Origin of the sequence: Kouleothrix sp., assembly GCF_046328425.1 — a bacterium.
GTDB lineage: Bacteria > Chloroflexota > Chloroflexia > Chloroflexales > Roseiflexaceae > Kouleothrix.
Genome location: NZ_JAXLWP010000033.1, coordinates 1 through 87148 on the forward strand (window position 1 = coordinate 1; position 87148 = coordinate 87148).

Here is an 87148-nt window from a genome sequence, read left to right on the forward strand (position 1 = left end):
GATCACACGCTATATGGCGGGGGTTCGGGGGCGGCTTTGCCGCCCCCGAATTTCTTTTTGGTATGCCCTTGCTGTATGGTGAGGTTTCGGGGGGCGGCTTTGCCGCCCCCCGAATTTCTTTTTAGTATGCCCTGCCCGGCTTTGCCGGGCAGGGCATACTAAAAAAACAGTGTTCAAATGAAGTAGTATTAGCGGCGCAGGCGCGGATCGAGCGCGTCGCGCAGGCCATCGCCGAGCAAGTTGAAGCCCAGCACGTTGACCATGATCGCCAGGCCAGGGAAGAACACCAGGTGTGGCGCGCTGAAAACCTGGTTGCGCTCGGCGCTGAGCATCGAGCCCCACTCCGGGGTTGGCGGCTGAGCGCCCAGGCCAAGAAACGACAGCGCAGCCGTCTCGAGGATGGCCGTGCCGATGCCAAGCGTACCCTGCACGATCAGCGGCGAGATCGCATTGGGCATCACGTGCTGCAGCAGAATCGCGAGAGGGCTAGCGCCAACCACGCGCGCGGCGGCCACATACTCTTCCTGCTTGACGGCCAGCACGCTGGCGCGCATCACGCGGGCATAGGCCGGAATCGACACAATCGCAATCGCGAGCATGGCGTTGATCAGGCCAGGCCCGAGCACACTGACGATCGCGATCGCCAGGAGCAGCGCCGGAAACGCGAGCAGCACATCGAGCACGCGCATGATCAGATTATCGACCCAGCCGCCAACATAGCCGGCAAGCGCGCCCAGCAGCACGCCAAGGATAATCGCGAAGCCGACCGTCAGAAACCCGACATACAGCGAGACGCGCGCGCCGTAGATGATCCGGCTCCACTCATCGCGATTGTTGCCATCGGTGCCCATGATGTGCTGCGGCTGGTCGGCTGCGCAGCCGAGCAGGTGAATGCACGGCGCCGCGCGCTTCTGCACATCTTCGATGCCGATCAGCACCTGCTCGGGATTGTAGGGCGCGAGCAACGGCGCCAGCAGAGCGACGAGCACGAGCAAGACAATGATCGTCAGACCGATCACCGCCGAGCGCTGGCGAAAGAACGCGCGGATCGCCTGGCGCCAGAGGCTTTCGGGAGCGCGCATCTGCGTAAGCGGTGCCGATGCTGCGGGCGCGGTGGTTGTTGTCGCCATAGATTGTCACCTACTCAAGTCGAATGCGCGGATCGAAGAACACATACGAGAGATCGACCAGCAGGTTCACGGCGACATACCCAAAGGCAATCACCAGTGTAAAGCCTTGTATCACCGGATAATCGCGCGCCGTAATCGCCTCGAACAGCATTCGCCCCACGCCCGCGAGCCCAAAGATCGTTTCGGTGAGCACCGCGCCACTGAAGACCGCGCCAAGCTGCAGGCCGATGATCGTGGCGATCGGCAGCAGCGCGTTCTTGAAGGCGTGGGCCATGATCACCTTGACGCCGCTGAGCCCTTTGGCCCGCGCGGTACGCACATAATCGCGGCCAAGCACGTCGAGCATGCTGGCGCGGGTCATGCGCGCAATGATCGACATCGGGATGGTGGCCAGCGCCAGCGACGGCAGTATCAGATGCTTGAGCGCATCGCCCATTACTGCCCACTGGCCAGTGATCAGCGCGTTGAAAATATAGAGGTTGGCGGCAAACTGCAACAAGCCCAGCCGCAGCGAGCCTTTGGGCGCGGCCCAGCCATACAGCGTGAAAAATGGTGTCGGGTTGATGCCTGCCGACAGCCGGCCCGAAGGCGGCAGCTGCAGCGGCGTGCCTTTCAGCAGCAGCGCGAACAGGTAAGCCAGCATCAGGCCGAGCCAGAACACCGGCATTGAGACGCCGATATTCGCGCCGACCATGGTGCCGACATCGATCGCGGAGTTGCGGCGGATCGCCGATAAAATGCCGGCTGGAATGCCAATCAGCGTGGCGATCACTAGCGCGATGATGCCAAGCTCGATCGTGAGCGGCAGGCGCTCGACGATAAGCTGCGTCACCGCGCGGTTAAAGCGTATCGAGTTCCCCAAGTCGCCGCTGAACACATCACGGGCATACACGGCCAGCTGTACGGGGATAGGCCGGTCGAAGCCCTTCTCCTGATTAAAGCGGGCGCACACTTCCGGCCGGGCCTTTTCGCCCAGCATCGCAACGCACGGCCCGCCGGGGATGAGCCGGGCCATCGCGAATGTCACCAGCATGACGCCGAGTAACACAGGGATGGCGGTAAGTATTCGCCGGCCAATGTACTGAATCATTGCATGCGTTCCGTTGCGCTGGGAGCGCGTGCCGCAGGGGCTATAAGGCCACGCGGCACGCGCTCGGCTTGGGGCCGTCAGGCCAATACCGGTGTTACTTCGCCGGCTTCTGGTTCATGAAACCGCCCCAGAGGCCCGAGAAGTAGTCGAACGCGCCGGTGTTGCCCTTGTGTAGCGGGCTCGCGGCGTCCCACTGCACATAGTAGGTCGTCACCACGTCGTTGGCGGTCAGCGGCGTGCCATCCGAGAACTTGACGCCGTCGCGCAGCTTGCACGTCCAGACGGTCAGGTCGGCGTTCGGGTCGCAGGCGGTAGCCAGCGCCGGCACCGACTTCGTGCCGCCCTTCTCGTAGGCGTACAGCCCTTCGGTCACCATGTTGCAGGCGCGCAGCGACTCGCCGTCGGTCTCGTCGCCGCAGTACATGCTGATCGGCTCGGCGTTCTGCATCCACACGAATGTATCGCGCCCGCCGGGATCCATCTGGGCGAAGATCTCGTTGCCAAGCGGGCTGGTGTGCGCGCCCTTGACGTCGGCCTTGAAGGCCACGGCCGAGCCACCGTGCGCAACTGGCACCATCGGGATGTGCTTCTTAATGAGGTTGTTCGCCTGCTCATAGACCGGCTTGCGCTTGTCGTCGCCGGCCAGCGCGGCGGCCTGCTTCAGCGCGGCGGTGAGGTCGTCGAACTTGTCGCCGAACGACTTCGAGGCGCCCGTACCGAAGTGGTAGTCGAGGAAGTTGGTCTGGTCGGGGTAGTCGGCGCCCCAGCCGAGCATGAATAGGCCCTGCAGCTGGCCCGCGCTGGCCGCGGCCAGGAATGCGCCCGACTCCATCTTGTTGATCTTGATGTTGATGTTCAGGTTCTGCTTGAGCTGGGCCTGGATGTCCTCGGCCACCTGGTTGGGCTGGGGCAGGTAGCCGCGCACCACGTCGCGGTAGGCCAGCTCGGTGTCGAAGCCATTCGGGAAGCCGGCATCGGCCAGCATCTTCTTGGCGGCGGCTGGGTCGAACTTATACCACTCATCGCCGGTGCAGCCGTTGGGGATGGCGCAGGGCGTGAAGTACTTCGCAACCTCGGAGCCGGCCGGGTAGAAGTTCTTGACAATCCGCTCGCGGTCGATGCCCATAGCGATCGCCTGGCGCACCTTCTCGTTGTCGAACGGCTTGTACGTATTGTTCATACCGACGTACATTACGTTCAGCGCCGGGCGCTCAATCAGCTGCAGCGAGGAGTCGCCCTTCACCTTGGCAAAATCGTCGGGCGCCACATTGTCGATGCCATCGACGGTGCCCGACTGGAGCTCGAGCAGGCGCTGCGCGGCCTCGGTGCTCCAGCGGAACACCAGCGTGGCGGCCTTGGCCTTCTCGCCCCAGTAGTTGTCGTTACGCTTGAAGGTAACGTTGTCGCCCTTGGTCCACGAATCGACCGCGTACGGGCCGGTGCCGATCGGCTTATTGAGCAGATCGCCGCCGCCGCCAGTCTCCTGGATATGCGCGGCCGGCTGGATGCCGAACGACGAGAACGCGACCTTGGCGAGGAACGCCGGGTCGGGCGAGCACATCGTGAAGCGCACGGTGCTCTTGTCGACGGCGGCGATCTCTTTGATCAGGCCGGCATACTTCTGGCCGGCGTACTCCGCGTCACACGCGGTCACGCTTGCGACGGCAAGGCCATTGTCTTCTTTGAGGCCGCCAATCGGCTCGGCGGCGGGGGCTGCGGCGGTGGGCTCGGCTGCGGCAGTGGGCTCGGGGGCAGTGGTGGCTGCAGCCGGCGCGGCAGTGGGCTCGGGGGCAGTGGTGGCTGCAGCCGGCGCTGCGGTGGGCTGCTCGGTCGTGGCTGGCGCACTGCCGCCACAAGCGGCCAGCAGCGGTATCAGGAGGGCCAGCAGAAGCGCCAGGGCGGCACTTCGTCGCCAAGAAACGTGCGCGAGTCGCATGTAGCATTCCTTTCGCAATAGGAGAATCTGCGTCTGCTCAGCGGGCAGATGTAGGAATTCGGTCTCTGCGCTGCCGATCACCTCCCCTCGTATAAAGAGCAGTGCGCACCATAGCTTGCTTGCCTAGGGCGCGCAAATGATTGTAAACCAAGAAGCCGCGACAAGGCGCCTGGCTGTACTAGGCTCGGTGTGGAAACGCCACCATTGCCGGCACCACAGGCCAGCCGGTGGCATTCAGGGCTGTAGTCGCTCGCCAGGGGCCGCCAGCGGCGGCAAGATGAGCAACGGTGATATGGAAATTCGCGTGCGCCGATTATATCAGAAAGCATTCTGAACGTCAACGCTCGTCGCTATCGCACAAAAAGACATTGAAAGACTTTACACTCTTTACACGCGCACACGTAGCATATCGGCCTGCAATCCGTGGTATGATCGGCGCGGGCTCGGCAACGGCGGGCCTGCGCGTTTGGTGGCCCGCAACGCGGGTGGCCGCATACTAAAGAAATTTGGGGCAGCGAAGCCGCCCCCAAACCCCCACCACAGTGTGAGTAATCAAGCGACTTTGGTATAAGCTGATCAGAAGAGGTGCTCAATGCGTTCGATCCGCTACACGGCATTTGGCAACCCGGCCGAGGTATTGCGCGTCGAGGATGTGCCAACGCCGACGCCACGGCCAGGGCAGGTGCTGCTGCGCCTGCAAGCTCGGCCGATCAATCCATCCGATCTCTTTCAGATCCGCGGCGCATACGGTATTCTGCCGCGGCTGCCGGCCACGCCGGGCATGGAGGGCGCGGGCGTGATCGAAGCGCTGGGCGAGGGTGTTGAAGGGCTGCGCGTTGGCCAGCTGGCCGTGCCGCTCGGGCCAATCGGCACCTGGCAAGAATACCTGGCCGCCGACGCGAACGCGCTGCTGCCGCTGCCCGAGGAGCTCGACATACGCGCGGCCGCGATGCTGGTCGCCAACCCGACTACCGCCTGGCTGCTGCTGCACGAAGCGCTGCGGGTCGAGCCGGGGGCATGGGTGCTGCAGAACGCCGCTAACTCGGCAGTGGGCTATTTCGTGATCCAGCTGTGCCGGAGGCTGGGCTATCGCAGCATCAACGTCGTGCGGCGGCGCGACGTATACGACGATCTGCGCGCCGCAGGCGCCGACGAGATCATCTGCGAGGCCGATGAAGATGTGGTCGAGCGGGTGCGCGCGATCACCGGCAAAGGCGCGCGCTATGCGATCGACTCGGTGGCCGGCGATAGCGGCTCGCGGCTAGCACAAGCGCTGGCGCCAGGCGGGATGCTGGTGGTGTTCGGCGCGATCAGCGGCCAGCCGCTGACGCTCGACGCAGGCGCGCTGCTGTTTCGCGGCGCCACGATCCAGGGCTGGTGGCTGGCACACTGGCTGCGCACTACCACGCCGGCCGCGCGCGTCGCCCTATTCGGCAAGCTCATCCCGCTGATCGCCGATGGCACCCTGCGCGCACCGGTCGCGGCCGAGTTCGACCTGGCCGATATTGCCGAGGCAGTGCGCCTAGCCGAGAGCAGCACACGCCACGGAAAAGTCTTGCTGGTGGGCTAACTACACCTGCAAGGCACATAAAAGTGAGACGTATTGACAAGCTAGCTTGAGAATATAGCGAGCGAGCGCCTGCTACTACCAAAATGATACCGCATCACAATCGCGGCGCTGCAGGAAGATGGGCGATCTGAGCACAGGCTGAGCACAAACCGGTAGCATGTGGCCACTGCGGCGTGCTATAAAAGCGCTGGTAAAAAACCTTTAACCACTGCAGGTTCAGCCCGCGAACCGCAGCTGAAGGAGCGCTTTTTGAAACGCATCGTCTTTATGGCCACGCTGATCGCCCTGCTGATCGGTGCCGTGCCATCTACGAGCGCGGCCGCCAGCACCAGCACCAGCGCCAGCGCCGCGCCGTCCACCGTCGCGCCTGGCGCCACAACCACGCTCACCGCCACGGCGAAAAGCGATACCGCAACCACCATGCTTGTCGACCTGGAGCTGTATGGCCCCAGCGGCCAGCGCGTCTTTCAACAAGCCTGGGACAACCAGGCGTTTGCGGCTGGCCAGCAGCGTACGTTTCAGGCTAGCTGGCCGGCGCCAAGCAGCGGCGCTGCGGGCACGTACACTATCAAGATCGGCCTGTTCTCGCCCGGCTGGGGCACGCTATACAGCTGGAACGACGCTGCCGGCCAGCTCAGCGTTGCAGCCAGCACCAGCGCCGGCAGCGGCCTGACCGGCCAGTTCTACGACAATAAAGACCTGACCGGCCTAAAGCTGACGCGCATCGACGCGAGCGTGAACTTCAACTGGGGCGCGGGCTCGCCGGCAGCCGCGATTGCCGCCGATACGTTCTCGGCGCGCTGGCAGGGCCAGGTTCAGCCACGCTTCTCCGAAACCTACACCTTCTATACAATCTCCGACGACGGCGTGCGGCTCTGGGTAAATGGCCAGCAGCTGATCAATAAGTGGAGCAACCAGTCTTCGGCCGAGAGCCGAGGCACGATCACGCTAGCCGCCGGCCAGAAATACACGATTGCGCTCGAGTACTTCGAAAACACCGGCAACGCCTCGGTCGCGCTGCTGTGGTCGAGCGCCAGCCAGGCCAAGCAGGTGGTTCCGCAAAGCCAGCTGTACCCGGCCGCCAGCAGCCCAGCCGCGACGCCAACCAGCACGCCGCGGCCAACCGCCACGCCCCAGCCTACCAGCGTGCCAAGCGCCACTGCAACGCCAGGCGCGGGGCGGTATTTCAGCACGCTGCCGCCCGGTTCGGCGCTGCCCAGCGACGCAGAGTGCGCCGCGGCGGTGAAGCGCCGGCCCGAGAACAAGCGCGTCAACGCGGGCTACAATGCCACGCGCGGCTCGCAGCAGCTGGCGAACAACTTCCTCAGCGGCGACCCACGCGCCAACTCCGTGATCGCCACGCGCGTGACCGGCAACTTCAGCGGCAGCACCGACGAGATCTTGCAGTGGGCCGCGTGCAAGTGGGGTGTCGACGAGGATATGGTACGCGCCCAGGCCGCTGTCGAGTCGTGGTGGCGGCAGAGCACCAAGGGCGACTGGACGACCGACGCGAGCCGCTGCGCGCCGGGCCACGGCTTGGGCGCCGACGGGCAGCCCGGCCAGTGCCCCGAGAGCTGGGGTGTTTTGCAGAACCGCTACCCGTACGAGCAGTCGGCCTGGCCTGGCATTGAAAGCTCAACTGCGTTCAACGCCGACGCCGCCTACGCGATCTGGCGGGCCTGCTACGAGGGCTACGAGTGGTGGCTGAACGACGTGGAGCGCGGCCAGGCATACGCCGCAGGCGACGCGTGGGGCTGTATGGGCCGCTGGTTCGCCGGCCGCTGGCACACCCCACCCGCCGACGACTACATCACCAAGGTGCGCGGCTACCTGAACGACCGCGTCTGGGAGCAGCCGAGCTTCCAGGAGCCGTAGAGGCTCCGAGTTGCAGGCGGCTCGCGCCAGGCCTGGCGCGGGCCGCCTGTGTGCCTGCACGGCGACACATTCGAATGACGCCGGCCAGCACACAGCAAATAAATCGACCTCGTAGCTTTACCACTACGAGGCCGCTTTCCGTGCTACCTTGAGTTAAACTCAGGTTAGGTTGTTTGGTGTTGGCTGGGGAACAGGGACTCGAACCCCAACTACCTGATCCAGAGTCAGGCGTTCTACCGTTAAACTATTCCCCAGAGACGCGGCTCTGCTATGATACACGAGCCGCTTCGCTTGGTGCCGAAGGGGAGATTTGAACTCCCACGAGGTCACCCTCACTACGCCCTGAACGTAGCGCGTCTGCCAGTTCCGCCACTTCGGCTTGCGGTTATTCCCCGACGCCCGGTATGATACATCAGCTTGCCGACTTTGTCAAACGGCCGATGCGGGCATTGGGTAGCGTCGCCCGCATCGGCTCTGGCAGCTACGGCGTGCTCAGGCTATAGCTGGCCGGCTCGGTGGTGAAGGGCGTGGTGCCGCTTACCGCCAGCGTGCCGCGCTCGCCCTCGGCGAGCTGCACGTGCGCCCGCCCGGCAGCATCGACGGGCACGCGCTCGACGCTGGTTGTGCCGCCGGATTCGCGGATCAGGCGTAGCGCCCACGTCTGCGGCAGCACGCCGCTGGTGCGTACAAAACCCTGCGCCTGCCAGCCCCCGTCGCCGTCCTCGGCGCCGTCGGCGTAGTTCAGCTCGGGGATGCGAATGTTGTCGAGCAGCAGCCCCTGGGCATTATAGGCCGCGTCGTTGACCACCCAGAAGCGCAGCAGCACCTTTTTTCCGGCGTAGGGCGTCAGATCCATCTGCTCGTCGACCCATTTGCCGCGCACGCCTTTGTCGGTCTCGACGCCGGGCGAGCCGCTGACGCCGGTGAGGCCGTTGCCAAAGTTCTGATCTTGCGGGTTGCTGGTGGTGGTGGTGCGGCCTTTCAGCGTCGCCCATGTCTTGCCGCCGTCGGTCGAGACGCCGACGAATGCGTAGTCCCAATCGAGCTCGATCTCGTACCACGCCGAAAACTGCAGCGTCGCCGACTTCACGCCACTCAGGTCGACTTCGCGCGACAGCGTTTCGATGCTGTCGTCGCCACGGTTGCTCCACCACATGTACTTGCCTTCGGCCGGGCGCGCCCCGGTGAGGCCGACCGTCTGGGCGCCTGCGAAGTCGACCGCCAACGGGCCGCGCATGTCGCCGTAGTAGTCGGCGCCGAACTGCGCCACGGTGGCTTGGCCCGGCGCAAACGGCGCGACTGCGGCTTTGTCCGGCAGCAGCTTATAGGCGTAGCGCCCGCCGTCGACCGAGGGTTCGTTCAGCACATTCGCCACCGCCCAATCGGCATATACATCGGCGAAGCTCTTGATATCGGGGCGCTTGCGCGCTGCGACGCGCGCGAACACGTCGAGGTTGTTGCCGGCGTCGGCGCCAATCAGCTCGGAAACGCCCTGATCGCCGCTGTACTGCTCATAGAAGTAGCGCAGAAACAGCTGCGATGCACCATAGTGGCTATAGGCCACGCCTCCGTCGGGACTCCAGGCATTCAGCTGCAGGTCAGGCTCCTGCAGGTAGACTTGCGCCGTGCCGTCGTCGATGTAGCCGTTCAGGTCTTCGGCGAGTGTCGACATGCCTTCGTTGAACCAGCTAGGGCTACGGCGGGTCACATTCCACTCGATCATATGCTGGAACTCGTGGGCCAGTGTCGAGCCATATGCGTCGCTGCCAAGGCCGTAGGAGTTGACGCCGATCACAAACATTTCGCGCTCGTTGCTGAAGCGATTCACAGCTTTCACCACGCCATCGGCCGAGGAGAAGTAGCCGCCGGCGCCCTGCAGCGGGGTATTCAAAATCGTCAGGCGCGGGTCGCCGTCGATGCCGGGCGAAAGCTCGTGGCCAAACAGCGCGCGGTCGCGCTCGTAGATGTGCTGCTCGAACTCCTTGGCCGAGCGCTCGATGTCGGCCTGCTTCACGTCGAGCTGGGTGTCGACATACATCAGCACCACCGGGCCGGCATAGCGCAGCTTGGCCTTCACCTGGTAGTTGGTGTTCTTGCTCATGTCGGCCACCCAGAAGGTTTCGACGTCGCCCACCTTCACGTCAAGCGGCGTGGTGCGCGCGACGTTGGGGATGTCGCCGAGGCCCTTGAACGCCTCGGCCAGCGCCACCTGGTCGCGCGCGGCGGGCACGGCGGCAGCAATATGCTCGGGCTGATCGACGGGAAGATCGGCCGGCGCGGGCGTCGGCGTCACGTTGAAGCGAATGGCGGTTGGGGCAGGCACGGCGGTTGGCGCGCGCCGCGCCACCGTCGGGGCCGGCGCAGGCGTGGGCTCAGGGGCCGGCTCAAACGGCAGCGCGCATGCTGCCAGCACGAACGCGCCAAGTAGACCAAGTAGACCTCGCCGCATGATTGTTCCTTTTTGTTGCGCAGACGTAACGGCACGTTTTGTGCAATATGGCCGACGCATACGGCCAATTTCGATTGCAGGGTATTGTAGCGAGAATAGAGACCAGGCACAAGCACCCAATGCTTGCAAAATTGTCACAGAAGCGCGAACCAAAAGTTGTGGCGTATACGTTTTAACACATAGTAGCTCGTGCTTGTGGTATGTCCTGGTTGGCTATAGTACCAGCGATGCGACAAACAAGGGAATATCGGTTAGTTGCATTTGGCTGGCGGCGATCGGATACTGCAAGTAGCACGAGCGTTGCCGGAAGCCGAGGTGCACGCTACGGTACAGAGGCCGGCGACGTGTTTAGAGAGCGCTCTTGTACGCACAACAGCTGATGCGGAGGTTTGAAATGGTTGAATTCGTCGTACAGCTCACGATTGTGGGCATCTGGGCAACAATGCTCGTTATCCATACACGCCGCCTGCTGCGCCTGGCGAATATCGAGCTGAAGTCGCGCAGCACCAAGCAGCTCCGGCCACAGCTGAACCGGATGTGGTGGTGGCTTGGCCGCGAGGAGTACTGGCGCGCGGTGCAGGTCGACGTGATGCGCGGCCTGCAGATGACGCTGATGGTGTTTCTAATGGTGTGGGGGATCTACGCCTAGCCCCACAACCGCGCCGGCGCACCGCATCCCCACCCGCACGCGGGTGGGGATTTTGTTAGCGGCATTCGCGAGCCCACCCCAGAGTATGGTACTATTGCCCTGGCCGCCTATATGCGGCGCTGAGACACGGTGGGGGAGCGAGATATGAACGTGCGTTGGATGGCGGTGTTCACCGGCTTTCTGGTGGACTGGTTTCTGAGCCTGTTGATGATGCTATTCGCGCCCCAGGCGTACCTCGCCGGGCCCGACCTAACACGGCCGAGCGATGTACTGATGATCGCGCTGCTAACGCTCTCGACCGGCATTGGCGGCTACATAGCCGGCCGCATCGCCCGCGTCGACCGCACGCTGAATGGCTTTCTTGTCGCGATCGTCGGCATTCTGATCGGCCAGCTGGGCGCAAGCCTGCCGCGCGTGCTGATCCTGGCGAGCGTGGTGTCGTGCGGGCTGGCCGCGCTCGGCGGCTACCTCAGCCGCTTCCCTGCCGAGCGCTCGCCGCAATCGCCGAAATAGCACAAGCGCTTCGTGTATAATACAGCCGCGAAGAAGCACGCCACCGCGCCGCGCGCCGCGCGCGCCGGCTTTAGCCGCCGAAGCTCGCACCGCGCGCGGTATTCGGCCCGCCAGGCACAGCAGTGACAAAGCCAGCATCTACTACCGCAGATCTCGCGTCGCTGCGGGACGAAGAGCTTCTCGCAATGGTGCTGCGGCGCCACGAGCCGGCGCTTGGCGCGATCTACGATCGCTATGGCCGGCTGATTTACACGATCGGCCTGCGCATCACCGGCGACCGCCTGACCGCCGAAGAAGTGGTGCAGGATGTGTTTCAGAACATCTGGCAGGCGGCCAGCACGTTCCAGCCAGGCGTCGGCCTGTTCTCGTCGTGGATCTTTGGCATCGCGCGACACCGGGCGATCGACGCGATGCGCAGCAAACGCGAGCGCGCGCGCACGCGCGAGCAGGCGCTCGACGCCAATGCGCCTTTCGTGGCACCCAACGACCTGGAGCGCGATGTCGATCAGGCGCTGCTGCGTAACGCGGTGCGCCTGGCGCTGGCCGAGCTGCCGGCCAACCAACGCCAGGCGATCGAGCTGGCCTACTACGGCGATCTCACTCGTGCCGAGATTGCCGAGCACCTTGGCGAGCCGCTGGGAACGGTGAAAACGCGCCTGCGCCTGGGGCTTTCGAAGCTGCGCGACCTGCTGCGCGGCCTTGAGGATGAGCAGGGCTAGCTGCGACCTGCCCGGCCGGTGCATCCAAGCAGACCATGTAGATCGCATTGTTGGATGAAACCGCTCGCCGCCGGCCTAGTCGCCTGCCTGGAGCAATGCAAACACTGCGTTTCATGATCTTGCCTGAAATTGCGCATATCGCCCGTCAAGCCAGTGGACATCGTGCATGACAACACTGCCGCCCGATGATATTTTGGATCTACTGAGCGCCTACGCGCTCGGGGCGCTCGAGCCCGCCGAGATCGCGCGGGTGAGCGCGCTGCTGCGCGAGCAGCCCGAGCTGGGCGCGCTGGTAGCCGAGCTGCGCGCCGCCGCCGACGCGCTGCCATATGGCCTGCCCGAGGCCGCTCCGTCGGCTGATCTGCGGCAGCGCACGCTGGACCATGCGACAGGCCGCACTGCCGGGCGGCGCACGCCAGCGCCAAGAATCGCCGGGCAGGCGCGCGGCTGGCTGGGGGCGCTCGGCGCGCTGGCGGCGCTGGCGCTGGTGGCCGCAATGATAGGATGGGCGCAGTTCTTTGGCGCTTCCGGCAGCGCCGGCCAGCTGCGCGGCGAGATCGCGACGTCGCAGGCGCAGCTGGCCGATCTGCAGGCGCAGATCAGCGCCGCGAACCGCGTGCTGGCCTCGCTCCAGAGCGAGGCGGGCCAGGCGGCGCTGCTGCAGACCAGATCGGGCGCGACGGTGTTTGTCGCCAAGCTGCCGCCGCTGCCGCCCGGCCGCGTCTACCAGCTCTGGCGCATCCAGGGCAACAACGCGCCGGCCAGCGCCGGGCTGTTTACCGTCAACCAGCAAGGCTTCGGCCAGGCCGACTTAGCCGCCGCCGCGCCACTGGCCGGCGAGACGATCGCGGTGACGAATGAGCCGGCTGGCGGCAGCCCTGGCCCGACCACCCAGCCGCTGATTAGCTCCACCGTGAACGCCTGAGCCGGGTGCTAGCTCGCCGGCCCAACCCGGCGGGCGATCTCCGCGCGCACCACCGGCGCCACCTGCGTGCCAAGCAGCTCGATCGCCCGCAGCATCTTGTCGTGCGCGATCGTGCCTACGCCAAGCTGCAGCAGCAGGCGCTGGTGCCCGAACAGCTCGTGCTGAAACAAGATCTTCTCGACGATCTCCTGCGGGCTACCCACAAAATCGGCTCCGCGCAGCGTGCGCGACGCCTCGAACTGCGCGCGCGTAATCCCCGGCCAGCCGCGCTCGCGACCGATCTTGTTCATCATCAGCGCAAACGTGGGAAAGTAGTCGTCGGCGGCCTGGCGCGAGTCGTCGGCGATGAAGCCGTGGGAGTTGATGCTGACCGTGAGCTGCGCGGGGCTGTGCCCGGCGCGCCGGCCGGCCTCGCGGTAGAGCGACACCAGCGGCGCGAAGCGCTCGGGCATGCCGCCGATGATCGCCAGCGCCATTGCCAGGCCGAGCGTGCCTGCGCGCACCGCCGACTCGGGCGTGCCACCCACGGCGATCCACACCGGCAGGGGCGACTGCAGCGGGCGCGGGTAGACGCCCAGCCCATCGAGCGCGGCGCGGTGCTTGCCCGACCACGTAACCCGCTCGGATTCGCGCAGCTTCAGCAGCAGGCCGAGCTTTTCGGCAAACAGCGCGCTGTAGTCGTCCAGATCGTAGCCAAACAGCGGGAACGACTCGATAAACGAGCCGCGGCCGGCCATGATTTCGGCGCGCCCGCCCGCGATCAGGTCAAGGGTTGCAAAATCTTGAAAGACGCGCACCGGGTCGTCGGAGCTGAGCACCGTCACCGCGCTGGTGAGGCGGATCGAGCGGGTGCGCGCTGCCGCGGCCGCCAGGATCGTCGCGGGCGACGAGGCAATAAAGTCGGGCCGGTGGTGCTCGCCAATGCCGAACACATCGAGCCCGACCTGGTCGGCAAGCTCGATCGTTTCCAGCAGGTTGCGCATGCGCTCGGCGGGGCTGATGCTCGCGCCGGTGGTTGGGTCGGGGGTAAGCTCAACAAACGAGTAGACGCCGATTTCAAACTGGTGTGCGGCGGGTGGGCTGGCGAGCATAGATATTCTCCTCCGAGACGGCGCGGCGACGGTGTGCTACCATAGCGGCGCCGCAAGCCTGCGAGCGATTGATGAAAGGACGCACGAATGCCGATTGTACGGATCGACATGCTGGCCGGGCGCACGCCCGAGCGCAAGGCCGACCTGATCCGCCGCGTGACCGACGCGGTGGTGGCGGCGCTCGAGGTACGCCCCGAGCAGGTGCGAGTGCTGCTCAGCGAAGTTCCGCCCGAGCACTGGGCGATCGGCGGCGAGACGATCGCCGCGCGCGCCAGCCGAGCGCCAACACCAGAAGCCGAGCGGGGCTAGCGCGGCGCGGCCTCACGATTGGCCGGCGACTGCCAGCTGCGCGCCGAAGAACTCGGCGATGCGCCGCAGGTACAGCTGATTGGCCGCTCCGGTGAACGAGTGCGGCTGGCCAGGGTACTCGAAATACTCGACCGGCTTGCCGGCGGCGCGCAGGCCGTCGAGCAGATCGCCAGGCCACTTGTATGGCACGGTTTCGTCGGCGCTGCCCCAGTGGATCTGCACCGTCGCCGAGACAAACGCGAGGTATGGCAGCGGCGAAAGGCGCTGATACAGATCGGGCGCGGCGTCGGGGGCGACAGGAAACTCGACGTCGACGCGATCGATCACGCCGGTGCGCCGGCCAGGCGGCTGCCCGGCGCGCGCGCGGCTGCGCTCGACGCGGAACTGGTAATCTTCGGCGATATTCGACGACGCGGGCGAGTAGATCACCGCCGCCGCGACCTGGTCGCTCACGACGATCGCCTTGGCGGTGATCGCGCCGCCGTTGCTGTGGCCCCACATGCCCAGCTTGCCCGGCCGGGCCTGCGGCAGCTTCTGCGCCAGCGGGATGAGGTTCAGCGTGTCGATCACGTGGCCGGCGCGAAACAGATTCGGCGCGTCGTCCGACCCGGCGTGCGATCGAAAGTCGGGCGAGATCGTCAGAAACCCACGGCTAGCCAGGTAGTCGGCCGCTAGCTTCGATCCATTGCCAGTCTGGTAGACGTCGAGCGGATAGTAGCCGTGGTTGAGGATGACCACAGGGAATGGGCCGGAGCCTGCGGGCACATTGAGCATGCCGGTGATGCGCAGACCGTCGCTGGGGTAGGCGACGAGGTAGCGCGTGAACCCGGCGGCGCGCTCGATCTCGCGTACGATCTCGATCTGGCCCTGGCCGTAGCTGCGCGCGCGTAGCCCGGCGATGGTATAGGGCGCGTACGCGGCCCACGGGTCGGGCGTGGCGCTGGGCGCCGGGCTGGCGCTAGGCGTCGCGCTTGGCGCGGCGGTAGCGGCGCCGGCGGTGTTGGTTGGTGCGGCGGCGATCGCGCTCGGGCGCGCGGGCGGCGGGGTGGGGGTGGGCTCCACAGGCGGCGCGCTGCACGCCGCAAGGCCCAAGATCAACAGCGGCCCCGCCGCGTGCCGCCATACGCGGCTCAGTCGCATCGGCATAGTCCTCTCTGGTCGGCGCCTGGCCGGCGGCTGCACTGGCGCAGGCGTGGCCGTGGGGCGCTAGGGCGCACCTTCGGCGAACATGCCAAGCAGCTCGTCGCGCAGCTTGGCGAGCAGGCCGCCAAGCGTGCGCTGCTCGTCGTCGGTCAGGCAGCGCATCCGCTGCTCGATCGACTGATCGAACGCAATACGCGCCTGCTCGCGCCGCGCGACGCCCAGCTCGGTCAGCACCAGGCGTTGCGCGCGGCGGTCGTCGGGGTCGGGCGCGCGCGACACCAGGTTCTCCTGCACCAGCCGATCGATCACGCGCGTGATGCTGCTTTTGTCGAGCAGCAGCGGCCCGGCCAGGTCGATCGGGCGAATGCTCTCAACCGGATCGAGGCGCTGCAGCACCGCGAACTGCGTCGGCGTAAGGCCGAAGGTTTTCAGCAGGCGGTGATCGCCGTCGTCGAGCAGCAGAAAGGCTTCGAGCAGGTGGTTATACGCGCTCAGTGCGCTCATACACGAACCCCTATCGGCGCCATAGGCCCGGCGCATCACAACGGCGCCAGTATAGCAGAGCCAGCCGGGGGCGGCAATGCGCGGGCGGTTTGGAAATGCGGCGCGGGGTTGACGAATGCGGCGGTTGTTTCTATAATCCCTCGGTGCCGAGAAGCTACACGCGCATACGCAGACCCACCGCCAAACCATCAGCGCCGCTTTTCATCGCTGCGGGTGCGGCGCAGCCGCATAGCTAATATGATTTCTTCCAGAAAAGTGTGCATAGAATTTTTCTTGGAGGAGCTGCTGCCCCTCCAAACCTCCCCGCTATGCACCGGTGATGCTCGTGCCGACGCCAACGCTTGGCGTGGATTGTGCAGCCGGTAGCTGAGCGCTCTATGAAGGAGCAGCCATGCCACGCCACGATGGCCGCGCGCCGGGCGATCTACGCCCGATCGCGATTACGCCGAACAGTTACGGCTTTGCCGAGGGCTCGGCGCTGATTGAGATCGGCGGTACGCGCGTGCTGTGCGCGGCGAGTGTCGAGGAAAGCGTGCCCGGCTGGCTGCGCGGCAAGCAGCAAGGCTGGGTCACGGGCGAGTACGCGCTGCTGCCGCGCTCGACGACGACGCGCACCCGGCGTGAGCGCAACGGCGCGAGCGGCCGCACCCAGGAGATCCAGCGCCTGATCGGCCGCGCGCTGCGCGTCGCAGTCGACCTGCACCGCCTTGGCGAGCGCGTGATTACGATCGATTGCGATGTGCTGCAGGCCGACGGCGGCACGCGCACTGCGGCGATCACCGGCGGCTATGTGGCGCTGGCCCTGGCATTGCACCGGCTGGTCGAGCGCGGCACCCTGGCGGCCAACCCGCTGTCTACGCCCGTAGCGGCGGTGAGCGCGGGCTATGTTGGCGGCGCGGCGCTGCTGGATCTCGACTACAGCGAGGACAGCGCGGCTGAGCTGGATTGCAATGTCGTGCAGACGGGCGCGGGCGGCCTTATCGAGGTGCAGTGCACCGCCGAAGGCCGCGCGATCAGCCGCGCCGAGCTGAACGAGCTGCTCGACCTAGCCGGCGCAGGGATCGCGCGCTTGCTCGAGGCGCAGCGCGCGGCCTTGGCGAGCGCCGGAGTGCATGTGCTATAATAGCGGCCACGGTGCGGCTCGGGTGTGCGGCCCGGCCCGCGATACCGCCCACCATTCCAGCCAAATGTTCTTCGGAGAAGCGGCAATGCTCGATGAGGTTCAGCGAGAAGAGGCGCTCATCCATTTTCAGCGCGGGCTCCACCTCGAACGCGCCCACCGCGTGAACGAGGCTGTCGAGGAGTATCGCCTGGCGATCGCTCACGATCCGCACCTGCGCGAGGCCCACGACGCATTGGGCTGCTACTACCAGCGCCAGGGCCTGCTGGCGAAAGCCGCCGACGAGTTCCGCGTGGTTACGGCGCTGGATGGCGACTTCCTCTCGCACTTCAATTTCGGCTGCGTGCTGCTCGACTTAGGCCGCCACGACGATGCGCTGGCCCAATTCGAGCGCTGCAAGGCACTTCAGCCGAACGACGTGGCCTGCGACTACGAGATCGGCTATATTCAGTTCCTCAAGGGCAACTACCACGCGGCGCTCGAGCTGCTGCGCACGCCACTGCTGCGCTACCCCGACGACTGGGAAGTCTACAATACGATCGGCAGCTGCCACCTGCGGCTTGGCGCCTACGACGCCGCGCTCGAAGCATTCGGCCAGGCGCTGCGCTTCGCTACGCGGCCATATGCCCAGGCGCAGGTGATCGAGTCGATCCGCGCGATCGATCGCTACCGCGAGCTGGGCGCCATCCGCTGCGCCAAGGATCGCATGTACGCCGAGAGCGGCGTGGTGTACCTTGGCTCGGCCCAGGACGACGGGATCGCGATCGAGGAGTTCCAGCACTACCATTTTACCTACCCCGACATCGGCGCGACGATGCGGCGCTTTCTGGCGGTGTACGCCGAGCTGGAGTGGGCGTTTAGCTCGGTAGTTGCGCTCGACCGGCAGTCGGCGCCGCTGGCCGATGCGCTGGCCGAGCTGATTGGCGCGCCGAGCGTGCCGGCCGACGCCGTGCGCGCCAGCGACCTGCCGCTGTTCGTGCTGGCGGTCGGGCACGAGGCCGAGCTGCTGAAGCTGGCGATCGAGCGTGCTCCCACGCCGGCGATCACCTTCTGCCTGGGGCTGAACTGGCTGCGCCACAGCCCGGTGCTGCCCGACATCACCGGAGTGGTGGCGCGCGGCGGGTGCAGCGTGCCGTGGGAGCCGGAGATCAGGCGCCTGCGCGCCGACGGCGCCGCGCCCAGCCAGATCGTAGCCTGCCAGCGGCTCGCCGCGGCGCGCATCCTGGTGGCTACGCGCGAGATCGCGCCCGACTATGCGCTCGCACACCAGGCACAGTACTACCAGCGCCACAGCAACCTGCGCTTTGTCTCGATCCTCGAGCAGCACCCGGCAGCGCTGGCCTAGCGCCAATACTTTCACAGCAGAGCGATTGAGCGGAGAGCGGAGAGCAATCGGTCATCCTGATGGGCTCCGGAGTCACCCCGCAGCATCACTCTCTGCGATCTGCTATAGCGCTTATGCCGAACAACGCAACTGCGTTTGTTCTCGCTTTTCATACGCTGTTCGCTTGATCACGTATAGATCGTGTTGCACTACGTGGCTTCGCCACGTAGTGCAACACAATAAGAAATAGGGCGGCTTCGCCGCCCCCAAACCCCCACCCAAAGTGTAGGTAATGAAGCGAATTTAGTATCAAACAGCCACATAGCCGCGAAGAGGCAATGCAGCCGAGCCGGGCTAGATCAGCACGCTGTCGAGCCGGCGCTCGCTCATGAAACTGCGCACCTCCGGGCAATCGTTGATTGCCAGCACCTGGCAACCGCGCTCGTGACGCAGCACAAACTCAAATGCGCTGACCTGGCCAACCGCGCTGCGATACACCAGTCGTTCGATCACCGGGCCTTCCAATCGCCACCCCTCGGCGAGCTGCGTGTGTAACCACCGTAGCCGGTGAATATCGTATTCAATCACATACGTTTCCTTTCACTGCGTTGTGATCGGCTGACAGCGAAGTTGCTATAACCATACCACCCGATTATGAGCCGGAAATGAGGGTTATGTTAAATCTTGTGAAAGAGGGCCGCATGACTTCGCATCCTCCCATCGCGATTGATACGCCATTCGAGCCGCTGGTGCAGCGGATCGTCGCCGAGGCGACGGTTGTAGACGACCGGATTTTGAAGATCGATCACTTTCTGAACCACCGGATCGAGCCGGCGTTTATGCAGGCTATGGGCGACGCGCTGGCCGAGCGCGTGCGGCCGTTCGCGCCCACGCTGGTGCTCACCGCCGAGGCGAGCGGCATCGCGCCAGCGCTGGCGGTGGCGGTGGCGCTAGATGTGCCACTGGTGTACGCCAAAAAATATGCCCCGGTGGTCGAAACACCGGCGATCTCGCGGATCGTGCACTCGCCCACCAAGGGCGGCGAAACCAAGCTGGCGGTGTCGGGGCGCTACCTGGGCGCGGGAATGCGCGTGGTGCTGATCGACGACTTCCTGGCGAATGGCAAGACGGCGCTGGCGCTGGCCGAGATCGTCGCCGACGCCGGCGCGACGACGGTGGCGGCCGGGTTTCTGGTCGAGAAGCTGTTTCAGCACGGCCGCGAGGCGCTGGCACAGCTGGGTATTCCGATCGCGACGCTGGCGCAGGTCGAGCGGCTCGAGGGCGGCCGGGTGGTGATGCGCGAGCGCTCGCGCTGACGCCGCCGACCCACGACAGCGCGCACACGGGCCGCGACGAATGTTCGTCGCGGCCCGTGTGCGCGTACCGCAGTTGTACCGCAGTGCCGGTATGCTATGCTCGCCTCAACAGTTTTCGTTCTTCGCAAGCACGGAGCACAGCACTATGAAATCGAACACATCATCAATCCAGCACGCTCATAGCAATGGCGGCGACGACTGCCCCGAGCACGGCCCGTACGGCGACGACGACTGCCCCAAGTGCTAGCGGGCTACTGCTGAGTCGAGTTGTACTCGTCGAGCGTATCGTTCGACTTATTGGCCGCGTCGTCGAGCGCGGCCTTGGCGTCGGCCACGCTGCCATTCAAGAACTGCTCCATCGCCGCCTCGATCGCCAGGCGCGTCTGCAAAAACGTGCCAAACACCGCGCCCTGCGTCGGGAAGCTCGGCTCGGTGGCGCGCAGCTGCTCGACGGCCACGCCAAACTGCGGGTACTTCGCCAGCGTGTCTTTCATCTCCTGAACATCGTAGGCGGCCTTGCGGATCGGGTAGTAGCCCGTGTTCGACGACCACATCGCCTGCACCTCGGGGTTTGAGGTCCACTTCACGAAATCCCAGGCGCCGGCCTGCTGCTCGGGCGTGCCCTGGTCGGTGATCCACAGCGACGCGCCGCCGATGATCACGCCGCCCTTGGCGCCAGCCGGGCGCGGCAGGTAGGCAACGCCGACATCGACCTTGCCGTCGGCTTTGGTGCTGTTGATGTAGCCGCGCAGCGCGGCGATGCTGTTGAAGGTAATCGCGGCCTCGCCCTTCACAAATGCCGAGTCGCGCACCGAACCATTGGTGGTGCCGCTGTCGCGTCCAACGTTCAGGCCCACGCCTTCGTCGACCAGCTGCTTGAGGAAGCTCAGCCACTTCACCCCGGCGTCGTTGTTAAACACCACCTTGGTTGCGCGCGTCTCGCGGCCGTTGTTCGGGTCGGCGAAGAGCGCGCCCTGGGTGGCCTGCTCCTGCTCGAAGATCCAGCTGTACAGAGTGAACACGACGCCACTGCGCGTGGCCTTGCCGCTGGCGTCTTTCACCGTCAGCTTCTTGGCTGCGTCGAGCAGCTCGTCGTACGTCCAGATCTTCTTCTCGGGATCGAGCCCGGCCTCTTTGAAAGCGTTTTTGTCGTAGTACATCACCGGCGCCGAGCTGTTGAACGGCATGGAGTAGAGCTTGCCGCCGATCGTGTAGTAGCGCGCCACCGCCGGCTCAAGGTCGTCGACAAGCTTCAGGCCTTCTTTGTCGATGAAATCCTGCACCGGCAGGATGCGCTTGGTGTCGATCATGCGCTGGGTGCCGATGTCGTAGACCTGCACGACGCTCGGCAGGTCGCCGCCGGCCAGGCTGGTGTTGAACTTGGTGATGGTGGCGTCGTAGTCGGGCTGCTGGATGGCCTCGACGTAGTACTTGCTCTGCGAGGCATTGTACTGGTTCACCAGCGTACGCACGACATTGCCGTTCGCGCCGGTGAGGCCATACCAGAAGGTGATCTTGGTCGATCCGGCCGGCTGGGCAATCGCCGGCACCGGCGTGATCGTCGGCGCGGGCGGCTTGGTGGCAGCCGGGGCGGTGGCGTTCGCGCTGGCGGCAGTAGGCGCCTCGGGCGCGGCGGTGGCATTCGCGCTGGCGGCAGTAGGCGCCTCGGGCGCGGCGGTGGCATTCGCACTGGCGGCGGTGGGTGCCTCGGGCGCGCCGCCGGTGGGCGCGGTTGTGGCGGGCGTGGCGCCGCCGCACGACGCGAGCAGCAGCGCAATCATCAAACTCGCCAGCAGGAGCAGGCTGGTGTTCCTAAGATTTCCGACACGATTCACAGCATGTTCTCCTCTCATGTATCTGAATAAATGTAGGGCTTTACGCAGTTGGCGTGCTCGGTCTTCGGCAGAGCGCTGCCGCTTCTGTAGCGGCGTGTGGTTTTCCCGCGCGGAGCGGCGCAAGCAACCGCGCCAGTACGCCTTCGGGGCTGAGCCTTGCCTTAGCCCTTCAGCGCGCCGGCCGTAAGGCCGCGCACCAGCTGGCGTTGGCCCAGCACCAGCAAGATCAGCGTCGGCAGCATCACAATGATCGTGCTGGCCATCTGCAGGTTGTAGATCGTCACCTCGGAAGACCTGAACGCGGTGATGCCAATCTGCGTCGTGCGCCACTCCGGGCTATCGACGATCAGCAGCGGCCAGTAGTACTGGTTCCAGGTATTCAGAAACGTGTAGACTGCCAGCGTCGCCAGCGCCGGCCGCGAGAGCGGCAGCAAGATCGACCAGAGGTAGCGCGCCGGGCCGCAGCCGTCGAGCACGGCGGCCTCGTACAGATCGCGCGGGATCGTCAGGAAATACTGCCGCAGCAGGAAAATACCAAAGCCGCTGGCCAGGAATGGCACAATCAGACCCTGGTAGCTATCCTTCCAGCCCAGCCGCGTGATCGCCAGGTAATTTGGGATGATCGTCGACTCCCACGGGATCATCAAGGTGCCGAGGAACACGAAGAAGAACACGACCTTGGCCGGGAAGCTCATGGTCGCGAGCGCAAACGCAGCCAGCGCCGAGGTGACGAGCTGGCCAAGCGTGACGGCCAGCGCCACCACGAACGAGTTGACGATCCAGCGCGTCAGGTTTGGCTCCTCGCGGAACACCTCGCGAAACGAGCTCCAGTCGAGCCGGCTGAAATCGGGCAGCAGCGTGGGCGAAAGCGTCGGCCCCTGCAGGGCCAGCGACAGCGCGAACAGCAGCGGCAGCAGCACCAGCAGCGCCACAAGGCTCAGCACGGCGTAGAGCGCCACAGTCTGCAGCAGCGCGCCGATCCGCGCCGGGCGCTGGCCCATGCCGGGCGGCGCGTGAGTGTCGAGGCTACTCATTGGTAGTGCACCCGTCGATCGAGCAGGCGATACTGGATGAACGTCAGCACAAACAGGATCAGAAACAGCACCACCGACATCGCCGAGGCGAAGCCGTAGCGGTTATCCTTCCAGAACGCCGTGAAGATTGCGAACACAAACACGTCGGTGGCGTTGGCCGGGCCTTCGTTGCCGATCAGCACATTGAACTGCGTGAACGCCTGGAAGCTCTGGATGGTGCTGATCAGAATCAGGAACAGCAGCGTAGGCGTGAGCAGCGGCAGCGTGATGTAGCGAAACAGCGCCCAGTTGTTCGCGCCGTCGATCCGCGCGCTCTCGTAGATGTCGTGCGGGATGGCCTGCAGGCCGGCCAGCGTAACGATGAAATTAAACCCCAGCGACGTCCAGGTGGTCATGAAGGCCACGGCGAACAGCGCGGTGGCCGGATGCTGGAGCAGCGAGTTAGCGTTGAGGTGCAGCAGGTCGATCAGCCACTGCGTCGCGCGCGTGTTTGGGCTGTAGATCAGCGCCCAGATCACGCTGGCGCTGGCCACCGAGATGGCGATGCTGCTGGTGAAGATCGTGCGGAAGACCGCAATCGCGCGCACGCGCAGCGTGGCGAGCAGCGCCAGCGCCAGCGCGAAGACGATGCCGAGCGGCACTACCAGCAGCGAGAAGTACACCGTGGTGAGAATGCTGCGCAGGTACTCGGTGCGCCCGCTGCCGTCGAGATTAAGGATGCGGGTGTAGTACCTGACATCGTTGAAGCGCACGGTGTCGCCCTGCGGGTTGGTGACGAAAAAGCTCAGCCAGATCGAGCGCAGGAACGGGATGTAGGTAAAGGCGAGCAGCAGCAGCAACGCTGGGGACATATACAGCAGCGCGCGGCCGAACTCCCACCACTGGCGGGGCGGCCTGGCGGCTGCCTGCCGCGCCGCCGTGGGCATCGCTAGCATCTCGCCGGGCTGCGCCGGCTCGTTTGACCAGGCCTGCTTGCTCACGGGAGGCCTTTCCAGGGCAATACTCACACGATCGAGAATGCCGGGCTTGTTGCGCCGCGCTACGAGCACGCGAGCACAGGGCTATGCTAGCGGCGGCGGTTTAAGAGAACTTCAACAGCGCTTAAAGGGGCGTATAAGGTTTCGTAGACTAGCGACTATCGTCTGTCGGTTGTAGCAAGAACAGGGCCACCGCTGCACCGGGCACGCGGAGTCGCCCTCTGCGCCTGCCCGTGGCTTACCGGCAGGTATGCAGGGGGTCGACGGGAAGCGTACGGGGGTCGACGGGAAGCGTACGGGGGTCGACGGGAAGCGTACGGGGGTCGACGGAAAGCATGCTGAGCTTGCCGGGAAGCGTGCGGAGCTTCCCAGCAAGTGCGAAGGGGTTCCCAGCGAGCGTGCGGGGCTTGCCGGGAAGCGTGCGGAGCTTCCCAGCAAGTGCGAAGGGGTTCCCAGAGAGCGTGCGGGGCTTGCCGGGAAGCATGCGGGGGTTGCTGGGAAGCGTGCGGGGGTTGCTGGGAAGCGTGCGGGGATCGCCGGGAAGCGTGAGAGGCTCGTTAGCCAGCAAGTGAGGCTTGTTGGCGAGCAGGCCAGAAAAGGATGCGGGGCGCACATGCTAGCCGGCAAGGAACCAGACTGCTCCGGGCGCTAGGCCGCGAAGCCAAAGCGCACTTATGCTGTGAGAAACGCCATTGTAACATCTCCCTCTCGGTTTGAGCGCCTTCTTATTTGCGAAGCCCTGACCGGCTTCGCCGATCAGGGCTTCGCAAAAAGAAAGTTCGGGGGCGGCGAGGCCGCCCCCCGAGCCCCCGCATACAGCAAGTGAGCAGCCGGATGTAGGACTACGCACTGCGGCGAGGCTGCAGCCTGCGGCAGCAAGGCACCAAACAAAGCCGCATCAGCGCGACGCACGGCCGCGCGGCGTGATGCCTCAGCCAACCGGCCCGCAGGCCGGGCCCGAGGCTGCGGTGCTGCCGCCGGTGGTGGCGAATGTCGAGAGCGCGCGCTGCACCGCCGCGCTGGCACAGCTCGGGCAGACGATCGGGATTGCGCCGGCGCCGCTGCGGATCAATTTCTCAAAGCGCTCGCCGCAGCTCTGGCAGATATACTCGTAGAGTGGCATTGTTTGCTCGTCCTTTACTTATGCCGAAGCAGGTGCGGGCTCGGTTGCTGGAATGCGGCTAAGCGCGCGCTGGAGCCGGGCGCTGACATCGCGCGCCAGGTCGGCAAGCTCGGGGCGCTGAACCAGCGTAAACTGCGCCTCGGGGTCGATCGCCGAAATCGTGGTCGTCGCGTCGGCATTGGCATAGACGATCACATTGCAGGGCAGCAAGAGACCGATCTCCGGCTCGGCCGTGAGCGCGCGGTGGGCCAGCGGCGGGTTGCAGGCGCCTAGAATGACGTACGGCGGCATATCGGCGCCGAGCTTCTGCTTCAGCGTCGCCTGCACGTCGATCGTCGTAAGCACGCCGAAGCCCTCGGTCTTGAGCGCGGCGGCCACCGCCTCGACCGCCGCGCCATAGCCCAGCGGCGTAGCAAGCGTGAAACCATACGCGTGGTGTTGCATGGCAGACCTCCTGTGATACGGTGTTCTTGCAGTATGATGCTACCTGGCGCGGGTTGGTTACATCAGCTACGAAGCCCTGACCGGCTTCGCCGATCAGGGCTTCGCAAAAAGAAATTCGGGGGGCGGCGAAGCCGCCCCCATGCGCATTAAGCTTACGCCACACAGCTATCGGTACTCATCAAAAACCGCTGGAAGGTACACGGATGTTTCCTGCGTCGGTTCTTGCGGCAGCCTGCTTGAATACAGCGTGCCAGCGTCGTCAGCGCGTCCCGCAGCCGTGCGGGCTGCCCCATCGCCGTTGCCAGCGCGATCCAATGCGTACGAATTGTCTGTGCCGCTTTGCCCCAACTCCGTGCGGGCGCATCCCACCCGCTCACGAGCAGCAGCCAATGCTGCACAATTTGATTGAGCAAGCGTCCATACAATTCACACAGCACCCGCCACGGCTGCACGTCCCGTACCAGATCAATCTGCCCGTGGCTTTTCCACAGCTTAAACAGCAGTTCGATCTGCCAGCGCGCCCGCGCCAGCACCAGCGCCTCCGTCACGGTCAGTCCGTCCGGCGGGATGGTGGTCACAAACACGCTCCACGCCGCCAAGGCCAAGCGCAGCGCGCTGACCATCTGGCCCTGCGCTTTGGCTTCCTCCCGCAAGCGGCGGCGGCGCTGGTCGACCACCTCCTGCGGTGCCCGCACTGCCAGCAAGCGCGCCCGCACCTGCGCCTCCCGCCCCAGCCGCACCGGCAGATCGAGCGTTGCCTCGGGCATGGCGGCCAGCAGGTCGTGCAGGCGCCACCAGCGTCCATCGTCCGTTTGCAGGCTGGTCAGTGCCTGCATGCGCGAGAACCAGGACACGCCCCGCGCGTCCAACTCCGCCAGCAGGGCGAGGTCAAAATAGCCCAAATCCACCAGCCGGACCGCGCCCTGCGGCAGATCGTGATGCAGGGTGGCGTGAGCATCCGACTCGCGGCCATCGTGCAGGGTCGGGCCGCGCAAGCGCCCCGTGCGCAGGTCGAGGGCGACCTGGAGCTTAAGCGCCGCGTTGCCGGCGTCGGGCGTGCCATTACCGCAGCCGGTCCAGACCGCAGCGAGCGCCTCGGGCAAGGCGATCGTGGTACTATCTTGCACCACCACCTCGGCGAAGCGGTCGAGGATGGGCAAGCTGAGTGGGTCAGCACACAGCACCTCGCCAATCGCAGCCCCGAGCACGTGTTCCAGACAGGTGGCGGCGGTTCGGTCAAACCGCTGATGCAAGGCTTCGGGCGAGATGGTTACGCCCAAGGCGGCACTCGTCTGCGTCAGGGCGCTCAAGCTCGCCTGCGGGTCGGCACCGAGGCCAAACACGAGCGTTTGCACGAACACACTGCCGGTCAGTTTGGCGTCCGAGCGCTGAACAAAGCCGGTCTGGCGGCCGGCACGGTCGGCTTCCTCGGTCAACACCGCCGCAAGCGTGGCGGCCAGCTGTGGTATAGTCGTCATCAGGGCGGCTCCTGTCGGTGTTTGGTTGTGGTTTGGCGACAACAACCATACCACAAGAGCTGTCCTTGTCTACTACGCTTAATGCGTATGGGGGGCGGCGAAGCCGCCCCCCCGAGCCTCCCCACCGAGGCCTGCAAGCCAGGTCAGGGCAGCTTCAGGCCACGCAGCCGCAGCGAGTTCGAAACAACAAACACCGACGAAAACGCCATGGCGCCGGCCGCAATGATCGGGCTCAGCTGGATGCCAAAGGGTGGGTACAGCAGGCCGGCGGCGACGGGAATGCCGACGACGTTGTAGATAAACGCCCAGAACAGGTTCCAGCGAATAGTGGCGAGCGTACGGCGGCTCAGCTCGATCGCCTGGGCCACGCCGCGCAAGTCGCCGCGCATCAGCGTCACATCGGCGGCCTCGATCGCCACGTCAGCGCCGCTGCCGATCGCGATGCCGACATCGGCGCGCGCCAGCGCGGGCGCGTCGTTGATGCCATCGCCGACCATCGCGACCACGCGGCCCGCGCCCTGGAGGCGCTCGATCTCGCCGGACTTACCGGCGGGCAGCACTTCGGCCACCACGCGGCCAACGCCAACCTCGCGGCCAATCGCCTCGGCGGTGCGCGCGTTGTCGCCGGTGAGCATCACCGTATCGATGCCGAGCGCGTGCAGCGCCGCGAGCGCCGCGCGCGAAGAAGGCTTCACCGTATCGGCCACCGCGATCACACCCAGCGCCGCGCCGTCGGCCGCGAGCACCATGGCCGTCTTGCCCTCGGCCTGGAGCCGGGCCACATCCTCGGCCACCGCAGCGGTATTGACACTCCAGTCGGCCATCAGCGCGAGGTTGCCAAGCAGCACGGCGTGGCCTTCCACCACAGCGCTGATGCCTCGGCCGGGCGCGGCCACAAACTGCTCGGGCTGGGCCAGCGCCAGGCCGCGCTCCTGCGCCGCCCGCACGATCGCCTGGCCAAGCGGATGCTCGGAGCCACGCTCGGCGCTTGCGGCAAGCCGCAGCAGTTCATCTGTGCCATCACCAGCGGACGAAGGACGAAGGGCAAAGGGCAAAGGCTGCTCATGATTTCCATCTTGAGCGATCACCAGTTCGTCTTGTGTCTTGTGTCTTTTGTCTTGCATCACAATGTCGGTGACCACCGGCTTGCCCTCGGTGATCGTGCCGGTTTTGTCGAGCACCACTGTGCCAATCGCAGCGGCGCGCTCGAGGCTCTCGGCGTTCTTGATCAGAATGCCGTGCGCCGCGCCGGTGCCAGTCCCGACCATAATCGCCGTCGGCGTAGCCAGGCCGAGCGCGCACGGGCAGGCGATCACCAGCACCGCCACCGCGAAGATCAGCGACTGGGTGAAGCCGACGCCGCCAGCGAAATACCAGATCAGAAACGTCGCCAGCGCGATGCCAATCACCGCCGGCACAAACACCGCCGCCACCTGGTCGACCAACCGCTGCACCGGGGCGCGGCTGCCCTGAGCCTGCTGCACCAGCCGGATGATCTGGGCGAGCGCGGTGTCTTTGCCCACGCGCGTGGCGCGGAACTGAAAGCTGCCGGTGGTATTCACCGTCGCGCCGATCACCTGCGCGCCCACGCCCTTCTCGACCGGCATGCTCTCGCCGGTGACCATGCTCTCGTCGAGGCTCGAGCCGCCGGCGACGATCACGCCGTCGACCGGCACGCGCTCGCCCGGCCGAACGAGCACCAGGTCGCCCTTGCGCACCTCGGCAATCGGAATGTCTATCTCTTCGAAAGAACCGGGAGCCGAGAGCTGAGAGCCGGCTGTGGCCTGCTCAGGGTTTTCGGCGCTTGGTTCCTGGCTCTTTACCTTCGGCCGCAGCACACGCGCCATCTTCGGCTGGAGGCCAATCAGCGCCTTGATCGCCGCGCCCGTCTGGCTTTTGGCGCGGGCCTCGAGGTACTTGCCCACCAGGATCAGCGTAATAATCAGCGCGGCGGTTTCGAAGTAGACGTGGCCAGCCAGCCCAAAGGCCAGCAGCGCGACGCTGTAGACATACGCAGCCGACGAACCGAGGGCGATCAGCGTGTCCATATTCGCGGTGCGGGCTCTGAGCGCCTTCCAGGCGTGCACATAGTAATCCCAGCCGCTGTAGAACTGCACCGGCGTCGCCAGCGCCAGAAACAGCCAGTTGAGTATGTCGGCGCGCGCGGGGTAGTGCATCGTCATGGTGGCGCCGTGGCCCATAGCCTGCTCATTCGCGGCCCAGAACGGCGTAAGCCAGGGCGCAATCAGCCCGAAGTCGCGCGCCATCGAGAGCACAAACAGCGGCAAACCAAGCGCAATGCCGACCATCAGCTTGCGGCGCTTCTGCGCCAGCTCGCGCGCGCGCGCAGCCGCCTCGGTATCTTCGGGCGTCGCGCTAGCGTCGTCGATCTCGACCACGCCATAGCCGGCGTTCTCGATCGCGGCCTTGAACTCAGGCCAGCCGGCCTGCGTCGGCAGGTATGTCAGGCTGGCCTGCTCGCTCGCCAGGTTCACGCTGGCCGAAAGCACGCCAGGAACCTTCTTGAGGGCACGCTCGACGCGGCTCGAGCACGAGGCGCAGGTCATGCCGGTGACGGGGATGTCGAGCTGATCGGTGATCACGCCGTAGCCGGCGCGCTCGACCGCGCCAAGCAGCTCGGGGGCGGCCACCTGCGCAGGATCGTAGCTCACGCTCGCCTGCTCGCTCGCCAGGTTCACGCTAGCCGCCTCGACGCCCGGCACTTTCTTCAGCGCGCGCTCGACGCGACTCGAGCACGAAGCGCATGTCATACCAGTGACGGGCAGATGAATCTGTTGGACTGCCATAGTGATCATTTCCTAAGTACAGCTACCGCAGGTTCGCTCCGAATTTTCAGGACAAAGGACGAAAGATGGAAGATGAATCAGCGTCGTCTTTCGTCTTGCATCTTTCGTTAAACCCGGTTCGGATGTGTGATAGCCTGCACTAAGAACCAAAAACCGAGAACCACGCCCCGGCAGGCGCCGGATGGTTCCCGGTTCTCGGCACCTGCTGAAGGATCTAGCCGACCTGCGTCACCTGCTCGTAGCCGGCCTCGTTGATCGCCGCGACAATCAGCGCAGCGGGCACGGTATCGGCGTGCTCGACGGTGACGAGCTTGCTCTCGAGGGCGACCTGTACCTTCTGCACGCCTGGCACGGCCGCTACTTCCTTGGTGATCGCGTTTACGCAGTGCTGGCACGATATCTCGGGAACCTGAAATTGCTCGGTTGTCATTGCATTCTCTCCTGCTAGGCCGCTCGATACCCCCTCCCAGGGGGGATGGGTCTAGTATAGCACTGTGGTTGATCTATGTCAACGGCCAGAGTGATGCGCGGGGCTGTTATAGAACCACGACCTGGACATGCGACACGCAGCAGGAACAGAAGACCAAAGACCAAGGGCGAATAGCGCGGTCTCCCCCTCCTGCGTGGCTCCGTCCAGCATGACGGATCACTCTGTTGCTTTGGTATTATGCGTCGCCCTTGCCGGCGGCAGGCTCAAGCACGGCGCGAATTCGGCGCACGCCCGCGCCGACAGCCTCGTCCTTGACGACGTGGAAGCGGCCAAGCTCGGCGGTACGGGCCACGTGCGGGCCGCCGCAGATCTCGCGGCTGAAATCGCCGATCGCGTACACCAGCACGCGCTCGCCGTAGCGCTCGCCGAACAAACCGATCGCGCCGGCGTCGCGCGCCTCCACCAGGCTCATCTCGGCCGACGACACCGGCAAGTCGCGCGCGATCTGCGCGTTCACCAGCACCTCGACGGCGCGCAGCTCGGCGTCGCTCAGGCGCTGCGGGTGCGCGAAATCGAAGCGCAGCCGCTCGGCGGTAATGTTGCTGCCGCGCTGCTCGACGTGCGGGCCAAGCACCTGGCGCAGCGCGGCGTGCAGCAAGTGTGTAGCGGTATGCAGGCGGGTTGTCTCGGGCCGGCGCTCGGCCAGGCCGCCACGAAAGCGCGCCGTGCCGCCCTGGCGCGAGCGCTGCTGGTGCTCGGCAAACGCCGCCGCGACGCCACCGTGATCGAGCGCGAGGCCCTGGCGCCCGGCCAACTCCTCGGTCAGCTCGATCGGGAAGCCGTAGGTCTCGTACAGCCGGAACGCCGCCGCTCAGGCTGCGCTCGCCGGCCGCGTGCCCTAGCGCGCGATCACGCGCGCGAATTTCTGGCCTCGCCGCGCGCCAGCGTGGCCAAAGCGGCGCTCTTCTTCGTCGAGCGCCGCGCCGATCGCGTCGCGCTCGCGCGCAAGCGCAGGGCAGGCCGCGCCAAGCGCCGCGACGACCGTCTCGGACAGCCGGGCGAGGAACGGGCCATCGATGCCGAGCGCGTGGCCGTAGCGCGCGGCCCGACGGATCAGCCGGCGCACGATGTAGGGCTGGTCGGCATTGCCGGGGCGCACGCCCTCGGACAGCACGCACACCGCCGCGCGCGCGTGGTCGGCGATCACGCGGGTGGCAAAGGTATCGCGGCGGCGCGCCAGCGCCTCAATCGCGCCAACGATCGGCGCGAACAGGTCGGTCTCGTAGATCGACGGCACGCCCTGGACGATCGGCAGCAGGCGCTCGAGGCCCATGCCCAGGTCGATGTTGTGCTGCGCCAGCGGCCGGTACCCGCCGCCGGCTGCCTGGTCGTACTGCATAAACACATTGTTGCCGACCTCCCAGAAGCGCGCGGGGTTGCTCACGGGTGTTTCGCCGGGCGGGCCGCCGGGCTCGGTATCGTAGAAGATCTCGGAGTCGGGGCCGCACGGCCCGGTCGCGCCAGCCGGCCCCCACCAGTTCTCGCTCTTGGGCAGGAACAAGATGCGCTCGGCGGGGATGCCCAGCGCGCGCCATACCGCCGCGGCCTCGTCGTCGCGCGACGCGTCGGCGTCGCCCGCGAAGCACGTCACGTACATCCGCGCCGGGTCGAGCCCAAGGCGCTCGGTGAGAAAGCCGTAGCTCAGGCGGATGGCGGTGTCTTTCCAGTAGTCGCCGAGCGACCAGTTGCCGAGCATCTCGAACAGCGTCAGGTGGTGCGCGTCGCCGACCTCGAGAATATCGTTGGTGCGCAGGCAGGGCTGAACATTCGCCAGCCGCCGGCCGGCCGGGTGCGGCGCACCGAGCAGAAACGGCACCAGCGGGTGCATGCCAGCGGTAGTGAACAGCACGCTTGAGTCGTTCTCGGGCAGCAGCGGCGCCGCGCCGACGATCGCGTGGCCGTGCGCGTGCTGGTAGTCAAGAAACGCCTGGCGTAGAGTTTGCGCGTCCATTGTGTCTGCCTCCTTTGTGTGCGCGCCCTGCGGGCGGCTGCCAGCCTTCGGCAGGGCGGTTCAATACTATGTATTGCGTGCGGTTTTTCCGCACGCAGAGGATGGACAAGTACTATGCTGCCGCACCTACACTGATACACGAGCGGCGCGCCGGGCCAACAAAAAACGCCCTTGAGCATGATGCTCAAGGACGGATAGTTCCGCGGTACCACCTTGGTTGGGGCCTGCGCCCCCACTCTGCCGCCGCGGCGCACACAGGTGCGCGAGGGCGCGTCCCGATGACGGGGGACTCAACCGGCCAACCTTTGTGCCGGGGAAGTGGCAGGCAATGCTCGGAGCAGCGTAGCCCCAGAGATCGCTCGGCAGACCCGGCCTTTCGGCGGCAACTCAGGTGTGGCTTCGGCGCTGGCGTGCTGGTCGAGCTTCCACCATCCTCGACTCGCTGGTTTCCCGGCCGGGCGCGTACTCTTCACCGTCGGCGTTGTTCGATCTTCGATTGTGCGTGCCACTGTACCACAGCAGCGTGGCGGTTGTCAACGGTATTTACTCGTAGCGCAGCGCCACAATTGGCCGCAGGCGCGCGGCGCGCAGCGCCGGGAAGAAGCCGAAGCACAGCGCCACAGCCAGCGTCACGCTGGTGGCCAGCACCAGCGAGCCAAGCGACACCACCGCGCGCGCACCCTCCATCTGCAGCACGCTCACGAGCAAGAACGTGCCGCCGCCCGAGAGCAGAAAGCCGAAGCCGATGCCGATCGCGCCGCCGATCAGGCACAGCACCACCGCCTCGATCAAGAACTGCAGCAGAATATCGCGCGCGCGGGCGCCGACGGCCTTGCGCAGGCCGATCTCGCGGGTGCGCTGCGTCACGCTCACCAGCATGATATTCATGATGCCGATGCCGCCCACCAGCAGCGAGATGCCGCCAATCACGCCGAGAAAGGCGTTGAAGCCGGCCAGGATCGAGCGGAACTGCGTCATCAGCTGCTCGGAGCTTTCGACGCTGAAGTCGTTGCTCTGGTAGGTGAGCCGGTGGCGCTCGCGCAGCACCTGCGTCACCTGGCGCAGCGCCGCGTCGGCCTGGTCGCGCTCGCGCACCTGCACCGTAAGCTGCGACACGTCGACCTGAGCGCTGAGCTGGTTGCGGAACAGCCGGTTGCGCGCGGTGCTGTAGGGCACGTACACCTGCTCGGCCGGGTTCTGCTGGCTAGCCTGGTTGGCCTTGGTGAACAGCACGCCCACCACCTCGAAGTTCACGCCGTTGATGGTGATACGCCGGCCCGGCGCGCCGTCGGCGCCGCCAAACAGATCCTGGGCCACGGTGCGGCCGATCACCGCCACGCGCGCCCCGTCACGCTCCTCGGCGTCGGTGTAGTAGCGACCCGGCCCGAGCAGATTGGTGCTCACCGTGAAGTAGTTCGGCGTCGCGCCGACCACCTGATAGTCGAAGCGATCCTTGCCGGCGTCGACAATACCGCGGCCGTCGAACTGCTTCACCACCGTCGCGACCATTGGCGCCGCGCCGGGCTGCATCAGCGCGTCGGCGTCGGCGGCGGTGAGCCGCGGGGTCAGCTGCTCGTCGCTGGCGGCCGGGTCGATCTGCGGCGTGACCGTCAGGCGGCCAACGCCGAGCTTGCCGAACTCGCTTTCGACGAAGTTCGAGTAGCCGGTGCCGATCGCCAGCATGCCCACCACCGTGCCAACGCCGATGATAATGCCGAGCATAGTCAGCAGCGCGCGCAGCTTGTTGATCATGAGCGCGCTCCAGGCCACGCGAAATGCCTCTGCTAAATTCATCGCATTGTTCCTTGGTTATCGCTACACATAGGCCGCCGGTGTTGGCCTTCGGCGGGAAACAGCACACAGAAGATGGGCACGTTCTACGCTTTAGGCAGCCAAATAACGCACCTGCGTAGATCCTGTGGATATCACTCGGATCGCAGCGCCGTGATCGGGCTAAGCCGCGCGGCGGTAAGCGCCGGGAAGAAACCAAAGGCAACGCCAATCAGCGACGAGACGGCCGTGGCCAGCAGGATCGCGCCAAGTGTAACGGTAGCCCTGGCGCCCTCGGCCTGGAACACGCTCAGCAGCACAAACGTACCGCCAAACGAGAACAGGTAGCCCAGCCCGATGCCGATCGCGCCGCCGATCAGGCACAGCACCACCGCCTCGATCAGAAACTGGAACAGAATATCGCGCGGGCGGGCGCCGACGGCCTTGCGCAGGCCGATCTCGCGGGTGCGCTCGGCCACGCTCACCAGCATGATATTCATGATGCCGATGCCGCCTACCAGCAGCGCAATGCCGGCCACCAGGCCGAGGAACGCGCTGAAGCCGCTGATGATCCCGCCGACCTGGTCGGCGATTTGCTGCGGGTTGAGCACGGTGAAGTCGTTGTTCTGGTACGTCAGGCGGTGGCGCTCGCGCAATACCTGCGTCACCTGGCGAATGGCGGCGTCGATCTGGTCGCGGCCGCGCGCCTTGACGAGCAAGAAATCGACGTCGACCTTCGACGACAGCACCTGGTTGCGGAACAGCCGGTCGCGCGCGGTGCTGTAGGGCACAAACAGCGCCTGGCCTGGGTCGCCGCCGATGCCGATGCCGCGCTTGGTATCGAGCACGCCGACCACCTCGAAGCCCACGCCATTGATCGTAATGCGCCGCCCAAGGCCATCGTTCGCGCTGCCGAACAGCTTCTTGGCCACATCGCCGCCCAGCACCACCACCCGCGTGCTGTCGCGCTCGTCGGCGGCGCTGTAGACTTTGCCGGCGCCGAATTTCTTCGGCAGAATGCTGAAGTAGCTTGGCGTGACGCCGTTGACGGTATAGGTGTACTGCTTGCCGCCCGCGCTCACCTGGGCATCGCGGCTGAGCTGGGCGGCCACGCCGTCGGTGGCGGGGGCCGCGCCTGGCAGGGCCAGCGCCTCAGCGTCGGCGGCGGTGAGCTGCGGCGCCTGCTGCGCGCTAACCTTGCGGTCGGTCGAGCCGGCGAAGATATAGAACGAGCCAATGCCGAGCTGGTCGAACTGGGTATCGAGGTACTGGCGGAAGCCATTGCCAAGCGCCAGCATGCCGATCACCGCGCCTACGCCGATGATGATACCGAGCATCGTGAGCAGCGAGCGCAACTTATTGGTTCGCAGCGCGATCAGCGCCACGCGCAGAGACTCGAGAAGGTTCATCGCTCACACCTTCGAATAAGATCTGCAATCTGCCAAACACATACGCCCCGGCGCAAGCCCTGGATACACGCTGAATAGAGCTAGAGCTTACGCAGTTTAAGGCTTCACCTTGAACTCCGGGCTGCTACGCGGCGATGCGCTCGGGCATCTGCGTCGCCACCTCCAGCGGCGCGGGCACCAGCTCGTCGCTGGCCACCAGGCCGTCGCGCACGCTGATCACGCGGCGGGCGTGGCGCGCCACCTCGGGGTCGTGCGTCACCAAGATCACCGTGATGCCCTGCTCGCGGTTGAGCCGCTGGAAAATGCCCATGATCTCCTCGCCGGTGCGGGTGTCGAGCGCGCCGGTCGGCTCGTCGGCCATGATGATACGCGGGCGGTTCACCAGCGCGCGGGCAATCGCCACGCGCTGCTGCTGGCCGCCGGAAAGCTCGTTGGGCTTGTGGTGCAGGCGCTCGGCCATGCCCACGGCGCGCAGCGCGGCCTCGGCGCTGGCTCGGCGGTCGCCGGCGCCGCCGTAGAGCATTGGCAGCTCGACATTGCGTAGCGCCGAGGTGCGCTGCAGCAGCATATACTGCTGAAACACAAAGCCGATCTTCTGGTTGCGAATCGCCGCCAGCTGATTCTCGCTCAGGCTGCCGACATCGACGCCGTCGATCAGGTACTCGCCGCCGGAGGGCTGGTCGAGGCAGCCGATGATGTTCATCAGCGTGCTCTTGCCGCTGCCCGACGGCCCCATGATCGCCACCATCTCGCCTTCGGCAATGCTCAGCGAGACGCCGCGCAGCGCCTGAACCTCGACATCGCCCATCTGGTAGACCTTGGTAAGGTTTTGAACCTCGATCAGGTTGGTCATTGCTCTATCTCCCAAAGGCCGGCCGTTGATATGCTAGAGGTTTGCAGGTTCGAATGGTGCAGGTTTGGCAGCCGCATATATCGCAACCTGCGAACCTACTCCCTCGAACCTGCAGCCTGCAACCGCGGCCCGTGCCAGGCTACTGCGGCTGGTTCGGGTTGAATGTGCTGACGACGTCCTTCACCAGCACCTGCTCGCCGGCCTTAAGGCCATCGACGATCTCGATCGACTCGTTGTTGCCGAGGCCGATCTTCACCGGCCGGCGCTGGCTGGCTGGCGTTTGAGTTGCCGGATCGGGCTGGCCGCTGGTCGGGATGAGCACGTAGCTCTGGCCATTCTCCGACTGCACGGCGCGGCGCGGCACCAGTACGGCATTGTCTTTGCTCTGGGTCACAATCTGCGCCACGGCGGTCATGCCGGGGCGGATGGCCGCGTCGGCCGCTTTAATTGCGACGGTAACCTTGTAGGTGTTGGTGCCCTTGTCGCTCTTGGTGGCCAGCGGGTCGATGTTCGAGACCACGCCGGCGATCTCTTTGCCCGGCAGTGCGTCGAGCACAATCGTCACCGGCTGGTTCAGCTGCACCTGGGCGACGTCGAGCTCGTCGACCGGCACGGTGATATGGAAGCTGCTGAGGTCGGCGATGGCGATCACGCCATTCTGGCCGGCGCGCTCGCCGATGCGCAGGTCGATCCGCGCGACGGTGGCGGCAAACGGCGCGGTGAGCGTAGCCTGGCCGAGCGCGCGCTGAGCCGCTTTGCTGGCGGCCTCGGCGCGGGCCACGCCGGCCTGGGCGCGCGCCAGGTCGGTGGCGCTCGGGTCGGCGTTCAGCTTGTCGAGCTGGGCCTGGGCGATCGCCACGCCGGCCTGGGCCGCCGCGACATTGCCGGCCTGGTTGGCGCCGGTGAGCTTGGCCAGCTCGGCCTTGGCGCTCTCGACATCGGCCTGGGCCTGCGTCAGATCCGCGCCGCTGCCGGCCTGGGCTTTGCGCACGTCGGCCTCGCGCTGATCGAGCGTCACCAGCTCGTTCTTCTTGGCGTCGTCGTAGGCGATCTGGGCTTTGGCCATGGCCGCGTCAGCGTCCTGCACATCGCGCAGCGCCGCAACCTCGCGATCCTTGTTCTCCTGCGGCAGCTCCTGGCCGAAGCGCGCGTACTGGTCGGCCAGCTTCTTGTTATCCCACACAAGCGTCGAGTAGGCGTCCTGCTTATTGCGCAGCGCATTGGCGGCGGCCTCGAGGTCGAGCCGCGCGCGCTCTTTGGCCGACGCGAGGTCGGTGCGAGCCTGGGCCAGCGCGGCCTGCGCGGCGGCGACGTCGGCGTCGCCGGTGGCGGTGGCGCCGCCCTGCAGCCGCGCCAGGCGATCCTGAGCTTTCTGAAGGCGCGCCTGGGCTGCGGCAATATCGGCACCCGACACCGCGCCGCGGGCCTGCTGGGCCTGGGCGCGGGCCTGGGCCACGCGCGCCTGGGCCTCGGCGATCTCCTGCGTGGTAGCTTTGCCGCGCAGCTTATCGTAGTCGGCCTGGGCTTGCTGCAGGTCGGCCTGGGCCTGCTCGAGCTTCAGCTGCAGATCGGTGGCGTCGAGGGTGGCGAGTGGCTGGCCAGGCTGCACCTTGTCGCCGGGCTTGACGAGGATCGCCGTGACGGTGCCGTCGTCGGCGAAGCGCAGCTCGGCCTGCGCCTGGGCCTCGACGCTGCCAGTGGCGCTGACCGTCGCACCGATCGAGCCAACCGTCGCCGGGGCGGTCGTCCAGCCCGCGAGCGCCGCCGTAGCGGCGCTGCCGGCCATGCGGCTGAGCAGCAGCGCGCCAACGACAACGAGCGCGACGACGACACCGCCGATGATCCACCACCTGCGCCCGATCCGCGCGCGTTTACGCGGTGTTGCGATTGTAGCCATGGTTACTCGCTCCTTCAAGCACGTGTATTGTTCTAGCTGTAGTATCGCTCGTTAGACGCCGCTGGCCAACCGGCGGTTGCACGAGCGCGCTCTATGTTTTTCGGCATCCCCAGGCTCGGCATAAAGGCTGAGCCGCGTCGTTCGGAAGGCGGATCCGCCGCGCCAGCGCGAGCCGGCTACGCGGGCAGCCCTGTGGCATGCACCACCGGCGCCGCACCACACACCAGCGTAGCGCCACCAGAATGTACGTATAGCGCAAGTATAAGTTGCTAGTTGCGTAAAAGCATCGCGAAATTGTCGCGAAACTGTGAACATAGGCGTGCGCAAACGATATAGGAAACCGCTTTCCGTGGTACAATCGCCACGGCAGCAGACACCACTGGCGGCAAACCATTCGATGGTACAATAGGCCAGGCAAAACCAGCAGCTCGGCCAAATGCATAGAGTTGGATATGAAGCGACCGTATGTGCTCGGCATCGATCAGGGTGGGAGCGGCAGCCGCGCAATCGTTCTCGACGCCCAGGGGGCGGTGGTTGGGTATGGCTATCAGCCGGTACAGCGGATCTACCCGCGGCCAGGCTGGGTCGAGCAGGAGCCGCTAGCCGTAGCGGCAAGTGTGCGCGGCGCTATCAGCGCGGCGCTGGCGCAGGCCGGCTGCGACGCCGGGGCGATCGCCGGGTGCGGCATTACCTCGCAGCGCGACACCGTGTTCGCCTGGGACGCCGAGACCGGCCAGCCGATCGGCAACGCGATCACCTGGCAGGATCTGCGCACGGTGCCGCTGGTGGCCGAAACCAGCGGCTGGGCCTACGCCCACGAGCGCCGCGCCAGGCTCGGCCAGTTCCCCGGCGCCTACTGCTCGGCCATGCACATGGCCTGGCGCATGCGCAACGACGCCGAGTTCCGCGCCGCCGCCGAGTCGGGCCGGCTGCGCTGCTCGCTCGCGGCCGGCTGGCTGGTGCAATCGCTCGGCCAGCTCGCCGAGAACGCGCTCGACTACTCGCTGACCCAGGGCATGACCATCCTCGACTTCCGGCGCAAGCAGCTGTGGGGCGCGTGGATCGACTACCTGGGGCTGCCGCGCGCGGCGCTGCCGCGCCCGGTGCCGACGCTGCACCACTTCGGCACGATCGACGTAGCCGACGCGCGCGGCGGGCGCGCGGCCGTGCCGGTGCTGGCGATGATCAGCGACCAGCAGGCCGCGCTGTTCGGCTACGACTGCCGCGCGCCCGGCCAGGCCGCGTGCACCCACGGCACCGCCTCGTTCGTGAACGTCGTGGCTGGCCACACCGCCCCGCCCGACGGCCGCACCAAGACGTACCTGGCCTGGGAGCTGGGCGGCACGCCGACCTACTCGCTTGAGGCCGACACCACCGTCACCGGCGCGGTGATCCGCTGGATGCAGGAGCAGATGGGCTGGCTGCACCGCCCCGCCGACCTGGGCGCGCTGGCGCTGTCGGTGCCAAACGCGGCCGGCGTGGTGTTTGTGCCGGCGTTCACCGGGCTGGGCGTGCCGCTGGAAGACCGCAGCGCGCGCGGCACCCTGCTGGGCATGACGCTCGACACCTCGCCGGCGCATATCGCGCGCGCGTTCCTCGACTCGATCGGCTACCAGCTGCACGATATTCTCTCGGCAATCGCCGAAGACGCAGGCATCACGATCGGCCAGCTCCATGTTGGCGGCGGGGTGTCGGCCAGCGACGCGGCCTGCCAGATCCAGGCCGACGTGCTGGGCATCCCGGTGGTGCGGGCGCAGAACGCCGAGACGAGCGCGCGCGCCGCGGCGCTGCTGGGCGGGCTGGGCGCGGGCGTGTGGCCCAGCGCCGAGGCGCTGCCGCGCCTGGAGGCCGACGAAACGCTGTTCGAGCCGCGCGGCGACGACGGCCGGCGCGCCGCCGGGCTGGCGGCCTGGCGGCGCGCGCTCGACCGCGCCCAGCACTGGGAGCTGCCGTAAGATCTACCGCCGCTGGCCAACGCCGAACACTAGCAGGAGCCTCTACCATGGCCGATCAACGAATGCTCAAGCTCGCCGAGATACTGGTGCACTACTCGGCAGCCGTGCAGCCCGGCGACTGGGTTGCCATCCAGGCCGACGTGCTGGCGCTGCCGCTGGTGGCCGAGGTGCGCCGGCTGGTGACGCGCGCCGGCGCGCACTCGACCGTGCTGCTGAACGCCGACGAGCTCGACGAGGCGTTTCTGAGCGAGGCCAGCGACGAGCAGCTGGCCTGGATCGGGCCGATCGCGCCGATCATCAACGACCAGGCCGATGTCTCGATTCGCATCGCCGCGCCCGGCAACACCCGCGCGCTCTCGGGCATCGACCCGCACAAGCCGCGCGTGTTCCAGCAGGCGCGCCACGCGCTTCAGCAATCGCGCATGCAGCGCGCCGCCGAGGGCAAGCTGCGCTGGGTGCTGACGCAGTTCCCCTGCCCGGCCTACGCCCAGGAGGCCGACATGAGCCTGCGCGAGTACGAGAACTTCGTCTACGCCGCGACCTTCGCCGACCAGCCCGACCCGGTGGCGGCCTGGCGCGGCGTGCACGACACACAGCAGCGCTTGGTCGACTGGCTGAAGGGCAAGAAACACGTGGCTGTGCGCGGGCCGAACATCGATCTGACGCTCTCGATCGACGGGCGCACATTTATTAACTCCGACGGCCGGCGTAACATGCCCAGCGGCGAAATCTTCACCGGCCCGGTCGAGCAGTCGGTCAACGGCTGGGTGAAGTTCAGCTACCCGGCCATCCGCGGCGGCTACGCCGTCGAGGGCGTCGAGTTCGAGTTCCGCGACGGCAAGGTGGTGCGAGCCAGCGCCCAGAAGAACGAGGCCTACCTGATCAGCCAGCTCGACAGCGACGCCGGCGCGCGCTACCTGGGCGAGTTTGCGGTGGGCACCAACTACGGCATCCAGCGCTTCACCAAGAGCATCCTGTACGACGAGAAGATCGGCGGCACGCTGCACATGGCCGTCGGCGCCGGCTACCCCGAGACCGGCAGCCAGAACCAGTCGAGCATCCACTGGGATTTCATCTGCGATATGCGCCAGAGCAGCGAGATCGTGATCGACGGCGAGCTGTTCTACAAAGATGGGCAGTTTCAGATATAGATTATCCACAGGTTACACAGATTACGCCGATTTTGTTTATCTTACTAGGACTTACGTGGTGCGCGTTTTTGCCGTCGGCAGAGCGGTACTTTTTCCTGGATAGTGCTGCGATTGTGGCGCTTTGCGCCAAAATCGCAGCACAAAAGAAAGTACGGTACCATGCTGCCGCAGGCAGAACAAGCCTCTATCGCAGGCGACCGCGCAAGTCCTGTCCATTAGGAAACGCATGCCAACAGTTGAAGTCACACGCGAAGGCATTCAGATCGATGGGCGGCCATTCACCCTGCTCGCCGGGCAGCTGCACTACTTCCGCTACCCACGCGCCGAGTGGCGCGACCTGCTGCTGAAAGCCCGCGCTGCCGGCATCAACACGATCGACACGGTGATCCCCTGGAACCTGCACGAGCCGCGCCCCGGCAACTTCAACTTCGCCGACGAGGCCGACATCGCCGGCTATGCCGACCTGTGCGCCGAGCTGGGGCTGTACCTGATCGTGCGCCCCGGCCCGTATATCTGCGCCGAGTGGGAGAACGGCGGCTTCCCGGCCTGGCTCACCAGCATGCCCGGCGTAAGCCTGCGCGTCGACAACCCGGTGTACCTCGAGCACCTGCGGCGCTGGTTCGACACGCTGCTGCCGCCACTGGCCGAGCGCCAGATCACGCACGGCGGGCCGATCATTCTGTGCCAGATCGAGAACGAGCACTGGGCCTCGGGGCGCTACGGCCACGACGACCACCAGCGCACACTCGCGCGCGAGGCGATTGCGCGCGGCATCGACGTGCCGCAGTACACCTGCATGGGCGCGATGGACGACTGGGCCGAGTTCCGCAACGGCTGGAGCGGCATCGCCGAGAAGCTGGCGCAGACGCGCGCGACCTGGCCCGAAAACCCGCTGATCGTTTCGGAGCTGTGGAGCGGCTGGTTCGACAACTGGGGCGCCAGCCGCCACAACAACCGCACTGCGGCGAAGCTCGACATGACCCTGCACCAGCTCGCGGCCGTCGGCGCGAGCGGCTGGAGCCACTGGATGTGGGCGGGCGGCACCAACTTCGGCTACTGGGGCGGGCGCACCGTCGGCGGCGATACCGTGCTGATGACCACGTCGTACGATTACGACGCGCCCGTCAGCGAGTATGGCGGCCTGACCGAAAAGTTCTTCGTGGCGCGGCGGCACCACCTGTTTATGGCCACGCTCGGCGCGGGGCTCGCGAGCGTGCTGGCCGACGCACAGCCCGGCGGCGCGCAGGTGGTTGCCCCGGCGGCGGTGGCCGGGCGCGGCGAGGCCGGCAACGCGCCCTACCGCAATGTGCGCGCCGGCAGCAGCGCGCCGGCGGCCTGGGCCGGCTTCACCGCCACGTTCTTTCAGAACCACGGCCTGGAAGGGCAATCGTACCAGCTGTACCTGCGCCAGCCTGCGGCGCACCTGACGGTTGAGGTCGAGGCCGCGTCGATCAAGCCGATCTTCAGCAACCTGCCACTGGGGGCGACGAAGGACGAAGAACGAAAGACGAGCGACCAGGTCGCTGATTTTGCCCTTCGTCCTTCGTCTTTGGTGCTCGAATACCACACCTCGCGCATTCTCGGCTTCTGGCAGGCCGATGCCGGCGACACGCTGGTGCTCTACGGCGCAGCCGGCGAGGTCGGGCAGCTGCAGCTCGCAACGCCTGGTTCGGCGTTCGGGGTTGAAGCGAGCGTGCCTTCCAACGTAGACCTGAACGCTCACGGCGCAAGTCTCACGGCGCGCTACTGGATCACCGAAGAGCCCACGCTGCTGCGCGCGCGCGCCGGCGATCGCGCGCTGTCGATCGTGCTGCTGACGCAGGCCCGCGCCGAGCGCTGGTGGCCGGTGCAGGGCGGCTTTGTGTGCGGGCCGCATCTGCTGATCGAGGATGGCGATCGCATCGCCGCCGACGCGCGCGGCGTCGCGCCGTTCTACCACGTCGCGGACGGCGGCGCGCTGACGCGGCTGCCCACGCCCGCCCCGCGGCCGGCCGCCACGGCGCCGATCGAGCTGGCGTGGCAGCGGCTGGCGGTGGCCGAGGCCGGCGCAAGCGATGGCTGGCAGCCGCTCGACGGGCCGCGCTCGCTCGACGAGCTGGGCTGCGACCTGGGCTATGGCTGGTACCGCGCGACGATCGATGTCGCCGATGGCCAGGAGGCGCTCGCCGCGCCCGCGCTTTCGGACCGGGCGCGCGTGCTGGCCGACGGCGCCGATGTTGGATGGCTGGGCGTGCACCCGCAGGGCGCGCGCATGGTGCTGCCGCTGGCGCTCGCGCCCGGCCACCACGAGCTACGCCTGCTGGCCGACAACCTCGGGCGCTTCAACTACGGCTCGAACACCGGCGAGCGCAAAGGCCTGCTCGACACGCTGTACTGGGGCGGGCGCCAGATCGACATCAGCGCGGGGTGGGTCGGGCTATGGCAAGAGGCAGTGTTCGCCGGCGAAGCGCTGGCCGCCGCGCGCGCGCCGTTTGTGCGCGCCGACATCGCCGACGTGCACCTCGGCAACCTGCCATTCGCCGGGGCCAGCCTGTGGCTGCTGCGCGAGATCGAGGCCCGGCCGGGCAAGCGCTACCTCATCCAGCTCACCGGCGACCGCAACCCGGGCGCGCTGTTTGTGAATGGCACGGCGCTGGCGCGCTTCAGCCGGCACAACGGCGGCGGCTACGTCAAGGCCGAGATCAGCCACCTGCTCAAGCCCGGCGCGAATGGCCTGTCGCTGAACATCCAGGGCTACGCTGGCGCGGCCTGGCAGGCCACGCTGCTCGAGTACGACGCCGACGGCGCGCTGGCGGCCGAGTGGAGCTTCCACCCCGGCGTGACGCCAGGCGCTGCCGCCGAGTCCTCATCCGGCCCGGCGTTCCAGCGCGCGCGCTTCAGCTACAGCCCGGCCGAGCACGGCGCCGGGCCGTTCAAGCTGTTCTTGCCGGGCATGCGCAAGGGCCAGATCTGGCTGAACGGCCACAACCTCGGGCGCTACTGGCACGTCGGCCCGCAAGAAGCGTACAAGCTGCCAGCCTCATGGCTGGCGGCCAAGAACGAGCTGCTGATCTTCGACGAAGAGGGCGCCGCGCCCGACGGGGTGTGGATCGGCGTCGACGCGCTCGGCGCGGGCGCGCTGGCCGAGCTGGCGCTGCCACAGCCCTAGCTGCGAACGCCGCCCGCGCGGATGGCGCATTTCTCCCCTGGTGGCCGGCGGCTGATCACGACAAGTGCAGCTGTCGGCCGCCGGCCTGCTACTCCTTCGGCTGCTTTTTCCAATCGCCTATTTCGTCGCGGGCCTGCTGGCGCCGCCGATGGTCGCCCCAGCGCTCGCCTTCGGCGCGCTCGGTCGCGAAGCCATTGACTTTCCACGGCTTGCACATCAGGCAGCCGGCGCGGCGATTCTTCGGCCGTTTGCGCTTGTGATGCACGTGGCACCTCCCCGCTTATACCAACTCCGTTTGATTACTTGTGTTTTCTTGTGCGGCGTCCGGCAAAGCCGGGCGCCGCACAAGAAAACGAAATTTCGCGGGTGGCTTTGCCGCCCCCGAACCCCCACCATAATCCAAGCGATCAGCTGAGGGCGCCAACTGCGTAGTTCCAAAGTTATCAAGCGAAGAGCGTATAAGCCCTGCTGCTATAGAAGTAAACGCCGGCGCGCGCCGTTTTGGTGCCTGGCTCAGCGCGCGGCCGGCGCACGCTCGAGCCGGCGGCATGTAGTGGTGGATCAGAGCTTGCTGCTCAAGCGGCTTGAGGTATTCGGCGAGCCATGGCGTTTCACCACAGCAGGCAAGGCTCATACACAAGGAGAGCATATGGCTAAACCAAGCAATACCGGCTACGCCCAGGTGAACGGCCTGGACATGTACTACGAGATCTACGGCAGCGGCGGCGTGCCGCTGGTGCTGCTACACGGCGCCTTCTCGGCGATCGGCAGCTCGTTCGAGCGGCTGCTGCCGGGGCTATCCGCGAAGCGGCAGGTGGTAGCGTTCGAGCTGCAGGGCCACGGGCGCACCGCCGATATCGAGCGGCCCATGAGCCTCGAGGCCATGGCCGATGACGTGGCCGCCGCGATCGGGAAGCTGGGCCTCGGCCAGGCCGACATTTTCGGCTACAGCATGGGCGCCGGTGTGGCGCTGCATACGGCTCTACGGCACCCCAAAGCGGTTCGCAAGCTCGTGCTAGCCTCGGTCACGTACACGCTGGCAGGCCTGCACCCTGGGCTGCTCGAGGGCATGGGTGAAATGAGCCCCGACATGATGATCGGCTCACCGTGGCACGACGAGTACATGCGCCTCGCGCCGAGGCCGGGTGATTTCGCGCGGCTGTTCGCCAAAAAGAGCGAGATGGATCGCGGCACCAAGGACATTCCGGCCGCGGCGATCCGCGCGCTCGGCGCGCCGACACTACTGATCATCGGCGACTCCGACATCATCCAGCCCGAGCATGCCGTCGAGATGTTCCGGCTGCTGGGCGGCGGCGTGGCCGGCGACATGGCGGGGCTGCCCAGATCGCAGCTGGCGATTCTGCCTGGCACCACCCACGTGACGCTGGCGAGCCGCGACGATCTGCTCATCCCAATCGTCGTGCCATTTCTCGACGCGCCGCTAGGGGAAGCGCAATAGACTTCATCGAAAATAGCCGAGCCGGAGCGTCGCACGCCCGCCAAGCGGGATGATCTGGACTTTCCAAGGCCCTCATGCGAGCCTTCGCAGACGAGAGGGGGAAATACGAAACCAGACGGGCTGCCCGACCCGTCTGGTTTCGTGAAGGAGGGAGAAAGGTCGCCCTGTCAAACTCCCCGCACCGCAGCTTGCAAGTTGTTTGACATCGCAGAGGTATTATCGGCCGGCTAGCTAAAGTCTATGTGAGCCAAAGATAAAGCCTAGATGAGAGAAGCGAGCGGCCCGATCGGGCCTATAGATCGACATACCCGGCCAGCTCGATCACGCCAGGCGCCTGCTTTTCGCGGAAGCGCGCGACGCTGATGCGCCTGAGCAGCAGCAGCGACACGCCCAGCGCCAGCGCCTCGATCAGAAACACGGTGACGTATGCGGCGGTGGCGTTGCCGGTGAGCGCCTTGACACTATCGCGCACCACGCCGCTGAGCAGCGTGCCAACCAGGCGCGCCAGCGCGTCGGCCATGCCCCACGCGCCAATAAACGCACCCACCTGGCCGGCCAGCGTCATGTCGAGCATGAGCGAGATGTTGGTAGCGGTTGAGATGCCGCTGCCGAAGCCAAACACGATCAGCGCCACCATCAGCAGCGGCTTAACCCCGGCAATGCCGCTAAGCGCAATCAGCAGCAGGCCGGCCGCCGCCACACCGCCGCCGATCGCCGCCGCGCGCCCCTTGCCGACGCGCCGGGTAAGCGGGCCGGCCAGCAGCAGCGCCACTAGCAGCGCGATGCCCCAGATGCCGGTGTACTCGGTGGTGCGGTTCACCGGCACGCCAAACACATCGGCGGCGTACGGCTCGAGCAGCAGATCCTGGCCCAGCAGCGCCACCAGCAGCAGCACCAGGTACACGAAAAACAGCCGCGCCTGCGCATTCGCGCCAACCACGCGCAGCAGCTGCGCAAACGACTGCCGCTCGCCGGTGTGGGCGGCCGCACCACGGCGCTCGAGGCCCAGCAGCCCGGCCAGGCCCAGCCCGATCGCCACGGCAGAGACGCCGTAGAACACGCGGTACAGCGCGGCCACCCCGGCCGGCCCGAGCGGGTCGGCGGCGTACGGCCGCAGCAGCTGCGCCGCCACGATCGCCGTGATGATCACGCTGGCGATCAGCATGAACCACATCACGCCGACGGTGCGCGCGCGGTGTTCCTCGCCCGCAAGATCGGTGGCGAGCGACAGGTACGACACCGTGGCGAAGTTGAAGCCCATGCCCCACGCGCCGAACGCGAGCAGGCCCAGCGGCAGGCCCAGCCCCAGGCTGCGGTGCATGAGAAACGCCGCCGATGGCGCCAACGCCGCGCCGGCCGCGCACAGCAGCAGCCCAAGCAGAATATACGGCGTGCGCCGAAAGCCAAGCACCGGGTGGCGGTCGGAGTAGCCGCCGATCCACACCTGGATTGGCGAGAACAGGTATGGCAGCGACACCAGCACCGCCACCAGCGTGGCCGCCAGCCCCAGCTCGCTTATCATGATCCGGTTAAGCGTGCTGTTGATCGGCACCAGCGTGATCGCCACGGCGACGTGTATCAGGCCCAATCGTAGAATTTTGGAGAATGGCATGGGCTTGCTTTCTCTGATGTGCAGGGCTTACACGTGGGCCGCGGGCAGCTCTGCCGCCCGCGGCAGCTCTTTTCGGCCGGCCACCGCAGGGCGGCCGGCCGAAAAAGAAAGCATCTTGGAGGGCGCAGCCCTCAGACCAGCTGCCGCAAGGCCGGCGCCTAACGCAGCTGCTTTATAAGACCTTGGTTACGTCAAGCCAGCCGGGCTTGGCGGCGTTCGCGGCGTCGATCGCCGCCTGCGAGCCAAGCACCACCACCAGCCCGCGGTCGGCCACCTGGTCGAGCACATCGGCGAACACCAGGAAATCGGCGGCGGTCGTAGCAAGGATTTCCTCGCGGATGCGCTGGCGGATCTCGTCGGTATCGCCCACCAGGTAGCGCACCATCGAGGTGTAGCCCTTGGCGTCCGGCAGCTGGTAGGTATCCACATCGCCGATCGTCCCGATGATGCTGCGCGTCAGCTCGGATTCGTCGAGGCGCGCCTCGCGCAAGAACGTGCCGGTCTGGTCGTACACATCAAGCGTGGCGGTCAGGTTCGGGTCGCGGTACGACAGAAATGTAAACCCGCCCGAGCGCTGGTCGAACACGCTGAAGCCGCCGTAGGCGCCGCCCTGCACGCGCACCTTTTCCCACAGCCAGGTGGTGCGCAGGTACTTGCCGATCACCGCAGCCGCGCCGTTGGGCTTGTAGCCGAGCTTGTACAGATCGGCGCCCTTGCCGACATAGTTGACCTGCGCGGGGATGGCCAGGCCCTCGAAGCGCGCTCCCTGGTCGATCGCCCAGCGCTCGGCCACGGCCGGCGAGCTTGGCAGCGCGCCGAGGAAGCCCGAAAGCTGCGGCGCGAACTGGTGCCAGCCGGCGGCGTCGGTGGTGACGTTGCAGAGCATGGCGGCGCGATTCACCAGCGTGTCGCGGATCTGCTCGAGCGTGGCCTGTACCGCCGGCCAGTCGGCGTCGACCGCCTGGGCCAGCCGGCGCAGAAAGAACAGGTACGTGACGCCGCCGATCTGCTCGGCGGCCCAATCGGCCTCGTTGAAGTTGGCGCGCAGCCGCGTATTCACCACGGCATGGCCAGCCGGCACGAGCCGGGCCTCGTGCGAAGCCTTTTCTTCGAGCACGATCTGGCGGAAGCGCTCCTGGTTGCTCAGCCGGGCGTCGAGCAGCACGTCGCGCACGATCGCCAGCAGCTCGCCGGCCTTCTCGGGCGTCGCCTTGCCGCGCAGGAACAGCCAGGCCGCCGCGTGCTGCGAGCCGCGCACCACCGAGGTGAGGTGCTGACTCCAGATGCCGCCGGTGGCGCGGCCGATCCGCTGCGAGAGCTGCACGAAGTCGGCGGCGCCAGCGCCCATCTCGAGCAGCGCGCGGCCGAACAGCGTGGTGTAGGGCAGCAGGTCGGCCGGCAGCATGTGCAGATCGAGGCCGACATCGAGGTAGATCACGCCGTTGGTGAACAGGTCGTGGTACAGAATGCGCGCGCCGCCATCGTCCGACACCGCGATCGGGATTTTCTTGTTTTCGCGCGCCAGGTCGGCCAGCGTCAGCGTCGGTATGCTCGCCAGCGCCTCGGGCGTGTCGGGCGTTTCCTGGGCCAGCCTGAGCGTGCGGGCATTCTCGGCCACCGCCGCCAGGTCGGCGTCGCTCATGGCGGCGCGGGCGGCCTCAAGGCGGGCCTGCTCATCCTCGGCGTCGCGGCGGGCCTGGTCGGCGTCGGGTGTGAGCAGCACTGTGGCGCGGTGCGTGTTCTTGAGGAAATACTCGACGATCAGCTGCTCGAAGACGCGCTCGCCGGCCGCAATGCGCGATTTGATCGCGTCGAGCGGCGCCGCGAACGCCAGCGGGGCGAGCGGGTCGCGATCGTAGAGCCAGGTGTTGAGCGCGCGCAGCATCAGCGCGATGCCGCGCGGAAACGAGCCGGTATTATTTTCGCGCAGGCTGAACTCGACCGTATTCATCGCCGCGTCGACGGTTTCAGGGTCGATGCCGTTGCTGGCGAGCTGGGTGAGCGTCTGGAGCACCAGCTGCTCGACGGCGCCGGCGTTGGCGGCGGCAATGCCCTTCAGGCCAGTCGAGAACATCATCTGGCGCAGCGAGTCGATCAGGCCGCCGCCGGCGAGGTCTTCGCCCAGCCCCGAGTCGATCAGCGCGCGGCGCAGCGGCGCGGCCGGCGTGCCGATCAGAATATATGAAAGAATGCCGAGCGCCAGGTCGGTGGCGGTGTCGCTCACCTCGTCGAACATCCAGTTGATCGTGACCATGGCCTTTTTCTCGCCGTCGTCCTGGGTTCCGGCGTAGGAGCGCGTCAGCTGGCGCGGCTCGGCGAAGCGCGGCTGCAGGCCCACGTGCGAGTCGACGGCGCTCGGCTCGAAGTCGCGCAGGTACGCGTCGAGCAGCTTCAGCCGCTGGGCCGGGTCGTCGTCGCCATAGAAAAAGATCCGCGCGTTGGAAGGGTGGTAGAAGCCGCGGTGGAACGCGCTAAACTGCTCGAATGTCAGGTCGGGGATATGGCGCGGGTTGCCGCCCGAATCGACGCCGTAGGTGCTGTCGGGGTACAGCGCCTGCTGCGACTGCTCGGCCAGCACGCTATCGGGCGAGGAGTAGTTGCCCTTCATTTCGTTGAACACCACGCCCTTGAACGTCAGCGGCTCGGCGGGGTCGTTCAGCTCGTAGTGCCAACCCTCTTGCTGGAGCACCTGCGGCGTCAGGCGCGGGTAGAACACCGCGTCGAGGTAGACGTCGATCAGGTTGTAGAAATCTTGCACATTCTGGCTGGCCACCGGGTAGCACGTCTTGTCGGGGTAGGTCATGGCGTTCACGAACGTCTGGAGCGAGCCCTTGATCAGCTCGACGAACGGCTCTTTGACCGGGTATTTGCGCGAGCCGCACAGCACCGAGTGCTCGAGAATATGGGCCACGCCGGTCGAGTCGCTCGGCGGCGTGCGAAAGGTGATGCCAAACACCTTGTTCTCGTCGTCGTTCTCGAGCGAGAGCAGCTCGGCGCCGGTTTTGGCGTGCCGGTACAGCCGCGCCCTGGTGTTCAGCTCGGGGATGTCCTGCTCGCGCAGCAGCTCGAAGCCGTCGGTGGTCATATGCGCCTCCTCATCCTCTGGCCACACGGCGCCGCATGGGCGGCGCCAGCAGCTAGCATGCCGATTACGTATGTCTATATGATGCCGGATGCGATGCCGGCCGCAGGCGATGCTTTATTGTACCAGATCGCAGGCGCGCCGCTTGCCCTGCGCGCGGGCAGCGCCAGGGCTGGGGCAACGTCTTTCAGGCGAACGAGAGCGAGGGCCGATTTAGCACGAGCCATGCGGGTAGCGCGGCGGCGCACAGGCACTACAGCGTGGCGAGCAGAGCATGCTATAGTGGTGCGCGGCGCCGATGCCTTCCGGGCGCCAACCAAGCGAAGGGTTCTGCCATGGACACACACGAGCTGTGCTTTCTGCCCGCCACCGAGCTGGCGGCGATGCTGCGCGCGCGCGCGATCTCGGCGTACGAGCTGATGCAGGCGCACCTGGAGCAGATCGCGCGCATCAACCCGCGCGTGAACGCGATCGTCACGCTCCTGCCCGAGCAGGCGCTAGCCCAGGCGCGCGCCGCCGACACGGCGCTGGCGCGCGGCGAGGCCGCCGGGCCGCTGCACGGGCTGCCGATCGCGCACAAGGACATGGTGCGTACCAGGGGCATCCGCACCACCTTCGGCTCGCCGATCTACCGCGATTTCGTGCCCGACGCCGACGACCTGATCGTCGAGCGGCTGCGCCAGGCCGGCGCGATCGCGATCGGCAAAACCAACGTGCCCGAGTTTGGCGCCGGGTCGCAGACGTTCAACCCGGTGTTCGGCGCCACGCGCAACCCCTACGACGCGAGCAAAACCTGCGGTGGCAGCAGCGGCGGCGCGGCGGTGGCGCTGGCCTGCGGCATGCTGCCGATCGCCGACGGCAGCGATGTCGGCGGCTCGCTGCGCAACCCGGCCAGCTACTGCAATGTGATCGGCCTGCGGCCCTCGGCCGGGCGGGTGCCGAGCTACCCCACCGCCATGGCCTGGGCCACGCTTGGGGTCGACGGGCCAATGGCGCGCACGGCCGGCGACGTGGCGCTGCTGCTGAGCGCCATGGCCGGGCCGGATCCGCGCGCGCCGCTGTCGATCGCCGAGCCGGGCGCGATCTTCACGCGCCCGCTTGATCGCGACTTCCGCGGCGTGCGGGTGGCATGGGGCCACGACCTGGGCGGGCTGCCGATCGACCCGCGCGTCACCGCCGCGCTCGCGCCGGGGCGGGCGGCGCTCGCGGCGCTGGGCTGCGCCGTCGACGATGCCGAGCCCGATTTCAGCGACGCCGACGCGGTGTTCAAGATCCTGCGGGCCTGGGCGTTCGAGAGCGGCCGCGGCGCCGACCTGGCGGCCCACCGGGCGCTGATCAAGGACACGGTGATCTGGAATATCGAGCAGGGCCAGCGCCTGAGCGGCCCGCAGCTGGCCTGGGCCGAGCGCAAGCGCACCGAGCTGTACGGGCGCATGCACGCATTCTTCGAGCGCTACGAGTTTCTGGCGCTGCCAGCAACCCAGCTGCCGCCGTTTGATGTGGATCAGCCCTACCCAACCGCGATCAACGGCGTGGCGATGGAGACGTACATCGACTGGATGCGCTCGTGCTACTACGTCAGCGCCACCGGGCTGCCGGCGATCAGCCTGCCGTGCGGCTTCACGCCCGAGGGCCTGCCGGTGGGGCTGCAGATCGTCGGGCGGCACCGCGACGAGCTTGGGCTGCTGCAGCTCGCGCACGCCTTCGAGCAGGCAACCGGCACGTGGCGCAGGCGGCCGCCGCTGGCGGGGTAGAGGCCGTACGAGCGCGATAGATCGCGCCCGTGCGCCGCTCAGCGGCTGCGCGCGACGCCGACGCGGGCGCACAGGGCCGCGACCGGGCACACGCTGCAGCGCGGCGAGGTCGGGTGGCAAATATTCTGGCCAAGCGTCACCAGCAGGCCATTGATCGCGAGCCAGTACTCGGGTGGCAGCTTCGCCCGCAGCGCCATCTCGGTCGCCTCAGGATCCTTGGTCTGCACGTACCCCCAGCGGTTGCAGATGCGGTGGACGTGCGTGTCGACGCAGATGCCAGGCAAGCCGAAGCCGGCCGTCAGCACCAGGTTGGCGGTCTTGCGGCCGACGCCCGGCAGCGCCAGCAGCGCGTCGAGGTCGGGCGGAACTTGGCCGCCGTGGCGCTCGAGCAGCAGCGCGCACACCTGGCGGATGCTGCGCGCCTTGGTGCGGTAGAAGCCAACCGGGTAGATCAGCTCGGCGATGCGCGCTTCGCTGAGCGCCAGCATAGCTGCGGGCGTGGCGGCCTCGGCGAACAGGCGCGGCGCCACCACGGCGGTGAGTGTGTCTTTGGTGCGCAGGCTGAGGATGGTGGCGATCAGGATGTGAAAGGGCGTCTGGTTGGCCTCGCCCATCGCTTCGATCAGCGGTTGCTCGAAGCGCGGCATCGCCTCGCGCAGGGTCGCCATGGCGGCGCGGATGTCGAAATCGGGCTGCGTCATCGCTATTCCTTGTGGTGCGGTTCCGGCGCTAGTATAGCGCATGTGGCAGCCGGGAGAGCTGCGTGCCTCCGCACCTCGCGGCAGGAGGCCGCCGCCAGCCTCCTGCACCTCCCCGCCGGAGCCTTGCACCGGATCATTTAAATGGATGCCGCCTTATAGCCAGCGCCCTGCGCGTATGCCTCAGGGCAGCCCACGCATTCATTTGTGGTCGCAAAGCTCATTGCTTATGTAATACCAAATTCGGCTGAACACTGGCTGTATGGTGGGGGTTCACGAGGCGGCGAAGCCGCCTCGTGAAATTCTTTGTGTGATGCCCTGCCCGGCTTCGCCAGGCAGGGCATCACACAAAGAAACTGATCAAACGGGGGCGGAGCCACCCGCAAGATCCTGATTTCTCGAAGAGACGTAGCACTGTGGCGGAGGTGCGGGAGGCAGCGCCACCCGCGGACATCATAGCATCCACTGCTTGTGCTCAGCCGACGGCCCATACGAGAGCAGCGCCGCCGGCACGCCAAGCTCGGCGGCTAGCAGCGCCGGCAGCGTCTCGGCGCCCGCGATCGGGCTGAGCAGCGGCCGGGCGCGCAGCAGCAGGCGCGTCAGCGCTTCCTGGTGCCCGAGCGAGGGCGCGCCCGGAGCCAGCGGCAGCTCGCGCACCAGCGCATCGCCGTCGCGGTAGGCCCGGCAGACGAACGCAGCCGGCAGGGCCGCCAGACGGTCGAGGCAGGTCAGCGCCAGGCCGTCGAGCGGGCCGGCGGCCGCCAGGGCATAGCGCAGCAGCACAATGTCGAGCCAGCCCACCCGAAAGCCGCCCTGCCATGCGCCGAAGCGGTTGCGCGCGTCGGGCAGCGCCGCGCCGAGCGCCGGGTCTTCGCTGGGCAGCGGCCCGGCGCCGTGGCGGGTGGCGTAGGCTCGCGTGATCCCCAGGCGCGTCGCCGCGCCGCCGTAGCCGGCCTCGCGTAGCAGCGTGTCGGCGTTCGCCAGGGTGGTGGTGCTCCAGGTGGTATGCGGGTGAAAGCCACGCCATTCGTCGAGCAGCACGCCCTGCGCGCCCTCGAACACCACCACGCCCGGCCGCCGCAGGAGCGCGCGCAGGTGCTCGCCGGGCACCAGCCGCGCCAGCCCGGCCCAGTCCTGGTAGTCGTCGAGCAGCCGCTCGGGCCAGGCCGGGTCGTCGAGCGGCGCGCGCTCGGCCGCCGCGTCAGGCGTATCGGGCAGGCTCAGGCGCGCGAGCTTGGCACGGTTCGCGGCCTGTAGAAAGCGCAGCTTACCATACAGCACATCGCGGTCGGCAAGGTCGCCGGCGAACAGCGCGCGCTCGCCGTGCGCCAGGGCATCGGCCACAGTCTCGCCGACGCCCATGCCGCAGCTGCCATGGCGGGCGTCGCCGCGCGCCAGCTCGCTCAGGCGGTTGGCGGCGCGCGCGAACGGCGTGATCACCAGCGCCCGCGCGTCGACGCTGGCGCGCTCGAAGGGCTCGCCGGCGCCAAGTGCGCGCAGGTGGCGCGCTTCCTCGAGCATGGCCAGCGGCTCGATCAGCATGAACCGCGAGAGGTGCGTGGCCGCGCCGGCCAGCGCGCCGCTGCCGAACTGCGAGAACACGTGCTCGCGGCCGTCGGGCGCGACCACGCGGTGGCCGGCCTGGGCGCCGCCGCTGTAGCGCACAACCGTGTGCGCCTCGTAGCGGCGGGCCAGCAAATCGACCACCGCGCCCTTGCCGGCATCGCCAAAGCCCAGATCGACGGTGAGAAATACATGGTTCATAGCGCCAATCCTCCGCTGGGAGCCTGTGGTCGCTCGGTCGTCGATCTACAGCCGGCCGGTGTCGAGCGTGGCGCCGATGCTGGCTGGCAGCAGGCCGGCTGCGGCGCGCGGCTGCGGGCCGCGCGCCGCCGCGTAGGGCGCCAGCGCGCTCGCGGCGCTTCCGGCCGCGCCAGGGTCGTAGCCGGCCTGCACCAGGTCGTCGGCGCCGCTGCCAAGGTCGCCGACCACGCCCTCGCACAGCCCGATCGCCAGCGCGATCGTCTCGCACACCGCCGCCTCGTCCTCGAGCAGCAGCACGCGCTCGCCCAGCAGCCCCCGCCAGCGCTGCTGCACCTCGGCGCTGCGGCCGTGGGCGGTGTTGGTCGGGATGATGTGGAAGTACTCGTAGCGCTGCTGCACCTCGGCGACCATCCGCTCGGTCGGGATGTCACGCTCGAGCGCGTCGCCGATATGGTCGCTCACCTGCTGGCGGCTCACCACGCCATAGGGCTTCTCGTCGCCGATCGTAAACAGGTAGCCGCGCTGGCCGCGCCGCTCGTAGCAATCGATGCTGGTGTGGCGCGCGAGGAAGTACAGCGCCAGCTCGTACGTCTCGTGCACCTGGCCGCCGCCGCCGCCCTCGAGGTACAGCTTGCTCAGGTCGTCGTCCATCTCCAGCCCCGACTCAAACTGGCCGATCTGCAGCGGCACGCTGTCGCAGTAGGCATCGCCGACCGCGCCGAACAGCACCTGCGGGTGTGCCAGGTAGCCCTTCTGGATCAGCACGCGCATCAGCGCGCCCAGCTTGGTCTGAAGCACGCGCGGCACGCTGCCCATCGACCCGGTCACGTCGAAGGCCACCGCGATCGCCACCGAGTCGGGGTGAGCGGCGCTGTCGCGGCTTTCGCGCGTGGCGCCGTACGGGTTCATGGCCGGGTGCGCCCGCGTCACGCCGCTGGCGCGCACCTGCTGGTCGTAGCTGAATGCGCTCTGGCCGCTGGCCTGGCGCTGGCCCTGCCGCGACTGATACGCGGCGTCGCTCCAATCGGAATAGCCCATGGTGATGCTCCTTCTGCTGGTACTTTACGGGTTTTCGCGCTATGGCCTGCTTCGATGTACGAGAGCGATAGATCGCACCCGCACGGCTTTCAATGAGCTGAAACGCTGGTTTGAACTATGCCCTTGACGCAGAAATTGCCAACCTTATAGAAGCTGTTTCTGGCAGGTTCTTAGCGATACCCGGCGGGCATCGCAAACGGCCTGAACTGCGGCGGGCCATACAGCTGGCCCAGCAGCGCACGAAACTCATCGAACAGCTGCCACGCGTCGGCTATGCGGCGCTGTGGCGCGGCGATCAGGCAGGCGCGCAGCAGCCGCGCGATCGGCCGGGGCACGCGCGGCGGCAGCGCCGGGCCGAATGGGTCGCCGCCCAGCAGGCGCGCCATGCATGCCGCAGCCAGGTAGATGTCGGTAGCGGGCGTTGCCGGCTGGCGCGCTGCCACCTCGGGCGGGTAGTCGGCGGCGTAGGCCGGGCTGCGCAGCCGCAGCGGCTCGCCGATCGGCACGCTAGCGCACCAGCCAACCAGGATGCCGTTGTGGTCGGCCGGGCGCACCAGCACGTGCGCGGGCGTCACCGCGCCGTGCAGCAGGCCGAGGCTATGTGCCGAGCCAAGCGCGGCCAGCACGCGGTTGAACATCCAGGCCGCGTCGGCGGGGTCGAGCCCGGCCGGGTAGGCGCGGATCACCTCGGCCAGCGACACCACGCCCTGCTCGGCGCGCAGCACATTCATCTGGCGGCGCGCGCCGGCCGCGTCGCTCACCAGCAGGTGCTCGATCAGCGTCGGGAAGTGCGCGCGTACGCGCTGGCCGGCCAGCCCGCGCTCGATCTCGCGCAGCGCCCGCGCCTCGGCCTGCAGCAGATCATTGTCGCGGGCGCTGCGCGCGGTCTTCAGCAGCACGCGCTCGCCGCCGCCCTCGGCCGGGAACAGCTCGCACAGCTCGCCGGCCAGCGGCACGGCGTAGCCGGCATACTGGCGCGCGCCGCTGGCGATGCAGATGCGCGGCGCGGCGCCGTACGCCCCGGTGGCCAGCTGGCGCTGGGCCGCAGCGTACCACTCGTGCAGCGCGCGGCAGGCGGCATTGGCCTCGGCCGCGCGCGCGGGGTTGTGGTCGGGGTGCGCCAGCAGCATCAGCGCGCGGTAGCGCTGGCGCAGCGCAGCGGCCTCGGGGGCCGCCAGCGCGCCAAACACTTCGGACGGCGTGGCGGCGCGGCCCAGCAGCTCGAGCAGCTCGTCGAATGACAGCACGACTCTTCCTATCTTCTTGTGACTTGCGCAGTTGACGGGCTCAGCCTTCGGCAGAGCGGTGTCATTTTCCGCGCTTCGCGCGGAAAAACTGCACACAACGCTGCCGCAGGCAAAGCGCCCGATTGAGGGAGCCGAGCAAGGCAACCGCGCAAGCTCAAATAGTGTCATATTTACACTTGAATTATAGTGTCTATAAGGCACTAAGTCAAGTGACAATTTTGTTATTTCGGCTATACTTACAGCGTGCAGTAGAACAGCAGGAGGTAGCGATGGAAAAGCGGACGCGCAGCTACGCGGGCGAGGCGCTCGAGGTGACGTACGATCTGAAGCGGTGCATTCACGCGGCCGAATGCGTACGCGGGCTGCCGGCGGTATTCGACAGCCAGCGCCGGCCGTGGGTGCAGCCCGACGCGGCCGACGCCGATGCGGTGGCGCGCACGATCGAGCGCTGCCCCAGCGGCGCGCTGCACTACGCCCGCCACGACGGCGGCGCAAACGAGGCGCCGGCTGCCGAGGCGAGCATTGTGCCGCAGCTCGACGGGCCGCTGTACCTGCGCGGCGACATCGCGCTGCGCGCGCCCGACGGCACGCTGCTGGCCCACGAGACGCGCGTGGCGCTGTGCCGCTGCGGGCAATCGGCCAACAAGCCGTTCTGCGACGGCTCGCACCACCAGGCGGCCTTCCACGACCCCGGCGCGATCGGCGAGAAGACGCTGCGCCCGGCCGAGCCTGGCGTGCCTGCCACGCTGGTCGTCACGCCCACCGAGAACGGGCCGATCGAGGTGCTCGGCGCGTTCAGCATCTGCGACGCGTCCGGCGAGACGTGCAAGGACGGCGGGCGGGCCTACCTGTGCCGCTGCGGCGCGTCGGCGAACAAACCATTCTGCGACGGCACGCATAGCAAGATCGGCTTTCGCGGGTAGCGGCCGCTGCCGCGCCCATACACGAGGAGCATATGCCAAACGATCTGCCCGAAGTTCAGCATAGCGCGGCCCATAGCCGCTACGAGGTGACGATCGACGGCCAGCGGTCGCTGATTCAGTACCGCATGCGCGGCGACACGATCGTCTTTTTGCACACCGAGGTGCCGCCGGCGCTGGAGGGCCGCGGCATCGCCGGGCATATGGCGCGCTTCGCGCTCGACGACGCACGTGCGCGCGGGCTGAGCGTAATGCCGCAGTGCCCGTTTGTAGCTAGCTACATCCGGCGCCACCCCGAGTACCAGGATCTGGTGCGGGGCGCAGCGTAGCGCCTGGCGCTACGCGCCGTTTGGAAGGCAGGGGGCGCGCATGGCCGATATTCCACAGCCATGCGCCCACCACGATCGCGTAGTAGGCCAGCAGCAGCCACAGCGGGAACGGCGGCAGCTGCAGCGACGCCCAGGGCACGCGCGCGAACCAGCGCGCGCCCTCGGTGAGCCATGCCAGAAACAGGTACGCCGGCAGCGCCAGCCACTGCCCCAGCGCCAGCCGCGCCATGCCGCCCAGCAGCGCCAGCGCGCCAAACAGCATGGCGTAGGGTACCACCGGCAGCAGCGCTACATTCGCCACCGGCGCGATCAGGCTCAGGTTGCCGAACTGGTACAGAATCAACGGCAGCGCCAGGATCTGCGCCGCCAGCGTGGCCGTAAGCGCCTCGCGCGCCCAGTCGAGCCAGCCGGCGCGCAGCGGCGTGCGCAGCAGCAGCCGCTCGGTGCCCTTGCCGAACGCGAACAGCGACGCGGTGGCCAGCGCGCTGAGCTGAAACCCCAGATCCCACAGCGTCTGCGGATCCCACAGCGTCATAGCCCAGCACGCCGCGAACAGCGTCGTCCAGGCGTGCGCCGGCCGCTCGAGCCGCTGCCCTAGCACGACGATCGTACCCATCACGGCGGCGCGGATCACCGTGGGCGTCGCGCCGACAAACAGGGTGTACAGCCAGATGGCTACCAGAATAAACCAGAAGGCGTGGCGCTTTGCCAGGCGCAGGCCGCTGGCTAGGCTATACAGCGCCGCCGCGATAATGCTGATATTCCAGCCTGAAATGACCAGGATATGCGATGTGCCGGTGGCCGAGAAGTCGGCGGTTACGTCGCCGGGGATGCTCGACTGCAGGCCCAGCAGGATGCCGACCGCCAGCGATGCCTGCGGCTCGGGTAGCTCGCGCAGCAGCACGCGCCGCGCCCGGTCGCGCAGGCCGAACAGGCCGCCCCACAGCTGGCTACCCTGGCCTTCGGCCACCAGCCGCACGGCCTGCGGCTCGATCAGGCTGAAGATGTGCTTGCGCGCCAGGTACTGCCGGTAGTCGAACTGGCCGGGGCGCTCGGCCTCGCGCGGGGTGGTGAGCCTGCCCGTCAGGCGCAGCCGGTCGCCGTAGCGCCGCTCGGGGTAGGGCGGCAGCTTGGCCAGCACCAGGCCCGACGCGGCGCGCCAGCGCCCATCGACCAGCGCGCGCTCGGCGGCGATTGTCGCCCGCTGGTCGCCGGCGCCGCGGCGTGGGTCGTCGGCCACCACGCCCTCGATCTGCAGCTCGCTGCGGTCGTTCAGCAGCCAGACGCTCTGCGCCACCGGGTGAACCTGCGCCAGCTCCAGCCGCGCGCCGGCCAGCGCTGCGCAGGCCAGCGCCAGCGCCACCAGCCGCAGACGTGGCGCGCGGCGCGCCAGCGCGCCGAGCAGCAGGCCCGCACACGCCAGCGCCACCAGCAACGCCATGCCAGGCGCGTAAAGGTCGGCGAGCACCAGGCCAATCAGCCAGGCGGCTGCGAGAATAATCAGTGTCATGGCGGCGTCCTGCAGCTACGATGAGTACTCGTAGAGTTAGACCGCCGATCGTTAGGCGAAGGTACGCGCGATCGATCGCGCGAGGGTGCTTTGAGGCTGCGGGGCGCCCGTGTGGAATAAACAACGCCCGCCTGCCGACATGGCAGGCGGGCGTTGAGTTTGGTGGAGCTGAGGAGGATCGAACTCCTGACCTCAACACTGCCAGTGTTGCGCTCTCCCAGCTGAGCTACAGCCCCATTATGTCGATGGTGGAGGTGAGGAGGCTCGAACTCCTGACCTCGACAGTGCGATTGTCGCGCTCTCCCAGCTGAGCTACACCCCCGCCGACACCGCGGCAGTATAGCATGGCAAGGCCGATCTGTCAATTCACGCCGAGCAGCCCGAGCAGCTTGTTTCACCCGCAGCGCTTGACAGCCGCGCGGCTGTGGTACACAATCGGCGCCGTATCTGGCCTTGAAAGACGAACGCGCCCCGCGCAGCGGGCGCAAGGAGCTGTGTATGCCCGAAGCAACCATTGGCGTGATCGGCGGGAGCGGGCTGTATGCCATGCAGGGCCTCGAGCAGGTCGAGCGCATCGAGCTTGATACGCCATTCGGCGCACCTAGCGACGCATATGTGCTCAGCACGATCGCCGGCCGGCGCGTGGCATTCCTGCCGCGCCACGGCGTCGGCCACCGCCTGACGCCCAGCGAGGTGCCTAGCCGCGCGAATATCCACGGCTTCAAGCAGCTTGGCGTGCGCTACCTCGTGTCGGTGAGCGCCGTGGGCAGCCTGCGCGAGCCGCTTGCACCCGGCCATGTGGTGATCCCCGACCAGCTGTACGATAAGACCAAGGGCATCCGCCCGGCTACGTTCTTCGGCGATGGGCTGGTGGCGCACGTGGCCTTCGACAGGCCGTTCGACCGCGCGCTCTCCGATATGCTCGAGCAGGCCGCCGCCCAGGCCGGCGCCACCTGGCACCGCGGCGGCACGCTGGTGGTAATGGAGGGGCCGCAGTTCTCGACGCTGGCCGAGAGCGAAGAACACCGCCGCGCCGGCTTCGCGCTGATCGGCATGACTGCGCTGCCCGAAGCTAAGCTCGCACGCGAGGCCGAGATCGCCTACGCCACGCTCGCGCTCGTTACCGACTACGACTGCTGGCACCCCGACCACGACGCCGTCACCGTCGAGTCGGTGGTGAAGGTGCTGCACGCGAATGCCGCGCTGGCCCAGCAGATCATTCGCAATGTCGTGCCGCTGATCGGCGAGGGCTTCGACAGCCCGGCGCACCACGCGCTTGCCACCGCGCTGATCACCGACCGCGCGGCTATTCCGGCCGCCAAGCGCCAGCAGGTCGATCTGCTGGTGCGTAAGTACCTGGCATAGACGCCCCTGGCTTCCGCGCCGCTTACGCCGGTGCCGTTTGATCGCTTTCTTTTTGGTATGCTCTGCCCGGCAAATCCAGGCAGAGCATACTAATAGGAGCTACACACTTGCGTGATTCGGCTTCCCGAAGCCGTGCATATTACCTGCGGCAGCAAGGTACTTTTTGCTTATCGTGTGCATTTTCCGCGCTACGCGCGGAAAATGCACACATCCAAGCCGAAGGCCGAGCGCGCCAACTGCGTAAGCCCTAACTAAAAAGAAATTCGAGGGCAGCCAAGCCGCCCCCCATACAGCAAGCGCTCAGCTGGATGCGGTATTACGCAGCGAACGTTCTGCAGAGGCACGCTAATGCGCTGCGCACTGCCCGGCCCATGCCCACGCGCCTAGCCCGCCGACGCGCACCGCGCCGCTCTGCGGGTCGCGCTCGAGGCGGCCGCGCTCGAAGTACTGCACGCTCGTCGCCACACCATCCACCATCTCGGTCAGCTCGCCCGAGAGCGGGCTGCCGAGCCGCCAGGCGCCGTTGATCCGCTCGTAGAAATCGCGAAACGCCCCGCGCGGCGCGGCCGGCGCCCCCAGGCTGCGCCCGGCAGCGTAGGCCACGCCCAGAGCCACCGGCTGCACCACCCGCATCACCTGCTCGCCCTCGGGAATGCTGCGCGGGTCGAGCCCGGCGTCGGGGTGGTACTCCAGCGCCGCGCCAGCGAAGTACTGCACCACCACGCCGTCGGATGGCCGCTCGAACGCCTCGGTAATCGGCGGCCCAAAGCTCGTGGCGCCGCCGAACAGCTCCCAGGCGCGCCGGAACGCGCGCTTGACGGTGTGGCCGCTGCCGGCGATCGGCAGCGGGGCGTACTGGTCGTCGGCGAACTGCGGGTTCGTCGTGGTGAGCGGCAGGTCGCTGGTGGTGGCGCTCGGCAGTGGCGGCGCGGCTAGCCCGCGCAGCTCGGCGGCGGCCGGCTTCAGGCTACCGTCGGGGCGGTACAGCCCGAAGTGCTCTTCGCGGCTATCCCAGCGAAACGTCGGGCCGGCGTCGAAGTCGCGCAGCACCCACGCGAACGCGCCCGAGGCCCGGCCGCGCACCGCCGCCATCTCGGCCCGGAACAGCGCGAGCTGCGTGTCTTCGGTGTAGTTCTCGACGCATGCGGGGCCGGTAGGCCAGCCAAACTCCTCGACCACGATCGGCTTGGCGGTGTGCGCGCGCACCTCGTCGAGCTGCCGCGCGGCGGTGGCGGCGTCGTAGTTGTGCACGCTCACCACGTCGCTGTAGTCGATCACGCGGCGGCCGTCGGGGCCGGCCAGCCACAGGTTCGGGTGCAGGCTCATGCCCACCGTCACCAGCTGGCGCGGCGCAAGCGCGTGGACCGCGTCGGCCATGCGGCCGAGCCAGCTCAGCACCTCGGCGGCGTTCCCGCCGCGCCAGGCCTCGTACTGGTCGGGCTCGTTGTGCACGTCCCACATCGCAATGCGCTCGTCGTCGGCGAACTGCGGCACAAGCTCGCGCAGGTAGGCCAGGTCGCGGGCCTCGCCGGCGCTGCCGGCCGCCGGGAAGTCGTGGTCGAAGTCGAACAGCGTGACGATCAGGCGCATGTCGAGACTGCCGGCGATCTGCAGCAGCTCGCGCAGCCGCGCCACCAGCTCGGGCGCGAGCTTGCCGCCGCCGCCTTTCTTGCCGCTGAAGTTGTAGGGCACCATCACGCGCAACGCGTTGAGGCCCAGGTCGTCGCGGGCCTGGCGCAGCTCGCGGGCGATCTGCGGGCCATCCCACTCGCTCCACATGTCGGCCCACGGCCGCCACTGCGGGTAGTAGTTGGCGCCTTTCAGCAGCACTGGCTGGCCCAGCCGTGTGAGCTGCGCGCCGCTGGCTTGGACGAAACCGCCCGGCGCAAGGTTCGCCGCGGCGGGCGCGCCGCCTTGCAGCTCGCGCTGGAGCAGGCCCAGCTGCACCTGGTCGGCCGGGCGCGGCTGCTCGGGGTGGTACTCGAAGCGCGCGCGCTCGAACCACTGCGTCAGGTATGGCCGCCCGTCGGTCGGGCTGGTCTCGACGGCGGCTTCGGAGATCGGCATGCCGAACAGCGCCAAGCTCTCGGCGAAGCCCGTGCCGCGCCGGCCGTCGAACTCGAGGCCGTGGGCCGACCAGAACGGCCAGAAGCGCGCGTCGATCGCGTGTCCGGTCTCGGCGAAGCGATGCGCCGCTGCCGCGCCGGCCTTCGGGAATGTTTGCCAGTCGCGGCCCTGTGCGGCTAGCGCGTCGGCGCCAAGCCGGCCTAGCAGCACGTCGTAGGGCGGCTGGTTCGCGGGGTGCAGCTCGAGCCGCGCGCGCTCGAACAGCTGCACCGTCAGCGGGCCCGCGGCCGACTGCTCGGCATGCTCGGGGCCGATCGGGTAGCCGAATACTGGCAGCCCGCCCTGGCGTTGCCAGAACGCGCCGATCGCGCCGGCCACGCAGTCGGCGATCACCGGGGCGGCCTCGGGGAAGCAGCGCGCGGCTGGCTGCGCGCGCGCCGGCGCGATCGGCGCCAGCAAGATCAGGAAAGCAAGCAAAACGGAGCGCATGGGGTTGGCCTGTTTCTAGCGCGCTTTCGGCGCAGGGGTTTGGCGATGAGAGATCGGGGATGCTGTGCGTGGCGGCCATCAGCACCGCTCCGAAAACGCACGTGTATCGTGACTATGCGTTCGAGCTGTCTGAAATTGATGATCCGAGGGACTGCATCGCCCAGGCGCTTGTTCTGGCCAGCAGGTGCACGAGCCTGTTCGCGGATGGGCACACGGCATCATAGCGCGCACGTGCCGCGCCGGCAAGCCCACCGAGTAGTACTTTAGTTCTATCATGTACACGAGCTACGCGGTGCCCTGCCGCGTGGAAGGCTTGGAGAGTTTGCGCCCCCGAACCCCCACGGCGTAACTTGTGCCATCTCGCGGGGCGGCTGTCCTCTTCCCTGGCGCTCCCCTTCGCGCTTCGTGGATCAGCCGCGCTCCTCGGCGCGCTGCCAGGCCACTACGTCGGCGTACGGCAGGCTGCCGCCAAACAGGTCCAGCGCGCTGCCGATGCTCAGGTCGACACGGCCCTGGCCGTGGTGCTTGACGCGGTCGAGGTCGCCGAGCGAGCTGGCGCCGCCCGCGTATGTGACCGGCAGCGGCGAGCATGCGCCGAGCATGGCCACAAGCGCGGTGTCCACTCCCAGGCGCCGCCCCTCGACATCGACGCCGTGCACGAGAAACTCGGCGCAGTACTCGGCCAGCTGCGCAAGCGTCTCGCCCGCGACGGCGAGGCGCGAGAAGTTCTGCCAGCGATCGGTCACCACCCAGTAGGCGCCGTCGCGCCAGCGGCAGCTCAGATCGAGCACAAGGCGCTGCCGGCCCACCGTGGCGCACAGCTCGCGCAGGCGCTCGAAGTCGAGCTGGCCCGCGCGAAACACGTACGATGTGACGATCACGTGGCTGGCGCCGGCGTCGAGGTAGCTGTGTGCATTCGCCGGCGTGATGCCGCCGCCAAACTGCAGCCCGCTGGGGAAGGCGCGCAGCGCCGCGAGCGCCGCCTCGTGGTTGCCCGGCCCAAGCGCGATCACATGGCCGCCGGGGAGGTTGTCGGCGCGGTAGCGCCCGGCGTACAGCGCGGGCGGCTGCTCGGTCTCGAAGTTGGTGACGACGCCGTCGCCCTGGTCGGTCAGCGAGCCACCGACAATCTGGACGACGCGGCCGCCACGCAGATCAATGCACGGCCGAAATCGCATTCTTCGTGCTCCAATTTCTTTTTCTTAGAAGCTGTTTGAAAAGGGTGGTTTGGAGGGACGAAGTCCCTCCAAGTTTCCACTTTTTCTGGCGGGTGCGGCCACATTCGTGGCCGCCACCCGCCAGAAGGGAAGTGCGAGGGGCAAAGCCCCTCGCTCACCCCCTTTTCAAACAGGCTCTTAGGGCTTACGCACCTGGCGCGCTCAGCCTTCGGCAGAGCGGTACTATCTTGTTTATTGTGTGCGGTTTTCCGCGCTCCGCGCGGAAAACCGCACACAAAGATGGTAGGTGCCATACACCGAAGTATTGTGGTTGACGCTCACCGCCGCGATATGACTCATGGCACGCTCCTACGCGCCTGGCACGACGCCAAGCGCCCAGCAGTAAAAGCTCAGCTCGTCGACATCCTGCGCGATCAGCGCGGCGAGCGTGGTGCCGCCGCCGTGCCCCGATTCGCGCAGCGGCAGCAGCAGAAACGGCCCGCCGCGCGCGCCTTCGGCCTGCAGCCGCGCCACCATCTTCGGCGGGTCGTACGGCGGCGCGAGCTGGTCGTTCAGCGCAGCCGCGAATAGCATCGCCGGGTACTGGCGATCGGCCCGCACATTGTGGTATGGCGAGTAGCCCGCCAGGTACGGCCCTTCGACCGGGTCGTCGGGCGAGCCGTACTCGCTCGCCGCCGCGCCAAGGTGGCGGAACTGCGGAAAGTGCAGCATGTCGAGCAGCGGCGCGCGGCAAAACACCGCGCCGAAGGCATCGGGCGCCTGCAGCGCCGCCACTGCCACCAGCAGGCCGCCGTTGCTGTTGCCGCGCGAGGCCAGCCGCGCCGGCGTGGTGTAGCCCGCCGCCACAAGCCAGCGCGCGGCGGCGATGTAGTCGTCAAACGCGTTCTGCCGCAGCGTCTTGATCGCGGCCTGGTGCCAGGCGCGGCCGTACTCGCCGCCGCCGCGCACATTCGCGAAGGCTAGCACGCCGCCTAGCTTCAGCCAGGCGGCATGGAGCGCCGTAAAGCGCGGCTCAACAGAGATATTAAAGCCGCCGTAGCCGCTCAGGCGTACCGGCTGGCGCCCATCGCGCGGCATGTCGCTGCGGTGGACAATGAACATCGACACGCGCGTGCCGTCGCGCGATTCGTACCACACCTGGTCGGTGGCGTACGCCGCCGCGTCGAGCCCGACGTCGGGCACGTGGTACGGCAGCAGCCGATCGGCGGCGTAGTCGTAGCGATAGATCGAAGGCGGCTGCACGTACGACTGAAAGTTCAGCCACACTTCGTCGCCGCCCCACGCGCCGGACACGCCGCTGACCACGCCTTCGCCCTCGTTGCGATTCACCGAGCCAAGCGCCGGCAGCGCCAGCTCGCGCAGATAAGCTCCGTCCTCGGCGTAGATCTGCACGCGGTGCGACGCTGCACGCGAGTAGACGGCATAGATCCGGCCGCCGACGCCCGCCACGGTCTGCAGCGTGTCGGCGCCCTCGGCGATGATCGTCGTCCACTCGGCCGGCGCAGCCAGCGGCGCGACGCACGCGCGCCCGCGCGGCGCGTCGAGGTCGGTGTGGATCAGCAGCTGCTCGCCGATCACCTGCACCTGGTTGATCGCGCGCATGCCCGGCGCCACCGGCAGCAGCGCGCCGTCGGCAAGCCTCAGCAGGTACACGCTGTTGGCGTGCACGAAATCCCACTTGTACAGCACGGCAAAGCGACCGCACTCGCTCACTTTCACCGTGCACCAATACTCCTTCACGCGCTCGTCGCCGAACACCTTGCGCGCCGGCGCGCCCGAGCCGACGCGGTGCTCGTAGACTGCGTGCCAGTGCGCTTCTTCGCCGGCGGGCACTTCGCCCGGCTCGGGGTTCGCGGCGTAGAAGAAGCCAGCGCTATCGGGCCGCCACGCGAGCGATTCGTGGGCGGTGCCGCGCGGCCGGTCGGTCAGCAGCTGCCCGGTCGCAACGTCGAGCAGCTGGATCGTCGCGCCGTGGGTGCTGCCGCTGGCCCTGCCGAGCGCCACCAGCGCGCCGTCGGGCGATGGCGCCGCAAACACCAGCACTTCGCCGCTCGGCCAGGTGTTGGGGTCGATCAGCGCCTCGGCCGGCGCGCCGGCGTGGCGGCGGATCATCAGCACAAGCTTGTCGTCGCTCGCGCCGGCATACCAGAAGAACTCGCGCCCGCCCGGCGCGGTGCGGATTGGCAGCGCGCGCCGCTCGTAGCGCGCGGCGCGCGCCACTTCGGCGTGCATCTGCTCACGCGCGGGCACGGCATCCAGCACCGCGCGCGCGGCGGCCTCCTGCGCGCCGAGCCATGCCTGTGCCTCGGGGCTGCCGAGCTGCTCCATCCAGGCGTATGGGTCGCTAAACCAGCGGCCGTGCGCGCTGTAGCCGCCGCTGGCATCGCGGCGCGCGCTGGGAATGGCCGGACTCTGCCTCAGATCATCCAAGGTAGCACTCTCTCTTTTCGCGAATAACGACAGATCGAGTGTAGCAGCGCTGTCATCGGGCTAGGGGCGGAGGCGGGCTAGGCGGCATCATTCAGTGGGGGCCACGCCTCCTCGGCGCGTATGTGGCCCTGGCGATTTCCAGCCACCTCAATAACGCCGGCGCCAACGACGGCAGCCGCGCCAAGGGCGTGCAGCAATCCAAATGCCTCTCCCGAAAACAGCGCGGCGCTGGCGATGCCGATCACCGCCTCGATCTGCAGCAAAATACCGAGGCGGCCAGGGTCGACGTAGCGTGAACCCCAGTAGATCCCGGCCATCACGGGGATGAGAAAGCAGACCGCGACCAGCAGAAGCCACGGCGCGAGGCTGATGATCTGCCGCGTATCCGGAGGCTGATCGAGGGTTGTGAGTGGCAAGAGCGCCAGCACCGAAGCCGCGCAGAAGCCATACAAGAAGAATGCAAAGACTTGCTCAAACACCGAGGTCTCGGGTGCCTGGCGCACGCGCATGGCCCCGAAGGAGAAGATAATACCAGCCGCCAGAGCGAGCAGGTCTCCGAGGTTGACCGACGCGGAAGATCCTGCGCTTGATGCCAAGATCGCGAGCATGCCCGACAGGCTGAGCAGCAGCGACACTGCCCGCCGCTTTGTGAACGGCCGGCGCATGAGGCCGACCTCGATGAGAGTTCCCCAGGCTGGCATCGCATAGAAGAGGATGAGCGACCGCGCGACTTCGGTGAGGAGCAGGCTTTCAAGATACAGCGCGACCGCTGTGCCGATCAGCAGCCCGGTCTGGTACTGCTTCGCGCCGGTGGGTAGCCGCCGCGCAAGCCGATAGGCCGCCACGGGCGTAAGGGCGAGCAGCGGCGTGAGAAACTGCGCCAGCGTGGCCCAGGTTGGCGCGAGACCCTGGCTCTGGAATACGCGGAGCGGGATCCAGAACAGGCCCCAGGCGGCCGAGGCGACCGCGACGACAAGCTCGGGGTATGGTAGTTTTCGCTTCATTATATGCTGCCGCAGGCAAAATGCATGCAAGCGCAAGCCCTAGAAATACAACGACGCCCGAGCAAAGCTTACCCTGAAGCCTGCCGATCGAGGTACTGCAGAAGCTCGCTCGCGGTTTTTCCCTCGGCCCATTGCTCGTATGGGTATGTGACGCCGCCGTAGAAGATGTTCCAGCTGCGCATCGCCAGCCCCGGTGTTGTTGCCAGCGCGCGGATGCAGCGCGTTTCTTCGCCGCCATGCTCGCCAGGGTAGCCGCCATAGCCGCGCACAAGCTGAAACTCCCCCTGGCATGCGTGCAGTGTGTGATACACGTAGATATTCCGCTGTTGGCGGCCTTCGAGCAGTGCGATGATCGCATCATACTGCTGATTGTCAACATACAGGTCGTAGTCGCACACGCGCGAGTGTATGGCGCAGTCGGCCTGCGTCGCGCGGTAGTAGGTGAAGCCCTGCGGCGCAAGCATCCGAACGCTCGTGCTCAGCAGCGCGTGGCTGTTCGGTGCAAACCGGGCAGAGAACACCCAGTCGGGGCCTTTGCCCGCAGCCGCCAATTCATGAAACCAGAGCAGTTGAGAGTTCATTTTCAATAAAGTTAGGACTTACGCAGTTGGCGTGCTCGGCCTTCGGCAGAGCGGTTTTCCGCTCGGAGCGCGGAAAAACCGCATACAGGTACTATGCTGCCGCAGGCTCAATCTCGTCGCTTGAGGAAGCCGAATAGCACAAGTGCGTAGCTCCTAAAAGTCTAGAGTATCAAGAAGAGCATACCCGCTATGCGAGGGGGTGTCAAGCAGATGCAGCGCGTTGCTCAGGGCTCATGCAACGTCTTTCGACCCCTCCCCCGCCCGCGCTCGGGAGAGTGGGGTAATACCAAATCCGGCTGATCGCTTGGATTATGGTGGGGTTCGGGGGCGGCTTCGCCGCCCCCAATTTCTTTTTCTTGTGCGGCGCCCGGCTTTGCCGGGCGCCGCACAAAAACACAAGGAATCTGTCTGGGCAGGCACATGCTGCACATTGGTTATGGTGCGGCGCGGCTTCGCCGCGCCGCACCACCGTGCAGCGTGTATTTGCCCAATACAAAAACACAAGTAATCAAACGGAGTTGGTATAAGGGGGAGTGAGGGCCGACTTTGCGCAAGCCCTGGCGCGTTGCTGCGCTGGCTGGCCAGCGCAGATCAAAAAGAGCCATGCGGGGTTTGCGCCCGCATGGCCCTGTGTTATGCCGAGACTGGTGAGCAATGATCGCGAGGCTGGCTCAGCTGCTTAGAACTCGCCGTAGAACCAGTTGCTGGTCGCCGACGGGTCGTCGGAGGCGTAGTACTCGCCCCAGGCCACGGCGATCTCTTCAGCCGAGAGCTTGCCATCGCCATTGCTATCCAGCTTGCCGAACGCCTTGGCCGCATTCTCTTCGCTCACGCCCAGGGCGCCGACGAAGGCAGTGTACTCTTCCGCCTCAAGCTCGCCATCGCCGTTCGCGTCGAGCGCGCCAACAAGCCGCAGGTTCGTCTGCTTTGCGAATGCCGCAACTTCTTCCACATTGACAGCCGAAGGATCAAGCCCGCCTTCGGCCGCCGCCAGAACTTCCTGCAGCGTCACAGCGTTGTCGCCGTCCGCATCCAGGCCCTGCCAGTAGGCAGCCCAGACGCCGCGATAGCCGTTTAGGATGCTCTCGTACTGGTCGGAGCCCGAATCTACACCGAGGCTGCCCGCGACGCGCCGGCCCAACTCCTCGAAGTCGCTCGCGCGTACAAGCCCGTCTTTCGTCGTGTCCCACCGATAGTAGCCCAAAACCAATTTGCGAAGCTGGAATGATGACAACATGGCTTGATCGTACCTCCTCTGAGTGATACTTGTGCTCACAAGTCTCTGGAAGGTTACTCCGGCGTGGGCACTCAAATACCGGAGCCTACTACAATATATAGAATTTTAACCTCTTGTCAATATAACATTAGGCTAGGTTATGGATATATTTTTTGATGCGTTATACCAACTCCATTTGATTACTTGTGTTTTTGTGCTGGGCAAGCACATGCTGCACATTGGTGATGGTGCGGCGCGGCTTCGCCGCGCCGCACCATCACCAAGATTTCTGCGGGGGCGGCTTCGCCGCCCCGCACCCCACCGTGCAGGGTGTATTTGCCCAATACAGATTACTTGTGTTTTCTTGAGCGGCGCCCGGCAATGCCGGGCGCCGCTCAAAAAATTTCGGGGCGGCGAAGCCGCCCCGAACACTATAATCCAAGCGATCAGCCGGATGTGGTATCAGAATCGATAGGCGATAGTGTGTCGGCGGGGGTCAGGGCGTATACCATTTCATCGGCCAGCGTGCCATCCGCATAGCGCCAGGCATTCCGCAGGCGCCCTTCTTGCACAAAGCCTACGCGCTCGGCCACGGCCATGCTGCGGGTGTTGCGCGCATCGCATACAATTTCAATGCGCTGTGCCTGCAGCGCAGTGAGTACATATGCTGTGAGCAGCCGGACTGCCTCGGTGACGTAGCCGTGGCCTTGCTCCGAGACGCGTACCCAGTAGCCGATCGAGAACGCCGGAATGGCCCATCCATCTGGCTCGCGTGGGCGTAGCCCGATTCCACCTAGATAGCGGTGTGTCTGGATGTGCCATATGCCCATCGAAAATCGTTTCCGCAGCAGCCAATCGGCAGACACACGCACAATCCAGTCGCGCGTCTCGTCAAGCGTTTGGAAGGCGTCGGCCTGCTCTGGCTCCCACGGGCGAAGATGATCGCGCGACTCGGCATTCGCGCTGTGGCGCTCTTCAGCGTCGGCGAGCGTGTATGGCCGAAGCACAACGCGGGCGCCACGCAATTCCTCAAACATGGGATGCAGTGTCGGGTATCGTATCTGTGTATCTGCCATGAAGATGCTCCACTGCGCCAGCATGATTGAAGGGGTGCCCGGCGCGCGACCCACACTTTCGCACCAGCAAACTGCTGCGGTGGGATATTGAACGCAATATCTTTACCCTCGGGTGAAGAATGCGTTGATCGCGTTTGTGACTGCCTGCGGCTGAGTTATCGTCGGTACGTGTCCTGCTCCTGGCAGCAGAAGCAGCTGATTATTCGGGAGCTGTGCCGCTAGCGCTTGTGCAACGCTCACCGGCACAATGCGATCCTGTTCGCCGTGGATGATCAGCGTTGGCAGTGTAATGTGCGCGAGCTGAGGACGCAGATCCACATCATATAAGCTCTCATACAGCCGAATAGCTGCCTCGGGTGTCGAGCGGCCGACGATCTGCCGCCCCCAACGCCGCAGCACCTCGCTGTTCGCTTCCACTACACAGGCATTGACAAACTCGTCGAGCGTAGCGTGAAAATCAGCTTGGAGCGCGGCGACAAAAGGATCGCCACCGCGCGGCCGCTCGCGATGGTACACGCCATCAACGATGACGAGACCGCTAAAGCGGTTGGGCTGCAGCAGCACAGCCTGAAGCGCGGTTGCCGCACCTGCCGACTCGGCAGCGAGGATGCAGCGATCGACGGCAAAGGTGTCGAGCACGGCAAACACATCATCCACGAGGCTTGTGCTTGTAATCGATTCCGGCGAGGCCAGCGTTGCGCCAGAACCGCGATGGTCGTAGGCGATGGTATGCCAGAAAGGCGAAAGCAAGCTGAAGGGTTCAGTCCACAGCTCCCAGCTCCCGATCCATCCGCCCAAGGCAAGGATGGTTTGCGGAGCAGCGCCGAACGAGACGGCATATAGCTGGGCATCAGGGCGTGAGATGAACATGGCGCATCCTCCTCTAGGTTCGCTTCCACCCACGCGCTTCTTGGGCGAGTGCGAGCACAACCACCAGGCCGGGTATCAAGAGTATACACTGCTGAACGCCGTATCGTTTTGTGTGTCTAAGCTCTGCCTGGCCTTCTTCCTGCACCGTGCGAGCGCCCCACAGCGCCAACAATAATCTCCCGTTCTTACTGCGCGCCGGCCGCCGCGCGCGCGGCAGCGTCCGCCGACGTCGTTACCGCGTACACCTCGAAGTCGACAAGGTCGCTCCATTGCGAGATCCACTCGTCGAGCAGCGCGGCGTCGTCTGTTTCCATAACCTGGAAACACCGCTCCATCGGCAAATCAACCCAGCTTGCAATGTAGCCGAGCCCTTCGGGTGCGAGCCGCCCACGCTCGCGGAATCGCGCGTATACCGAGCCGGCGTCCCCGCCTTTGAAGTGCTCAATGACCATATACAGCACGTCGATCCTCCCAGACAGCAGGTGCCCCTGCGTTTCGCCACCGTCCAATCGCCCAACCTAACTGCTAGTTGGCGCGCTCAGCCTTCGGCAGAGCCGTACTCTTCTTCGTATCGTGTGCGGTTTTCCGCGCGGAGCGCGGAAAACCGCACACAGAAGATAGCCAAGTACCATGCTGCCGCAGGCGCAATCGCGTACTGTGAGGAAGCCGAAACACACACGTGCGTAACTCCTATGCTAATCGGCTGCGAAGTAGCCCGGCTGAGCATAGGGTGATGCATTCATTTCTTCAATATATACCAGGGAATCCAACGGCTCTACCTGGAGAGTCGAATTCTCCAGGCATATTGCGCCGCTCTTCACCAGCTCGAAATCAGTCTTCCAGGATATGTCCAGCCTGGTTCTGTCGGGGCTGCCCAGCATTGTGTTTGGCGAAGTGGTGAGCGAGCCCGGCCGTTTTCGCCGTATATAAAGGAATTTATCCAGGTTCCTAATCTCCATAGAAAAATGTGCTCGCAAAAGGAACTGAGAGTCAGCGCCATATCGGCGAATTGTTGAGAATAGACCCGCCTTTTTGACGCTTGCTATTTTTGCAAATGCCGTTGGATGAAACAGTGGATGGCTTGCAGTGACCTCCAGGGCGCGGGTTACGTTGACCGGAAATCGTACGGCGAGGACCTTTTCTTCTAGCTCGTCGACACGTAGCTCGTGGCATCCAGCCATATCGACCATGGGGTTTTGATTGATAAATTGATAGATCTCAGTGAACCTATCGTAAGTCGGTATGTCATCAGAGTCCTGAAAGCATACGTAATCGGTATTTGCGTGTTTAACGCAATGGTTCCTAGGAACATATGGGCCACAATTTGGCGGGTTCATCTTTCTATACTTCGGGAATAGGTGCTTCGCAACTATCTCAAAATGATCCTGCCTCAGCTCTTCGTCAAAATACACCCATATCTGGCTTGGCGGGATTGCGCTATCGTTTATTCCTTTCAGGCACGAGTCTAGGTACGACAGGTTGCCCTGGTGTGGAATAACGACAGTTAAGCGATCCGATCCATTGTACGCATCGCCAGGATGTGATAGATCATCAAAAGTCCGCGCTAGCATCCGCCCATTTTTGTAAGTCGATGAGATCCCGTAGTTAGCCACGTGAAAACATAGCAAGCGCAGGTTGCTCGGCCTGTACGCCTCCATAACGATTCGCAGGCATTCCTCAGTGAACACAATGCTCGTTACAACTTCATCCAGCCTCACCCCTTTCTCTGGCGCAGCTTCTGGCTTAATCAAAAACAGCGTACTAAGGCTTAGGCGCTCAAAAATATCGAGTACGCGAGCAGCTATTTGTACGATACTTTCAAAATTATCAGTAGAAGTAGATATGCAAATCGGCTGGGGGTGCGCGTCGATGACAAACACATAGTTTCCCTGAACCAGCTTGCCACTGTTGTACTTGTCGTGAAGCGATTGAATCGTGCAGCGAAGTATCTTGTAATTCATTTAGGGCCGCTTCTTGTTGTAGTAGAGCGAATTCCTTTATGAGATCCTCGTTAGTACTTTTACTGAGAGTAATACAGATAAGCGATTGCTCCTGCTTATCTCAAGTACCGCTGAAAGAATGCATCCCACGACTCAACCTCGGCCGCTGGGATTGCGGTGTGGCCGCCTGGGTTGATATGCATCGACTTCTCGGAGCTGCCGAATGCAGTGAACAGGGCGATGCCATAGTCCCGGCTGCGTATCGGGTCGTCCCATTGAAAGGCGAAACGCAGCGGTATGGTGATCGCCTGAGCAGCGCGCTGAAGTGTGACATGATCCGGATGCAGGTGCGCAAGGCCAAGCACCGCGCACATAAAGCGCTTCTCTTTGGCCAGCAGCGGCACGCCGATCCAGGTACCCTGCGAAACACCCCAATACCCGATCGAATCAACTGCCGGCGCAAAAAAGGCAAGCGCCGTATCAAGGGCCGCTTGCCACTCCGGTACTGCTTGGGCCGCCAGTGTGTCGAGAAACGCAATCTTTTCTGCAAAAGGTAAGGATGGCGCGCGCACATCGCCCTGTAGCCGGCGCTCTGTTTTCAGGCGCTCTGCTTCAGCTTCATCGCGTGTGATCCGCTCGCCATGCGCGGGGGCATCGATCGCAAGACTGACCCAGCCAAAGGTTATCGCATAGTGGATTGCCCGGTCGCGAATATTTGGCGCCTGCTTGTGCTGCGATCCACCATGCCCCAGCGCAACCAATGTTCGCGCTTCGAGTGGTGCGCTGGGTTTCCAAATCACACAAGGGACGGTTTCGCCGGCGACTTCGATGCTGAAATCGATCTGAAGTACGCCGTTCTCCAGAGATGTGGTTGTGCTCAGAGGCGGGCTATGGCTCATAGAGAAAATCTGCTGCCAAGCTCATCGTTGTGGACTGATAGCACGCTCGGTATTGTCCGGCGGCGGTCGTATGCGAAGAATTCCCGCGGATCATATCAGAGCTGTGAAAGACGTGCAAGCCGTGATGGAGCAGGCGATCACAGCGGCAACCTGGCCGTGTGCATTCTGGATCTGCGGTGGGGGATTTCAGGACGAAGGATGAAAGACGAATCAGCGCCGTCTTTCGTCTTCTTCTTTCGTCCAACCCGGTTCGGAAGTGTGATAGCCTGAGCTATTTGGGGAAGAGGACTATTCGGCTTTCCCGGTGCAGCATACAGTACGCAGCTGGCACAAGTACAGAGGATTGCGGACGAACGGATTGCGCATTCAGCTGCCGATGAGGCGCGCCCAAAAGCGACCTTCAAAACCGAACGATCTCGTGCGCGAAGCGGTCAACTGCAAGGCCGTGTTCGGCGCGCTCGCCACATAGAACTCTCTAATCGGCTAAAACGTAGATCCTTTTCAAAGGAATTAAGCTTTTTACTTCCTCATCCAACTTCTCATAGTAATCCACAAACAATTTTCGCAATTCAACAATGCCTAATAAGTTGATTGGAATGCTGGAGCGATCGGCTTCATATCGTGCTTCTTTCGAATAACCACCGGTGCTGATATAGAGGCACTTGTCGCCCGCGCTTCGCCCTCCGATGAAGGAGCGAATATCTTGGGAACTCATAGTGGTAGTTGGCCGGTGCTTTACCTCTACAAATATGCGCGGTTCTTCAAGTCCGAGACCATCTGGTGAAGCAAACACGTCGACACCACGATCCGAGCCTCGTGGCGATACCGTTGTTCGATATCCCATTGCGCGAAGAATACCAGCGACTAACTCTTGGACTTGATCCCATTGCAAGCGCACAATACGATCTTCAATCGCCTGTTCTGACTTCTCGAGCAGTTCAGCGCGGATCTCACGCTCTACCTCACTTTGCTCGGTAGGGCTTGATTGCGGTGTTGTGACCGTTGGCTTAGGTGTTGCCAAAGCTTGCTGGATTGGAATAGCTTTTGCCTGAAGCTCGGTAGCAGCTTTGCCTCGTACCAGAAAGAGCGTTTGAATCGCACCAAGCGTATTTTTCGCGTCACTACTCAAAGTACTACGGGATATTTGCAATTGCCATTCAACATCCCGTGCACGGCGTAGCTCTGGATCCAGTTCAGGCCGCCACTTGCAGTCCGACAGAATACGCCCAAGATAATAGATTTGTTTATCACGATCATGGGTCATGACCGCGTCGCCAACCTTGAGCTCTTGCATAAAGCGGATAATTTGGCTTACAGAAACTTGTGCCCGCCCCTCTGAATGACCAGCAAATGTCTGCTGGTAGAGTTGTATCAATTTTGGCTTTGCGATTAATGGATCGATTGATCCAAGTTCGGGCCAACCAATAGCTACGATATTGCGTTGGATAAAATCCTCAGCATAGATACTTTCTTTTCCAGCGCGCACAAACCATATATCAGCCATGAGTAAATCCTTTGAATAATCGATATCTAAAATTTAGTACGATGGTAATGATTACTTCGTAAACAAAGTTCTCTCGTAGTGGTGACACCAACGAAACACAGTGTCATGCTGAACGAAGCTCCGCTTCCACGACGCCGAATCATCAAGGGAGTGAAGCTTCGCTCAACATGACAATGAAATACAAAGAAACTTCGTTGACAAAGTAATGAGGAATGATTGGCTTAAGCATCAACGGCAGAGCTCAGCCGCGTCGCATTATAGACCGAGATGTGGTTCGAGCAGATTTTGTCTTTCAAATTGGCCGCGATCTTGTCGACGCGAAGCGGGCGGGTGTATGCGCGTGTTGCGCCACGTATCATGGCGCATCTGTCGGTATGAGATTTCCATCTTTGGTTTCTTTCTGACCACCATTCCAAGGCGGTGCAAGATCGCGAATAAGGCTATCTTCAAGGCCAGCCGCAAGATTCAAGTGAAACCCACCATAATGCAAGAGACCATTATCGGGTAAAACATACACCTCCACCTGTTTGCCTTGTTGCAATACCGTTTGAATATACCTGTTATTTTTTATGTTTGTTGACTGTGATGGCCCAGGGGAGCGATACCCTGCCATACGTTTGTTCAGCGTCTGGGTTGTTTTTCCAATGTAAAAGAGTTGCTTATCGACCACAAATGCGTAGAGGACATTTTGGGCGGCAGCATACTGTTGTAAATCGATTTCAAGTCCAGTGTTTGTCAATAGCCACTGTCCAGCAGAAACAAATCCGATGTTCAAAAGCCGTTGAAGTTTATGAGCCATCATCGATCGCCACTTCCTCCAATAACGAATCGAGCCGGTCCTTGAGTGGCGGGGCGTGCACCTTGCATCTGCCGACGACAGAATAGTGCCCAACAGGCGGGCATTGAGCCGCCGACGAGGCGCGCTGCAGTAAAACGCGCCACAATAGTAACGATCTCGCGCGCCGAAGGCGGTCGCCTGCATGCGCATGTTGGGCCACCTTATGCCTTCATGTGTGAGAGGGAATTAAGCCGTTTTTCTGCGCGAGCGATTGGATTGGCTCTTTCGTGGAGCGGATGCATTTTCCAAGCCAAGCGTGGCACGGATATCTTCTTGACGAACCGTGCTGCCACCCTTTCTCGATTGTTCTCCTGCGTCGGATTGCGGGATATCATCAAACGTCAAGACAGGTAGCTTCAATGCTGCCTTCAGATCTTCGATCGAACGCGCTAATTCGTCAATTGACTGCCCAAATGGCTCAACCGCTTCTGCCGTGCATCCGAGAATAGTGCCATCGTCGGCATAGAAGACCTCCCGTATGACGTAGTCGTGCTCGTTCTCGCGAAAAACGCGATAGTTCCAAGTCATCATAGGTCTTCCTTTCGTCCACGGAAGAAAAACGCGTTGCGCCGCTTCTCTCCCGCCCGTTGGATTTCGACGATTTGGACTTGCATATCGACTGTGTATAAAATCCGAAAATCACCAAGTCGTAATTCCCAATCAGCGGTCGGATTGGCTCGTAAGCGTTTGCGATTGCGGCGTCTCAACGTGTGGTTCATGGCGCAGTTGAGCCTCGATTCCATCCACAATCACTGCCTGTTCGTGCCGTTTGAACCAGCGTAAATCGTCAATCGCTTGGGTCGTATACTCGATCGCAAACATCAGCAGAGGAGCCTTCTCCCAAGCCTGCGTACGGCCTCGTGACAGAGGCATTATACCATAGGCAAAAATCTGGATATCGATAGCGTGTGAAGGTTTTCGCGAACAGAAAGAGGATGAGGATGCAAATAGTGGCCCAACGCCTTGCGCTTCAGCCGCGCCGCATCGATAGACTGGAAATGCAGCCAAGCAGAAACCGCATCCTAAAATAGCGAGGATCTCGTCGACGCGCAGCGGCGTCGGCTGGAAGCGCTTGTTGGGCCGGACGGAAACGGGGCTAGCATTATGGAGATTGAAATACCCACATCAGTCCTTTTGTGAGCCAGATGCCAGGGAGCGCAAAATGCGGTGTATCTGTTGCATCGATGTGAGTAAGGTGTAGGTGCGGATAGGCACGCTGTTCAAGTGCAGTGACGAGCGGCGTGAGATCGTAATATGCACTGACTACGAAGAGTTCTACGGGAAGGTCACCATGCTGCGTGGCGTAGCGGGCTTCAAAATCGAGCAGTTGGTCGAGAAACCCGTCAAGAACAATAAAGCGCTGGAACACACTCGTAGCGTGAAATACAGTGTAGAGTGCAAAAAGCGCGCTTGACGAGTAGCCCCATAGGACGCGATTGGTTGAGTTAATGCGATAACGTTGTTCGGCAAATGGGAGCAATTCCTCGGTTAAGAAGCGAAGATATGCCTCGCCACGGGGTGGCAGATCGCTCCAAGGTGTCGGAAATGGTGCAAAGTCACGATCACGCAGATTATTCCCACCCTCTGCAGGTCCGAGTTTGCTTCCATATGCAGGACTCACAATGATGATATCAGGAATATGGTGATAGTATTCAAGATATTGAACGATATCGGTGGCCATCGCGAAGGCGTGATCACCGTCAAGGAGATACAGAACCGGATAGTTGATTGCTGTTTGGGAATAGCGTTCTGGCAAGCGAACCTTGATGACATAGTCTTGATCAAGCACGTTTGAGTGGAATGTATGTTGTTCTGAATACAAGATTGAGACCGGCGGAGGAAGTTGCTGTTCAGGGCTCATGAGAAAACTCCTTCCATAGGTCGACGGCGTTCTGGATTATGCGCTTACTGTAGTGCTTTTGTCAAAGGTAAGCGTGAATGACAGAAAGCACTGCAACCACGCATATCGGTGGTGCCGGCCCAACTCATTATTAGACGGACTATTACAACTCTTTACCTGAACTGCTACGACGATTACACACAAATGTGTAATAGTATAGCTCCACACAGCGATCCTCCCCCGCATGCCCTCGTTCGGCAAGCGAAAAGGGGTGCGCTCAAAAGCCGCTGTACATCGCGTGAAGAAGCCTATGGCCCGACCTGGTATTGGCACGATAATCGAGCAAAGCATAGCACAGATTCGCGCAGTGGCAAGAGGTATCACGCATACTTCTGCACACAGGCGCAGAGCCGCCAAGGTCTGCAAGGATGGTAGACATTGTCTGAGAGATTGTCTGAGAAGGAACCACCAAGACACGAAGACACCACGATCGAGTATGTCGTGTTCGTGCTTTTTCAGCGTATGAGCGCGTGGTGCCCTGGTGCCTTGGCCGTACACTAGCCAAACAGCCTCTCAAGGATTACAAAGCCCTGCTACCTCGCTCCCAACGACGCGCGCCCCGCCAATCCCCCGCCAGTCCTGTCTGGCTATAGCCTATGCACACCTGACCTGAGACTCGCTGGTAGACCAGGAGTTTTGTGTAGACGAGCCTACAGAACATGTAGACAAGCCTACAGAACATGTAGACGAGCCTACAGAACATGTAGATGAGCTTACACAACGTGTAGACTGAACTGACAGAACATGTAGACCAGCCTACAGAACATGTAGACCAGCCTACAGAACATGTAGACCAGCCTACAGAACATGTAGACGAGCCTACAGAACATGTAGACCAGCCTACAGAACGTGTAGACTAAGCTGACACAACGTGTAGACCAGCCTACACAACGATTAAACAAGCCATGATCACTGGCGCGCGCGGGGGATTCTTGCGCGTACGCGGCGTTACAGCGCGGCGGCGGGCCTGGGCAGTGCGGTGATAACGCTGAGAAAGCACCAACACGGCATACACGATCGTGGTGTCTTCGTGTCTTGGTGGTTACTTCTCAAACAATTTCTAATGATACTGCTAGCTCTTGATCGGCAAGCTCTGCAGGTTCAACGGCACTTTAAAACGAAAGTCTGCCCAGCCATAGTAATTCTCGAAAACCACGGTAAACTCTTTGGCCTTCGGCGAGAGCCGAGCAAACTCAACATAGTACTCCTTGCGGGCGCCCTGCGGAATGACGTATTTCGGCAGGCTGTAGTCGGTGTCCGAGATCGTATACTGGTTCCCCAGGTCGTCGGCGATATACGAGTACTGTCGCTGGAAGTCGAACAGCAGATCTTGGTTTGATTTATTCCAAAAGCTGATATGCCAGCGCGATGTGCCGTCCTCGAATACCTCGATCTTTTGGATGAACAGGTATAGCTCTTCGCCGGCCGGGCTTTTTCTCTCGGCGACGTTGTCGAAGACGGCGGGCCACTGAGCCGCCGCCGTAGCGGCTGTGGGGCTCGCGGCAGCAGCGCGATCGGCCGCAGGCTGCGTTTCGGCGCGCAGTGGCGCCTGCGAGTCGTTTCCGCCCGCGCTCGACGAGAGCTGAAACAGCCGCACGCCCATGGCGATCAGCACCAGCAGCAGCGCGGCGGCTACCATCCACGGCAGGCGGCTAGCCGGCATTGGCGGGCGAGAACGCGCAGCACCAGCGACCGCCGCGCGATCGCTTGGCGCGGCGCTAGCGGCTTCGTCGATCGGCAGATCCTCAACCACTACGTTCCAGCTGCGCAAGACGCCTTTTATCTGCCGGATATTCGCGCGCGCCTCGTCAATACCCTGCGCGACAGCGGGCGGAATATTTAGGCTGCCGATTGCATCGCGCTGCAGCATGTAATGTTCGAGTGCCCGCCTATTTGTGTTTAGTAGCTTCTGCTGCGCGTTGATGTCTTCTTGTGATGGCATTTGCTCGCTATCCCGTTGTTTCAGCCTGATTATCTCATAGAAGCTCCTGTATATAGTACCACGAAATAAAACAAGAAAACAATCGGCCATACCCAACGATTTATCGCGTTCCCTTCGAGGGCTTTCGGGGGCTGCGCGCCCCCGTGCCCCGCGGCAGAGGGCGGCCGCCCGCCCTCTGCACTCCCCCGCTGGGGCGCTGCCCCAGACCCCGTAAAAGAATGCCGTCTCTATCGCTACGCCGGTGGCGTATGCCTCATGGCAAACCGACACGTTTTTGTGCGCCGCAAGGCATGTGCGCCTGACATTGCCGCTGGCACAGCCTTTCCCGTAGGGCGCGCATCGTGCGCGCCTCGTGCTTGCTTCCACCACGGTTTTCGAGGGCTGCGCGCCCCCGTGCCCATAATGAATGCGGTCTCTATCGCTACGCCGGTGGCGCATGCCTCGTGGCAAACCGGCACGTTTTTGTGCGCCGCAAGGCATGTGCGTACGGCGTTGATCCTGGCACGGCCTTTCCCGTAGGGCGCGCATCGTGCGCGCCTCGTGCTTGCCTCCACCACGGTTTTCGAGGGCTGCGCGCCCACGTGCCCATAATGAATGCTATCGCTATCGCTACGCCGGTGGCGCATGCCTCGTGGCAAACCGACACGTTTTTGTGCGCCACAAGGCATGAGCGTTTGACATTGCCGCTGGCACAGCCTTTCCCGTAGGGCGCGCATCGTGCGCGCCTCGTGCTTGCTTCCACCACGGTTTTCGAGGGCTTCGCGCCCCCGTGCCCATAATGAATGCTATCGCTATCGCTACGCCGGTGGCGCATGCCTCATGGCAAACCGGCACGTCTTTGTGCGCCGCAAGGCACGAGCGCCTGACATTGCCGCTGGCACAGCCTTTCCCGTAGGGCGCGCATCGTGCGTGCCTCGTGCTTGCCCCCACCACGGTTTTCGAGGGCTTCGCGCCCCAGACCCCACAAATGAATGCTATCTCTATCGCTACGCCGGTGGCACATGCCTCGTGGCAAACCGGCACGTTTTTGTGCGCCGCAAGGCATGAGCGCCTGACATTGCCGCTGGCACAGCCTTTCCCGTAGGGCGCGCATCGTGCGCGCCTCGTGCTTGCCCCCACCACGGTTTTCGAGGGCTTCGCGCCCCAGACCCCACAAATGAATGCTATCTCTATCGCTACGCCGGTGGCACATGCCTCGTGGCAAACCGGCACGTTTTTGTGCGCCGCAAGGCATGAGCGTCTGACATTGCCGCTGGCACAGCCTTTCCCGTAGGGCGCGCATCGTGCGCGCCTCGTGCTTGTCCCCACCACGGTTTTCGGGGGCTGCGCGCCCCAGACCCCACAAATGAATGCCGTCTCTGTCGCTACGCCGGTGGCGCCTGCCTCGTGGCAAACCGACACGCTTTTGTGCGCCGCAAGGCATGCGCGTACGGCGTTGATGCTGGCACGGCCTTTCCCGTAGGGCGCGCATCGTGCGCGCCTCGTGCTTGCCCCCACCACGGTTTTCGAGGGCTGCGCGCCCCAGACCCCACAAATGAATGCCGTCTCTGTCGCTACGCCGGTGGCGCATGCCTCGTGGCAAACCGGCACGTTTTTGTGCGCCGCAAGGCATGAGCGCCTGACATTGCCGCTGGCACAGCCTTTCCCGTAGGGCGCGCATCGTGCGCGCCTCGTGCTTGCCCCCACCACGGTTTTCGAGGGCTGCGCGCCCCAGGCCCCACAAATGAATGCTATCGCTCTCGCTGCGCCTGCGGCGCATGCCTCGTGGCAAACCGACACGCTTTTGTGCGCCGCGAGGCATGAGCGATAGGGCGCGCATCGTGCGCGCCTCGTGCTGCCCCACCACGGCTTTCGAGGGCTGCGCGCCCCAGACCCCACAAGGGCTTTCGGGGGCTGCGCGCCCCCGTGCCCCTCGGCAGAGGCGGCCGCCCGCCCTCTGCCTCCCCCGCTGGGGCGCTGCCCCAGACCCCGTAAAAGAATGCCGTCTCTATGGCTATGCCGGTGGTGCATGCCTTGTGGCACAGAATGATGTGCTGGTTCACTCTGAGGCATGAGCGTCTGACGTTGCCAGTGGCACGGCCTTCTTTAACGGTGGCGGCGCGCACGATGCGCGCCCTACACCGGGCAATGCGCTCCCACGCTCTCCGCTCTCCGCTCTCCGCTCTCCGCTCTGCGCGCGCGCTTTACGATCGGCATGATTCGTGCTATAACATCCCCTACGCGGCCGCAGCAATGCGCGCCGCGCGTACATCTGTCGTTGGTGCGAGGGGCTAGCCATCGCGGCTACGCCCCCGATCGTTTTGTGCAGAGCAGGCTGCGCTACGACGTATGGAACCAGAGCTGAGCACTATTCTTGAGCAGATCGCCGGGCACCCGCGCACTGCGGCGCTGGCCGCGCGCCTGCGTGGGCAGCACGCCGAGCGGCTGCACGTCTCCCCGGCGATCGGCGCGGCGCGCGCGCCGATCGTGGCCGCGCTGGCGCACGGCCTGGCCGGCCCGATCGTGTACGTGGTGCAGAACGGCGACGCCGCGCTGCGCGCGCGCGAAGACCTGTGCGAGTGGCTGGGCGACGAGCAGGTGCTGCTGTTCCCCTCCAGCGACGCCATGCCCTACGAGCCGATGTCGCCAGGCAACGATGTGATCGCCGCGCGGCTGCGCGTGCTGCGCGCGCTAACCAAGAGCCAGGAGCCGGGCGCGCGTAGCCCCGAAGGCGACTCCGCGCTAGTCGTCGTCGCGCCGATCAAAGCGCTGCTCCAGCCCACGCTCGCGCCGGCCGACCTCGCGGCGGCCAGCGTGACGCTGCGGCGCGGCGAGGCCCACAACCTCGAAGCGCTGATCGAGCGCTGGGTGGCGATGGGCTACCGCGCCACGCCCACGGTCGAAGAGCCGGGCGAGCTCAACCGGCGCGGCGGCATCGTCGATATCTTCCCGCCCGGCGACGACCTGCCGCTGCGGATCGAATTCTTCGGCGACGAGGTCGACAGCCTGCGGCGCTTCGACCCGATCAGCCAGCGCAGCGAGGCCCAGGCGCGCGAGGCCACGGTCGGCCCGGCCCACGAGATCGCGCTGTGGCGCCGCGAGGCCGCCGCCGCGCGCATGCGCGCGCTCGACGCGAGCATGCTGCGCCGCGAGGCCGCCGACGAGTGGCAGGCTGCGATCGAGCGGATCGAGCAGGGCGAGCGCTTCGAGGGGCGCGCACTGTTCGCGCCGTTCTTTTGGGAAGAGACGACGAACGACGAAAGATCGAAGGCCAATGCGCAAGCGCGTATCGGCGAGGCGATTGCGCCGCTGGTTCTTGCGCCTTCGTCGTTGCTAAGGCACCTGCCGCCCGCCACGCCGCTGGTCTTCAGCGAAATGCTGCTGCTGGCGCAGCACGCCGCCGAGCAGAACCACCACGCCGAAGAGCGCCGCAAGGCCCACGCCGACGCGGGCGAGCTGGCCGCCGGCTTTCCGCGGCCGTACCTGCTGTGGGGCGAGCTGCTGGCGCAGGGCGAGCACCTGGCGCTGGTAAACCTGAGCAACAACGACGTGGAGGTTGGCGGATGGGAACAGGAGGCTGGCGCGGCCGGGCGCGATACCAGCCCGCCGCCAGCGGCCATCGGCCTCTCCGAAGGGCTGTTCGCCCCGGCCGAGCTGTTCGGCGGCCAGCTGCGCCGGCTGATCGACGACATCGTCGCGCGGCTGCGCGCCAACGAGCGCGTGGTGGTCGTCACGCCGCAGGCCGCGCGCATCGAAGAGATGGTCGAGGAGGCGCTTCAGACGAAGGACGAAGGACCAAAGACCAAGGACGCTAGCTCTGAGGAAGACGAAGGACGAAAGACCAAGGACGACAGCCCTGCGGAAGACGAAGGACCAAAGACCAAGGACGCTAGCGCTTCGTCCTTTGCAGATCACTCGCCTTTTGTCCTTCATCCTTCGTCCTTTGTGGTAGTGCACGGCTCGCTCGACGCAGGCTGGCGCTCGGCCGACCTGAACCTGACGCTGTACACCGACGCCGAGATCTTCGGCTGGCGCCAGCGCCGCCCCACCGCCGAGCGCAAGCGCAAGCGCGACCGCAACGCCGAAGAGCGCGCCACGTTTCTGCGCGGGCTGAAAACCGGCGACTACGTGGTGCACATCGAGCACGGCATCGCCGTCTACGAAGGCCTGATCCGCCGCGTCGTCGGCAAGACCGAGCGGGAGTACCTGAACCTGCGCTACGCCGAGGGCGACCGGCTGTACGTGCCGGTCGACCAGATCGACCGGGTGTCGCGCTACATTGGCGCGGGCGACGCAGCGCCGGCGCTGACGCGCCTGGGCACGCAAGACTGGGAGCGCGCCAAGCGCAAGGCCCGCGCCGCCGTGCAAGAGCTGGCCAACGACCTGCTCGAGCTCTACGCCAAGCGCCAGCTCAGCCAGGGCCACGCCTTCAGCCCCGACGGCGAGTGGCAGCGCGAGCTTGAGGCCGCCTTCCCCTACGCCGAAACGCCCGACCAGCTGCGCGCAATCGCCGACGTCAAGCACGACATGGAGCTGGTGCAGCCGATGGACCGGCTGATCTGCGGCGACGTAGGCTTCGGCAAAACCGAGGTCGCGCTGCGCGCCGCCTTCAAGGCCGTGCAAGACGGCAAGCAGGTGGCTGTGCTGGTGCCTACCACCGTGCTGGCGCAGCAGCACTACGAAACATTTAGCCGGCGCATGGCCGCCTTCCCGCTAACGATCGACGTGATCTCGCGCTTCCGCTCGGCCAAAGAGCAGGAGGCGATCACCGTGCGGCTGGCGCGCGGCGAGATCGACATCATCATCGGCACACACCGCCTGCTCTCAAACGACATTCACTTCAAAGACCTGGGGCTGCTGGTGGTGGACGAAGAGCAGCGCTTCGGCGTGCGCCACAAAGAGCGCATCAAGCAGATGCGCGCTAATGTCGACGTGCTGACCATGACGGCGACGCCCATCCCGCGCACGCTGCACATGGCGCTGGCCGGCATCCGCGACCTAAGCGTGATCGACACGCCGCCCGAAGATCGCGTGCCGATCAAAACCTACGTCGTGCCCTACGACGACCAGATCATCCGCGAGGCGGTGCTGCGCGAGCTTGACCGCGGCGGCCAGATCTACTTCCTGCACAACCGCGTGCAGAGCATCTACTACGTCGCCGAGAGGCTGCGCCAGCTTGTGCCCGAAGCCGAGATTGGCGTAGGCCACGGCCAGCTTGGCGAGCACCAACTCGAAAAAGTCATGCTCGACTTCTTCAGCGGCAAAGACGACATCCTGGTGTGCACGACGATCATCGAGAGCGGGCTCGACGTGCCGAACGCCAACACGATCGTGATCGACGACGCCACCACCTACGGCCTGGCGCAGCTCTACCAGATCCGCGGCCGCGTGGGCCGCAGCGCCCAGCGCGCCTACGCCTACCTGTTCTACAAGCCCGATCACCGCATGACCGCCGATGCCCAGGAGCGCCTGCAGGCCATCCAGGAGGCCACCGAGCTTGGCGCGGGCTTCCGCATCGCCATGCGCGATCTTGAGATCCGCGGCGCGGGCAACCTGCTGGGCGCCGAGCAGAGCGGCCACATCGCCGCCGTCGGCTTCGACCTGTACTCGCGGCTGCTCGAGCAGGCCGTGCGCACGATGAAGGCACAGCTGGTCGCGTCGAACTTCCGGGCGCCGACGAAAGACGGAAGAACGAAGACAAAAGACGAAGGCGACGACCCCAGGGCCGCTGATACCGCACCGTCCGGGGGCGAGCCTCCTACTGCACCTTCATCGTCCTCCGTCGTTCGTCCATCGTCGCGCAAGCCGCAGCCGACTGTCAAGGTGGACGAGAAAGTGCTGATCTCGCCGCTGATCACGCTCGACCTGCCGCTCGACGCATATCTGCCGCCCGAGTACATCGGCGACGACCGGGTGCGCCTGGCGGTGTACCAGCACATGGCCGAGGCGCAGACGCCGCGCGCGGTGCGCGAGCTGCGCCAGGAATTGCGCGACCGCTTTGGCGAGCCGCCCGAGCCGGCCGAGTGCCTGCTGACATGGCTGAACATCAAGGCGCTGGCGCTGGCCGCCGGGGTGACATCGGTGGTAACCACCGCCGAGGAGTTTATTATTCGCCTGCCCGAGGGCGGCGAGCTCGATCGCGAGAAGCTGCGGCGGCGCTTCGGCAAAGATCCGAGCGTGCGAGTCGGCCCGCAGTTCGTGCGCCTCGACCGCCGCACGCTGCCCGGCGAGAGCTGGATTGCGGCGCTCGGCGGCGTGCTCGAAACAATGGCGAAGTAGCGCGCCGCCGTGTATGAGACTTTATTGGAAATAATAATAGTAGGAGTTACGCACTTGCGTGATTCGGCTTCCTAAAGGCAGAGATTGAGCCTGCGGCAGCATGGTACTTGGTCATCTTCTGTGTCCATTTTCCGCGCTGCGCGCGGAAAATGGACACGATACAGAGAAATAGTACCGCTCTGCCGAAGGCTGA

The 87148-nt window shown here is 65.3% G+C and carries 64 protein-coding genes, 4 tRNA genes and 1 pseudogene; 19 read left to right on the plus strand and 50 right to left on the minus strand.

Annotation, left to right across the window (positions count from 1 at the left end; all coding sequences use genetic code 11):
- Positions 1–188: 188 nt before the first annotated feature.
- The 3 genes from U0177_RS24520 to U0177_RS24530 form a co-directional block, all read right to left on the minus strand.
- On the minus strand, positions 189–1130 hold the full coding sequence (locus U0177_RS24520; protein ID WP_409573304.1) for an ABC transporter permease: 942 nt from the start codon (positions 1128–1130) through the stop codon (positions 189–191).
- A gap of 10 nt (positions 1131–1140) precedes the next feature.
- Positions 1141–2220 carry an ABC transporter permease gene (locus tag U0177_RS24525; protein ID WP_409573305.1) on the minus strand — a complete coding sequence of 360 codons (1080 nt, stop codon included), beginning with the start codon at positions 2218–2220 and terminating at the stop codon, positions 1141–1143.
- Between the two features lie 94 nt (positions 2221–2314).
- Complete coding sequence (locus U0177_RS24530; RefSeq protein WP_409573306.1) at positions 2315–4156, minus strand: ABC transporter substrate-binding protein; 1842 nt, start codon at positions 4154–4156, stop codon at positions 2315–2317.
- A 592-nt stretch (positions 4157–4748) separates the two neighbouring features.
- Here U0177_RS24530 and U0177_RS24535 point away from each other — a divergent pair.
- Positions 4749–5726, plus strand: a complete 978-nt coding sequence (locus U0177_RS24535) for a zinc-dependent alcohol dehydrogenase family protein (RefSeq protein WP_409573307.1) — start codon at positions 4749–4751, stop codon at positions 5724–5726.
- 249 nt (positions 5727–5975) lie between these two features.
- On the plus strand, positions 5976–7601 hold the full coding sequence (locus U0177_RS24540) for a PA14 domain-containing protein (RefSeq protein WP_409573308.1): 1626 nt from the start codon (positions 5976–5978) through the stop codon (positions 7599–7601).
- 180 nt (positions 7602–7781) lie between these two features.
- On the opposite strand, the gene U0177_RS24545 is transcribed toward U0177_RS24540, so the two are convergent.
- The 3 genes from U0177_RS24545 to U0177_RS24555 all read right to left on the minus strand — a co-directional run bounded on the left by U0177_RS24545 (position 7782) and on the right by U0177_RS24555 (position 10050).
- Positions 7782–7855: transfer RNA gene (locus U0177_RS24545), tRNA-Gln, on the minus strand.
- 38 nt (positions 7856–7893) lie between these two features.
- Positions 7894–7980 (minus strand) — tRNA-Leu (locus tag U0177_RS24550).
- Between the two features lie 102 nt (positions 7981–8082).
- Positions 8083–10050 carry a hypothetical protein gene (locus U0177_RS24555; protein ID WP_409573309.1) on the minus strand — a complete coding sequence of 656 codons (1968 nt, stop codon included), beginning with the start codon at positions 10048–10050 and terminating at the stop codon, positions 8083–8085.
- Between the two features lie 394 nt (positions 10051–10444).
- On the opposite strand from U0177_RS24555, the gene U0177_RS24560 reads away from it, so the two are divergent.
- From U0177_RS24560 to U0177_RS24575, 4 genes are all read left to right on the plus strand, one after another.
- Entirely contained in the window at positions 10445–10699 is a 255-nt protein-coding gene (locus U0177_RS24560) for a hypothetical protein (RefSeq protein WP_409573310.1), read from the plus strand.
- A gap of 144 nt (positions 10700–10843) precedes the next feature.
- On the plus strand, positions 10844–11212 hold the full coding sequence (locus U0177_RS24565; RefSeq protein WP_409573311.1) for a hypothetical protein: 369 nt from the start codon (positions 10844–10846) through the stop codon (positions 11210–11212).
- A gap of 185 nt (positions 11213–11397) precedes the next feature.
- Positions 11398–11931, plus strand: coding sequence for a sigma-70 family RNA polymerase sigma factor (locus tag U0177_RS24570; protein ID WP_409573312.1), 534 nt, complete (start codon positions 11398–11400; stop codon positions 11929–11931).
- A gap of 166 nt (positions 11932–12097) precedes the next feature.
- Positions 12098–12856 (plus strand): anti-sigma factor domain-containing protein, encoded by a 759-nt coding sequence (locus U0177_RS24575; RefSeq protein ID WP_409573313.1) that lies wholly within the window; start codon positions 12098–12100, stop codon positions 12854–12856.
- Between the two features lie 8 nt (positions 12857–12864).
- Here the strand turns inward: U0177_RS24575 and U0177_RS24580 are convergent, their stop codons facing one another.
- Positions 12865–13947 (minus strand): LLM class flavin-dependent oxidoreductase, encoded by a 1083-nt coding sequence (locus U0177_RS24580; protein ID WP_409573314.1) that lies wholly within the window; start codon positions 13945–13947, stop codon positions 12865–12867.
- Between the two features lie 87 nt (positions 13948–14034).
- On the opposite strand from U0177_RS24580, the gene U0177_RS24585 reads away from it, so the two are divergent.
- Positions 14035–14256: a tautomerase family protein gene (locus tag U0177_RS24585; protein ID WP_409573315.1), complete on the plus strand. Its 222-nt coding sequence runs from the start codon at positions 14035–14037 to the stop codon at positions 14254–14256.
- Positions 14257–14268: 12 nt separating this feature from the next.
- Here U0177_RS24585 and U0177_RS24590 read toward each other — a convergent pair whose 3' ends face one another.
- Entirely contained in the window at positions 14269–15402 is a 1134-nt protein-coding gene (locus tag U0177_RS24590) for an alpha/beta hydrolase family protein (protein ID WP_409573316.1), read from the minus strand.
- A 60-nt stretch (positions 15403–15462) separates the two neighbouring features.
- Positions 15463–15903: a MarR family winged helix-turn-helix transcriptional regulator gene (locus U0177_RS24595; RefSeq protein ID WP_409573317.1), complete on the minus strand. Its 441-nt coding sequence runs from the start codon at positions 15901–15903 to the stop codon at positions 15463–15465.
- A gap of 391 nt (positions 15904–16294) precedes the next feature.
- On the opposite strand from U0177_RS24595, the gene rph reads away from it, so the two are divergent.
- Positions 16295–17026 (plus strand): ribonuclease PH, encoded by a 732-nt coding sequence (gene rph / locus U0177_RS24600; protein ID WP_409573318.1) that lies wholly within the window; start codon positions 16295–16297, stop codon positions 17024–17026.
- Between the two features lie 85 nt (positions 17027–17111).
- Complete coding sequence (locus U0177_RS24605; RefSeq protein WP_409573319.1) at positions 17112–18368, plus strand: tetratricopeptide repeat protein; 1257 nt, start codon at positions 17112–17114, stop codon at positions 18366–18368.
- Between the two features lie 333 nt (positions 18369–18701).
- Here U0177_RS24605 and U0177_RS24610 read toward each other — a convergent pair whose 3' ends face one another.
- The gene (locus tag U0177_RS24610) at positions 18702–18935 is read right to left on the minus strand and encodes a hypothetical protein (RefSeq protein ID WP_409573320.1); all 234 of its coding nucleotides are present in this window, start codon (positions 18933–18935) and stop codon (positions 18702–18704) included.
- A 113-nt stretch (positions 18936–19048) separates the two neighbouring features.
- Here U0177_RS24610 and xpt point away from each other — a divergent pair, with 113 nt between their 5' ends.
- The gene (xpt, locus tag U0177_RS24615) at positions 19049–19663 is read left to right on the plus strand and encodes a xanthine phosphoribosyltransferase (protein ID WP_409573321.1); all 615 of its coding nucleotides are present in this window, start codon (positions 19049–19051) and stop codon (positions 19661–19663) included.
- A gap of 251 nt (positions 19664–19914) precedes the next feature.
- Here the strand turns inward: xpt and U0177_RS24620 are convergent, their stop codons facing one another.
- The 14 genes and pseudogenes from U0177_RS24620 to U0177_RS24685 form a co-directional block, all read right to left on the minus strand.
- The gene (locus U0177_RS24620) at positions 19915–21498 is read right to left on the minus strand and encodes an ABC transporter substrate-binding protein (protein WP_409573322.1); all 1584 of its coding nucleotides are present in this window, start codon (positions 21496–21498) and stop codon (positions 19915–19917) included.
- A 161-nt stretch (positions 21499–21659) separates the two neighbouring features.
- Positions 21660–22532: a carbohydrate ABC transporter permease gene (locus tag U0177_RS24625; protein ID WP_409573323.1), complete on the minus strand. Its 873-nt coding sequence runs from the start codon at positions 22530–22532 to the stop codon at positions 21660–21662.
- Positions 22529–23512 (minus strand): carbohydrate ABC transporter permease, encoded by a 984-nt coding sequence (locus U0177_RS24630; RefSeq protein ID WP_409573324.1) that lies wholly within the window; start codon positions 23510–23512, stop codon positions 22529–22531. Before U0177_RS24630 ends, U0177_RS24625 begins: the two co-directional genes overlap by 4 nt.
- Positions 23513–24440: 928 nt before the next feature.
- The gene (locus U0177_RS24635; protein ID WP_409573325.1) at positions 24441–24632 is read right to left on the minus strand and encodes an FmdB family zinc ribbon protein; all 192 of its coding nucleotides are present in this window, start codon (positions 24630–24632) and stop codon (positions 24441–24443) included.
- 18 nt (positions 24633–24650) lie between these two features.
- Positions 24651–25076, minus strand: a complete 426-nt coding sequence (locus tag U0177_RS24640) for a DUF302 domain-containing protein (RefSeq protein WP_409573326.1) — start codon at positions 25074–25076, stop codon at positions 24651–24653.
- A 152-nt stretch (positions 25077–25228) separates the two neighbouring features.
- On the minus strand, positions 25229–26554 hold the full coding sequence (locus U0177_RS24645) for an IS4 family transposase (RefSeq protein ID WP_409569224.1): 1326 nt from the start codon (positions 26552–26554) through the stop codon (positions 25229–25231).
- Positions 26555–26697: 143 nt separating this feature from the next.
- Entirely contained in the window at positions 26698–29361 is a 2664-nt protein-coding gene (locus U0177_RS24650; protein ID WP_409573327.1) for a heavy metal translocating P-type ATPase, read from the minus strand.
- A gap of 214 nt (positions 29362–29575) precedes the next feature.
- Positions 29576–29791, minus strand: coding sequence for a heavy-metal-associated domain-containing protein (locus U0177_RS24655; RefSeq protein WP_409573328.1), 216 nt, complete (start codon positions 29789–29791; stop codon positions 29576–29578).
- 235 nt (positions 29792–30026) lie between these two features.
- Positions 30027–30263: a hypothetical protein gene (locus tag U0177_RS24660; protein WP_409573366.1), complete on the minus strand. Its 237-nt coding sequence runs from the start codon at positions 30261–30263 to the stop codon at positions 30027–30029.
- A 258-nt stretch (positions 30264–30521) separates the two neighbouring features.
- Positions 30522–31802, minus strand: a pseudogene (locus tag U0177_RS24665) (alanine--tRNA ligase-related protein); the annotation flags it as partial.
- A gap of 543 nt (positions 31803–32345) precedes the next feature.
- Positions 32346–33596 (minus strand): ABC transporter permease, encoded by a 1251-nt coding sequence (locus tag U0177_RS24670; RefSeq protein WP_409573329.1) that lies wholly within the window; start codon positions 33594–33596, stop codon positions 32346–32348.
- 131 nt (positions 33597–33727) lie between these two features.
- Positions 33728–34981: an ABC transporter permease gene (locus U0177_RS24675; RefSeq protein WP_409573330.1), complete on the minus strand. Its 1254-nt coding sequence runs from the start codon at positions 34979–34981 to the stop codon at positions 33728–33730.
- Between the two features lie 124 nt (positions 34982–35105).
- On the minus strand, positions 35106–35834 hold the full coding sequence (locus tag U0177_RS24680; protein WP_409573331.1) for an ABC transporter ATP-binding protein: 729 nt from the start codon (positions 35832–35834) through the stop codon (positions 35106–35108).
- A gap of 139 nt (positions 35835–35973) precedes the next feature.
- Positions 35974–37731 carry an efflux RND transporter periplasmic adaptor subunit gene (locus U0177_RS24685; protein ID WP_409573332.1) on the minus strand — a complete coding sequence of 586 codons (1758 nt, stop codon included), beginning with the start codon at positions 37729–37731 and terminating at the stop codon, positions 35974–35976.
- A 452-nt stretch (positions 37732–38183) separates the two neighbouring features.
- Here U0177_RS24685 and U0177_RS24690 point away from each other — a divergent pair, with 452 nt between their 5' ends.
- The 3 genes from U0177_RS24690 to U0177_RS24700 all read left to right on the plus strand — a co-directional run bounded on the left by U0177_RS24690 (position 38184) and on the right by U0177_RS24700 (position 43985).
- On the plus strand, positions 38184–39686 hold the full coding sequence (locus tag U0177_RS24690; protein WP_409573333.1) for an FGGY family carbohydrate kinase: 1503 nt from the start codon (positions 38184–38186) through the stop codon (positions 39684–39686).
- Positions 39687–39733: 47 nt separating this feature from the next.
- Positions 39734–40837 carry an aminopeptidase gene (locus U0177_RS24695; RefSeq protein WP_409573334.1) on the plus strand — a complete coding sequence of 368 codons (1104 nt, stop codon included), beginning with the start codon at positions 39734–39736 and terminating at the stop codon, positions 40835–40837.
- A gap of 226 nt (positions 40838–41063) precedes the next feature.
- Positions 41064–43985, plus strand: a complete 2922-nt coding sequence (locus tag U0177_RS24700; RefSeq protein ID WP_409573335.1) for a beta-galactosidase — start codon at positions 41064–41066, stop codon at positions 43983–43985.
- 88 nt (positions 43986–44073) lie between these two features.
- Here the strand turns inward: U0177_RS24700 and U0177_RS24705 are convergent, their stop codons facing one another.
- Positions 44074–44250 carry a hypothetical protein gene (locus U0177_RS24705; protein WP_409573336.1) on the minus strand — a complete coding sequence of 59 codons (177 nt, stop codon included), beginning with the start codon at positions 44248–44250 and terminating at the stop codon, positions 44074–44076.
- A gap of 384 nt (positions 44251–44634) precedes the next feature.
- Between U0177_RS24705 and U0177_RS24710 the strand changes: the two genes are divergently transcribed.
- Positions 44635–45444 carry an alpha/beta fold hydrolase gene (locus U0177_RS24710; protein ID WP_409573337.1) on the plus strand — a complete coding sequence of 270 codons (810 nt, stop codon included), beginning with the start codon at positions 44635–44637 and terminating at the stop codon, positions 45442–45444.
- Positions 45445–45736: 292 nt separating this feature from the next.
- Here the strand turns inward: U0177_RS24710 and U0177_RS24715 are convergent, their stop codons facing one another.
- Positions 45737–47056 (minus strand): BCD family MFS transporter, encoded by a 1320-nt coding sequence (locus U0177_RS24715; protein WP_409573338.1) that lies wholly within the window; start codon positions 47054–47056, stop codon positions 45737–45739.
- 172 nt (positions 47057–47228) lie between these two features.
- On the minus strand, positions 47229–50141 hold the full coding sequence (locus U0177_RS24720; RefSeq protein WP_409573339.1) for an insulinase family protein: 2913 nt from the start codon (positions 50139–50141) through the stop codon (positions 47229–47231).
- A gap of 332 nt (positions 50142–50473) precedes the next feature.
- Here U0177_RS24720 and U0177_RS24725 point away from each other — a divergent pair, with 332 nt between their 5' ends.
- Positions 50474–51892 carry an amidase gene (locus tag U0177_RS24725; RefSeq protein WP_409573340.1) on the plus strand — a complete coding sequence of 473 codons (1419 nt, stop codon included), beginning with the start codon at positions 50474–50476 and terminating at the stop codon, positions 51890–51892.
- 38 nt (positions 51893–51930) lie between these two features.
- Here the strand turns inward: U0177_RS24725 and nth are convergent, their stop codons facing one another.
- From nth to U0177_RS24745, 4 genes are all read right to left on the minus strand, one after another.
- A complete protein-coding gene (nth, locus tag U0177_RS24730) occupies positions 51931–52593 on the minus strand; it encodes an endonuclease III domain-containing protein (RefSeq protein WP_409573341.1) in 663 nt (220 codons plus the stop codon).
- Positions 52594–53043: 450 nt separating this feature from the next.
- Positions 53044–54354, minus strand: a complete 1311-nt coding sequence (locus U0177_RS24735) for an adenylosuccinate synthetase (protein ID WP_409573342.1) — start codon at positions 54352–54354, stop codon at positions 53044–53046.
- A 45-nt stretch (positions 54355–54399) separates the two neighbouring features.
- On the minus strand, positions 54400–55392 hold the full coding sequence (locus U0177_RS24740; protein ID WP_409573343.1) for a hypothetical protein: 993 nt from the start codon (positions 55390–55392) through the stop codon (positions 54400–54402).
- A gap of 170 nt (positions 55393–55562) precedes the next feature.
- Positions 55563–56639 carry a molecular chaperone DnaJ gene (locus U0177_RS24745; RefSeq protein ID WP_409573344.1) on the minus strand — a complete coding sequence of 359 codons (1077 nt, stop codon included), beginning with the start codon at positions 56637–56639 and terminating at the stop codon, positions 55563–55565.
- A 269-nt stretch (positions 56640–56908) separates the two neighbouring features.
- On the opposite strand from U0177_RS24745, the gene U0177_RS24750 reads away from it, so the two are divergent.
- Complete coding sequence (locus tag U0177_RS24750; RefSeq protein WP_409573345.1) at positions 56909–57562, plus strand: CDGSH iron-sulfur domain-containing protein; 654 nt, start codon at positions 56909–56911, stop codon at positions 57560–57562.
- Positions 57563–57594: 32 nt separating this feature from the next.
- Entirely contained in the window at positions 57595–57888 is a 294-nt protein-coding gene (locus tag U0177_RS24755) for a GNAT family N-acetyltransferase (protein WP_409573346.1), read from the plus strand.
- Here U0177_RS24755 and U0177_RS24760 read toward each other — a convergent pair.
- From U0177_RS24760 to U0177_RS24770, 3 genes are all read right to left on the minus strand, one after another.
- Positions 57833–59398 carry a ComEC/Rec2 family competence protein gene (locus tag U0177_RS24760; protein WP_409573347.1) on the minus strand — a complete coding sequence of 522 codons (1566 nt, stop codon included), beginning with the start codon at positions 59396–59398 and terminating at the stop codon, positions 57833–57835. The genes U0177_RS24755 and U0177_RS24760 overlap by 56 nt on opposite strands.
- Positions 59399–59558: 160 nt before the next feature.
- A tRNA-Ala gene (locus U0177_RS24765) sits at positions 59559–59634 on the minus strand.
- A gap of 10 nt (positions 59635–59644) precedes the next feature.
- Positions 59645–59720, minus strand: a tRNA-Ala gene (locus U0177_RS24770).
- Positions 59721–59896: 176 nt separating this feature from the next.
- Here U0177_RS24770 and mtnP point away from each other — a divergent pair.
- On the plus strand, positions 59897–60763 hold the full coding sequence (gene mtnP / locus U0177_RS24775) for an S-methyl-5'-thioadenosine phosphorylase (RefSeq protein ID WP_409573348.1): 867 nt from the start codon (positions 59897–59899) through the stop codon (positions 60761–60763).
- A 345-nt stretch (positions 60764–61108) separates the two neighbouring features.
- Here mtnP and U0177_RS24780 read toward each other — a convergent pair whose 3' ends face one another.
- The 16 genes from U0177_RS24780 to U0177_RS24855 all read right to left on the minus strand — a co-directional run bounded on the left by U0177_RS24780 (position 61109) and on the right by U0177_RS24855 (position 80787).
- Positions 61109–63319 carry a cellulase family glycosylhydrolase gene (locus tag U0177_RS24780; protein ID WP_409573349.1) on the minus strand — a complete coding sequence of 737 codons (2211 nt, stop codon included), beginning with the start codon at positions 63317–63319 and terminating at the stop codon, positions 61109–61111.
- A gap of 410 nt (positions 63320–63729) precedes the next feature.
- Entirely contained in the window at positions 63730–64497 is a 768-nt protein-coding gene (hisA, locus tag U0177_RS24785) for a phosphoribosylformimino-5-aminoimidazole carboxamide ribotide isomerase (RefSeq protein WP_409573350.1), read from the minus strand.
- 348 nt (positions 64498–64845) lie between these two features.
- Positions 64846–66927, minus strand: coding sequence for a prolyl oligopeptidase family serine peptidase (locus U0177_RS24790; protein ID WP_409573351.1), 2082 nt, complete (start codon positions 66925–66927; stop codon positions 64846–64848).
- A gap of 77 nt (positions 66928–67004) precedes the next feature.
- Positions 67005–67931, minus strand: coding sequence for a DMT family transporter (locus U0177_RS24795; protein ID WP_409573352.1), 927 nt, complete (start codon positions 67929–67931; stop codon positions 67005–67007).
- Between the two features lie 68 nt (positions 67932–67999).
- The gene (locus U0177_RS24800) at positions 68000–68395 is read right to left on the minus strand and encodes a hypothetical protein (protein WP_409573353.1); all 396 of its coding nucleotides are present in this window, start codon (positions 68393–68395) and stop codon (positions 68000–68002) included.
- A gap of 796 nt (positions 68396–69191) precedes the next feature.
- Positions 69192–69749, minus strand: a complete 558-nt coding sequence (locus U0177_RS24805) for an EF-hand domain-containing protein (RefSeq protein WP_409573354.1) — start codon at positions 69747–69749, stop codon at positions 69192–69194.
- Positions 69750–70174: 425 nt separating this feature from the next.
- Entirely contained in the window at positions 70175–70804 is a 630-nt protein-coding gene (locus U0177_RS24810) for a GNAT family N-acetyltransferase (protein ID WP_409573355.1), read from the minus strand.
- 102 nt (positions 70805–70906) lie between these two features.
- Positions 70907–71674 (minus strand): alpha/beta fold hydrolase, encoded by a 768-nt coding sequence (locus U0177_RS24815; protein WP_409573356.1) that lies wholly within the window; start codon positions 71672–71674, stop codon positions 70907–70909.
- Positions 71675–71859: 185 nt separating this feature from the next.
- Complete coding sequence (locus U0177_RS24820; RefSeq protein ID WP_409573357.1) at positions 71860–72126, minus strand: DUF3303 domain-containing protein; 267 nt, start codon at positions 72124–72126, stop codon at positions 71860–71862.
- 243 nt (positions 72127–72369) lie between these two features.
- On the minus strand, positions 72370–73635 hold the full coding sequence (locus U0177_RS24825; protein ID WP_409573358.1) for a glycosyltransferase family 2 protein: 1266 nt from the start codon (positions 73633–73635) through the stop codon (positions 72370–72372).
- A 95-nt stretch (positions 73636–73730) separates the two neighbouring features.
- Complete coding sequence (locus tag U0177_RS24830) at positions 73731–74513, minus strand: alpha/beta hydrolase (protein WP_409573359.1); 783 nt, start codon at positions 74511–74513, stop codon at positions 73731–73733.
- A gap of 475 nt (positions 74514–74988) precedes the next feature.
- Entirely contained in the window at positions 74989–76017 is a 1029-nt protein-coding gene (locus U0177_RS24835) for a restriction endonuclease (protein ID WP_409573360.1), read from the minus strand.
- A 355-nt stretch (positions 76018–76372) separates the two neighbouring features.
- Positions 76373–77005 carry a GIY-YIG nuclease family protein gene (locus U0177_RS24840; RefSeq protein ID WP_409573361.1) on the minus strand — a complete coding sequence of 211 codons (633 nt, stop codon included), beginning with the start codon at positions 77003–77005 and terminating at the stop codon, positions 76373–76375.
- 36 nt (positions 77006–77041) lie between these two features.
- Positions 77042–77386: a hypothetical protein gene (locus U0177_RS24845; RefSeq protein WP_409573362.1), complete on the minus strand. Its 345-nt coding sequence runs from the start codon at positions 77384–77386 to the stop codon at positions 77042–77044.
- A 571-nt stretch (positions 77387–77957) separates the two neighbouring features.
- Entirely contained in the window at positions 77958–78716 is a 759-nt protein-coding gene (locus tag U0177_RS24850; protein ID WP_409573363.1) for an alpha/beta hydrolase, read from the minus strand.
- Positions 78717–79827: 1111 nt separating this feature from the next.
- Positions 79828–80787, minus strand: a complete 960-nt coding sequence (locus tag U0177_RS24855) for a hypothetical protein (protein ID WP_409573364.1) — start codon at positions 80785–80787, stop codon at positions 79828–79830.
- A 2238-nt stretch (positions 80788–83025) separates the two neighbouring features.
- Here U0177_RS24855 and mfd point away from each other — a divergent pair.
- Positions 83026–86955: a transcription-repair coupling factor gene (mfd, locus tag U0177_RS24860; protein ID WP_409573365.1), complete on the plus strand. Its 3930-nt coding sequence runs from the start codon at positions 83026–83028 to the stop codon at positions 86953–86955.
- The last annotated feature ends 193 nt before the right edge of the window (positions 86956–87148 follow it).

Excerpts from the sequence above, each read along its gene's own strand:
- U0177_RS24520 (WP_409573304.1), bottom strand. The coding sequence starts at position 1,130 with ATGGCGACAACAACCACCGCGCCCGCAGCATCGGCACCGCTTACGCAG.
- U0177_RS24525 (WP_409573305.1), bottom strand. The coding sequence starts at position 2,220 with ATGATTCAGTACATTGGCCGGCGAATACTTACCGCCATCCCTGTGTTA.
- U0177_RS24530 (WP_409573306.1), bottom strand. The coding sequence starts at position 4,156 with ATGCGACTCGCGCACGTTTCTTGGCGACGAAGTGCCGCCCTGGCGCTT.
- U0177_RS24535 (WP_409573307.1), top strand. The coding sequence starts at position 4,749 with ATGCGTTCGATCCGCTACACGGCATTTGGCAACCCGGCCGAGGTATTG.
- U0177_RS24555 (WP_409573309.1), bottom strand. The coding sequence starts at position 10,050 with ATGCGGCGAGGTCTACTTGGTCTACTTGGCGCGTTCGTGCTGGCAGCA.
- U0177_RS24560 (WP_409573310.1), top strand. The coding sequence starts at position 10,445 with ATGGTTGAATTCGTCGTACAGCTCACGATTGTGGGCATCTGGGCAACA.
- U0177_RS24565 (WP_409573311.1), top strand. The coding sequence starts at position 10,844 with ATGAACGTGCGTTGGATGGCGGTGTTCACCGGCTTTCTGGTGGACTGG.
- U0177_RS24570 (WP_409573312.1), top strand. The coding sequence starts at position 11,398 with ATGGTGCTGCGGCGCCACGAGCCGGCGCTTGGCGCGATCTACGATCGC.
- U0177_RS24575 (WP_409573313.1), top strand. The coding sequence starts at position 12,098 with ATGACAACACTGCCGCCCGATGATATTTTGGATCTACTGAGCGCCTAC.
- U0177_RS24580 (WP_409573314.1), bottom strand. The coding sequence starts at position 13,947 with ATGCTCGCCAGCCCACCCGCCGCACACCAGTTTGAAATCGGCGTCTAC.
- U0177_RS24585 (WP_409573315.1), top strand. The coding sequence starts at position 14,035 with ATGCCGATTGTACGGATCGACATGCTGGCCGGGCGCACGCCCGAGCGC.
- U0177_RS24590 (WP_409573316.1), bottom strand. The coding sequence starts at position 15,402 with ATGCCGATGCGACTGAGCCGCGTATGGCGGCACGCGGCGGGGCCGCTG.
- U0177_RS24595 (WP_409573317.1), bottom strand. The coding sequence starts at position 15,903 with ATGAGCGCACTGAGCGCGTATAACCACCTGCTCGAAGCCTTTCTGCTG.
- rph (WP_409573318.1), top strand. The coding sequence starts at position 16,295 with ATGCCACGCCACGATGGCCGCGCGCCGGGCGATCTACGCCCGATCGCG.
- U0177_RS24605 (WP_409573319.1), top strand. The coding sequence starts at position 17,112 with ATGCTCGATGAGGTTCAGCGAGAAGAGGCGCTCATCCATTTTCAGCGC.
- xpt (WP_409573321.1), top strand. The coding sequence starts at position 19,049 with ATGACTTCGCATCCTCCCATCGCGATTGATACGCCATTCGAGCCGCTG.
- U0177_RS24625 (WP_409573323.1), bottom strand. The coding sequence starts at position 22,532 with ATGAGTAGCCTCGACACTCACGCGCCGCCCGGCATGGGCCAGCGCCCG.
- U0177_RS24635 (WP_409573325.1), bottom strand. The coding sequence starts at position 24,632 with ATGCCACTCTACGAGTATATCTGCCAGAGCTGCGGCGAGCGCTTTGAG.
- U0177_RS24640 (WP_409573326.1), bottom strand. The coding sequence starts at position 25,076 with ATGCAACACCACGCGTATGGTTTCACGCTTGCTACGCCGCTGGGCTAT.
- U0177_RS24645 (WP_409569224.1), bottom strand. The coding sequence starts at position 26,554 with ATGACGACTATACCACAGCTGGCCGCCACGCTTGCGGCGGTGTTGACC.
- U0177_RS24650 (WP_409573327.1), bottom strand. The coding sequence starts at position 29,361 with ATGGCAGTCCAACAGATTCATCTGCCCGTCACTGGTATGACATGCGCT.
- U0177_RS24655 (WP_409573328.1), bottom strand. The coding sequence starts at position 29,791 with ATGACAACCGAGCAATTTCAGGTTCCCGAGATATCGTGCCAGCACTGC.
- U0177_RS24660 (WP_409573366.1), bottom strand. The coding sequence starts at position 30,263 with ATGAGCCTGGTGGAGGCGCGCGACGCCGGCGCGATCGGTTTGTTCGGC.
- U0177_RS24670 (WP_409573329.1), bottom strand. The coding sequence starts at position 33,596 with ATGAATTTAGCAGAGGCATTTCGCGTGGCCTGGAGCGCGCTCATGATC.
- U0177_RS24675 (WP_409573330.1), bottom strand. The coding sequence starts at position 34,981 with ATGAACCTTCTCGAGTCTCTGCGCGTGGCGCTGATCGCGCTGCGAACC.
- U0177_RS24680 (WP_409573331.1), bottom strand. The coding sequence starts at position 35,834 with ATGACCAACCTGATCGAGGTTCAAAACCTTACCAAGGTCTACCAGATG.
- U0177_RS24685 (WP_409573332.1), bottom strand. The coding sequence starts at position 37,731 with ATGGCTACAATCGCAACACCGCGTAAACGCGCGCGGATCGGGCGCAGG.
- U0177_RS24690 (WP_409573333.1), top strand. The coding sequence starts at position 38,184 with ATGAAGCGACCGTATGTGCTCGGCATCGATCAGGGTGGGAGCGGCAGC.
- U0177_RS24695 (WP_409573334.1), top strand. The coding sequence starts at position 39,734 with ATGGCCGATCAACGAATGCTCAAGCTCGCCGAGATACTGGTGCACTAC.
- U0177_RS24700 (WP_409573335.1), top strand. The coding sequence starts at position 41,064 with ATGCCAACAGTTGAAGTCACACGCGAAGGCATTCAGATCGATGGGCGG.
- U0177_RS24710 (WP_409573337.1), top strand. The coding sequence starts at position 44,635 with ATGGCTAAACCAAGCAATACCGGCTACGCCCAGGTGAACGGCCTGGAC.
- U0177_RS24715 (WP_409573338.1), bottom strand. The coding sequence starts at position 47,056 with ATGCCATTCTCCAAAATTCTACGATTGGGCCTGATACACGTCGCCGTG.
- U0177_RS24720 (WP_409573339.1), bottom strand. The coding sequence starts at position 50,141 with ATGACCACCGACGGCTTCGAGCTGCTGCGCGAGCAGGACATCCCCGAG.
- U0177_RS24725 (WP_409573340.1), top strand. The coding sequence starts at position 50,474 with ATGGACACACACGAGCTGTGCTTTCTGCCCGCCACCGAGCTGGCGGCG.
- nth (WP_409573341.1), bottom strand. The coding sequence starts at position 52,593 with ATGACGCAGCCCGATTTCGACATCCGCGCCGCCATGGCGACCCTGCGC.
- U0177_RS24735 (WP_409573342.1), bottom strand. The coding sequence starts at position 54,354 with ATGAACCATGTATTTCTCACCGTCGATCTGGGCTTTGGCGATGCCGGC.
- U0177_RS24740 (WP_409573343.1), bottom strand. The coding sequence starts at position 55,392 with ATGGGCTATTCCGATTGGAGCGACGCCGCGTATCAGTCGCGGCAGGGC.
- U0177_RS24750 (WP_409573345.1), top strand. The coding sequence starts at position 56,909 with ATGGAAAAGCGGACGCGCAGCTACGCGGGCGAGGCGCTCGAGGTGACG.
- U0177_RS24755 (WP_409573346.1), top strand. The coding sequence starts at position 57,595 with ATGCCAAACGATCTGCCCGAAGTTCAGCATAGCGCGGCCCATAGCCGC.
- U0177_RS24760 (WP_409573347.1), bottom strand. The coding sequence starts at position 59,398 with ATGACACTGATTATTCTCGCAGCCGCCTGGCTGATTGGCCTGGTGCTC.
- mtnP (WP_409573348.1), top strand. The coding sequence starts at position 59,897 with ATGCCCGAAGCAACCATTGGCGTGATCGGCGGGAGCGGGCTGTATGCC.
- U0177_RS24780 (WP_409573349.1), bottom strand. The coding sequence starts at position 63,319 with ATGCGCTCCGTTTTGCTTGCTTTCCTGATCTTGCTGGCGCCGATCGCG.
- hisA (WP_409573350.1), bottom strand. The coding sequence starts at position 64,497 with ATGCGATTTCGGCCGTGCATTGATCTGCGTGGCGGCCGCGTCGTCCAG.
- U0177_RS24795 (WP_409573352.1), bottom strand. The coding sequence starts at position 67,931 with ATGAAGCGAAAACTACCATACCCCGAGCTTGTCGTCGCGGTCGCCTCG.
- U0177_RS24800 (WP_409573353.1), bottom strand. The coding sequence starts at position 68,395 with ATGCTTGCGCCGCAGGGCTTCACCTACTACCGCGCGACGCAGGCCGAC.
- U0177_RS24805 (WP_409573354.1), bottom strand. The coding sequence starts at position 69,749 with ATGTTGTCATCATTCCAGCTTCGCAAATTGGTTTTGGGCTACTATCGG.
- U0177_RS24810 (WP_409573355.1), bottom strand. The coding sequence starts at position 70,804 with ATGGCAGATACACAGATACGATACCCGACACTGCATCCCATGTTTGAG.
- U0177_RS24815 (WP_409573356.1), bottom strand. The coding sequence starts at position 71,674 with ATGTTCATCTCACGCCCTGATGCCCAGCTATATGCCGTCTCGTTCGGC.
- U0177_RS24820 (WP_409573357.1), bottom strand. The coding sequence starts at position 72,126 with ATGGTCATTGAGCACTTCAAAGGCGGGGACGCCGGCTCGGTATACGCG.
- U0177_RS24825 (WP_409573358.1), bottom strand. The coding sequence starts at position 73,635 with ATGAATTACAAGATACTTCGCTGCACGATTCAATCGCTTCACGACAAG.
- U0177_RS24830 (WP_409573359.1), bottom strand. The coding sequence starts at position 74,513 with ATGAGCCATAGCCCGCCTCTGAGCACAACCACATCTCTGGAGAACGGC.
- U0177_RS24835 (WP_409573360.1), bottom strand. The coding sequence starts at position 76,017 with ATGGCTGATATATGGTTTGTGCGCGCTGGAAAAGAAAGTATCTATGCT.
- U0177_RS24840 (WP_409573361.1), bottom strand. The coding sequence starts at position 77,005 with ATGCGCATGCAGGCGACCGCCTTCGGCGCGCGAGATCGTTACTATTGT.
- U0177_RS24845 (WP_409573362.1), bottom strand. The coding sequence starts at position 77,386 with ATGATGACTTGGAACTATCGCGTTTTTCGCGAGAACGAGCACGACTAC.
- U0177_RS24850 (WP_409573363.1), bottom strand. The coding sequence starts at position 78,716 with ATGAGCCCTGAACAGCAACTTCCTCCGCCGGTCTCAATCTTGTATTCA.
- U0177_RS24855 (WP_409573364.1), bottom strand. The coding sequence starts at position 80,787 with ATGGCCGATTGTTTTCTTGTTTTATTTCGTGGTACTATATACAGGAGC.
- mfd (WP_409573365.1), top strand. The coding sequence starts at position 83,026 with ATGGAACCAGAGCTGAGCACTATTCTTGAGCAGATCGCCGGGCACCCG.